This window comes from Streptomyces sp. NPDC058308 (assembly GCF_042880275.1).
GTDB lineage: Bacteria > Actinomycetota > Actinomycetes > Streptomycetales > Streptomycetaceae > Streptomyces.
Map to the genome: position 1 here is coordinate 1 of NZ_JBHVZA010000014.1, position 115,343 is coordinate 115,343.

Here is a 115,343-nt window from a genome sequence, read left to right on the forward strand (position 1 = left end):
CCTGCGCGATCTGGCACAACCGCACCATCGGCGCACCCATCACCCGCTCACTGATCGCCTACGACCACTGAGCCACATCGGAACTACTCATCTAGGGCTCTAGACCTCGCGTAGGGCTCTAGACCTCGCGCGTCGGCAGGACGGAGATCTGCGACAGGTTGACGTGCCGGGGGCGGCTGACGGCGAAGGCGATCAGTTCGGCGACGTCGGCCCCGCTGGGGATCTTCTCGATGGAGCCCACGGCTTCCTGGACGGCGGCGCTGATGGCGGGGTCGTCGATGTGGTCGCGCAGTTCGGTGTCCACGGTGCCCGGCTCGATGGTGGTCACCCGTACGTCACCGGGGGCGAGTTGGGCGCGCAGGTTGCGGGAGAGGTGACTGAGGGCGGCCTTGCTCGCGGCGTAGCCGCCGAAGCCGGGCAGGACGGTCTGCGCGGCCGCGGACGAGACGGTGACCAGGTCCGCGTGGCCCCGGTCGGCCGCCGCGGCGAGCAGGTCCGGCACGAAGGCCTCCACGACGGCCCAGGCACCGGTGACGTTCACCTCGATCATGCGCCGCCAGTTGGTACCGGCGGCCCGGCCGAGGAGGTCGGGCAGGGCGAGGCCCGCGTTGTTGACGACGAGGTCGACATGGCCGAAGCGTTCCCGGACGCGGGTGGCGGCGTCCGCGACCGAGGCGGGCTCGGTCACATCCGCCGGGACGGCGAGCGCGGTGCCGCCGGCCGCCTCGATGCGCGCCACGTGCTCGGCCAGGCGGTCACCGCGCCGGGCCAGCAGGGCGACTTGGGCTCCTTGCGCGGCCAGCAGGTCCGCGGTGGCCGCGCCGATGCCGCTGGAGGCTCCGGTCACGACCGCCACCCTGCCGGTAAGGGGCCGGGCGGACGAGGTGGTCTGCGACGCCGTCGTGGTCGCGGTCGCGGTCGTCATGGTGGTCATGGTGTTCTCCGGGTGCGTGTATGCGTGTGTGCGTGCATGCGTGTGCATGCGTGTGCATGCGTGTGCATGCGTGTGCATGCGTTTGCGTGTGCGTGCGGTGCCGGTTGTTGGTGGTCTCGACTCTGCTCGGAGCGCGCACGCCTGCCCAGGGCTCTGTTCGACCCTGGGTCCGGCAGAACCAGGCTTGGGGGCTTGGCCGACACTTGAGTCATGGACTTCCGCACCGAACTCGCCACGTTCCTCCGGTCCCGGCGCGCCCGCCTGCGCCCGGAGGACGTCGGCGTACGTCCGTTCAGCGGGCGGCGGCGCGTGCCCGGTCTGCGCCGGGAAGAGCTGGCGGAGCTGGCGGGAGTCAGCGTCGACTACTACGTACGGCTGGAGCAGGGCCGGTCCCAGAACGTCTCCGACAGCGTCCTCGACGCGGTCGCCGGGGTGTTGCGGCTCGACGCCGCCGAGCGCGCGCACCTGGGCCACCTGACGCGTGCCCTGGGCGGTTCGCCCGCCCAGGATCCGGCCCCGCAGACGGTCCGCGCGGGCATCCAGGTGCTGCTGGGGGCGCTCGACGAGGTGCCCGCCTACGTCCTCGGCCGGCGCCTCGACATCCTGGCCTCCAACCGCCTGGCCCATGTACTGTTCGGCGACTTCGACGCCCTGCCCGCCGAGCGGCGCAACGTGGCCTGGCTCCACTTCCTCGACCCGGGCGCCCGAGAGCGGTACCCGGACTGGGAGCAGACGGCCCGCGACACCGTGGCCGCGCTGCGCATGGACCTGGGCCGCTATCCCTGCGACGACCGGCTGTGCGGCCTCCTGGGTGAACTCTCCGTCCGCAGCGCCGACTTCAGCCGCCTGTGGGCCGAACACCACGTACGGGAGAACTCCCACGGCATCCAGCGGATACGCCACCCCGCGACCGGCGAGCTGCCCCTGCTCCGCGAGACACTCCGCCTGCCCGACGAGCCGGACCAGGCCCTGGTCACGTACGTGGCGGAGCCGGGGTCGCGGGCTCAGGCGGCGCTCGGCGCACTCGCAGGCCGCTCCCTGGTCGGCGGCGGGCCAGGTGGGCACGGGCCGCGGTCGCGGGACTGACGACAGCCCCCTTTTCGATGACACACAGTTCACGGGGCTGACGCTCCGTCTCTGCATCACTTCGTGACCCAATCTCCCCCAGGATGTGACCTATCTCCTGAGGGAGAGGCATACGACCAGCTCAAAGCCCATCCGGGGGTAAACCTCGGGCCCAAAGACCTGTCCAATTCGTGACGTAATGCACTGACAGGTGGATCGTGCAGGCTTCAAGCTGATGTAGGAAGTCGGGGGTCGACTTGAAACCGGGAGTACGTCAGTGAGCGCCTTGCCTCTTGCCCTGCTGCTCTCCACGGCCGCTGCCACGGCCGTGGGTGCCGCTGCCCTGCACGCGGTGCACGGTCTGCGGAAGCAGCTCGCCGAGATCACAGCCCTGCACGCCGAGCTGGCCGAAAGCCGCGCCACGGGCGGCCCGCACCCCTTGGTGCCGGGCGCCCGCACCTCGGTCGACACCGACGAGATACGCGCGGCCGTGACCGAGGCCCTCGCCGAGGAGCGCGAGCGCGAGCTCGCCGAGGCGCGCGCCTTCTGGGCCGCCCAGGAGGCCCGTGAGGGCGCCGACGGGCCGACGCTGCTCAGCGGCCTCTCCGGCCTGCCCGACGGCATCGCCGACGAACTGTTCCTGCCGCGCCAGGCCGATTTCGCGGGCCTGGAGTCGGACAGCCTCGAACCGGTCACCGAGCCCTTCGCCGACCCGGGGGGCACCGAGGAATTCGCCGGGGACTCCCCGGAGCTGGCCGCCGCCCGCCGCCGTCACCCCTCGCACCCGGACTTCGTTCCGGTGCAGACGCCGACGCCCGAGGAGCACGGCGACCACGAGCGCACGGTCGCGCGCCTCGAGGAGCTTGCCGACGCCCGCACCGCCCTCGCCGACGTCCGCCCGGGCCCCCTCGGCACCCTGGACGTCTACGTCTTCGCGGACGGTACGACGCTGTGCATGACCCCCGGCCACCGAGAGACCGCGGAGCTCCTGGCGACGGCCCTGAGCGAGGGCCGGACCCCGGTCCTGCTCGGCGGCTCCGGCATCTCGGGCGCGTACGCCCTGACCTTCGAGTGCGGCACCGAGAACATCTACATTCTGGCCGACCGGGTCATCGCCTCGGTCTGAGAGCCTGTCTGACGGCCGCGGACAGCGGGGCCGGTGTCACAGCAGCGGGGCCGGTGTCACACCCCGGCCCGCTTCTGCGCCTGCGCCACCAGCTCCAGCGCCCGCGTCAGTTCCTGGGGATCCGTCAGTACGAGGGCGAGATCGCGCCCCGCGACGGTGATCTGGTCGGCCGCGGCGAACATGCCCGCGTCCGGCATCTCCCGCGGCTCCGCTTCCGGCTCCTCGATGCGCTGCGCGTACAGCGCCAACTCCCTGGCCAGAGCGAGCGCTTCGGTCGCCGCTCCGCGCTGCAGGCGGCTCTGCGGCGCGGCCCGCAGGCGGTCGGCGAAATGGTCCACTGCGGCCGTCAAAGGCGTCGTATCGAGCACCCCGCGACCTTATGCGCCTTCCCGGGACTGTTGCCAACGCCCCGGCGCTCAGGCACGGTGTCGTGAAGGACGGAACACATCGCGACGCGTCCGGAGGCGCCGATGTCCCAAGTCTTCTCCGAGGAGACCCACCGCAATCTGCTCGCCCGAATCCCCCAATGCACCGGTCGTGAAGTGTCCGACTGGCTCCGCGCCGTGGACGACGGCCCCTCTCTCTTCCGCTTCGAGGAGAAGGTGAGCTGGCTCCGCACCGAACATAACCTCGCATACGGCCACGCGAAAGCGATCATCCACGAGTACGACCTCAGGCGGGCCGCCCGCAAACTCCTCTGACCCGTTCCCTCGCACACCCGCTCCCTGGCACGGCGAAGGGCCCGCGGACCGTTTCCGGTCCGCGGGCCCTTCGGTCGTTCAGGGAGTGCCTCGATCAGTCTCAGTCGTTGCCCGAGAAGATCGCGATCAGGCGCAGGAACTCCATGTAGATCCAGACGAGGGTCATCGTCAGACCGAACGCGGCGAGCCAGGCCTCTTCCTTCGGCGCGCCGTACGCGATGCCGTCCTCGACCTGTTTGAAGTCCAGGGCCAGGAAGCAGGCGCCGAGCAGGATGCCGACGATGCCGAAGACGATGCCGAGGCCGCCGCTGCGGAAGCCGAGACCGTCACCGCCGCCGAAGACCATGAACAGCAGGTTCACGGCGGTCAGCAGCAGGAAGCCCATCGCGGCGGCCATCACGAAGCCGTAGAAGCGCCGGTTGACGCGGATCCAGCCCGCCTTGTACGCCACGAGGACGCCGATGAAGACGGCCATCGTGCCGAGCACGGCCTGCATGGCCGCGCCGCTCGCGATGCGGTTGTCGACGACGCTGGAGACGACGCCGAGGAAGACGCCCTCCAGGGCGGCATACGTCAGGATCAGCGCGGGCGAGGCCTTGCGCTTGAAGGCCTGGACGAGGCCGAGCACCATCGCGATGAGACCGGCGCCGATCGCGATGCCGTACGACTTGCCGATGTTGGCGTCGTCCACCGGCAGCAGCGCCCAGGCGATCGCGGCCGTGACCACGAGCGTGCCGAGCGTGGTCGCCGTGCGCATGACGACGTCGTCCATCGTCATGCGGCCGGACGTGGTCACGGGCGCCTGGGGCGCTCCGTACTGCGCGTCCTGCTGGGCGTACGGATTGGTGGCGTAGGGGTTGCCCGCGGGGGCCTGCTGGCCTCCGGCGTACGGGTTGCCCTGCACGTACGGGTTGCCCTGGTGGGTCTGGGTCGCGGCTGCGGGTCCCCCGGCCTGCGGCTGCGCGCCGAAGCCGGCGTAGCCGTTGTCGCGGCTGAACCCCCGTCGCGAGAAGACCGGGTTACTGCTCCTCATTTCACTCCTCCATGGCCACCGGGTGTGGCTTTGCTCCAAGAGTAATGCGTAGGCAAAAGGATGAGCCTAGTGCTTGGGGAGGATCTTTCCCTCACTCTGACCGAGAACGCGTGGGACGGCCCGCACTGTTCCCGGATCGGAACCCTTCCCCCGCACGAGTGGCACCAGCGAGACGGCGACGGCGCCGAGCACCGCGGCCACCGCGAAGGTGGTGAAGCCGAGCGAGGCGTCGCCGCCCGCGACCACCGCCCCGCCGAGCCACGGCCCGACGACCGCCCCGGTGCGCCCGACGCCGGTGACCCAGCCGAGCCCCGTGGCGCGCTGCGCGGGCGGATAGACCTGGGCAGTGGCCGCGTAGACCATGACCTGCGCGGAGAAGAGCCAGATGCCGGTGAAGAAGACGACGGCGTACGCGACGCCGAGGGGCAGCTGGGCCCTGAGCAGGAAGGCGCCGCACGCGGTCAGCAGGAACCAGACAGCGGAGACCCTGACCGCGCCGAAGCGGTCCGCGGTGCGCCCGGCGGCCAGCATGCCGACGATGCCGCCCGCGTTGATCACCATGAGGAAGGTGACGGAGGAGGAGAGCGAGTAGCCGGAGGCCCGCATGAGCTCGGGGAGCCAGGTGGAGACGCCGTAGACGAGGAGCAGCCCGGCGAAGGAGGCGAGCCACAGGAGCGGGGTCGCCAGGCGCCGCCCCGGGGCGAAGAGCGCGGCGACGGCGGCGAAGCGGCCCCTCGCCCCGGCCTCGGGGGCCTCGGCGGGCGTCGGGGCCGGCAGCAGGTAGCGGGCGGCGACCGCATCGGCCTCCCGGGCGCGCCCCTTGGCGAGCAGCACGCCCGGCGACTCGGGCAGCCACTTCCACACCAGCGGCACGGCGACCGCCGCGGGGAGCACGCCGGTCCAGAAGACGAGGCGCCAGCCGTGGCCGGGGCCGAGCGCGAGGCCGAGGCCCGTCGCCACCATGCCGCCCGCGTGGTACGAGGTCATCATGAGGCCGGTGGCGAGCGCGGCCCGGCGCGGCGGCGCGAACTCGGCGACGATCGCGAGCCCGATCGGCATGAGCCCGCCGAGCCCGAGCCCGGAGACGAACCGCCCCGCGCCGAAGAAGGCGGCCCCCGGCGCGAGCGCGCAGAGCGCGGAGCCCACCGAGAAGAGGACGACGCTGCCGGTCACCATCGGCCTGCGTCCGGCCCAGTCGGTGAGGGTGCCGCAGCCGAGGGCGCCGACGAGCATGCCGAAGGTGGTCCACGAGCCGATGGTGCCCGCGGTGGACGGGGTGAAGCCCAGGTCGGGGTCGTCGACGAGGTGCGGAAGGACGGCGCCGTAGAGATTGACGTCCATCCCGTCGAAGAAGACGACGAGCCAGCACAGGGCGATGACGGGGGCGACGGATCGGAAGGTGCGCTCGGGGGAAGGGGGCGGAGGGGTTGAAGGGGTCGGAGGGGTCACGGGTTCTTCCTTCTGGCCGGTCCTGCCGGTCCTGCCGGTCCTCGGTGGTCCTGCCGGTCCTCAGTGGTCCTGCCGGTCCTCGGTGGTCGGGCCCTCGACAGTCGGGTCCTCAGGGGTCCAGGGGGAATCCGGTGTAGCCCTCCGCGAGGTCGGCCTCGGCGGCACGTGCGGTGGTGATCCGGTCGAGCCGGGCCAGCTGGACGCGGTCCTCGAAGGGCGTGGCGTCGGGCGCGCGGTGGAGCAGGGCCGTCATCTCGTACGAGAAGCGCTCGGCCTGCCAGACGCGGCGCAGGCAGGTCTCGGAGTACGCGTCGAGGCGGCTCGGGTCGCCCTTCTCGCGGTACCGGATCAGCGCGCGGGCGAAGGTGACGACGTCGCCGACCGCGAGGTTGAGGCCCTTGGCGCCGGTCGGCGGGACGATGTGCGCCGCGTCCCCGGCGAGGAAGAGGCGGCCGTGCCGCATGGGCTCGTGGACGTAGCCGCGCATGGGCGTGACGGACTTGGCGAGGACGGGTCCGCGCCGCAGCGCCCACGCCGAGTCGTCGGTCTCCAGGCGGCGGTCGAGCTCGGCCCAGATCCGTTCGTCGGCCCAGTCCTGTGCCGCCGTGCCGTCGGGGACCTGGAGGTACGCGCGCGTGACGGTCGGCGACCGCATGGAGAGGAGGGCGAAGCCCCGGTCGTGGCGGGCGTAGACCAGCTCGTCGTGGGAGGGCGGGACGTCGGCGAGGATGCCGAGCCAGCCGAAGGGGTACGTGCGCTCGAACGTCCGGGAGAGCCCCTCCGGTATGGCCTTGCGGGCGACCCCCCAGAAGCCGTCGCAGCCCACTACGTAGTCGCACGCCAGGCTCTCCTCGCGCCCCTCGCGCCCCTCGCGCCCCTCGTGCCGGAAGCGGACGACCGGGTTGTCGGTCTCCGCGCCCGTCACCTCCAGCGCCTCCGCTCCGAAGAGCAGCGGGCCGCCCTCGGCGAGCTGGAGGGCGATGAGGTCCTTGCAGACCTCGGTCTGCGCGTAGACCATGACGGATCTGCCGCCCGTCAGCGCGGGGAAGTCGACGCGGTGCCTGCGGCGGTCGAAGCGCAGCTCGATGCCGTCGTGCGGGAGCCCCTCGCGGTCCATGCGGGCCCCCGCCCCGGCCTCGCGCAGCACGTCGACGGTGCCCTGTTCCAGGATTCCGGCGCGCTGGCGCTGTTCCACGTACGCGCGGTCGCGGCTCTCCAGGACGACGGAGCCGATGCCCGCGTTGTGCAGCAGGCGGGCGAGGAGCAGCCCGGCCGGCCCGGCTCCGATGATCCCGACGGTGGTGCGCATCGATCGCCCTCTCGGTCGGCTCGGCGTCTTGTCCGCCCTGTTCGCCTTGCGGCTTGTTCGCCTGGCAGCTTGTCCGGTTGGGAACTTGTTCGCCTGGTGAACTTTTGTTCATAATGTGCTGACGGGAGTCTCTGGGCGCGGCCGCGCGCTGTCAACGGTCGTGCGGCACCCGATTTCGCGGACCCGCCCCCGGCCCGGACACGAGGAGCGGCGCCATGCCCGAAGAGTCGGTACGCCCCCTGGAGCGCGGTCTCGCCGTCCTGCGCGCACTCACGGTGACGGACGGGGCCCGCGCGAGCGACCTCGTCCGCGCCACGGGCCTGGCCCGCTCCACGGTCGACCGGGTCGTGGCGACCCTGGACCACCTCGGCTACGTCCGCGTGCGCGGCCAGGAACTGCGCCTCGCCCCCCGCCTCATGGAGCTCGGCAACGCCTACCTCGCGGCCAGCGGCCTGACCGGCGAGGTGGCTGCGCGCACCGCGCGGCTCGCGGACGAGCTCGACGAGTCGGTCTCCCTCGCCGTGCCCGACGGCGACGGGGTGCGCTTCGTGACGCAGGCCGCGCGGCGCCGCGCGATGTCGGTCGTCTTCCGCATCGGCGACCTGCTGCCGCCCGAACGGTGCGCGCCCGGCGCGCTGTTCGCGGACGCGTGGGACGAGGAGCGGTGGGGAGCGTGGCGGGCCCGCGTCGCCGCGGGGACCACGGCGGACGCCTTCCCCGCCCTGCCGCCGGGCCCCGCGCCGGCGGACCTGCCGGACCTCGCGTCCCGCGTGGCCCGCTCCCGGGAGACGGGCTGGGCCCTGGACGACCAGCTGATCGAGCCGGGCCTGATCGCGGTGGCGGTCCCGGTACGCGACGGCGCGGGCCGCATCCGGTACGCGCTTTCGGTGGTCAGCCACACCAGCAGACACACGGCGACCGGCCTCGCCGAGGCGATGCTGCCGCGACTGCGCGCGGAGGCGGAACACCTGGCGTCCCTGGGGGCCGCACGTGCGGTGCCCGCCCAGGCGGAGGCGTCGGCTTCACCTGGGCCGTCGGCCTCATCCGGGGCGTCGGCTGCACCCAGGGTGTCGGCTTCACCCAGGGCGTCGGCTTCACCCAGGCCGTCGGCGCCGCCGGACGCGCCCGACCCCCTCGCCACCAGGGCCGACCTCGCCGCCAAGGCCGACCTCGGCGCCGGATTCCTGCAGTCGCTGGCCCGCGGCCTCACCGTGCTGCGCGCCCTCGGCGAGGCCCGCGGCGACGGTCTGCCGCTCACCGCGCTCGCCACGGCCACCGGGCTGCCGAGGGCCACCGCCCGGCGCTGCCTGCGCACCCTGGAGCTCGCCGGGTACGCGGCCCACGACGGCCGTCTGTACCGCCCGCTCCCCCGCATCCTGGAGCTGGGCCACGCCGCCCTGTCCCGGCTCACCTTCGCCGAACTGGCCGAGCCGCACCTGCGCGACCTGACGGACCGGGTGCACCAGTCGGCGTCGGTGACGGTCCTGGACGGCACGGACATCCTGTACGTCGCGCGGGCGGCGACGGTGCGCGTCATGAGCGTGCACATCACGGTCGGCACCCGCTTCCCCGCGTACGCCACCGCCATGGGACGGGTCCTGCTCGCCGGGCTCCCGGACGCGGAGCGCGCCCGCCGCCTGCGGGCCGCGCCACCGCGCGCCCTCACCCCGCACACCGTGACGGACCCCGGCGAGCTCGCCCGGCTCGTCGACCGGGTCGCCGCCGACGGCCACGCCGTCGCCGACCAGGAGCTGGAGGAGGGCCTGCGCTCGGTCGCCGTGCCGGTCAGGGACGCGCGGGGCAGGGTCGTCGCGGCGCTGAACGTGGCGCGGCACGCCGGTTCGGGCCCGGCGTCCGCGACCCGCGACGCCCTGCTCCCCGTACTGCGCGAGACCGCGGCGGCGATCGAGACCGATCTGCACACCGCGGCCCGCTTCAACAGGGATGTGGAGAACACGATCTGATGAGACATCAGCAATCGGAGGAGGCGGCCCTGGGCCGTCGCGCAACGCCCGCACGAGCCGCACGCGAGGGCGGCGGAGTGCAGCGGAAGTGCCCGGAGCCGGACTTGAACCGGCACGCCCCCGAGGGGCAGCGAGGTTTAAGCTCGCCGTGTCTGCATTCCACCATCCGGGCAGGCCATGGGCTCCGCGTCGAGGCTTCGACCCTATCGGGAGGCATCCCCCGAACAGCGGAGAGAGAGCCCGATGTTGTCTTATTTTATTGACGTCTGAGGGTGCATCAGTCCTCGGCTCACTCCATCGGCACATGCCGGAGGCCTTTCCCCGGTCTCGGCCGGTCTCGTGGGCCTCTGCACGGAATGACGGAATTTAGCCTCCCTGACGGCCCCGTCCCCCCTTTCTCCCCCTTTCCGCATCAGGGATACGTGTCATCCCCAGGTATGACAGGGCGGCCTCAAGTCCGACTGGAGAGGGCCCCCGGAACCGGATCAGGGGGTGACTCCAGGGCGCTGATCGGCCAGGACGATGGAGTACGTCCCCACACGCCGTCCCGACAGGAGCTCGTCCCGTGACCACCACCCCCTTCGCCACCCGCGCCACCGCCGTGGCGGCGCGCGCCACGGAACTCTCCAAGGTGTACGGACAGGGCGAGACCCAGGTGGTCGCCCTGGACCGCGTCTCCGTCGACTTCGGGCAGGGCGAGTTCACCGCGATCATGGGCCCCTCGGGCTCCGGCAAGTCGACCCTGATGCACTGCGTCGCGGGCCTGGACAGCTTCAGCTCCGGCTCCGTGCGCATCGGCGAGACCGAGCTGTCCACGCTCAAGGACAAGCAGCTCACCAAGCTCCGCCGGGACAAGATCGGCTTCATCTTCCAGGCGTTCAACCTGCTGCCGACCCTGACCGCCCTGGAGAACATCACGCTGCCGATGGACATCGCGGGCCGCAAGCCGAACCGGGAGTGGCTGGAGCAGGTCATCGAGATGGTCGGCCTCTCCGGGCGCCTCAAGCACCGCCCCACCGAGCTCTCCGGCGGCCAGCAGCAGCGCGTCGCCGTGGCCCGCGCGCTCGCCTCCCAGCCGGAGATCATCTTCGGCGACGAGCCGACCGGAAACCTCGACTCGCGCTCGGGCGCCGAGGTCCTCGGCTTCCTGCGCAACTCGGTGCGCGACCTGGGGCAGACCGTCGTGATGGTCACCCACGACCCGGTGGCCGCGTCGTACGCGGACCGCGTGATCTTCCTCGCGGACGGGCGGGTCGTCGACGAGATGCACCGGCCCACGGCGGACGGGGTGCTCGACCGGATGAAGCACTTCGACGCGAAGGGCCGGACCAGCTAGTTCGTGGCTCGGCCTCGGGCGGTACCCCACCGCCGTCGAGGCCGGGCATTCGTCGGGACTGCGGGCCGTTCGTGGCTGGTCGCGCAGTTCCCCGCGCCCCTAGGCGGCGCCTCCCCGAGCCCCCGCGTCCTTCGCGCCCCTCCCCTCACCAGGACTTGACTCCCATGTTCCGTACCGCCCTGCGCAACGTGCTCGCGCACAAGGCCAGGCTGTTGATGACCGTGCTCGCCGTCATGCTCGGCGTCGCCTTCGTCTCCGGCACCCTCGTCTTCACCGACACCTTCGGCAACGCCTACAAGAACAAGTCGGCGAAGAGCTTCGACCACGTCTCCGTGGCCATCCAGTCCGACGGCAGCTCATCCGACGACTCATCCGACGGCGGCGAGCAGCGCTCCAAGCTCACCGACGCCCTCCTGAAGAAGACCCGGGACCTGCCCGGCGCGGACTCCGCCATCGGGTCCGTCAGCGGCTTCACCGCGCTCGCCGACAAGGACGGCAAGCTGGTCGGCGGCCAGTGGGGCACCACCGGCACCAACTACTACCCGGGCAAGGGCGGCAAGGACCCGCGCTACGACTTCACCGCGGGCACCGCCCCGAAGTCCCGCGGCGACATCGCCCTGGACAGCAGGACCGCCGGGCGCACCGGCTACAAGGTGGGCGACACCGTCCGCTACTCCACCGACGGTCCGGTGCGGACCGCCAAGGTCAGCGGCGTCTTCGACACCGACGACGGCAGCGTGGTCGCGGGCGGCAGCCTGGTGGTCTTCGACAACAGGACCGCGCTCAAGGAGCTCAACAAGAGCGGCTACGACGAGATCGACGTCAAGGCGGCCCCCGGCACGTCCGAGGCGGCCCTGAAGAGCTCGGTCGGGAAGCTCCTGCCGAAGGACGCCTCACTGATGACGGGCGGCGAGCTCAAGGCCGAGCAGGACGACATGATCGAGCGCGGGACCAGCTCGATGAGCCAGGTCCTGCTGATCTTCGCCGGCATCGCGCTCTTCGTCGGCATCTTCATCATCGCCAACACCTTCACCATGCTGGTCGCCCAGCGCACCAAGGAACTCGCCCTCATGCGGGCCGTCGGCGCCTCGCGCCGCCAGGTGACGCGCTCCGTGCTCATCGAGGCGTTCCTCGTGGGCCTGGTCGCCGCCGTCGCGGGCTTCGCGCTCGGCATCGGCGTGGCCGTGGGCCTGCAGGCCCTGATGAACTCCGGCGGCGCCTCGCTGCCCGACGGACCCCTCGTCATCGGCCCGACGACCGTGCTCGCCGCGCTCCTGATCGGTGTGGTCGTCACCATGCTGGCCGCCTGGCTGCCGGGCCGCCGCGCCGCCCGGATCCCGCCGGTCGCCGCCATGAACAGCGTCCACGCGACGCCGACGACGCGCGGCCTGATCGTCCGCAACACCATCGGTTCGATCGTCGTCGCCCTCGGCGCGCTGCTGCTCTTCAACGACGACAACTACGTGATGGCGGGGGGCGCGGCGGTCATCCTCGTCGGCGTCATCGTCCTCACGCCGCTGCTGTCCCGCCCGTTCATCGCCGCGTCGGCGCCGCTCCTGAAGACGTTCGGCGTCACCGGCAAGCTGTCCCGCCTCAACTCGGTCCGCAACCCGCGCCGCACCGCCTCCACCGCCTCCGCCCTGATGATCGGCCTCACCCTCATCACGGCGATGACGGTCGTCGCGATGTCCATGGGCAGCGCCATCGACAAGATGGCGGCCGGTTACCTGAAGGCCGACTACAGCGTCTCGATGGCGAACTTCGAGTCGCTGACCCCCGAGGTCCGCGGGAAGCTGGACAAGCTCCCCGAGGTCGAGGCGACCACCCCGCTGCGCACCGCGGACGGCGAGGTCGACGGCAGCTGGTCCACCGTCTCCGGCGTCGACCCGAAGACCTTCGGCAAGCTGGTCGGTCCGGACTTCACCAGCGGCTCGGTGGACGGCCTCGCGGCCGGCGGCGCGCTCATCGACGAGGACACCGCCAAGGACAAGGGCCTGAAGGCGGGCGACACCTTCCCGCTGAAGTTCGACGCCGACCACAAGACGGTCAAGCTGAAGGTCGCCGGGGTCTACGAGGGCAACGAGATGCTCAGCGGCGTCGTCGCGCCCACCTCCGTGGTCGACCCGCACCTCGACAAGGTCGTCGACAAGCAGGTGCTGGTGAAGATGAAGGACGGCACCTCCGACAAGGCCGAGAACGCCATCATCGACGCCCTGGGCGACAACCCCGCCATCACCGTCCAGGACAAGGCCGCGATCAGCAACCAGGTCGCGGGCGGCATCAACATGATTCTCAACATGCTGTACGGGCTCCTGGGGATGGCCATCCTGATCGCGGTGCTCGGTGTCATCAACACCCTGGCCATGTCGGTCTTCGAGCGGAAGCACGAGATCGGCATGTTGCGGGCCATCGGCCTCGACCGCGCGAAGGTCAAGCAGATGGTGCGCCTCGAAGCGGTCATCATCTCGCTGTTCGGCGCGGTGCTCGGCATCGGTCTCGGGATCTTCATGGCCTGGGCGATCGGCAGCAGCATCACCGACGCGATGGCGACGTACACCATGGAGATCCCGTTCGGCCGCATCGCGATCTTCCTGGGGATCGCGGCCCTGGTCGGCGTCCTCGCGGCGATGTGGCCGGCCCGCAGCGCGGCGCGGCTGAATCCGCTGCTGGCCATCAAGAGCGAGTAGCGCTCCCGCTAGGGGGGACGTTCTTGGGCCCTGGACGAGGAAACTCGTCCAGGGCCCTTCGGGTGTCCGGCGCATCGCCGCTTCGCGGCTCGTCCTCAAACGCCGGACGGGCTGGATCCACTCGCCGGACGGGCTGAAACCGCGCGCCGGACCGGCTGGAACCACTCGCCGGGCGGGCTGGAACCGCGCGCCGGACCTGCTGGTTGCTATCGCCAGGATCTGGCGCGCAGCGGCATCTCCGAAGCTCCCGCCTCCGGGGTCTTCACCGCCAGGACCTGGTTCACGCCGATGCGGTTGCGTTCGAAGGCCAGGGCGGAGGCGGCCATGTAGAGGCGCCAGATGCGGGCCCGGCCCGGTGAGGTGAGGCGCTGGCCCTCGGCCCAGTGCGCCTCCAGGTTCGCGACCCAGCGGCGCAGCGTGAGGGCGTAGTGCTCGCGGATGGCCTCCAGGTCGCGGACCTCGAAACCGGCCCGCTCCAGGAGCGCGACCGTGCTGCCCACGGGCGCCAGCTCCCCGTCGGGGAAGACGTACGCGTCGATGAACTCGTCCACGCTGTACGCGGACTCGTCGGCCTGCGGGCGCCGCGCGATCTGGTGGTTGAGCAGCCGTCCGCCGGGGCGCAGGAGGGCGTACAGGTCGTGCGCGTACTCCAGGTAGCGCTCGGCGCCGACGTGTTCGGCCATGCCGATGGAGCTGATGGCGTCGTAGGGCCCGTCGCGTACGTCGCGGTAGTCCTGGACGCGGATCTCGATGCGGTCCGTCAGCCCCTCCTCGGCGATCCGCTTCCTGGCGTAGGTGGCCTGTTCCTGCGAGAGGGTGACGCCCACGACGCTCACGCCGTGCTCGCGGGCCGCGTGGATCGCCATGGAGCCCCAGCCGCAGCCGACGTCGAGCAGGCGCATGCCGGGCTTCAGGCCGAGCTTGCGCGAGACGATGTCGAGCTTGTCGCGCTGGGCGTCCTCCAGGGTGGAGTCGGGCGACTCCCAGTACGCGCACGAGTAGACCATCGAGGGGCCGAGGACCAGCTCGTAGAAGTCGTTGCCGACGTCGTAGTGGTGGCTGATGGCCTGCCGGTCGCTGCCCTTGGTGTGGCGGTGGAGCCGGCCGTGTCTGCGCATCTCCTCGGGCGGCGGGGAGGGCGGCAGGAAGGGCGCCGAGAGGGCGAGCAGCGAGCGGGCGGCGGCGCGGACCTTCGGGTCGCGCAGGGCTTCCCGCAGTCCCCCGGCGTCCTCGTCGCGCTCCCAGATGTACTCCGCGAGCCGGTCGAGGACCTCGTACAGATCGCCGTCGACGTCCAGGTCCCCGGCCACCCAGGCGCGGGCGAGGCCGAGCTCGCCGGGCTTCCACAGGAGATGGCGCAGGGCTCGGCGGTTGCGCACGACGACGACGGGGGCGCCCGGCGGGCCCGCCTCCGACCGGTCCCAGGCGCGGATGCGCACGGGGAGCGGGGCTCCGATGAGCTGCTCGGCGAGATTCTTCAGCCGCAGTGCGGCGTCGTGCATGACGCACCTCCGAATGGGCCTCCCCCGCCCGGGGAATCGGGGCTCGGGGAGGCGGGTCCCGGGACGGTCCAACACCACGTAAACACCAGAGCCCCCCAGGCGCAGTCCCGTTGCGGCGTCACGGAAAGGCAAAATAGATGCCCATCACACCTACTTGCTCACGGGGTGCCGAAGAAGCCCTGTCTGCGGGTGCGCCGAAGGGGGCCTGTCTCCGGGTACGCCGAAGGGGGCCGCCCGCACCACGGATGGCGGGCGGCCCCCTTCGGGGTGGATCAGCGACGCGAGGTCAGGAGGCCTTCGCCCGCTCCTCGGTCTTCACCGCGGGAGCCGGCTCGGCCGCGGCCGCGGGCTTCGGGGCGGGCTTGGCCGCCTCGTAGAACTCCTCGCGCGGCGTCTCCATGGCGCCGAGCGAGACGACCTCGCGCTTGAGGAACATGCCCAGCGTCCAGTCCGCGAAGACGCGGATCTTGCGGTTGAACGTCGGCATCGCCATGCCGTGGTACGCGCGGTGCATGTACCAGGCGAGACGGCCCTTGAGCTTGATCTTCATCTTGCCCATGACGATCATCGCGACGCCCTTGTGCAGGCCGAGACCGGCGACCGCACCCTTGTTGGCGTGGCTGTACTCCTTCTGCGGGAAGCCCCGCATGCCGGAGATCACGTTGTCGCCGAGGACCTTCGCCTGACGCAGCGCGTGCTGGGCGTTCGGCGGGCACCAGGCGTTCTCGTTGCCGGCCTTGCGGCCGACCACGTCCGGCACCTGGGCGTTGTCGCCCGCGGCCCAGATGTAGTCCGTGCCCTGCACCTGGAGCGTCGTCTGGGTGTCCACGTGGCCGCGCGGGCCGAGCGGCAGACCGAAGCGGGACAGCGCCGGGTTCGGCTTGACGCCCGCGGTCCACACGATGGTGTTGGAGTCGACCTCCAGGCCGTTGTTCAGGACCACGTGACCGTCCACGCAGGAGTCCATGCCGGTCTTGAGGTAGACCTCGACACCGCGGCCTTCCAGGTGCTCCTTGCCGTACTGGCCGAGCTTCGGGCCGACCTCGGGAAGGATCTTGTCCGCGACGTCGACGAGCACGAAGCGCATGTCCTCGCGCTTGACGTTGCTGTAGTACTTGGCCGCGTCGCGGGCCATGTCCTCGACCTCGCCGATGGTCTCCGCACCCGCGAAGCCACCGCCGACGAAGACGAAGGTCAACGCCTTGCGGCGGACCTCCTCGTCCGTCGTGGAGTCAGCCTTGTCGAGCTGCTCGAGGACGTGGTTGCGCAGGCCGATGGCCTCCTCGATGCCCTTCATGCCGATGCCCTGCTCGGCGAGGCCGGGGATCGGGAAGGTGCGGGAGACCGCGCCCATCGCGATGACGAGGTAGTCGAAGGGCAGCTCGTAGGCCTCGCCGACGAGCGGCGCGACCGTGGCCACCTTGCGGTCCTGGTCGATGGTGGTGACCCGGCCGGTGAGGACCTCGGCCCTCGGCAGTACGCGTCGCAGCGGTACGACGACGTGCCGAGGCGAGATGCTGCCTGCGGCGGCTTCGGGGAGGAAGGGCTGGTAGGTCATGTACGAACGGGGGTCGACGACCGTGACGGTCGCCTCTCCGAAGCGCATCTTCTTGAGAATGCGCCGAGCTGCGTACAGGCCTACGTACCCACCGCCTACTACGAGGATCCTGGGACGCTCCGTGGTGCTCATGCCATCGAGTATCCACCCGCCGGACGGGGGTCGCTCGTGCGCCCCTTCACAAGCATACGGAGGCCCTCTGCTACACTTCGCCGCCCACGTGACGGAGGTCATGGCGCCGCAGGGGAACCACGGTGCCACACGAGTCGTTGTTCACCCCTTGTGAGCTGCGCTCCGAGGCCTCGTACGGAGTGGACCACTGGAGCGCGAAGCGCTTCGTCCGCGCCCGCGCACCGCTCCGATCCCACGCTGCACGCCCGGCGCGAACCCCGTTCGGAGGCCAGGGACCCCCTCACCTCGCCCATCAGGGCCGTTTTCCTTGTGAAGAACTTCACGAAGTTTCCCGACGCGCTGTCGCCGCAGAGCCCTTCGACCCCCCTGGCGACCGCTCAGACGGTACAGGACGCGCTCAGGCGTACCCCTCCCGGACCCGCTCCCCGACCTGCTCCCCGACCCGTGCGGGCCGTCCCCCGTTCGGCCCAGCCCTCCGCGCAGCCGCCCGGCGCCGCGCGGAGAGTGGGGGCAAGCCCACGAGGGAGGTTTCCCATGCGGAAAGAAGACCTGTACGCCCTGGATCTGACCCGGGCGAAGTGGCACAAGAGCAGCTACAGCGGGCCCGACGGCAACTGCGTCGAGGTGGCCGTGCTTCCGCACGGCGCCGTGGCCCTGCGCGACTCGCGCAACCCCGGCCGGGGGGACCTTCGCTTCACCCGGGACGAGTGGTCCGCCTTCCGGGACGGCACACGGGACGGCGAGTTCGGCTGACCGGCACGGTTGAACGGCACGGCTGACCGGCGACGGCTGACCGGCGAGCACCGCCCCGCCCCCGGCCTCAGGAGAGGTCGGGGGCGGCCTGTGCCTGGTCCTCGATCTCCTGCGCCACCTTGTACGCGATGCCGTCGAGGATGTCGTGCTCCGAGACGACGACCTCGCGGGCACCCACCCTGTCCATGATCGCGAGCAGCACCAGGGCGCCGGACGCGATGACGTCGACGCGGCCCGCGTGCATCACCGGGATCGCGGCGCGCTCGTCGTGCGTGGCGTGGGTCAGCCGCTCCACGATGGCGCTGACCTGCTCGTACGGGATCCGGGAGTGGTGGATCGCCCGCCAGTCGTACGTGTCGAGGCCCAGCGCGATCGCGGCGACGGTGGTCACCGAGCCCGCCAGGCCCACGAGCGTGCGGGCCTCCTTGAGGGGGACCGTCCGCTCGGCGAGGTCGAGCGCCGCCTCGATGTCGGCGCGGATCGCGTCGAGCTGCGCCGACTCCGGCGGGTCGGTGACGGCCCCGTCGCGGACGAGATGGCGTTCGGTCATGCGGACGCAGCCGACGTCGACCGAGCGGGCCGCCTGCACCTGGTCGGTGCCGACCACGAACTCGGTGGAGCCGCCGCCGATGTCCACGACCAGGTAGGGCGTGGCGAGGTCGTCCCGCCCTGTCAGCTCCTTGGTCGCGCCGGTGAAGGAGAACTCCGCCTCCTGGTCACCGCTGATGACCTCCGGTTCGACGCCGAGGATGTCCAGGACGCCGCTGACGAACTCGTCGCGGTTCTCCGCGTCGCGGGACGCGGAGGTGGCGACGAAGCGGACGCGCTCGGCGCCGTGCTCCTTGATGACGGCGGCGTACTCACGGCACGCCGCGAAGGTGCGCTCAAGCGCGTCGGGGGCGAGGCGGCCCGTCCGGTCGACGCCCTGGCCGAGCCGGACGATCGTCATCCGGCGGTCCAGGTCGACCAGTTCGCCGGTGACGGGGTCGGCGTCCGCGACGAGCAGGCGGATCGAGTTGGTGCCGCAGTCGATGGCGGCGACGCGGGTCACTCGGTCTCCTCGGTGGCGCACGGCGTGACGCAGGGACCCTTGGCCCACCACTCCGGAAGCATCGCGATGGCCTCGTCGCCCAGCGGGTTCACGCCGGGTCCCGCGGCCAGCGAGTGGCCGACCAGGACGTGCAGGCACTTCACGCGGTCCGGCATGCCGCCCGCGCTCGGGAAGCCATCGAGGACCTCGATGGCGTCGCGGCGGGCGATGTAGTCCTCGTGCGCCGCGCGGTAGGCGGCGGCCAGTTCGGGGTCCGTCCGCAGCCGCTCCGACATCTCCTTCATCACGCCGTTGGCTTCCAGCGTGCCGATCGCGGACGCGGCCCGCGGGCACGTCAGGTAGTACGTCGTCGGGAACGGCGTGCCGTCCGGGAGGCGCGGCGCCGTCTCGACGACGTCCGGCTGTCCGCAGGGGCAGCGGTGCGCGATGGCCCGCAGGCCGCGCGGCGGGCGGCCGAGCTGCTGCTTGAAGGCCTCGACGTCGGCGTCGGTCGGCTCGGTGCGCGGGGTGGTCGGCGGAGGCGTGTGCATGCCTGTCTTTCCATGTCCGTGGGTCAGTCGTCGGGGCGGTCGGCCTTGTCGACGCCGTCCCAGACGTTCGAGTACCAGGGGCGCGAGGCCGCCCCCCGGTCCGTGCGCCGGCTCTTGGCCGCCGCGGGGTCGATCACCGTGAATCCGGTCTCGCCCGGCATCACGTAGTGCAGGCGGTCCCGGATGCGCTGCTCCGCGTACGCGTCGTCCTGCCAACGGGCCTTCTCGTCGCGCAGCTTCTCGACGTCCGCCTGGTGCTCGGCCTGCTGCCGGCGCAGGTCGTCGATCTCGGCGCGCTGGGAGACGTACTGCCGCATCGGGTACGCGAGCGCGACGACCAACGAGCAGAGCACGAGCGCGAGAAGAGCGGCGCGGCCGGTCAGCCGGGAGCGCCGGGCCTGGCGCTTGGTCTGGGAGCGGTAGACGCGCTCGGCGGTCTGCTCGCCGAGCAGCCGCAGGCGGGTCGCGGTGGAGAACCGGTCCTTGGTCCCGGCCTTGGCCATGGTTCCGCCTCCCCAGCGCAGCGCCTGCACGTACGTACGTCCCCGCACACGGTACGGGACCGGGTGCGGGGACGTAGGTAACCACGTGGCGGCGAGAGCTACTGGGCAGTGCTCCGGCCGCTGCGCCGGTTCTGCTACTCCGCGGAGCGGAAGCGCGGGAACGCGCTGCGGCCGGCGTAGACCGCGGCGTCGTCGAGGATCTCCTCGATGCGAAGCAGCTGGTTGTACTTGGCGACGCGCTCGGAGCGGGCCGGGGCGCCGGTCTTGATCTGGCCGCAGTTGGTGGCGACGGCCAGGTCGGCGATGGTGACGTCCTCGGTCTCGCCGGAGCGGTGCGACATCATGCACTTGAAGCCGCTGCGCTGGGCCATCTCGACGGCGTCCAGGGTCTCGGTCAGCGAACCGATCTGGTTGACCTTGACGAGCAGGGCGTTGGCCGAGTTCTCCTCGATGCCGCGGGCCAGGCGCTCGGGGTTGGTGACGAACAGGTCGTCGCCGACGAGCTGCACCTTGTCGCCGAGCTTCTCGGTGATGGTGTTCCAGCCGGCCCAGTCGTCCTCGAACAGCGGGTCCTCGATGGAGACCAGCGGGTACGAGGCGACGAGCTCCGCGTAGTACTCGGTCATCTCGGCGGCCGAGCGGGACTTGCCCTCGAACTCGTAGGAGCCGTCCTTGTAGAACTCGGACGCGGCGACGTCGAGGGCGAGCGCGACCTGCTCACCGGGGACGTAACCGGCCTGCTTGATGGCCTCCAGGATGAGGTCGAGCGCGGCCCGGTTGGAGTCCAGGTTCGGGGCGAAGCCGCCCTCGTCGCCGAGGCCGGTGGAGAGGCCCTTCTCCTTCAGCACCTTCTTGAGGGTGTGGTAGACCTCGGTGCCCCAGCGCAGGGCCTCGGAGAAGGACTCCGCGCCGATCGGGGCGATCATGAATTCCTGGATGTCGACGTTCGAGTCGGCGTGCGACCCGCCGTTCAGGATGTTCATCATCGGGACGGGCAGCAGGTGCGCGTTCGGGCCGCCGAGGTAGCGGAACAGCGGCAGGTCGCTGGCCTCGGAGGCGGCGTGCGCGACGGCGAGCGAGACGCCGAGGATGGCGTTGGCGCCGAGCGAGCCCTTGTTGTCGGTGGCGTCCAGGTCGAACATGGCCTGGTCGATCAGGCGCTGCTCGGTGGCGTCGTAGCCGACGAGCTCCGGGCCGATCTGCTCGATGACGGCGAGGACGGCCTTCTCGACACCCTTGCCCTGGTAACGGTTGGGGTCACCGTCACGGAGTTCGATGGCCTCGAAGGCACCGGTGGAGGCACCGGACGGAACGGCGGCACGACCGGTGCTGCCGTCGTCGAGGCCGACCTCGACCTCGACCGTGGGGTTGCCTCGGGAGTCCAGGATTTCCCGGGCTACGACGACGTCGATGGACGGCACGAGCATCTCCTTCTGGGAGTGTGACGCGAATACGCGAGGGAACAGACCGTTTCGGCCCTGCGTCTCCTGAGCCTAACCGGCTCCGGGGCTTCAGCCAGCCGACCGCCCGTCCCGTGGGACGGAGAAGCGGCCAAATCCCCCGGAAACAGGACGATGGGCCGCGTTTCTACTCGCTCGTAGCGAACAAGCCGGGCGGCCGGGCAGGCCAGGACCGCGGCATTCCGGCGGCGGACACGGGGGCGGACATGGCCCCGCCCCGGTGCGTACGGGGGATACGCGCACCGGGGCGGGGAGCCCGTGGGGACGGGGGCGGCCGTGCGTCCGCCGAGGCACGGCCGGGTGGAGCCGGGGCTTTAGCTGAGGTGCAGCTGCTGGCCCGGGTAGATCATGTCGGCGTTGTCGATGATGTCGCCGTTGAGCTTGTAGACCTTGTGCCAGCCGCCCTTGACGTGCTTCGCCTCGGCGATCTTGGACAGGGTGTCGCCCGTCTTGACCTTGTACTCGCCGTCGCCCTTCTTGACCGTCTTGCCGGTCGGGGTCTCGACGGTCTTCTTGCTCTCGGTCTGCGGCGCGGGCTGCGGCTTCGGAGCGGCCTGCTGCTGCTTCGGAGCGGCCTGCGGCTGCGTCTGCTGCGGCTTGGACTCCTGCTGCTGCGGGGCCTGCTGCGGGGCCTGCTGCTGCGAGCCGCCGCCGCTGTGGTTCGAGGCGCCCGAGAGGCCGACGCCACAGCTCGGCCAGGCACCCTTGCCCTGACCCGCGAGGACCTTCTCGCCGATCTCGATCTGCTGGGCCTTGGACGCCTTGTCGGCGGAGGGCGCGTACTTCGTGCCGCCGTACGCGGCCCAGGTGGACGGCGAGAACTGCAGACCGCCCTGGTAGCCGTTGCCGGTGTTGATCGACCAGTTGCCGCCCGCCTCGCACTGGGCGACGGCGTCCCACTCCTGGTCGGTGGCGGCGGAGGCCGAACCGGCGGCCATCAGCGGGGCGGCGACCGCGACACCGGTGACGCCGGCGAGCGTGGCGACCCGGGTGGCCTTGGACGGACGACGGTGCTTGCCCTTGCTGGAAAACAGCATGAGTGATCCCCTCACCGACGCCTGCGAGGTGAGCTGTCGGGTTCGGGCCGATGTGGTTGCCCGGCCGCGCTCCTCAGAGCGCGGCTTCACCCCTAGCCGTTCCCGTCCGTCTCGCGGCGCACAGCCTTCTCGCTGTGCGTCCCCTCAACGGACGGACCCGGCACAAACCTTGGGTCCCCCGCTCCTGCCTACGGCGCTCGAAGCGACGACTGTTCCCGTCCGGCCGTTGGCAGGATTCGGCGTACCGACCGGCGGGGCCCACCAGTGGCGAGCGGTGACGACGGTAATCACGTCTTCCACACAATTTCAAAGACGATCAGGGCTTCTGAGACTCATGTCTCACTCGCGCCAAAGCGGACATACGGCGTGAAGGCCCCGCCCGACTCTTCGTCAACTACCGTTACTTTTCGCCCAGATCGAGGCTCTGACCGGGGAGGATGAGGTCCGGGTCGTCGCCGACGGTCTTCTTGTTCTCGGTGTAGAGCTCGTGCCAGCCGCCCTCGACGTCGAGGTCGTCCGCGATGACCGAGAGACTGTCCCCGGAGCGCACCGTGTACGTCCCGTCGGCGACCGCGCCGGTGCGCTCCTCGCCGCGCGAGGCGTGCCGTCCGGGACGCCCTCCCGCACTCTCGTCCTCGTCCGCGCGGTCGCCTCGGTGGCGCCCCGCGGAGGAGCCCGATCCCTCGGAGGGTGCGGTCGCGTCCTCGGCGTCGGGCGAAGTGCCGTCCTTCTCCCCGGACTTGCCGGAGCCGGACGCGCCGTCGGCGTCACCCGCCCCGCCCTTGTGACCCTTGTCGCCCTTTTCACCCGACTCGTCGTGATTCTTGTCTCGCGCGTCGCCCGGGTCGCCGGAGGGCTTCTCCGGGTCCGCGGACGGGTCGTCGGAGGGATCGGCGGACGGATCGGCCGAGTTGGACGGGTCGGCGGACGGCTCGCCCTTCTCCGCGCCCTTGGAGTCGCCGGAGTCATCGGCGCTGCCGGAGTCCTTGGAGCCCTTGGAGTCCTTGGAGCCCTCGGGTTCGTCGTCGCCGGTCGAGCCCGACGGGTCGGACGGGGCGGACGGGTCGGACGGCTCCCCGGTGACGGGCGCGCCCGGGTCCACGTCGGCCGCGGCGCCGCCGTCGGTGAGCCCGGCGATCGGCGCGCAGCTCGGCCAGGCGGCGGTGCCCCGGTCGCCGAGGACCTTCTCGGCGACGGAGATCTGCTGGGACTTGGAGGCCTGGTCGGCGCTGGGCGCGTAGTCGAGGCCGCCGTGGCTCTCCCAGGTGTCCTGGGAGAGCTGGAGCCCTCCGTAATAACCGTTGCCGGGGTTCGCGCTCCACGCGCCGCCGCTCTCGCACTGGGCGAGCTTGTCCCACGTGTCGGTGGAGGCGGCGCTCGCGCTGGTGGCGGCGAGCAGTGGGATGGCGATGGCTGATCCGGTGACGCCTGCCGCGACGATGAGAGCCGGGGCCTGGCGGGGGCGTCGGTGACGACCTTGACCGGAGAGCATGCGGTTGCCTTTCAGGAGACTGCAGCGACGGCTGGGGCGCCCGGGGGCGCCCAAGTCGTCGTGAACGTAGCCGCAGTCGAACGCTTGTCACAAGTCGATGCAGCGGAGATCACGTGAACATCACAGTCGTGACGGCCCGTCAGCCCCCGGCCGGTGGCTGTGCGTTTGTGAACTTCACCGGCAGCGTCCGCAGTCCCCGCATGATCAGCCCGCCACGCCACCGCAAATCGGCCGGATCCGACGCGAGTTCCAGGTCGGGGAGGCGTCTGAGCAGCGTCGAGAGGGCGGTCTGCCCCTCCAGCCGGGCGAGCGGAGCACCGAGGCAGTAGTGGATTCCGTGCCCGTATCCGAGGTGCTGGTTGTCGCGGCGGGAAAGGTCCAGGGTGTCGGGCCGGTCGAAGCGGGCCGGATCGCGGTCGGCGGCGGCGAGCACGACGAGGACGGGGTCGCCCGCGGCGATGTCCTGCCCGCCGACGCGGACCGCCTCCGTCGCGAACCGCCAGGTGGCGAGCTCGACGGGCCCGTCGAAGCGCAGGAGTTCCTCGACGCCGGTCGCCAGGAGCCCGGTGTCGCCATCGGCCAGCGCCCGCTGCAGCCGCTCGCGCTGTTCGGGGTGGGTGAGCAGCGCGTACAGGCCGTTGCCGATGAGATTGACGGTGGTCTCGAAGCCTGCGAAGAGCAGGATGAAGGCCATGGCCGCCGCCTCGTTCTCGGTGAGGTGCTCGCCGTGGTCGGAGGCCTTGATGAGCCCGGAGATGAGGTCCTCGCCCGGGTCGAGGCGCTTCCTGTGGATGAGCTCGGCGAGATAGCCGCGCATCTTCTTCACCGACCGGGCCACACCGCCCCTGGGCCCGCCCCCGTGGCGGATCATCATGCCCGCCCAGTCCCGGAAGTCGTCCTGGTCCTCGCGGGGGACGCCGAGCAGGTCGCAGATGGCGTAGATGGGGAGGGGGAAGGCGAACTCGTGGATGAGGTCGGCCTCGCCCTCCGCCACGCCGTGCTTGTCGAGAAGCGCGTCGATGAGGGAGTCCGTCAGCTCCTGCACGCGCGGCGCGAATTCGGCCACCCGGCGCGGCGTGAACGCCTTCGCGACGAGCCGGCGCAGGCGGGTGTGGTCCGGCGGGTCGATGTTGAGCAGATGCGTCATCAGCTCGGCCTTGCGCTCGCCGGGGATGCCGGTCTTGCCCTTGGCGTGGGCGGGCTCGTCGTGGTGGGCCGGGTTCTTGCTGAGCCGCTGGTCCGCGAGGGCCTGCCGCGCGTCCGCGTACCGGGTGACGAGCCAGGCCTCCACGCCGCTGGGCAGCGTGGTGCGGTGCACCGGGGAGTTCTCGCGCAGCCAGGCGTACGCCGGGTAGGGGTCGGTGGCGAACTCCCAGGTGAAGAGTTCGGGCTGCGGGGGCGGGGGCGTCCCGGGGGCGGGCGTGGCTCCTGCGGACGTGGTTCCTGCGGGGCAGGGCGTGGGCGGCTGGTCGTGCATGCGGTCGACGGTATCCCCAGGGTGGGCGCCGCACGGACCTAGCCGGGGTCCATGCCGGCGTCCGGGCCGGCGTCCCGGATCGGGTCCTGTCCGGGTTCCTTGCCGGTCGGGCGGAGCAGGCCCCCCAGCCGCCGGGTGGCCGAGGCGTCGCCGTCGGCCGCGGCGATGCGGAAGTAGTGGACGGCGAGGTGCTGGTGGACCTGGCCGAGCAGGGCGGCCGCCCCGGCCTCGCCCGCGTCGGCGGCGGCCGTCAGGTGAGGGACCGCTTCCGGGTACGCGACGCGGGTGGCGAGGAGGTGGCCGAGGCGGCCGGCGGCGCGGGTGTTCCCGCGGGCCGCGGCCTCGCGGAACCAGTGCTCGGCGGTCTCCGTCTCCCCCTCGTCCTGGGCCAGCAGGCCGAGCCACGTCATGACGTGGGCGTCCCCGCCCTCGGCGCGGGGCGTCAGGGCCGCGCGGAAGGCGGCCACCAGGCCCTCCAGCTCGGCCGGGTCGTGCGGCTCCAGCTCCTCGTACGCGCGGGTCCACACGCGGTCCGGCACCGCCGGGTCCGAGCGGGCCGCGTCCGCGACCAGCGAGCCGTACGCCCGCCAGGTGCCGGGCCACTCCCCCGGTACGAGCAGGCCGGTCACGCCGTGCCGGGGCGCGGTGGCCCAGGCGAGCGCCTCCTCGAAGGGTTCCCCGGCCGTGTCGGCCGCCACCGGCTCGTACTCCTGCCTGATCTGCCTCAGCAGCTTGGGTGTGACGCCCCGGGTGAGCCCGCACCGCGCGAGGTCGATCGCGGCGCGCACCAGGAGGTGTCCGAGCAGCCGCCCGCCCGCGCGCCGCGCCCTGCGCCACTCCTCCCACAGGTCGGGGCCGAGTGCGAGGAACTCCGTGATGCCCAGGTCCCCGCGCCACCGGACGGCGTCCGTGAAGCGCGGGTCGTCGACCGTCGCGAGCCGCGCCAGCTCCGCCTCGCTCCACTCGGCGGCGACCTCGACCGTCTGCGCGACGCTCAGCACGCGGGCGCCCGGATGCTGTCCGAAGCGATGTCTGTCGTACGCCTCGTCCCGCATCGTCGCCAGGACCAGGACACGGTCGTGGGTGAGCTGGGCGAGCACACCGGGGGTGCCGGGCTCCGCGAGGTGGCCGTCGAGGTCGTCGAGCCACACGATGTGGGTGCCCGTGGCGTCGCGGCCCCGGAGCTGGTCGGGCAGGTCGCGCAGGTCCGTTCCGCCGCCCGCGACGAAGACCCGGGAGTCCTCCGGCACGCTCGCCCGCAGGGCCGCCCACGCCGTGGAGGTCTTTCCGGACAGGGGCGCGCCCGTGACGATGACGAGGCCGCCGTGGTGCGCGGCCTGCCGCAGGAGGACGGACAGCTCCGCGTCGCAGTCCCTCGCGACGTAGGGAGGCAGGGCCTTCACCCAGGTGAAGCGGCGGGTGGGGCGCACGCCGAGGCCCAGGCGGCGCAGCTGGTCGACGCGGGGCCAGCTGTCGGCGGGGGCGGTGTGCGGGGGTGCGGGCGGGGGTGCGGGCGGGGCTGGCGGGGTGGTGACGGTGAGGGACTGGATGGAATTGGCCTGTACGACGGCGCTCTGCGCGCCGCCGGTGACGGAGTTCCGCGCGGCGGGTTCGGCCGGTGCGTCGGAGTCCTCCGTGCTCGTGGCCCGGGTGTACCAGGCGGGGGGCGCGTAGTCGATCTCGAAGTGCCCGGTGGCGTCGGCCGTGCCGGGCTCGGCGCCGGCCGCCGGGGGCAGGGCACGGCCGGAGTCGAGGTCCAGGGAGGCCATGACGAGCCGCAGGCGGCCCTCCCGCACCCGCCCGCCGGTCCTCAGGCAATGGTGCACGACCCCGGCCCAGGCCGCCCGCAATCGTTCCGGGTCCACGGTCTGCCTCGTCGCGCGCATCCTGTCGACGTCGAGGTCGGTGTCGGCCCCCACGACACGCGAGTGCCGGAAGAACATCACGAACGCGTCCCGGGCCGTCCGCCAGCGGTCCTCGTCCCCCTGCATCGCCGCCACGAGGACGTCGGCCGCCTCGGCGGCCAGTACCTCCAACTCCGCTGCCACACAAGCCCCCACGCCCTCGTACCGCCTGAGGAGGCAACCGTACTAAGCGCCCGCCCCCTCCGCCGCCCGCACCGCGTCCCGGTAGGCGCGTGCGGCAGCGCGGAGGGCGGCCTCCGGGTCGACGCCCTCGGACTCGGCCCGCAGGGCCAGGTCGAGCAGCTCGTATCCGACGCCGTCCCCGGTGGGCACGTCGACCTCAAGTCCCGCCGTGCGTACGCGCGATGCCAGCTTCGCGGCCAGGGCCAGGCCGGGCTGGCCGAGCGGGATGCCCTCGGTGACCGAGGTCCGCCGCTTCTCCTGCGCCTTCGTGCGCAGCCAGTGCGCCTTGACGTCCTCCGGGGTCCGCGCCGTGTCGTCGCCGAAGACGTGCGGGTGGCGGTGGATGAGCTTCTCGACGATGCCGCCCGCGACGTCGTCGACGGAGAAGGGCTCGTCGTCCTCCCCGGGGCCGCCCTCCTCGGCGATCCGCGCGTGGAAGACGACCTGGAGCAGGACGTCACCGAGCTCCTCGCGCAGCTCCGTCCGGTCACCCTCCTCGATCGCCTCCACCAGTTCGTACGCTTCCTCGATGGCGTACTTCGCCAGGCCCTTGTGCGTCTGCTGCGAGGACCACGGGCACTCGGCGCGGATCCGGTCCATCACCTGGACGACGTCGAGCAGGCGGGCGCCGGGCAGGTCGTACGAGGCGGGCAGGAGCTCCAGGTCCGGCATGGCGACGCGGCCCGATCCCGCGAGCCGGGCCAGGCCGTCGGTGAGGGCGCGGTCGCCCTCGGCGGTGGCGACGACGAGGACCGTGCGGCCGCCCGCGCAGGCGTCCACCAGCTCCTGGGCGGTGGGCGCCGCCTGCCGCACGCGCACGCCCGCCTCGCGCAGGTACGGCAGCTGGGGGTGGTCCGCGTCGGCGCACAGCACCTCGTCGGCCCCGTGCAGCGCCTGCCAGGCGGGCCAGGACAGCAGGCCGGGTGCGACGCGGTGGCTGGTGGTCAGCAGGATGACGCGGCCGACGGGCGCGTCGGGGGCGTCGGGGGCGTCGGCCGGGGGCGTGGTCTCGGTCTCGTTCACCTGTCGAACGTAACCCAGGCCGCCGACAGCACCCCGGCCCCTTCCGCTGTACGCCGTACGCCCTCGCGTCCGCTAGGCCCTGTCGTCAAACTCGCGTCGTTCGCCCGAAGGGCGGCCTCGCGGCGTCTGGTGCGTGCGATCGCAAGGCGGAGGGTCATCCCGGTACTGGGCGTACCGGGATGAGCCCGACAACGCGGCGAGCGTGCGTGCCAGACGCCGCGAGGCAGACGCGAGTTTGACGACAGGGCCTAGGCGCGCTGCTCCTGCGCGGCCCCGGCGTCGGTGACCTCGCGCAGCCACGGCGTCTTGGTGTCCGTGCGCTTGTTCTTCTCGACGTCCCAGGTGCCGTAGCGCGGGTTCAGGTCGATGTCGAGCTTCTTCGAGGCGCCGGAGAGGGCCTTCCAGAAGACCGCCTGGCCCTGCGGGGAGTTCATGTCCGCGCCCAACTCGCGGGCGAGCTTCTGCGCCTCGATCTCCGTGCGCAGGCTGTCGTCGAGGCGGTCGGGGGCGACGCTGTACTGCTGCAGCCAGCCCTGCTCCAGGGCCTTGCGGCCACCGGCCTGCTGTTCGAGGCCGGTCCGCATCGTCTGGATGTCGCGGCGCGTGACGCTCACCCCGGCGTCGGTGGCCGCGCGGTGCAGGACCTTGTCCAGGACCATCGTGTGCAGTGTGCTGCGGGTGAGGCCGCCGGACTTGGCGATGGCCTGCGAGTACTGCGCGTCGTCGGGGACGGCGGCACGCTGCGCCTCGCGCACCTCGTTCACCCGGCCCTCCAGCTGCGCGACCGTGATGCGGTCGCCGCCGACGACGGCCGCGGCGCCTGGGTGCGCCTTGCTGCCGCAGGCGGTCAGCAGAGGGACCGCGGCGATCGCGGCCGAGGAGAGGATGAGCGCTGTGCGACGACGACGGCGGTGCAAGTGAGCCTCCCGGTGGAGATTGTGCGGTGGAGCACAAAGTCTTGCGGTGATCGATGTTAGGCAGTGGCTGCCTTCTCGGCCAGCCATTCGACACCTATTCGACCAACGATTTCCCGGGAGTTGAGGCACCCATCAGGTTGGGGCACCCATCAGGTTGGGGCGCTCCTCACACCGTGTGCCGCACCCATACGTTCGGCTCGACGTACACGCCGTAGCCGCGCGCCGGTTCGCAGTGGACCGGCACCAGCGCGCCCGGCACCTCGACCGGGCCCTCCTCGTCGAACGGCAGTCCGGTCCACTCGCGCCACTGCGCGACCGAGCCGGACACCGTCATGGAGGCGTGCGCGACCTTCTCGACGACGCCGCCCGCCCGTACGTGCACCCGCAGCCACGGGTCGTGCGGGAGGCCGTCCTCGCGGGTGCGGTACGCGTACTCGTCGATGGACGCGGCCGGTTCGAGGTGCTTGGCGTTGGGGCGTACGGGCGCGACGACCTCGGTGAAGCCGCGGGCGCGCGCGTTGTCCCGCATGGCCGCGAGCATCCGGCCGGAGAGGCCCGTTCCCCGAGCCGACTTGTCGACGGTTATCTCGATGGCGCTGACCGTGTCCGTCTCCTTGCCGTGCCGCAGGTCGGAGTAGGCCCACAGAAGGACCTGGTCCCAGCCGCCGTCGGGCAGGGCGCCGTCCTCGCGGTCGCGCAGCGCGAACGGCACGCTGAACGCGCGGGCCACGACCTTGCCGTCAGCCTCCTCGTCGGTGGCGACCAGGACGTACTCGGGGAGTTCCGCGACGATCCGGCCCATCAGCGACCAGCCGACCGGGTCGTGGCGGATGAACTCCGGCCAGTCCTCTGCGAGGTGCCAGAGCGGGGTGGTGAGCTCGGGGCGCTCCGCGAGGGTGGTGATCTTCAGGGTCATGTGCCGCACGGTACGCGTCCCGCGGGGGTGGCGGTGTTTATTTTTCTGCTGCGCCGATGGGGCTGGGTGCGCAGTTCCCCGCGCCCCTTGGGAAGGCCGCCTTCGGGGCCCCGCGGTGCGTCGTTCTCTGCGGCGCCGATGGGGCTGGGTGCGCAGTTCCCCGCGCCCCTTGGAAAGGCCCCCTTCGGGGCCCCGCGGTGCGTCGTTCTCTGCTGCGCCGATGGGGCTGGGTGCGCAGTTCCCCGCGCCCCTTGGAAAGGCCCCCTTCGGGGCCCCGCGGTGCGTCGTTCTCTGCGGCGCCGATGGGGCTGGGTGCGCAGTTCCCCGCGCCCCTTGGGAAGGGCGCCTTCGGGGGCCCGCCGTGCGTCGTTCTCTGCTGCGCCGATGGGGCTGGGTGCGCAGTTCCCCGCGCCCCTGGGAGGGGCCTTCGGGCCTCCCCCCGGGTGTTGAGTCAGCGGGCGTGGAAGCGGGGTGGGGCCTGGGTCGGGGCCGGGCCTGACGGGAGGTCCTCGTCAGGGCAAGTGGCCAGGACCTTTCTCATCGCGTCGCGTTCCGCGCCCGTCACCCATACCCCGTACTTCTTCTTCACCGCGACCTGGCCTGCCACGTACGCGCAGCGGTACGCCTTGTTCGGCGGGAGCCAGGTCGCCGTGTCGCCGTCGCTCTTGCCGCGGTTGGTGCCCGCGTCGACCGCCAGGAGGTTGAGCGGGTCGTTGGCGAAGGCGATGCGCTTGCCCGGCTCCCAGCGGAAGGCGCCCTTCTGCCAGGCGTCCGAGAGGGCCACGAGGTGGTCGATGTCGACCTGGCTGCTGCCGCGCCGGAACGTCACGTCCTTGCCGGTGTACGGGTCGGGCGCGAGCCTCCCGGACGCCACCCGGCACTCGCCGCCCGTGTACCGGACGTCCGTCAGGTCGCGCTTGAGGATGTCGTCCCGGGTCGGGCAGCGATTGGAGTCGGTGTCGGCCCAGGGGGTGCCGAACCTGCCGCGGTCGTAACCGGTCTTCGGAGCGCGGCCCTTGACGGTGAGCGTGTCGACGGCGGCCAGCGCGGAGCCCGCGCCCGCCGCGGGCCCGCCCGCGCCCTCCTTGCCCGCCGGGTCGTCGGAGCCGAGCTCGCAGCCGGTGAGCAGCGCGGGGGCGGCGACCAGGGCGAGCAGGGCGGAAACGGTACGCCGGTTCACCGGACGACCAGCGTGTCGCCGAGGACGACGGGCGCGGGCGCCACCATGTCCGTGTGGAGCCCGATGCACATGCCGCGGGCGGCGGTGAGGGTCTTGAGGACCCGGTTGTCGGTGGGCAGGCCGGGCTGGGCCTGGGTGACCATGACACAGCGCTTGACGCGCTTGAGGCCGCGCAGCCGCAGAGCACCCTCCTGCCGCCCGCCGCCGATGACGATCTCCCTGCCCACCCAGTCCTCCTCGATCCATGGCTCGTCGGTCTCCACGACGATGTTCTTGCGCAGCCGCCGTACGTCGACGGGGTCCGCGTCGCCGAGCAGGTCGCCGAGCGCGCGGAGCGAGGCGGTGCCGATGAGGGAGACGGCGGAGACGTCCTTGTGGCTCGTCCCGCCCTCCCTGACCAGTTCGACGCCCTCGCCGAAGCGCTCGGGCAGCCGCGGGTCGCCGGGCCGCAGCGTGGCGCCGTCCGGCGCGGTGACGACGGGCAGCCCGTCCGCGTCGTACGTGGCGTAGTGCTCCAGGAGCCCGGGGACGCGGCGGAAACGGACGTGGTTCTTGCCGCTGCCCAGCTTGCCGTCGGGGTGACGCAGGGCCCACTCCCGGTCTCCGACGGCGCCGCGCGGACCGAAGACGAGCCGCTCGTGCTCCTCGCCCAGCATCGACTTCACCGGAAACCGGTGCAGACCCACGACCTTGAGCGACACGGCGCTCTCCCCTCCCCTGGGCGGACTCTCGCGGCCCACGGTAGCGGCCCGCCTCCCGCGCCTCCGCGACGCGTTCCCTTACCTCCGCGGTAATCGACCCGCCCGCCACCCCCGGGCAGGATCGCTCACATCAGCCGCATGAACCCGCTCCGGACCTAGGAGAACCCCATGACCACCGACACCGCCGCACGGACCCGCGCCGTGGTGGAAGAGTTCCTCGCCGCCCGGCTGGCCGGGGACACCCGCCGGATGGTGGAGATCTTCGCCGACGACGTCGACTGGCTGCTCGCCGAGAACCCCGCCGTGCCGTGGATCCGCCCCCGCTCCACCGGCGCCGAATGCGCCGCCCAGTCCGCGGAGCTGGCGGAGCACACGGTCGCCGAGGACGCCCGCGCCAGTGTGGACGCCTTCCTGGTCGACGGCGCAGACGCCGTCCTGACGGGGCACCTCTCGGGCCGGGTGCGCGCCACCGGCAAGACCTTCGACGGCCCCTTCGCGCTGCGCCTCACCGTCGAGAACGGCCGGATCACCCGGCACCACCTCTACGAGAACAGCCTGTCGATAGCGGCGGCCTGCACCCCCACGGCCGGCACCCCCACGGCCTGATCCGGCCTGATCGATCCGGCCTGGTCCGAACGAAAGACCTACGACCCCAGGATCGACGTGAGGAACTCCCCGACCCAGCCCAGCAGTTCGCGCCCGACCAGCGGCTTTCCGCCGACCTTCGCGGTCTTCGGGCGCGGTACGAGGACCTGGTGCGCGGCCGCCTTGATGACCGTTCCCGGGTAGAGCCGCTTCAGCCTGAGCTCCTGCGACTCGCGCAGGTCCACCGGTGCGAAGCGGATGTTGTTGCCCTGCAGGACGATCTCGCCGACCTCGCAGGCGCGGGCGAGCATCCGCAGGCCCGCGACCAGGAGGAGGTTCTCGACCGGCTCGGGCAGCTTGCCGTAGCGGTCGGTGAGTTCCTCGCGGACGGCCTTGATGTCCTCCTCCGTGGTGGCGGAGGCGATGGCGCGGTAGGCCTGCAGGCGCAGGCGCTCGCCGGGCGCGTAGTCGTGCGGGACATGGGCGTCGACCGGGAGCTCGATCTTGACCTCCAGCGGCGGCTCCTCCTCCACCCCGCCCTCCAGGGACGCGCGGTAGTCGGCCACCGCCTCGCCGACCATGCGGACGTAGAGGTCGAAGCCGACGCCCGCGATGTGCCCGGACTGTTCGCCGCCGAGGAGGTTTCCGGCACCGCGGATCTCCAGGTCCTTCATCGCCACGTACATGCCCGCGCCCATCTCCGTGTGCTGGGCGATGGTGGCGAGGCGCTCGTGGGCCGTCTCCGTGAGGGGCTTCTCCGGGGGGTAGAGGAAGTACGCGTAGCCGCGGTCGCGGCCACGCCCGACGCGGCCGCGCAGCTGGTGGAGCTGGGAGAGGCCGAAGTTGTCGCCGCGCTCCACGATCAGGGTGTTGGCGTTGGAGATGTCGATGCCGGACTCGACGATCGTCGTGGAGACGAGCACGTCGAACTTCTTCTCCCAGAAGTCCACCACGACCTGTTCCAGGGCCTGTTCGGACATCTGGCCGTGGGCGGTGGCGATGCGGGCCTCGGGGACGATGTCGCGGAGCCTGGCCGCCGCGCGGTCGATGGACTCCACCCGGTTGTGGATGTAGAAGACCTGGCCCTCGCGCAGGAGTTCGCGGCGGACGGCCGCGCCGATCTGCTTCTCCTCGTACGGGCCGACGAAGGTGAGGACCGGGTGGCGCTCCTCGGGCGGGGTGGTGATCGTCGACATCTCGCGGATGCCGGTGACCGCCATTTCGAGCGTACGGGGGATGGGGGTGGCCGACATCGTCAGGACGTCGACGTTGGCGCGGAGCTTCTTCAGCTGCTCCTTGTGCTCGACGCCGAAGCGCTGCTCCTCGTCGACGATGACCAGGCCCAGGTCCTTGAACCTGGTCTCGGAGGAGAAGAGGCGGTGCGTGCCGATGACGATGTCCACGGATCCCTCGCGCAGGCCCTCCAGGGTCGCCTTCGACTCGGTCTCCGTCTGGAAGCGGCTGAGCGCCCGCACGCTGACCGGAAACTGCGAGTACCGCTCGGAGAACGTGCCGAAGTGCTGCTGCACCAGCAGCGTCGTGGGGACGAGGACCGCGACCTGCTTGCCGTCCTGCACCGCCTTGAACGCCGCGCGGACCGCGATCTCCGTCTTGCCGTAACCGACGTCACCGCAGACCAGGCGGTCCATCGGGACCGTCTTCTCCATGTCCTCCTTGACCTCGGCGATCGTGGTGAGCTGATCGGGCGTCTCCACGTACGGGAAGGCGTCCTCCAGCTCGCGCTGCCAGGGCGTGTCGGGGCCGAAGGCGTGGCCGGGGGCCGCCATGCGGGCCGAGTACAGCTTGATGAGGTCGGCGGCGATCTCCTTGACCGCCTTCTTCGCCCGCGCCTTCGTCTTCGTCCAGTCCGCGCCGCCCAGGCGGTGCAGGGTGGGGGCCTCGCCGCCCACGTACTTGGTGATCTGCTCCAGCTGGTCGGTGGGGATGTACAGCCGGTCGCCGGGCTGGCCGCGCTTGGCGGGGGCGTACTCCACGACGAGGTACTCGCGGGTGGCGCCCTGGACGGTGCGCTGCACCATCTCGATGTAGCGGCCGACGCCGTGCTGCTCGTGGACGATGTAGTCGCCGGCCTCCAGGGTCAGCGGGTCGATCGTCTTGCGGCGGCGGGCCGGCATGCGCTGGCCGTCCTTGCCCGCCGCCTTCTGCCCCGACAGGTCGGTCTCGGTGAGCACGGCGAGCTTCAGCGCCGGGTCGATGAAGCCGTAGTCGATCGAGCCGCAGGAGACGTGCACGACGGAGGGCGTCAGCTCGCCGAGGTCGCCGTCCAGACGGGCCGCGATGCCCTCGCCGCCGAGGACCTCCACGGTGCGGGCGGCGGGGCCGTGGCCCTCGGTGACGTAGACGGTGCGCCAGCCGTCGGCGAGCCAGCCCTTGGTGTCGGCGAGGGCCTTCGCGGTGTCGCCGCGGTACGTCTCCGGGGCGTGCATGCCGAGCTTGAGGGTGTGGTCGTCCCCCGGCGCGTCAGCGTCATGTGTCAGGGCCTCGTCGGCGGCGAAGGGGCTGACCGACCACCACATCATGCCGAGGTCGCGCGCGTGGTCCCGGACGTCCGCGATGCCCCACAGCGAGGCCGCGTCCACGTCGATCGGGGCCTCCCCGCCGCCCGCCGTCGCCGCCCAGCTGGCCTGCAGGAACTCCTGCGAGGTCGCCACCAGGTCGGCCGCGCGCGTGCGCACCCGCTCCGGGTCGCAGACCACCGCCATGGAGCCCTCCGGCATGACGTCGAGCAGCAGCTCCATGTCGTCCACAAGGACCGGGGCGAGGGACTCCATGCCCTCGACCGCGATGCCCTCGGCGATCTTCCCGAGCAGCTCGCCGAGCTCCGGGTGGAGCTCGGCGAGGGCCGCGGCCTTCTCGCGCACGTCGTCGGTGAGCAGCAGCTCACGGCAGGGCGGCGCCCACAGGCCGTGCTCGGCGACTTCCAGGGAGCGCTGGTCGGCGACCTTGAAGTACCGGATCTCCTCGACGTCGTCGCCCCAGAACTCCACGCGCAGCGGGTGTTCCTCGGTGGGCGGGAAGACGTCGAGGATGCCGCCCCGTACGGCGAACTCGCCGCGCTTCTCGACCAGCTCGACCCGGGCGTACGCCGCTGCCGCGAGCGCCTCGACGATCTCGTTCAGGTCGGTGGTCTGCCCGCTGCGCAGCGCCACGGGCTCCAGCTCGCCCAACCCCTTGACCTGCGGCTGCAGCACCGAGCGGACCGGCGCGACGATCACCGACACCGGGCCGGTCTCCGGGTCGTCCGTACGGGGGTGGGCCAGGCGGCGCAGCACCGCGAGGCGGCGGCCGACCGTGTCGGAGCGGGGCGAGAGCCGCTCGTGCGGGAGCGTCTCCCACGAGGGGTACTCCGCGATGCCGTCCGGCGGCAGGATGGTGCGCAGCGCGGCGGCCAGGTCCTCCGCCTCCCGGCCGGTGGCCGTCACGGCGAGGACGGTGCGGCCGGACTCGCGGGCCAGCGCCGCCACGGCGAAGGGCCGGGCCGCGGGCGGGCCGACCAGGTCGACGTGCATACGGTGACCGTCGGTCGCGGCCTTGGCCGCTTCGGCGAGTGCCGAGTCCTTGACGACAGCGTCGAGCAGACCGTGCAGGCTCATTGAAGGCTTTCCGTCCAGATAACCGGAGTGGGTGGGGCAACCAACCGGAAGCGGGTGGGGCAACGCGAACCGCCCGGCACGTCACACGGGCCGGGGGTCTCCAGCGTACGACTCCGGGCTGATCCGCGCGGCCCGGCCGGGCGCCGGGTCGCGGTCCGGACTTGAGCGCGACGCCGGGTCCGGGCGAGCGGCGGCGCCGGGTGGCCGCTCCCGACCGTGGCGTACGCCACATCGCAGCCCCCGGCGAACCGGCCGTCCCCCTCGCCATAGATCCTCGTAGATACCCGTAGATCCTCGTAGAGGCCCATAGATCCCTTGTAGCTGTTCGGAGATCCTCGTAGAGGCCAGTAGATCCTCGTAGCTGTCCGGAGATACCCGCCGCCCCGTCCGCTCTCCCACCAGAAAGCCACCCCATGCCAGGAGCCAAGACCGACGCCACCGCACCGGAGCGTGCCGACGAGCTCATACCGGCGCGGGACCGGGCGGCGGACGGCGCGCCCGCTCCCGCGCCCGACCCGCGCGCCGGGGCCCGGACCACCCTCTGGGACCGCGCGCCCCTCCTCCTCGCGGCCGCGCTGGCCGTCGCCTACGCCGTGGTGTCCATCTGCCGCTACCGGCGCCTGGAGAGCCGCTCCTGGGACCTCGGGATCTTCGAGCAGGCCGTGCGCGCGTACGCCCACCTCCAGGCTCCGGTCGCCGATCTCAAGGGGCCGGGGGCAAACATCCTCGGCGACCACTTCAGCCCCGTCACCGCCCTCCTCGCGCCCTTCTACCGGGTCTTCCCCTCGCCGTTCACGCTGCTCGTCGCGCAGGCGCTGCTCGTCGCCGTCTCCGTCGTGCCCGTCACGCGCGCCGCGACCCGGCTCCTGGGGCGGACGTCGGGGTTCGCCGTCGGGGTCGCGTACGGGCTGTCGTGGGGGATCCAGCGCGCCGTCGACTTCGACTTCCACGAGATCTGCTTCGCCCTGCCGCTGATCGCCTTCTCCCTGGAGGCGCTGCTCGGCCGGCGCTGGCGGGCCGCCCTCCTCTGGGCGCTGCCCCTCGTCCTCGTCAAGGAGGACCTGGGGCTGACCCTCGCGGCCATCGCCGTGGTCGTGGCGATCCGGTGCCGCCGCACCGACCCGAAGGCCATGCCCTACGCCCTCGGCGTCGCCGCCTTCGGCGCGGTCGCCACCCTGGTCACCCTCACCCTCGTCATCCCCGCCTTCAACTCCGTCGGCGGGTACGACTACTGGGACAAGGTCGGGGACGCGGGCGGCGCCGCCGGAGTGTTCGACGGCTCAGGGACCAAACTGCGCACGCTGCTCTGGCTGCTCCTGCCCACCACCGGGCTGCTCGCCCTGCGCTCGCCGCTGCTCCTGATCGCGCTCCCCACCCTCGGCTGGCGCTTCGTCTCCGCCGACGACCACTACTGGGGCACGGACTGGCACTACAGCGCCGTCCTGATGCCGGTCATCCTGCTCGCCCTGGCCGATGCCGCCGCCTCCGCGCGCCGCAGCGGCAGGCCGTGGCTGCGCCGGTACGCGGAGCGGCTCCCGGCCTTCGCCGCCGTCGCCGCGCTCGCCCTCACCACCTCGCTGCCGCTCGCGGGCCTCACGGAGTCGGCGACGTACGAGAAGAGCAAGCAGGTCACCGCCGTGGAGCGGATGCTCGACCGCGTCCCGGCCGGCGCCACGGTGGAGGCGAACATCGGGCCCATCAGCAGGCTGACCTCCCGGGCCCGGGTCTTCTGGACGGGCGCGGCCCGCCCGGTCGTCCCCGCCTACGTCGCCCTCGACGTCCGGGACGGCTGGACGAAGGACCCGGTCGGGTACGCGAACAAGCTGCACCCCGGCGCCCGTTACGTCCTGGAGGACACCGCCTACGGTTACGTGCTGCTGCGCAGGGACTGACGGCACGGGGCCCGGACAGCGATGGGCCCCGGCAGGCGCGGTGTGCGCCTGCCGGGGCCGTTTCCCCCGCACCCCCGTGGCGGTGGCTATTCGGTGGCGATGGCGTTGAGGACGTTCATCCGGCCGGCCCGGAAGGCCGGGACCAGCGCCGCGAACAGGCCCACGAACGCCGACCCGACGAAGACCGCGATGATCGTCGGCCACGGGATCTCCAGGACCTTCAGGCCCTCCAGGGCGAGGAGCTTCTGCGCGGTCGCTCCCCAGCCCATTCCGAGGCCCAGACCGAGCAGCGCGCCGAAGAGGGCGATGACCACCGACTCCATGCGGATCATGCGGCGCAGCTGGCGGCGCGAGAGGCCGATGGCCCGCATCAGGCCGATCTCCCGGGTGCGCTCCACCACCGAGAGGGCCAGGGTGTTCACCACTCCGAGGACCGCGACGATGATGGCGAGGGCGAGCAGGCCGTAGACCATGTTCAGGAGCTGTCCGACCTGGTCCTTCAGCGTCTGCTTGAAGTCGGTCTGGTCCATCACCTTGTACTGCGGGTACTTCTCCAGGGAGTGCTTCAGGGACGCGTACGCGGCGTCCTCCTGGCCCTTGGCGGCCGTCGCGAACATCATGTCGTTCTGCGGGAGCCGGTCCGCGGAGACGTACTTCTGCAGGGTCGTGATGTTCAGGTACATCGCGCCCTTGTCGAGGGAGGTGTCGTCGGAGGTGATGGCCGCGAGCTTCAGCTCGGCCGTCCTGCCGTGGTCGAAGGCGACCTTCAGCTCGTCGCCGACCTTCAGGCCGTGCTTCTTCGCGAACTCGTCGCCGACCGACATGGCGTTCTTCCCGTACGCGGCGGACAGTTCGCCGGAGACCGTCTCGCGGCGCAGGTCCGTGGCGTACGTCGGGTCGGCGGCGCTCAGACCGACGCCGTCCACCTTCTTGCCCGCGGGTGTGGTCAGGTCCGCGTCGATCTGCTTCAGGCGGGTGATGTGGCCGATGTGCTCGGCGCGCTCCAGCGACTTCTCGGCCTTGGCGGTGAAGGAGATGCCGGGCTGGGTCGGCTGGACGATGAAGTCCGCGCCGACGGACTTGTCGAGCTCGTCGGTGGCCGAGGCGACCATCGAGGAGCCGACGACGGAGAGGCAGGCGACCAGCGCGAGGCCGATCATCAGGGCCGCCCCTGTGGCGCCGGTGCGGCGCGGGTTGCGCAGCGCGTTGCGCTCGGCCATCCGGCCGACCGGGCCGAACGCCCGCAGCAGCACCGCGCTGATGACGCGGACCACACCGGAGGCGAGGACCGGGCCGACGACGACGAAGCCGATGAGGGTGAGGACAACGCCGCCGCCGAGGAGGAGCGAGCCCTGCGACGCCTTGTCGGCCTGCGACGCGGCGTAGAGGGCGGCGCCGCCCGCGCCGGTGAGGACCAGCCCGAGGACGGCCCGCAGCGCGCTCGCCCGGCCGTCGGCCGGGGTGCCCGCGTCGCGCAGTGCGGCCATCGGCGAGACCTTGCCGGCCCGTCGTGCGGGAAGGTAGGCGGCGAGGACGGTGACGACGATGCCGAGGACCATGCCGACCACGGGGGTCGTCCAGCTGACGGTGAGGTCGCCGGTGGAGAGCTCCATGCCGACGCCGGCCATCAGCTTCATCAGGCCGACGGCGAGACCGATGCCCGCGCCGACGCCGAGGACCGAGCCGAACACGCCGAGCAGCAGCGCCTCGACGAGCACGGAGCGGTTGACCTGCTTGCGGCTGGAGCCGATGGCGCGCATCAGACCGATCTCGCGGGTGCGCTGGGCGACCAGCATCGAGAAGGTGTTGATGATGAGGAAGATGCCGACGAGGAAGGCGATCCCGGCGAAGCCGAGCATCGCGTACTTCATGATGTCGAGGAAGCTGCCGACGGACTCGCGGTTGTCGTCCGCGGCCTCCTTCTGCGTCTTGACGTCGTACGCGCCCTTGCCCAGGGCCGCCGTGACGTCGGCCTTCAGCCGGGTGTCGCTGACGCCCTCGGCCGCGGTGAGGTTGACGTGCGTGAACCGTCCCGTGGTGCCCAGGAGTTCGCGCTGCGAGGTCGCGGTGTCGAAGTAGAAGATCGCGGCGCCGGGGTTGGTCACCTTGAAGGTGGCGATGCCGGAGATCCTCGCGGTGTGGTCGCCGCTGGCGGCGATGGTGCGGAGCTCGTCACCGATCTTCAGGTGGTGCTTGTCCGCGGTGTCGGCGTCGACCATCACGTCGGTGGGCCCGCGCGGGGCGTGGCCCGAGGTGATGTCCATCGAACGCAGGTCGTTGTGCGTCCAGTTGCCTGCGATCGTCGGGCCGCCGCTGGTGGGGCCCATGTTCTTGTTCTTCGCGTTGACGACGGTGACGCTCTGGCTGCTGACGGCGCCCTCGGCCGCCTTGACACCCTTGGCCTTCTTCGCCTGCTCCACGACGGAGGCGGGCAGCGACTCGGGCCTGCCGCTGCGCGGCGTGTCGCCCGCGTCCCCGGCGGACTTGGGGGCGAGCGTCACATCGGCGGAGGTGGCCGCGAAGAGCTTGTCGAAGGTGGTGCTCACGGTGTCGGAGAAGACGAGCGTGCCGCAGACGAACGCCACCGACAGGACGACGGCCACCGCGGAGAGCGCCATGCGGCCCTTGTGCGCGAAGAAGTTGCGCATCGAGGTCTTGAGGACGGTCATGATGTACGGCCCCGGGCGTCGAAGGACTTCATGCGGTCCAGGACCTGGTCGGCGGTCGGGTGGTGCATCTCGTCGACGATCCGGCCGTCGGCGAGGTACAGGACGCGGTCCGCGTACGAGGCGGCGACCGGGTCGTGCGTGACCATCACGATGGTCTGGCCGAGCTCGGTCACCGAGCGGCGCAGGAAGCCCAACACCTCTGCCCCGGCACGGGAGTCGAGGTTTCCGGTCGGCTCGTCGCCGAAGATGATCTCGGGCCGTGAGGCGAGCGCGCGGGCCACGGCGACGCGCTGCTGCTGGCCGCCGGAGAGCTCGGTCGGGCGGTGCTTGAGGCGCCCTGCCAGGCCCACGGTCTCCACGACCTGGTCGAGCCAGACGCGGTCGGGCTTGCGGCCCGCTATGTCCATCGGGAGCGTGATGTTCTCGATGGCGTTCAGGGTCGGGAGCAGGTTGAACGCCTGGAAGATGAAGCCGATGCGGTCCCGGCGCAGCTTCGTGAGCTTCTTGTCCTTGAGGCCGGTGATCTCGGTCTCGTCGAGGAAGATCTGCCCGCTGCTGACGGTGTCGAGGCCCGCGAGGCAGTGCATCAGCGTGGACTTGCCGGAGCCGGAGGGCCCCATGATCGCGGTGAACTGGCCGCGGGCGATGTCCACGTCGACGTCGTCGAGCGCGACGACGCGGGTCTCCCCCGAGCCGTACGCCTTCACGACCTGGCGCGCCCGCGCCACCACGGCCGTGCGCCCTCCAGTGCCCCCGTGCCTGGGTGTTGTCACAGCCGTTGTCACGGTAAATCTCCTATGTCGGTCATCCGGCGAGCCGAGTCGGTACACGGCGCGCTCTCGCGCTTCAGTCTGGTGCGAGGACAGGCCCCGGCGCGCTGGTGCTCAGCGCAGTCTTGTGCGGGGGAAAACCCCACCCTCGCCGGTGTGGTTCTCCGTTCCGGCGGGGCGGGTTGTCCGAGCCGGCCCCCGTGCCCGGCTCGTAAAGCAAATCTAAGGAACGTCCCGGCCCGCCTCATCCTCCGGCGGGACGAACGCTCCCCAGTCCGTTGTACGGAGGTTCCCCTAGGGGATCTCCACCCGCCGGTGGAGCCCGGCTCAGGGTTGTCTCCACCCGGCCGTCCACCCTGCCCCCGGGCTCCCCCGGATGAGAAGGTGACCCGCAGCAACCAGTTGCAGGGGGAAGGGAGTTCTGTGGGCACCCAGGACGCGATACGCGGCAGGGGCGCGGTCGTCGCCGCGCTCATGCTCGCCATGGCGCTGGCCGCCGTCGACTCCACCATCGTGTCGACCGCGGTCCCGCAGATCGTGGGCGCGCTCGGCGGCTTCTCGATCTTCTCCTGGCTCTTCTCCGGCTACCTCCTCGCGGCCACCGTCACCCTGCCCGTCTACGGCAAGCTCTCCGACACCTACGGCCGCAAGCCCGTCCTCATCGCGGGCTGCGTCCTGTTCCTGCTCGGCTCCACGCTCTGCGCCCTCGCCTGGAACATGGAGTCGCTCATCGCCTTCCGCGTCGTGCAGGGGCTCGGCGGCGGCGCCGTCCAGGGCACCGTGCAGACGCTCGCCGCCGACCTGTACCCCCTCAAGGAACGCCCGAAGATCCAGGCCAAGTTGTCGACGGTGTGGGCCACGTCGTCCGTCGCGGGCCCCGCGCTCGGCGGTCTCATCGCCTCGTACGCGGACTGGCGCTGGATCTTCCTGATCAATCTGCCCATAGGGGCGGTGGCACTCTGGCTCATCGTGCGCCACCTGCACGAACCCGCACGGGAGACCGCCCCGCGCGGCCCGGTCGACTGGCCGGGCGCGCTCACCGTCTTCGCCTGCGGCGGCACGCTCCTGACCGCCCTCGTCCAGGGCGGCGTCGCCTGGGACTGGCTGTCGGCGCCCTCCCTCGGCCTGTTCGCCGCCGGGCTCGCGCTGATCGCCCTCGTGGTCCTCGTCGAACGCCGGGCCGCCGAACCGATCATCCCCGGCTGGGTCTGGCGCAGGCCCACCATCGCCGCGGTCAACCTCGCCCTCGGCGCGCTCGGACTGCTGATGGTCGCGCCCACGGTCTTCCTGCCCACGTACGCCCAGTCCGTCCTCGGACTCGCCCCGGTGGCCGCCGGGTTCGTGCTCTCCGTGATGACGCTGAGCTGGCCGGTGTCGGCGGCGCTCAGCCAGCACGTGTACCGAAGGATCGGCTTCCGCAACACCGCCGTCACCGGCATCTCCGCCGCCGCGCTCCTCCTCTTCGCCTTCCCGCTGCTGCCCTACCCCGGCGCGGCCTGGCAGCCCGCCCTGCTCATGCTGCTGCTCGGCGCGGCCCTCGGCCTCTTCCAGCTGCCGCTGATCGTCGGCGTCCAGTCCACCGTCGGCTGGGCCGAGCGCGGCACGGCCACCGCCTCCGTCCTGTTCTGCCGGCAGATCGGCCAGACGCTGGGCGCCGCCCTGTTCGGCGCGGTGGCCAACGGCGTGCTGAGCGCGCGGCTCGCCGGGTCCGGCTCCCTCGACTCGGTGGCGCGCGTCCTGGAGGACCCGGGCGCCGTGGCCGACCCGGAGCGGCTGCGGCGGGCGGTGGACTCGGCGGTCGACTCCGTGTACGTGGGGGCGGGGTGTGCCGCGCTGGTGGCTCTGGGTGTCCTGCTCCTGCTGGCGCCGCGGCGCTTCCCGGTGCTCACGGAGACACAACTCGCGTCCCAGCAGGGCGAGTTGTCACCCACGCAGCCGTCCGACTGAGCGGTCTGCCGGAAACTCCACACCCCGGCGGTACTTGCGAGTCCGGCGGGAGCCGCGCGCCGGGGGAAGTAAGGATTTGTTGATTGAAAGTCAGGCATTCCAGGATGTCGCGTATGTCGCGGTGTTACCGTACTTGTCGGTAACTCTGACGGGTACTCGTCAGAAATGACTCGGGGGTCACATCGTCATGGGCGTCGTGCCCCCATGACCAAGGAACACATGCACCACAGAACCACCACCCGGCTCGTCACGACCGCGGCCGCCCTGTCCCTCTCGTTCACCTCGGCCGTCGCGGCGGGCGCCCCGGCGGCCGCCGCCGAGAAGAAGCCGCCGAGCCTCCTGGAGATCGCCGAGCGGGTCTCGCACTACGCGCACTGCGACGACCTCGGCCTCCTCGAGAAGGCCTCCTGCCTGCGGGAGTTCAGCCGCAAGGCCCTGATCGCCGGCGCGGGCACCGTCCTGTTCCTCTACGGGACGCAGTCGGTGATGAGGGACCACGGCGCCCGCTTCAAGACGCTCGACACGGAGCTGGAGGCGCTGGGGAAGCTGAAGCTCGCCGAGCTCAAGGACCCCTCGTCGACCAACGACCCGAAGGAACAGGAGAAGATCCTGACCCAGGCGGTCAAGACCGCCAAGGCCGCGAAGCCGCACCTGATCAAGCTCGCCTCGAACGTCGCCGAGGCCGACAGGATGATGGGCACGACGAGCGACTCGCTCTACGCCCTCAGCATCCTCACCGTCGTCGTCGGCGACTACGGCTTCCCGCCGTCGCGGGACGTCGAGCCCGTCAAGGACACCACCGACTGGGGCAAGGAGCTCAAGGAGCTCAACGCGGCGTTCGACCAGATGAACAAGGGCTTCGCCCAGATGGACCGCGGCCTCAAGACGATGAACGAGGGCGTCGACGAGGTCAACAAGGGCCTGGCCAAGGCCAACAAGGGAATCTCCAAGGCCAACAAGGGCATGAAGGAGATGAACGACGGCATCGCCCAGGCCAACCGGGGCATGAAGACCGCCAACAAGAACGTCCCCGGCATCAAGAAGGGCGCCCAGCGGCTCAGCGAACTCCCCGACCTCGACTTCGACTTCTCCCACGTCGGCGACTCCTGGGGGTCGGGCTCCTCCGGCCTCGACGAGGCCACCCAGCAGCGCCGGATGTCCCTCTTCCTCGACCTGCTGCCGGGCATCGGCGACGGCAAGGGCATCGTGGAGGCCCTGACCGGCAAGGACCTGGCCACCGGCGAGCAGCTCAGCGGGGCGGAACGGGCGGCCGGCTCCCTCGCCGTCCTGCGCTGGCTCAAGGTCGGCGCCAAGGTCGGCGCGAAGGCCCTGACCGCCGACGACGTCCGCAAGGCCCGCAAGGGCGGGACGACCGCCGCCACCTGCGCGAGCAACAGCTTCCTGCCCGGCACGCCGGTGCTCATGGCCGACGGTTCCGCCGTCCCCATCGAGCGGGTGCACGAGGGCGACCAGGTCCTGGCCACCGACCCGGGCACCGGCACGACCCAGGGCCAGCCCGTCACGGACCTCATCGTCGGCGACGGCGAGAAGAACCTCGTCAAGGTCGGCGTGGACGTCGACGGCGACAGCGGGGACCGCACCGCCTCCCTCACCGCGACCGACCTGCACCCGTTCTGGACCGGCGACGAGCAGTGGACCAACGCGGCCGACCTGACGCCCGGGACGACGCTGCGGACCGACTCGGGCGCACCCGCCCGGGTCGACTCGGTCACCTCGTGGACCGCCCCGGCCCAGGAGGTCCACAACCTCACCGTGGCCGGCGCGCACACGTACTACGTGCTGGCGGGCGACACCCCCGTCCTGGTGCACAACGCGTCCCCGTGCAAGCTCATCACGTCGGCCATCGGCAAGGACGCCCAGCTGTCGAAGGCCGCGCAGCAGGCGGGCAAGAACCAGGCCGTCCAGCGCGACCTCGACGGCCTCTTCGAGCAGCTGTCCCGTGGAAACATGAACCCGGGACTCGGCAGCAAGGCGCTGGCGGGCACCGACATCACGTACGCCCGCGGCCGCAACGGCGGACGCCTCTTCTTCCGGAACGTGGACGGCGGCATCGAGATCGTCGGCAAGTCCGACAAGGGCAACGAGCCCAAGGTGATCGCGAGGCTGAAGCAGCTCTATGGAAAGTGATCAGCTCTGTGGAAAGTGACCAGCTCTTGGAAAGTGACCTCTACCACGTCGTCACGGACGACCGGTTCACCGCCCTGTTCATGCTGGGAGCGGACGACCGCGCCGAGGACGTCGAGAACGCCGACGCCGAACTCCGGCTGCCCGACGGCACGAGGTGGAGCGCCACCTTCATGACGCTCCGCGAGATCGCCGCCGTCATGGACCGCTGGAAGCGGACGGGCGAATGCGCGGGCGGCGCCTTCTTCCAGTGCGCGGACCTCGTCGTCGTCCCCACCGGAGGGGTCGACGCGATGACGACGGCCTTGCGCGCCCTCCTCGACGAGGGCGGCCCGGAAGGAGTCCTGCCCGAACTGCCCGCGCTGGACTGACCCGGCCGGGGCGCCGGCGGCGGAGCACTGGAGCTCTAGGGAGCCTCCTCCGCCGGCGCCCGGCCCGTCAGCGTGGCGAGGCTGCTGCGTACGTGGTCCATGTGCGCCCGCATCTCGTCCCACTGCTCGCCGTGCTCACGCAGCACCCGCTCCGTCTCGCGCGCCACCCGCTCCTCGCGCACACCGGCCTCCGCGACCAGCTCCGCGCCCCGCGCCTGAGCGTCCTCCTGCTGGTGCCGCGCGAACTCCTCCGCCTCGGCGAAGGTCCGCTCGGCCTCGGAGAGCCGGGCCTCGGCGGCGGCCACCCGCTCCGCGTAGCGCGCGTCCGACTCCGCCTCGCGCTCGGCCGCCTCCCGCTCGGCGGCCTCCCACCGCTCGCCCTGTTCCTTCTCCTGGCCGGCGAGCATCTCCTCGCACCGCTGCCGCATCTCGCGCAGCGCGGCCAGCGCCTCGCCGCGCCACGCCTTGACGTCGCGCCGCGCGGAGACCCGCGCCTCGTCGGCCGTCGCCCGGTCCGCGAGGAGACGCTGCCGCGCCCGCTCCTCCGCCTCCGCTCCGACCTCGTCGGCGTAGGCACGCGCGGCCTCCCGCGCCTCCCGCACCCCGGCCTCGGTCTCCTCCGTCAGCCGCTGCACGTCCGCCCGGGCGGCCTCGCGCACGGCCGTGGCCTCGGCCTCGGCGAGCCCCAGGATCTGCCGGGCCCGCTCGCTGAGCGTCTCGTACGTCTGGGGGGCGAGCCGCGCCACCACGTCCCGCAGCCGCTCGGCCTCCGCCTCCATGTCCTTGGCCAGGACGGTGAGCCGGGCGGCACGCTCCCACGCCCCGTCCCGCTCCTCGGACAGACCGGCGGCGTACGCCTCGACCTGTGCGGGACGGTAGCCGCGCCCCCGCACGGTGAAGAAGCCGTGCGGCGACGGCGCTGCACCGCTGCTGCTCATCCTTGGATCCCCTCTCCGACGTACCACGCGCGTACTGCACGATTGGCGCACATCTTGATGGATCAAGCGGAAGCGCTCATAACGCGACACTCCGCCCACTCCACCCGCTCAAGGATGCGTCAATTGGCGGCGGAAGTCGGAATCGGGGCGACATTCGTCCGGTCCCACGCCCCGTATGGGCCAGCGCGAAGGAGGCGCCCGACCCGTATCCCCGGGCCGGGCGCCTCGTTCCACACCTACGGTCGCGGACTACAGAAGCCCGTCCCACATCTGCTCCAGGAGCACCGACCACCAGCTCTCCGGCGACGCGAGAGCCGCCGGGTCGAGTGCGGCCAGCTGGTTCTGGAAGTCCACTGTCCAGCGGCCCGCCTGCTCCTGGTTGAGCCCGAAGCGCAGCCGCCACATCCGGCCGAGCAGCGCCATGCAGCGCGCGAACTCCGGCAGCCCCGTGTTCACGAACTGCGGCGGCACGGGCGCACCGCCCGGACCCGCCTCCACCGGCACGGCCACGATGTTCGCCGTGCCGTACTGGACACAGAGCGCCCGGCCGAAGTCGCTGCCCATCACCAGGTACGAGCCCGCGTCGGAGGCCGGCTGCACGCCCCGCTCCTGCGCCAGCTCCGCCAGCGTCGGCACCGGACGCCCCGGCTGGGCCTGCGCCCAGAAGAACGGCCCGAAATCGACGGGCAGCCCCGCCACCACGAGGGTGTGCGCCACGATGTCCGGCACGCCCTGCCGCGACACCGCCCGCTGATCGAACCGGAAGATGCCGGGACCGAAGGCGGCGGCCAGCTCCTGCGCGATGCCCTCCGGGGGGATCGGCGGGGCGGGCGGCATCTGCTGCAGCGGGGCGCGCACCGGCGCGGGCCGGGCGGGGCCGTCCGCGACCTGGTGCAACTCCCCCTGGTGCGCGAGGAGTTGCTGCATGCCCTGCTGGCGCGACGCGTGGTCCCTGCCGTACGGGGCGATCGACGTGATCCGCGCCTGCGGCCAGGTCTCGCGGATCATGCGGGCGCAGTACGCGCCCGGCAGCTCGCAGGACTCCAGCTCCGTGTGGAGTTCGAGCACCTGCTGCGGCGGCACGTTCATGCCGCGCAGCTCGTGCAGGATCTGCCACTCCGGGTGCGGGGTGCCGGGCGCCGAGCGGCGGATGAGCTGCTGCTCGGAGCCGTCGGCCGCGCGGAAGCGCAGCACGGCCTGGTAACCGGGGCCGACGGTGGGCTGACCGGTCGGCTGCTGCGGATAGCCGTACGGCTGACCGCCGGGCATGGCGGGGCCGCCGGGCATGACGGGCGTGCCGGGTCCGCCGGGCATGGCGGGGCCGACGGGGCCGGGCTGTCCCGGCGCGGGCGGCGGCGGCATCCCGGGCGCGCCGGGACCACCGACCGCCGGTCCGGCCAGCATCGTCGCGGCGTGGTGGACGCCGCCGCCGGGGGGCGGCGGGGTGCCGGGCGGGCCGGGAGGCTGCGGGGCTCCCGGGGCACCGGGCGGGCCGGGAGGCTGGGGCGCGGCGGGCGCACCCGGCGGCTTCGGACCACCGGCGCCACCCAGACTCGGATCGGCCAGCATCGTCGCCGCGTGGTGCACCCCACCCGGAGGCGTACCGGGCGCACCCGGAGCGCCGGGCGGGCCGGGCGGCTGCGGAGCACCCGCTCCAGGCGCACCGGGCGGACCGGGAGGACCGGGAGGACCGGGAGGCTGCGGCGCGGCGGGCGCACCCGGCGGCTTCGGACCACCGGCGCCACCCAGACTCGGATCGGCCAGCATCGTCGCGGCATGGTGCACCCCACCCGGAGGCGTACCGGGCGCCGCGGGCGGCTGCGGTGCCGCGGGCGGCTGGGGTCCGGCAGGCGGCTGGGGTCCGGCAGGCGGCTGAGGTCCGTCCGGGCCGAGCGAGGAGACGAGCTGCGTCGGAACGTAGCCACCGGCAGGGGTGCCGGGCGCACCGGGCCCGGATGGCGGCGGCGTCGCACCGGCGGGAGCGCCGGGCGGACCGGGCGGACCGGGCGGCGCAGGCGTACCGGCACCGCTGCCGCGGGGCCCGTGGGGCGGGCCGTCCGCCTTGCTGGTGGCGGCGTCCGCGATGTCCCCGGCTCCGGGGGCGGCCGCCGCGGGAGCCTGCGGGTATCCGGACGCGTCGGCGGACGCGGCGGGCGGCGGAGGCGTCGGCGAACCCGCGGGCGCGTTCGGCGGCGGACCGGAGGGTGCCGCGGGAGCCGCGGGCGCGCCCGGCGCCGGGGTGTCGAGGGCCGGGGCGACGGTCGTCCGCGGCAACTGGCTGCCCCCGTGCATCAGCGCCGTCTTGGCCTCCGGCGCGGCACCCGGCGGGGTGTCCTCGTCGTCCAGACCGGTCAGCGGCGGCGCGAAGACCGTGGCGGGCAGCGGCACCGAATGGTCGTCGCCCGCGTCGGCGTTGGTGTCCGTACCGGCCCACGGAGTCGCCCCGGCGGGCTCGCCCGGCGAGACCTCGGGCAGGCTGTCCGCGCCGTCGGACGCGTCGTCGGACGTGTCGTCGGCCATGTCGTCGTCGGCGGAGGCAGCCGCGGGCCACGGCGTACCGCCACCCGGAGCGACAGGCGCCGCGGGAGCCTCGGGCGTTACGGGCGTCTCGGCGACCGGAGAACCGGACGAGGCACCTGACGAGGCACCTGCCGAGGCATCCGACGGAGCACCGGACGACGAAGCCGCCCCCTCAGCGCGCCGGTCGGGGATCCCCAGCTTGTCCGCCGCTTCCTGGAGCCACTCCGGAGGAGTCAGCAGGAACGACGTCTGGTTCAGGTCGACCCGCTCCGGGGGCACCGCAGGCGTGTCGTGCGGCGCCGCGTCCGGGAGGCCGTACTCCTCCTCGTACCGGCGGATCACCTCACCCACGGGCAGCCCCGGCCAGAGCGTGGCCTCACCGCTGTCCCGCGCGATGACCAGCCGCTGCGCGCCGCCGTCGGAGACCGGACCGTTCTCCCGGTCCTCGGCCCAGGCCACGAAGCCCAGGTCGAACTCCCGGACCCGCACCTCACGGTGCTGATAGCCCGGCACGTCGCCGTTGACCCACTCCTCGGCGCGGTCCTGCGCCTGCGCGAACGTCACCATCGTTACGTCACTCCCCACCCGAGGACACGGGGACGGCCTGCGCGAAGCCGCCGTCCACCATCAGGTTCGCCACGGTCTCCAGCTCCGGCGGATTGCCCGCGAGCCGGGACAGGAACGCGTCGAAGTCGTCACCGCACGGCAGCAGCAGCCGCCGCACGCGCTCGGCCGGCGGCCACGCGTCCTGGTCACGCACGTCGTCGTACGCGCAGAACCACACCGAACCGACCCGGTCACCCTTGACCTTCACGGCGAGCAGACCGCCCTGGACGAAACCGACGCCCAGGTAGTCCTTGGTGAGGTGGTCGCGCAGACACTTGTTGACGTACACCAGGTCGTTGACCGCGGCCTCGTCCCGCACCGTGAAGAACGGCTGGTCCACGAGGAGCCCCAACTCGGCGTCCAGCGCGGCACCGACCGGCGCGCAGCCGCCCGCGGCCTTCAGGAACGAACGGTAGGCACCCGGCAGGCGGTATCCCAGGTCCTCCTCCACGCCCTGCACCTGCTGCTCCGTCACCGCGACCGCCGCCTTCGGCAGCCCGAAGTGCGCGGGCCGCGTCTCCTGCAACGGGCGCGTGCCCCGCTTGTCCTGGTCCACCGGCGTCGTCGCGATCCCGCCGTGGTGGCGCAGCAACGCCTTCACCTCGACAGGCACCAGCTCAAGACGGCGGCTGCCGCGCACGTGGTGCCACGTCCAGCCGTGCGGGGTCGCCACCGCGGGAATCGTGTCCCATAGGTCGTGACCCGCCGCCGCGAGCACCGCGTTCGCCGACACGTAGTCCGTCAGGCGCAGTTCGTCGACGCCGAAACCCTCCGGCGGCTCGGCGATCTCGGCGGCGGCGCGCGCGTAGGCGGAGAAGTCCGGATAGCCGTGCTCGTCCACCCGCACCCCTCTGGGATGGCGCGCGGCCCGGACCGGGTCCGGGAAGTGCACGACCTGCCCCGCGTAAGCCGCGTTCGGCGGCGCGGACTGCTGCCCCAGCCGACCTGTCGTCATGGCGGTTGCCCCCTGCGGCACTGTGGAAGGTTCTGATTCTTTCGTGTGAACCGAGCCGCGGAACCGGCCCACGCATGTACGTCCGGTTCCACATCTCGTTCTGCGATGCCGACACAGCCTATGCGCAAGGACGACACCGGTCACCGGGCCTCCGGTTCCATGACCACCAGCCACCGGACGGTCACCGTGCGGCGAAACCCGGCGGAAAGCCAGGCGTGTCGCGGTGCCCCAGCTTCCGCACCACCCGCCCCATTTGGCAGGCTGTCCCCGCGACGCGGGGGCGTGGCACACGCGGTGACGGCCGCGAGCAGGGGGAGGGAAGAGCGCAATGCAGACGGCACAGAGCGGCATGCCCGGCCACACGCTGCCCACGACGGCGGCCACGGGCAACGACGGCACCACCCGGCCACCCGGCCACGGCCCGGCCACGATCCCGACAGCAGGGGACCCGCGCGCGAGCGCCAGAGACCCGCGCGCGGGCGACCCACGCGTCGGCTGGAGCGCCACCGCCGCCCACGCGCCCATCCTCCGCCAGCGCCGCGACGGCATCCTGCCGACCGTCGCCGCGGCCCTCTCCGTACGCGGCCAGACCACGCTCACCTGCACCGCGGGACGCGGCGAGGAACCCCCCGCGCTCCACCCGCTCGTCCAGGACTTCCTCGACGCCCTCACCAGCGGCCAGCGCGAACGCTTCACCGGACGCTGCGCCGAGGCCATCCTCATCTCCCGCCACCTCACGGCGGCCGACAGAGGCCGCTCCAAGCGCGCCGCCCGCAAACCCATGACCAACGGCGAGGCCCGCAAGGCCCTCAAACACGCCAAACTCACCACCCGCCGCATCCGCGAGGACGGCGACCCCCTGCACGGCGGCTTCGCCCAGCCCTGCCGGTCCTGTACCGCCCTCACGGCCCACTTCGGCGTACGGATCGTCGACCCCACGGCCACCGAAGCCTGACCGTCGCCCGGACACCCGCCGGACCGGCGCCCCACCGTCCGTCCGACCGCCCCCACGACCGCCCGAACGACCGAACGAGGGCCACCCGTTGATGCACCCCGAACACCCCGCCCCCACCGCCGCACCGGCCACCGGCGGCAGCACCCGCTTCCCCGTCCCCGTCGACGCCGCCCTGCGCGCCGCCGGCTGGCGCCCCGGCCACTGGGACATAAAGCAGGCAGAGATCTGGGCCGACGCCCTGCGCCGCCACACCTCCCCCGCCGGACACCGGCACACCGTCTTCCCGGCGGCGGTCGAGGCCTGGGCCGAGTTCGGCGGCCTGCACATCACCCCGCAGGGCCCCGGCCGCCAGATAGCGCCCGCCACGGTGCACCTCGACCCCATGTACGGCCTGCACCTCGCCCGCACCCTCGGCGACCTGGGCCGCGCCCTCGGCACCGAGGTCTGCCCCATCGGCGAGGAACCCGACAACCAGGCGCTCCTGGCCATCGACACCGAGGGCCGCGTCTACAGCCTCGACCACAGCGGCGACTGGTTCCTCGGCGCCCACATCGACCAGGCCCTCGCCACCCTCGTCACGGGCGCCCAGCCCACCCGCCTCTCGGCGAGCACCGGAACCTAGAGCCCGGCTACCCGCTACCCCAGCGCGACAGCCGCCGCCGGAAGCACCGCCGACACCCGGAAACCCCCGCCATCCGTCGGCCCCGACACGAACACCCCGCCCAGGCCCGTGACCCGCTCCTTCATCCCCACCAGGCCGTTGCCGCCGCTGGGCAGCCGCGCGTCCTGCGCATCACTACCCGCTTCCGGCGGCGGCTCGTTCTCCACCTGCATGGCGATCTCCGCCCCGCGATACGCGAGGCGCACATACGTCTTCGCGCCCGCCGCATGCTTGTGCACGTTCGTCAGCGCCTCCTGCACCACCCGGTAGGCGGTCTGCTCCACCTCCGCGGAACAGTCCCGCGGCTCCCCCTGCACCGACAGGTCCACCGCCATGCCCGCCGCACGGGACTGCCCCACCAACTCGTCCAGCTCCGCCAGACACGGCCCGTCCTCGTCCACCATGCGCGACGCCGCCGCGGCCGCCGCGAACCCCACCGCGGCCAGCGGCAACGGTTCGGCGGGCCGCTCCTTCTTCGCCCCGTCGCCCGCCCGCAGCACCCCGAGCATCTCCCGCAGCTCCGTCAGCGCCTGCCGGCCCATGTCCCCCACCAGCGCGGCGTTCCTGACCGCCTTCTCCGGGTCCTTCCGCGCCACCGCCTGCAGCGCCGCCGCGTGCACCACCATCAGGCTCACCCGGTGCGCCACCACGTCGTGCATCTCGCGGGCGATCCGCGTGCGCTCCTCGTTCCGCGCCCACTCCGCCCGCTCCTCGGCACGCTCGGCAAGCAGCTGAAGCTCCCGCTCCAGACTGTCCGCACGCTCCCGCATCCCCTCCACGAGGCGGCGCCGCGCCCCCACGTACAACCCGAGGAGCACGGGGGGCGCGGTCACGCCGATCGCGGCGGTGACCGCGAAGAACGGGATGAACTCGCTGCCGATCGTCGGGCTGCCCTCCGCCATGTCCTGGTTGGCCCGCACCATCACGACGATCAGCGTGCCCGCCATCGACATCCCGGCAAGCGCCCCGGTGATGCGGCGCGGCAGCTCGGAGGCGGCCAGGGTGTAGAGGCCCACGACCGTGAGCAGCACGCCCATCTGCGCGGGCGTGATCGCGATCGATATCAGTACGACGGCGACGGGCCAGCGCCGCCGGATCAGCAGTGCGGCGCCCGCGAGCACGCCGAAGCCGATGCCCACCGGCGCGGGCAGCCCGGAGTCGCGCGCGAAGGACACGCCCTCCGCCCCGCACTCCGCCGCGGACAGCGCGGCGAGCCCCACATCCAGCGCGGCGCCGCGCCACCGCTCCCACCACCACGGCCCGGTCATGGCCGTGGTGCGGTCGTCCCCCGTCGTGGTCATGTCTTCCAGCGTACGGGCGTTCCGCCCCGGTTTTCCGGTGAGTTTCCGGCTCGGTGATCCAGCACACGCCCTGTTCGACCGGAAGCGAAACCTGCCGGTATCCCTCGAACTGTTGAACCGTTCCTGCTTTCGCGCCGGACGTCCGCATTCCGGACGAGGGTCGCCCCATGACGGAGATCACGCCCGCGAGGGGCACACCGAAGAGCAAGTACGAGGACTTCGAGGGACTGCGGGAGAGGGCGGTCGCGTTGCGGCGGGAGGGGCTGAGTCTGCGGCGGATCGCCGATGAACTCGGCGTGCACAGCAAAGAGGTCCTGAGCCGCCTGGTCCAGGGGGAGCCACCCGCCGAATGGACCCGGCGCCCCCGGGCCAAGGACGGCCTGCGAGACCAGGCTCGCGCGCTGCGCCGCCAGGGCCGGACGTACAACGAGATCCAGGCCGAACTGGGCTGCTCGAAGAGCTCCGTCTCCCTATGGGTGCGCGACCTGCCGTCGCCCGCACCGCGCTGCACCCCGGAAGAACAGCAGGCACGCATGAACGCCGGCCTCGCCCGGCTGCGAGCCGCCCAGGACGCCGAACGCCAGACGGTCAAGCGTTCGGCGGCCGCCGCGGTCGGCAAGCTCTCCGACCGCGAGCTGTTCCTGGTGGGAGTGGGTCTCTACTGGTCCGAAGGCACCAAGGACAAGCCCTACCGCCGCACCGAGGTGCTTCAGTTCATCAACAGCGACCCGACCATGATCCGGCTCTACCTGCGCTGGCTGGCGCTGCTCGGGGTCGGTGCCGATCGACTGACCTTCCGCGTCAGCATCCATGAATCGGCGGACGTGCAAGCCGCGGAGCGCCACTGGGCCGAGGTGCGGGTGTCGACGTGTCCGCCTTCAACAAGCCGACCCTGAAGAGACACAACCCCCGCACCACGCGCAAGAACACGGCGGACGCGTACCACGGGTGCCTGGTGATCTATGTGAAGCAAAGTGCCGATCTCTACCGTCGCGTCGAAGGCGCTTGGTACGGCATAGTGTTGGGTGCCGATTCGGCGACCTGACCAAATGTCCGGTTTAGCCGATTCATTCCCCCGTGGTGTAATTGGCAGCACTGTGGCTTTTGGTGCCATCTGTCCGGGTTCGAGTCCTGGCGGGGGAGCCAGCCGTTCCGGGTCCTGACCTACAAGGTCGGGACCCGCCCTCATTTCTCCCCTTCTACGCCCCGGTATCCTGCGGATGTCCACCCCACCAGGCACCCCAAGCCATCCGAAGCCGAAGGGCACCCCCGTGAGCGCAACCCTTCCCCGAGCAGTCGGCTCCGCTCCCGCAGGGGAGACCCCACTGGCAGCCGTCGTCGTCCTCGCAGCGGGTGAGGGCACCCGTATGAAGTCGGACCTTCCCAAGGTCCTGCACGAGATCTGTGGCCGCTCCCTCATCGGGCACGTGCTCCACGCCGCCTCCGCGCTCTCGCCCGAGCAGCTCGTGACCGTCGTCGGTTTCCAGAGCGAGCAGGTGCGCGAACACCTCGCGGCCGTCGCCCCGCAGGTCCGCACCGCCTACCAGGCCGAGCAGAACGGCACGGGGCACGCCGTGCGCATCGGCCTGGAGGAGCTCGGCGGTTCGGTCGACGGCACGGTGGTCGTCGTCTGCGGCGACACCCCGCTGCTGACCGGCGCGACGCTCGAACAGCTCGCGGCGGTGCACGAGGGCGACGGGAACGCCGTGACCGTGCTGACCGCCGAGGTGCCGGACGCGACCGGCTACGGCCGCATCGTGCGCGACGGCGCGAACGGCTCCGTCACGGCGATCGTCGAGCACAAGGACGCCACCGAGTCGCAGCGCGCGATCCGCGAGATCAACTCGGGGGTCTTCGCCTTCGACGGCCGTCTCCTCGCGGAGGCCCTCGGCAAGGTGCGTACGGACAACAGCCAGGGCGAGGAGTACCTCACGGACGTCCTGGGGATCCTGCGCGAGGCCGGGCACCGCGTCGGTGCCGCCGTCGCCGGGGACCACCAGGAGATCGCGGGCATCAACAACCGCGTCCAACTGGCCGAGGCCCGCCGCACGTTGAACGACCGGCTGCTTACGGAGGCGATGCTCGCGGGCGTCACCGTCGTGGACCCGGCCTCGACGTGGATCGACGCGACCGTCACGTTCGAGCGGGACGCGACCGTCCAGCCGGGCACGCAGCTGCAGGGCGCCACGCACGTGGCCAAGGGCGCCGAGGTCGGTCCCAACACCCGCCTGAAGGACACCAGGGTGGGCGCCGGGGCCAGGGTCGACAACACCGTCGCCGACAGCGCGGAGATCGGGGAGCGGGCGGTCGTCGGCCCGTACACGTATCTGCGGCCGGGCACCCGGCTCGGGGTGAAGTCCAAGGCGGGCGCGTACGTGGAGATGAAGAACGCGACGGTCGGCGAGGGCTCGAAGGTCCCGCACCTGTCGTACGTGGGCGACGCGACGATCGGCGACCACTCCAACATCGGTGCCGCGAGCGTCTTCGTGAACTACGACGGCGAGGCGAAGCACCACACCACGGTGGGGTCCCACTGCCGCACGGGTTCGGACAACATGTTTGTGGCTCCTGTCACGGTCGGGGACGGCGCGTACACCGCCGCCGGGTCCGTGATCACGAAGGATGTGCCGGCCGGTTCACTGGCCGTCGCGCGGGGCCAGCAGCGGAATATCGAGGGCTGGGTGGCCCGAAAGCGTCCGGGGAGCGCGGCCGCGAAGGCGGCGGAGGCGGCGTCCCGGGAGCCGGGCGGCGAAAGCTGACCGGAAACAGGTGCGTCTGACACGGCGTACCGTGATAGTGCACATTCGGCCGACTCGACGCACCGGGACGCGTGAGTACGGCAGCGGGAAGAACTCTCTGAGGAGACAGTGCTGTGACCGGGATCAAGACGACCGGCGAGAAGAAGTTGATGCTCTTCTCCGGCCGCGCCCACCCCGAGTTGGCCGAGGAGGTCGCACACAAGCTGGGTGTCGGCATCGTGCCGACGAAGGCCTTCGATTTCGCCAACGGTGAGATCTACGTCCGCTACCAGGAGTCGGCGCGCGGCGCCGACTGCTTCCTGATCCAGAGCCACACCGCTCCGATCAACAAGTGGATCATGGAGCAGCTCATCATGATCGACGCGCTGAAGCGCGCGTCGGCCCGCTCCATCACCGTCATCGTGCCGTTCTACGGTTACGCGCGGCAGGACAAGAAGCACCGCGGACGTGAACCGATCTCGGCGCGTCTGATCGCGGACCTGATGGCGACCGCGGGTGCCGACCGCATCCTCACGGTCGACCTGCACACCGACCAGATCCAGGGCTTCTTCGACGGCCCCGTCGACCATCTCTTCGCGCTGCCGATCCTCGCGGACTACGTGGGCGCGAAGGTCGACCGTTCGAAGCTGACCGTCGTGTCGCCGGACGCCGGCCGCGTCCGCGTCGCCGACCGCTGGTGCGACCGCCTCGGCGCCCCGCTGGCGATCGTCCACAAGCGCCGCGACAAGGACGTCGCCAACCAGGTCACCGTGCACGAGGTGGTCGGTGAGGTGAAGGGCCGCGTCTGCGTCCTGGTCGACGACATGATCGACACGGGTGGCACGATCTGCGCCGCCGCCGACGCGCTGTTCGCGCACGGCGCGGAGGACGTCATCGTGACGGCCACGCACGGTGTGCTTTCGGGTCCCGCCGCGGACCGCCTGAAGAACTCGAAGGTCAGCGAGTTCGTCTTCACGGACACGCTGCCGACGCCGGGTGAGCTGGAGCTCGACAAGATCACGGTGCTCTCGATCGCGCCGACGATCGCGAACGCCGTGCGCGAGGTCTTCGAGGACGGTTCGGTGACGAGCCTCTTCGAGGAGCAGTGACCGGACGCTCGATCTGAAGATCGATTTCTGGGGCGGCCTCCCCGCCGGGTAGACTCACGGAGTTGCTCGGCGAGGGAGGCCGCACTTTTTCTGTGCGGCGGTCCGTTATCGACGCGCTCTTCGTAGCAGGCCAGTCGTATGGCCGGGTAACCCCATCCGACACCTGTTGTACGAGGAGTGCACATGCCTGAGGTCAAGCTTTCCGCCGAGACCCGCACCGAGTTCGGCAAGGGCGCCGCCCGCCGTCTGCGCCGCGAGGACAAGGTCCCCGGCGTTCTCTACGGCCACGGTGCCGAGCCGGTCCACCTGTCGCTCCCGGGCCACGACCTGCTCCTGGCGCTGCGTACGCCGAACGTCCTGATCTCCCTGGACGTCGACGGCAAGACCCAGCTGGCCATCCCGAAGGCCGTTCAGCGTGACGTCCTCCGCATCGGCATCCTGAAGCACGTCGACCTGCTCCTCGTCCGCAGCGGCGAGAAGGTCACGGTCGAGATCCCGGTCCACACCGAGGGCGAGCTGGCGCCGGGCAGCAACCTGCTCGAGCACGTCCTGAGCACCCTGCCGGTCGAGGCCGAGGCCACGCACATCCCGAGCGAGGTCACCGTCTCCATCGCGGGCCTGGAGGCCGGCGCGTCCATCCTCGCGAAGGACATCCCGCTGCCCGCCGGCTCCACGCTGGCCATCGACGAGGACGCCGTCGTCCTGCAGGTCCTGGCCGCGCAGGCCGAGGAGGCCCCGGCCGAGGGTGCCGCCGACGACGCGGCCGCCGAGGCCTGAGCCTCGCCGACCACACGCGTACCGCGACAGCCGTCGCTCCCTGAGGGGGGCGGCGGCTGCCGCGTGCGCACCGGACATGGGCGTATGAAGGAGACATGCACGTGACGACGGACGCCAGCGCTCCCTGGCTGATCGCGGGCCTCGGCAATCCGGGCCCCGACTACGCCATGAACCGGCACAACGTGGGGTTCATGGTGGCCGATTTGCTCGCGCACCGCATGGGCGGCAAGTTCAAGCGGGCCGGGAAGGCTCAGGCGCAGGTGGTCGAGGGCCGGATCGGTGCCCCGGGTCCGGCGAGCCGTCGGGTGATCCTCGTGAAGCCGATGTCGTACATGAATGTCTCCGGCGGCCCGGTGACGGCGCTCCGCGATTTCTACAAGGTGCCGACCGAGCACATCGTCGCGGTCCACGACGAGCTGGACATCGACTACGGCGCGCTGCGCCTGAAGCTGGGCGGCGGCGACAACGGCCACAACGGTCTGAAGTCGATGACGAAGGCGATGGGCGCCGACTACCACCGGGTGCGGTTCGGCATCGGTCGCCCGCCGGGCCGGATGCAGGTGGCGGACTTCGTCCTGAAGGATTTCTCCGCCACGGAACGCAAGGAGCTCGACTACTTCGTGGACCGGGCGGCCGACGCGGTCGAGTCCCTGGTCACGGAGGGCCTTGAGCGGGCACAGAGCACGTACAACTCCTGAGGGGCGCGCAAGCGCCGCCTCAGGGGCGCGGGGAACTGCGCGACCAGCCACGACGGACCCGCAGCCGACATACGACAGACAGGGCCCCGCACCGCCGAAGCGATGCGGGGCCCTGTCACGTGGGCCGGGGGCGTCAGCCCGTGTTGCGAAGCCCCGCGGCCACCCCGTTGACGGTGAGCAGCAGCGCCCTCCCGAGCAACGGGTCCGGCTCCTCGCCCGCCGCCGCGGCATCCCGCTGCCGCTTCAGGAGCGCGACCTGAAGGTAGGAGATCGGGTCCAGGTAGGCGTCGCGGATCGCGAAGGTCTGCTGCAGCGCCGGGTGAGAGCCGAGGAGTTCGTCCCCACCCGTGATCCGCAGGACCTCACGCACCGTCAGCTCGTGCTCTTCCTCGATCGTGGTGAAGACGTGCTTGAGCTCGTCCGGCACGAGGGTGTCCACATAGTGTCGGGCGATTCGCAGGTCCGTCTTCGCGAGCGTCATCTCGACGTTGGAGATGAAGTTGCGGAAGAAGTGCCAGTGCTCGTGCATCTCGTCGAGGACGGTGTCCAGGCCCGCCTCGCGCAGGGCCTTGAGGCCCGAGCCGACGCCGAACCAGCCGGGCACGATCTGCCGCGACTGGGTCCAGCCGAAGACCCACGGGATGGCGCGCAGGCCGTCGAGCGAGACGCCCGAGCCGGGGCGGCGCGAGGGGCGCGAGCCCAGGTGGAGCTCGGCGAGCTGGTCCACCGGCGTCGACGCGAGGAAGTACGAGGGCAGGTGCGGGTCCTCGACGAGCTTGCGGTAGGCGGTGTGGGCCGCGTCGCTCACCACGTCCATGGCGGCGTCCCAGCGGGCGAGGGCCTCGTCGGACTGGCGGGGAGCCGTGTGCAGGGCGGAGGCCTGCAGCGTGGCGGCGACCGTCAGCTCCAGGTTCTCCCTGGCCAGTGACGGCACGAGGTACTTGTCGGAGATGACCTCGCCCTGCTCGGTCACCTTGATCTCGCCCTCCAGGGTGCCCCAGGGCTGGGCGAGGATCGCGTCGTGGGAGGGGCCGCCGCCGCGGCCGACGGTGCCGCCGCGGCCGTGGAAGAGGCGCAGGCGCACGCCATAGCGGTGGGCGACGTCGCGGAGCCTGCGCTGGGCGCGGTGGATCTCCCACTGCGAGGTGGTGATGCCGCCGAACTTGGAGGAGTCCGAGTAGCCGAGCATGACTTCCTGGACGTCGCCCCGGAGTGCCACGAGCCTGCGGTACGAGGGGTCGGCGAGCATCTCGTCGAGGATGACGTCGGCGGCGCGCAGCTCGTCGGTGGTCTCCAGGAGCGGCACGATGCCGATCTTGGCCCATCCGGCGTGCAGGTCGATGAGGCCCGCCTCGCGCGCCAGCACGGCCGCCGCGAACACGTCGTCGGCGCCCCGGCACATCGAGATGATGTACGACTCGATGACCTCGGGTCCGAAGACTTCGAGGGCTTTCTTGACGGTGAGGAAGACGCCGAGGGTCTTCTCGCCCGCGGCGTCCACGGGCGCCGGGGACGGGCCGAGCGGGCGGCGCGACCGCAGCTCCTTGGCGAGGAGCTTCTGGCGGTATTCGCGGGGCATGTCCGCGTACCGCCAGGACTCCTCGCCGAGGCGGTCGAAGAGCTGGCCGAGCGCGTGGTGGTGGGCGTCGGCGTGTTCGCGTACGTCCATGGTGGCCAGCTGGAGGCCGAAGGCGGCGAGGGTGCGGATGGTGCGGTTCATCCGGCCGTCGGCGAAGAGGGCGCCCTTGTGCTCGCGCAGCGAGGTCTGGATGAGCGTGAGGTCGTGCAGGAGCTCGGTGGTGCCGAGGTAGTCGCGGCCCTCCTCGTGCGGGGTGCCCTTGGCCAGGCGCTGCTTGGTGTTCTCCAGCTTCTGCCGGATGCAGGTGGCCTTGAGGCGGTAGGGCTCCTCGGCGTTGAGGCGCTTGTAGCGGGGGCTGATCTCGGGCAGCCGCTCCAGGTCGCACTGGAGGGAGGCGCGCAGTTCCTCGGTGGCTCCGGTGTAGCGGATGGAGTTGGAGAGGAAGCCGCGCAGCTCGTCGATCATGTCGACGGCGTCGTTGATGCCGTGCTCGTGCTGGAGGATGAGGACGTCCCAGGTGACCTGCGGGGTCACGTTGGGGTTGCCGTCGCGGTCGCCGCCGATCCAGGTGCCGAAGCTGAGGGGGCGGGTGCCTTCGGGCAGCTCGACGCCGACGCGTTCCAGTTCGGCGGTGAGGTCTTCCAGGACGTCCCCGACGGCGCCGGCGTGCAGCTCGTCGAGGTAGTAGATGGCGTTGCGGGCCTCGTCGGCGGGCTCGGGGCGCACCACGCGGAGCTCGTCGGTCTGCCAGACGAGGTCGATGTTCTCGGCCAGTCGGGTGTCGTGGCGGCGCCGGTCGGACTCGATGACCGGGGTCTCCAGGAGCTCGGCGATGCGGCGGAGCTTGTTGAGCACGGAGCGGCGGGCGGCCTCGGTGGGGTGCGCGGTGAAGACGGGGCGCACGTTGAGGTGCTGCACGGTCTGGCGCAGGTGCTCGGGGTCGGCGTCCTTGAGGCGGTCCGCGGTGCGGGAGAGCAGTCCGCCCTCGGCCGCGCGCCGGGCGCGCAGCTCGCGGCCGCGGTGGACCTGCTCGGTGACGTTCGCCAGATGGAAGTACGTGGAGAAGGCGCGGACCAGCTTGGCCGCGGTCTCCAGTTCCGTGCCGCCGAGGAGCTTGGCGGCGGCCTCGCCGTCCTCGCGCGTCAGACTGCGGACCTTTTCGACCAGTTCGAGGAGTTCGGGCCCCTCCTGGCGTACGAGGGTCTCGCCGAGCAGGTCGCCCAGGCGGCGGATGTCGGCGCGCAGCTCGGTGCTGGCGTTGCTGTTGGCCTGCTGGCCCTGGTCGTCGGCACTGCTCACAGGTGCGGCTCCTTGCAGTGTTGAAGCGCTTCAAGACTGGGAGGGGTCCCCGGTGGGGATATGGGTACCCGGGGGAGATACAGAGCGGACCGCGCTGTCCGACCGATCCCCAGGATAGGTGTCACTCCGGGCCCGGACCTCGCGGCCTCTTGCCGCGGAGCTCCGCACTGCCATACTTACGTCGCCGTAGGTTACGGAACCGTAGGAAACGCGGCCTGGCAGCCGCTGCGGGAACCGTGCCCGTGCACTGATCCCACCTCAGCCCTCGACCCCACAGTGGACGTGCCCATGACGACAAGCTCCGATGCGTACTCCGACACCGATGTGATCGAAAACGCTTCGCGGACGACCGGTGCCCCCGGCGCCCCGCTGCCCCCCGCGACACTGGGCGGCGAGCAGAAGCGCTCACTCGAACAGCTCACCCTGCTCCTCTTCATCGTCGTTCCCTTCATCGCCGTGCTGGGGGCCGTGCCGCTGGCCTGGGGGTGGGGGGTGAGCTGGTTGGATCTCGGCCTGCTCGTCTTCATGTACTTCCTGGGCTGCCACGGCATCACCATCGGCTTCCACCGCTACTTCACGCACGGTTCCTTCAAGGCGAAGCGGCCGCTGCGGATCGCGCTCGCGGTGGCGGGGTCGATGGCGGTGGAGGGCCCGCTGGTCCGCTGGGTGGCCGACCACCGCAAGCACCACAAGTTCTCCGACGCGGAGGGCGACCCGCACTCCCCCTGGCGGTTCGGCGAGACGGTCCCGGCGCTGATGAAGGGCCTGTGGTGGGCGCACATCGGCTGGATGTTCGACGAGGAGCGGACGTCGCAGGAGAAGTACGCCCCTGATCTGCTCAGGGACCCGGCGATCCGGCGGATCTCCCGGCAGTTCCTGTTCTGGACGATCGTGTCGCTGGGTGTCCCGCCGCTGGTGGGCGGCCTTGTGACGATGTCGTGGTGGGGCGCGTTCACGGCCTTCTTCTGGGGTTCGCTGGTCCGCGTCGCGCTGCTGCACCACGTCACGTGGTCGATCAACTCGATCTGTCACGCGGTGGGCAAGCGTCCCTTCAAGTCCCGTGACCGCTCGGGCAACGTGTGGTGGCTCGCGGTGCTGTCCTGCGGCGAGTCCTGGCACAACCTGCACCACGCCGACCCGACGTCGGCGCGGCACGGCGTGATGAAGGGCCAGATCGACTCCTCCGCGCGGATCATCCGCTGGTGCGAGCAGCTGGGCTGGGCGTCCGACGTGCGGTGGCCCTCGCAGTCGCGCATCGACGCGCGCCGCAGGTCCGGGGGTGCGGCCGATGCCCGCCGCGAGGCACACGCGTCAGACGCGGCATGATTGACGACGTGGCGACCGACTCCAGCAATCCCAGCCCCTCCAGCAAAGAGAAGCAGCCCCGGCGGGCCCGGCGGACCCGTATGACGGGCGCCGAGCGCCGGGAACAGCTGCTGGACATCGGCCGCACGCTCTTCGCCGCCAAGGGCTTCGAGGGCACGTCGGTGGAGGAGATCGCGGCGAAGGCCGGGGTCTCCAAGCCGGTCGTGTACGAGCACTTCGGCGGCAAGGAGGGCCTGTACGCGGTGGTCGTGGACCGCGAGATGCGGGCGCTGCTCGACATGGTGACGGGGGCACTGACGGCGGGCCACCCGCGCGAGCTCCTCGAACAGGCGGCCTTCGCCCTCCTCGACTACATCGACACGTACACGGACGGCTTCCGCATCCTGGTCCGCGATTCGCCGGTGGCGCAGTCCACCGGCACCTTCGCGTCCCTGATCTCCGACATCGCGACGCAGGTCGAGGACATCCTGGGCCAGGAGTTCAAGGGCCGCGGCTTCGACCAGAAGCTGGCGCCGCTGTACGCGCAGGCGCTGGTCGGCATGGTCGCGCTGACGGGCCAGTGGTGGCTGGACGTCCGCAAACCGAAGAAGGCGGAGGTGGCCGCCCATCTGGTCAACCTGGCCTGGCACGGCCTGGACGGCCTGGAGCCGAAGCCGCGCCTGATAGGCCACCGCAAGAGCTGACCTTCGCCTCACGCCTTGCGGGCCACCGCGAACACCCGCCGGAACGGGAAGACCGTGCCGTGGGGCGTGGACGGGTAGGCCTCGCGCAGGAGGGTCCGGTACTCGGCCAGGAACGACTCCGTCGCCGCCGGGTCGTCCGCCAGGGCCGTCAGGACCGGGCGCAGGCCCGTGCCCTTCACCCAGTCGAGGACCGGGTCGTCGCCGGGCAGGAGGTGCTGGTAGGTCGTCTCCCAGGCGTCGACCTCGCAGTCGAGATCCGCGAGCCGCTCCAGGTACTCCCCCGGCGTGAGGACCGCGTCCGCGTGGCGCAGGGCCTCGCCGAGGCGGTCGCGCCAGCGGGGTGAGGCGGCGAGTTCCCGCATCAGCACGTGGCTGGGGGCGTCGAAGTTGCCGGGCACCTGGAAGGCGAAGGTGCCGCCGGGCACCAGGGCGTCGGTCCAGGCGGGGAAGGAACCGGGGTGGCCGGGGACCCACTGGAGGGTCGCGTTGGAGAGGATCAGGTCGTACGTGGCCCGGGCCGGGGTCCACCGCGTGGCGTCGGCGGGGGCGAAGTCGAGGCGGCCGCCGCCGGCCGTGGGGCCCGCCAGGCGCTCCGCCCTGGCGAGCATCTCCGGGGAGTTGTCGAAGCCGGTGATGTGTGCGGTGGGCCAGCGCTCGGCGAGGAGCCGGGTGACGTTGCCCGGGCCGCAGCCGAGGTCGGCGATGCGGGGCGGGCGGCCGGTGGCAGGGAGTGCGGGCACCCGGGCGAGCAGGTCGACGAAGGGGCGCGAGCGGTGGTCCGCGTGGCGGAGGTACTGGTGGGGGTCCCAGGTGGCGGCTGCTGCGGGCATGGAGGGCCTCCTCGAAGACGACGCGGGGAACGACTCCCTTAGCCATCTTCACCACCAAGTATCTCGATGTCAAGAGACTTCATGTCGACAGACCCCCTACACTGATCGTCATGGAGGACGAGGTCGATCGGCTGGTCGCAGCGTGGCGCCGGGAGCGCCCTGACCTCGACGTGGAACCACTCGAGGTGCTCAGCCGCGTGAGCAGGCTCGCGCGGCACCTGGACCGCGCCCGCAGACTCGCCTTCTCCGAGCACAACCTGGAGCCCTGGGAGTTCGACGTCCTGACGTCGCTGCGGCGCGCGGGCGCGCCCTACCAGCTCTCGCCCGGCCAGCTCCTGACCCAGACGCTCGTCACGTCCGGCACGATGACGAACCGCATCGACCGCCTGGCGAAGAAGGGGCTCGTCGAGCGCCTGCCCGACCCGAGCGACCGGCGCGGCGTCCTCGTCCGCCTCACCGCCGAGGGACAGGACCGCGCGGACCAGGCCCTCGCCGGGCTGCTCGAACAGGAGCGGGCCATCCTCGCGGAGCTCTCCCGCGCCCAGCGAGGCGAACTGGCCGCGCTGCTACGCCAGTTGACCGCCCCGTTCGACAACATCCCCGGCTAGGTCGGCCGGGCCGACGCCCGCGCGCCGGGCCAGCGCCACCGCGGCGAGCGTGGAGTGCACGCCCAGCTTCCCCAGCACGTTCTGCATGTGGGTGCGCACCGTGTGCGGGGAGAGGAAGAGCCGCTCGGCGACGGCCTTGCGGCCCAGGCCCGCGACCATGCAGCGCAGCACCTCGCGCTCGCGCGGGGTCAGCGACTCCACCAGGCGCTCGGACTCGGTGCGGTGCTTGCGGGCGGCGGTCAGCTCGCGCAGCACGCCGGTGAGCAGGGCGGGCGGCAGGTGCGTCTCGTCGCGCAGGACGCCCCGTATGACCGTGAGCAGCCGGGACAGCGAGCAGTCCTTGGCGACCCAGCCCGAGGCACCCGCCTGCAGGGCGAGCGCCGCACGGCGCGGGTCGTCCTTCTCGGCCAGCACCACGGTGCGCACGGCGGGCTGGCCCGAACGGACGCCCGCCACCAGGGAGATGCCGTCGACGAGCCCGTCGGCGTTGTTCTCCTGGACGGGTACGGCCGGACGGAAGCCCTGCAGGGCGCTCGCGGTGCCGCCGAGGTCGGCGTCGACGAGCAGCACGTCGTACCTGCGCCCTTCGGTGACCGCCCGTTCCAGACAGCGCAGCGCGGCGGGACCGCTGCCCGCCGCGGACACGTCGACGTCGGGTTCGGCCGCGAGTGCGGCGGCCAGCGACTCGGCGAAGATGCGGTGGTCGTCGACGACCAGGACTCGAATGCGAACCACAGAAACCCCCTCCCCCACGCTCCTGCCAAGGAGCAGGGGATACCCCTTCATCGGAGAACGGTTGGTGCGGGTACGGCGCCCGGGGCGGGAGACAACGCGGCCGCACGGCCGCCGCCGTGCTGTGAGCGCCACCCCCACGCCGGGCGCCGTACCCGACTGTCTCGCCCCCTGATCAGTACCGGCCCCCACCGGCACTGCCCTTCAGAGTAGGGCCGGACGGCGGGAGCGGAAGGTGATTTGCAGAACTGATTGGCCAGCGCGTTTATGGTGAGCCGTATGTTTCGTATGGAGACGGGAGTCGACAAGGAGCGGCTCGCTCTGCTTCATTCGCGGCTGAGCGAGACGAACACGGCGGCATCACCGGAGCTCCGCGCCCTGCGCGGCACCCGCGAGGACCAGGAAGTGCCGCTGGCCCTGTGGGCGTTGGACGAGGCGGGCGGCCTCGCGGCGGGCCTCGCCGCGTACACCTGGGCCCGCTGGCTGCACGTCGACCACCTCTGGGTCGACGGCCGCCACCGCGGCGCGGGCCTCGGCTCCCGGCTGCTGGCCGAAGCGGAACGCGTGGCCCGCGAGGACCGCGGCTGCCTCAGCTCCCGCGTGGAGACCTGGGACTTCCAGGCCCCGGGTTTCTACCGCAATCAGGGGTACGAGCTGGTGAGCGTGATCCCCGACTACCCCGAGGGCGTCAAGGAGTTCACGCTCACCAAGCGGCTGGGCTGAGAACCCGTCTGCCGAGCGGGGTTCACGCCTCCCTGCGCGCCCCCGCCGACGCCACCGCAGGGAACACCCGGGGCGCCGTGCGGCCCGCCGCGTCGAAGGCGTCGAGGACCGACTTCGTCACCGTGTCCGCGTCCGCCGCCTCGGCCAGGACGAGCGCAGAGCCGCCGAAGCCGCCGCCGGTCATCCGCGCGCCGAGGGCGCCCGCCGCGTTCGCCGAGGTCACCACCAGGTCCAGCTCGGGGCAGGAGATGCGCAGGTCGTCGCGGAGCGAGGCGTGGCCCTCGGTGAGGACCGGGCCGATCCCGCGGACGTCACCGGCGGCCAGCAGGCCGATGACGCGCTCGACGCGGCGGTTGTCCGACACGATGTGCCGTACGTAGCGACGGATCCTGTCGTCCGGCAGCTTCGCCAGAGCGGCGGGGAGCCCCTCGTACGCCACGTCCCGCAGGTGGGAGACGCCCAGGATGCGCGCGCCCTCCTCGCATCCTGCCCGCCGCTCCGCGTACGCGCCGTCCCCCAGCTCGTGCTTGACCCGGGTGTCGACGACGAGCAGTCGCAGGCCGTGCGCGGCGAGGTCGAAGGGGATCTGACGTATCGCCAGGTCACGGCAGTCCAGGTGCAGGGCGTGGCCGTCCGTGGCGCACGCGGAGGCCATCTGGTCCATCACGCCGCACGGGACGCCGACGAAGTCGTTCTCGGCGCGCTGGGCGAGGACCGCCAACTCGGGCCGGGTGAGGCCGAGTTGGTACAGGTCGTTCAGGGCGAGTGCCGTGACGACCTCCAGGGCGGCGGACGAGGACAGGCCCGCGCCGGTCGGCACGGTCGAGGCGAGGTGGATGTCGGCGCCGCCGGAGACCGCGTGGCCCGCGTCCCGCAGCGCCCACACCACACCCGCCGGGTAGGCGGCCCAGCCGCCCTGTCCGTACTTCGACAGGGGCGCCAGATCGTCGACGCGCAGTTCGGCGAGGGGGGCGTCGATGTCCGCGGAGTGGAGCCGCAGGGTGCCGTCGGTGCGGCGCGCCACCGCCGCCACCGCGGTGTGCGGCAGCGCGAGCGGCAGCACGAAGCCCTCGTTGAAGTCCGTGTACTCGCCGATGAGGTTGACCCGGCCCGGGGCCGACCAGACCCCCTCCGCCGCGTACCCGTACAGCTCGGCGAACTTCCCTGCTACGTCCATCAGTTACCCCTTGATTACGGTCAGAGCCTGTCTTTGAACCCCCGTCGTCCGCGCGAAGCGCGGGCGCAGCGGCGTTCGGTGCGTGCGATCGGTGTGCGGAGCCCCAGGTCATGTGGCGGAGCCACCTGTCCTGGGGCTCCGTGCGCCGAGCGTGCGTGCCGAGCGTCGGGGCGCAGGCGGGGGTTCAAAGACAGGCTCTCAGCGCCGGGCGAACGCCCAGGCGTCGGCGACGATGTCCGCGAGGTCCGCGCGGGACGGCTGCCAGCCGAGCTTCTCGCGCGCGGTGGCGGCGGAGGCGACGAGGACCGCCGGGTCGCCGCCGCGGCGCGGGGCCGTGACCTCGGGGATCGGGTGGCCGGTGACCTTGCGGACGGTCTCGATGACCTCGCGTACGGAGAAGCCGTTGCCGTTGCCGAGGTTGCAGATGAGGTGCTCGCCGGGGGTGGCGGCCTCGACGGCGAGGAGGTGGGCCTCGGCGAGGTCGGCGACGTGGATGTAGTCGCGGACGCAGGTGCCGTCCGGGGTCGGGTAGTCGTCGCCGAAGACGCTGATCGCCTCGCGCCTGCCCTGGGCGACCTGGAGGACGAGCGGGATGAGGTGCGACTCGGGGTCGTGGCGCTCGCCGCAGTCGCCGTACGCGCCCGCGACGTTGAAGTAGCGCAGCGAGACGGCGGCCAGGCCGTGCGCGGCGGCCTCTCCGGTGATCATGTGGTCGACGGCGAGCTTGGAGGCGCCGTAGGGGGAGGTGGGGGCGGTGGGGTCGGTCTCCGTGATGGGGGTGTTCACGGGCTCGCCGTACGTCGCGGCGGTGGAGGAGAAGACCAGCCTGCGCACGTCGGCGTCGCGCATCGCGGCGAGCAGCGCCATGGTGCCGCCGACGTTGTTGTCCCAGTACTTCTCGGGCTTCACGACGGACTCGCCGACCTGCGAGAAGGCGGCGAAGTGGAGCACGGCGTCGTAGGAGGAGTCCAGCCACTTGGCGGCATCGCGGATGTCGCCCTCGATGAACGAGGCGCCCGCGGGGACGCCTTCGCGAAAGCCCGTCGAGAGGTTGTCGAGGACGGTCACCTCGTGCCCGGCCTCGATCAGATGCTGGGCCACCACACTTCCGACGTAGCCCGCACCACCGGTGACCAGGTACTTACCGCTCATGAACTCGCTACCTCTCGCAGTCGCTGGGCCGCGGCTTCCGGCGGCACGTCGTTGATGAACACACTCATGCCGGATTCGGAACCCGCGAGGAACTTCAGCTTGCCCGAAGTGCGGCGGATCGTGAAAAGTTCGAGGTGGAGGGCGAAGTCGTCCCGGTTGATCCCGTCGTGTCCCTCCAGCGTCCCGAACGGCGCCTGGTGCCAGGCGGCGATGTAGGGGGTGGAGGTCTCCCCCTCGCCGAAGATCCGGTCGAAGCGCCGCAGGAGTTCCAGATAGATCCGCGGGAACTCCGTGCGCGCCGCCTCGTCGAGCGCGAGCAGGTCGGGCACCCGGCGCCTGGGGTAGAGGTGCACTTCGTAGGGCCAGTGCGCGGCGTAGGGCACGAAGGCCACCCAGTGCTCGCCCGCCAGGACGACCCGCTCGCCCGCGCTCTCCTCGGCGACGAGGTCGTCGAAGAGGTTGCGGCCGCCCGTCGTCTCCTTGAACGCGGCGAGCGAGCGGAGCATCAGGTCCGTGCGCGGGGTGACGAAGGGGTACGCGTAGATCTGCCCGTGCGGGTGGCCGAGGGTCACGCCGATCTCGGCGCCGCGGTTCTCGAAGCAGAACACCTGCTCCACCGAGTCCAGCTGGGAGAGCTCGGCGGTGCGGTCGGTCCAGGCCTCCAGGACGAGCCCGGCCTGCTCGGGCGTGAGGTCCGCGAAGGACGCGTCGTGGTCGGAGGTGAAGCAGACGACCTCGCAGCGGCCCGCGTCGCCCGCGAGCGAGGGGAAGCGGTTCTCGAAGACCACGACGTCGTACGAGGAGTCGGGGATCTCGCTGCGCCTGCCCTCGGCGGAGGGGCAGAGCGGGCACTCGTCGGCCGGCGGGTGGTAGGTGCGGCCCTGGCGGTGCGAGGCGATGGCGACGGAGTCGCCCAGGAGGCGGTCCCGTCGGATCTGCGACGTGGTCGAGACGGGCCCGAGCGGGCGCCGGTCGACGGCGTCGCGCACGGCGTCGTCGCGCTCGTCGTAGTAGATGAGCTCACGACCGTCGGCGAGACGGGTCGAGGTCTTCTTCACGTCCGGGGCTCCTCACCACCCATCCAACAGAACCGAACATAACAAACCACAAGCCAACAGCTCCGTCAATGCCCGCACGCCTCGCCGGAGCCCCTGGGGCCGACGGTCGCCTCGATCACAATCAAACAAAGAACACCAACAGAACTGTTCAGTTATTGAAGCAAGGGGCGTAGGTTCCGGTCTGATCCGTTCGCGCAACGAAGCGAGTTCACATGCAGTCCCCGACACAAACCCTGGCCGAGGGGCTTCGGCTGCCCACCAACGGCCTCGACTACGCGATCCTGGCGATCTACTTCGCCGTGGTCCTCGGCATCGGCTTCGCCGCCCGGCGCTCCGTGAAGACCAGCCTCGACTTCTTCCTGTCGGGCCGCTCCCTGCCCGCCTGGGTCACCGGTCTCGCCTTCGTCGCCGCGAACCTGGGCGCCACCGAGATCCTCGGCATGGCGGCCACCGGCGCGCAGTACGGCGTCGCGGTCGTCCACTGGTACTGGATCGGCGCCATCCCTGCCATGGTCTTCCTGGGCCTGGTCATGATGCCCTTCTACTACCGCAGCAAGGTCCGTTCCGTCCCCGAGTTCCTGCTCCAGCGCTTCGACAGGTCGGCGCACCTGCTCAGCTCGGCGCTCTTCGCGTTCGCGGCGATCCTCATCGCGGGCGTGAACCTCTACGCCCTCTCGATCGTCGTCGAGGCGCTGCTCGGCTGGCCGCAGTGGGTGGCGATCGTCGTCGCGGGCCTGTTCGTGCTCGCGTACATCACCATCGGCGGTCTCTCCTCGGCGATCTACAACGAGGTCCTGCAGTTCTTCGTGATCCTCGCCGCGCTGATACCCATCTGCGTCATCGGCCTGAAGAAGGTCGGCGGCTGGGACGGCCTGTCCGGCTCGATCGAGAAGCAGCACGGCGACAACTTCATGACCGCCTGGGGCGGTACGGGCATCGGTGACGCCAACCCGCTCGGCGCCAACTGGCTGACGATCATCCTCGGCCTGGGCTTCGTGCTCTCCTTCGGCTACTGGACGACGAACTTCGCCGAGGTGCAGCGCGCGCTCTCCGCGAAGAACCTGAGCGCCGCCCAGCGCACTCCGCTGATCGCCGCCTTCCCGAAGATCTTCATCGTCTTCGCGGTGATGATCCCGGGCCTGGTCGCCGCCGTCCTCGTCCCCAAGATCGGCACGGCGGGTTCGGATCTCACGTACAACGACGCGATTCCCTATCTGATGCAGGAGTTGCTGCCCAACGGCGTCCTCGGCATCGCGGTCACCGGCCTGCTCGCCGCGTTCATGGCGGGCATGGCGGCGAACGTCTCCTCCTTCAACACCGTGTTCACGTACGACATCTGGGCGAAGTACGTGAAGAGGGGCCAGGAGGACGGCTACTACCTGAAGTTCGGCCGGCTCATCACCGCCCTCGGTGTGCTCGCCTCGATCGGCACGGCCTTCATCGCCTCGTCGTTCTCGAACATCATGAGCTACCTGCAGACGCTCTTCTCGTTCTTCAACGTCCCGATGTTCGTCGTCTTCATCATCGGCATGTTCTGGAAGCGGGCCTCGATGAAGTCCGGTGTCTGGGGACTGCTCGCGGGCACCACGGCCGCGATGGTCAACTACTTCTGGATCTACAAGCAGGGCATCATCGGCATCCCGTCCGACCAGGGCGCCAACTTCGTCTCGGCGATGGTCGGTTTCGCCGCCGGAGCCGTCGTGATGGTCGCCGTCTCCCTGTTCACCGCGCCCAAGCCGGAGGCGGAGCTGGCCGGTCTGGTCTACGGGACGGTCTCGCCGGACGGGGAGGGCGACGGTGTCGAGGCGGGTGACGACGCCTGGTACCGCAAGCCGGCGCTGCTCGGCTGGGGCGCCGTCGTCCTCGCCGCGGCCTGCTACGTCCCGTACTCGTTCTAGCCCCGATCGGAGGACCGAAGACCATGTCCGACCTGCGCAAGGAAGTCTCCGACCTGGAGGCCAAGTCCGCCACCGCGGCCCGCCTCTTCGACATCAGGCGGATCATCGGCGGCCTGTTCGTCGTCTACGGGATCATCGTGACGATCGCCGGGATCACCGCGTCCGACGCCGACCTGAAGAAGGCCGAGGACATCAACATCAACCTGTGGACGGGGCTCGCGATGCTCGCTCTCGGGCTCTTCTTCCTGGTGTGGCTGTGGCTGCGCCCGATGGTGGCGCCCGCCGAGGGGCCGCCGGAGGACGAGTAGCCCCTCGTCCGCCCCGTGCGAAGGGGCCCGGGTCACCGCGGTGGCTCGGGCCCCTTCGCCGTCTGCGCGCCGTCGGGGCCGTCGCCGTTGTTCTCGTAGAGCGACGTGGGGCGCTCGGCGCGCTCCAGGAGACCCGTGCGCGCGGCGAGCGCGGCGGCCTCCAGGCGCGAGCCGACGCCCAGCTTCATCAGGACCCGCTGCACATGCGTACGCGCGGTGCTGGGAGCTATCCCCATGCCGGCGGCGATCAGCCGGGTGTCCTCGCCGTCCGCGACCCGCACCAGGACCTCGACCTCGCGGGGCGTCAGCATCTGCAGGAGGCGCTGCCCCTCGTCGTCGGGCTGCGCGGCCGGGTTGAGCAGCTCGCTGAAGGCACCCTGCAGCAGCTGCGGCGAGACGGCCGCCTCTCCCGCGCGCGCCTTCATGATGGCGCGCTCCACTCCCTCGATGCGCTCGTCGTGGCGTACGTAACCGGAGGCGCCGGAGGCGAAGGCCGCGGCGATCCCGCGCGGGCTCGGCACCGGACCGAGCACCACCACCGCCACCTGCGGCCGGTCCCGCTTGATCTTCACGACCGGGTCGAACATGCCCGGTTCGGCGGGCGTCGCCGTGCCCAGGAGGCAGACCTCCGGGGCCCTGCTGATGACCAGTTCCGCCGCTCCCGCGGCGGGCGCGGCGGCGGCGAGCACCCGGTGCCCGCGCAGCTTCAGTGCCGAGGCGAGGGCCTCGGCGAGCAGTCGATGATCGTCGACCACCATGAGCCGCACACCCATAGCAACCCCCCAATTCCCCGACTGATCCCCAGATCCACCGGTCGCCCTGCTCTCCCGCTCCCCGTGGACCGCGGGCCCCCCGGCCCACCATCCCCCGGAAGCTACACGCTTGTTCGACGTTACGCGCCCCCTACCGGCCAGAAGCGGCCCGGAATGCCTAAATCCGTGCCGTTGGGGGGCGTTGGGAAGTGCTGGGTGGTCCGCGCCGGGGGGGGGCCGCCCCGGGTGGGGGGTGGGGGGCGGCCGCCGCCGTGCGTGAATCGGTGATGTCCCGCGCTTCCCGGCTACTTCGCGATGAAGCCGAGCGCCACGTACTCCTTCTCGTCCTTCGAGTAGGGCCTGCTCAGGAGCTTCTTGCCGAGGAAGAGGTGCCCGTCCCCGTAGAGGAGTTCGTTGGACTTCGGGACCAGGCCGCTGATCGCCCCGGTGACCGACTCGGTGCCCGGGGTCTCCAGGAGCTTGGTCTCCTTCATCGTCTTGCCGTCGAGCGAGACGATCTGGGCACCCTGCTTGTAGCTGTGCGCCTTGTACGCGATGACGTTGCCGCCGTCCATGCGGACCGGGAAGATCTCGCCGTCGTCGCCCGCGATCGCGCGGTCGCTGGTCGGCTTGCCGGTGGCCAGCGAGAAGGAGACGATCTCGTTGGTCCGGCTGTAGCTCTCGCCGCTGCCGTCGTGCTGCTTCGTCGGGACGTACAGCCGGTCGTTGCCGACGGTGATCGCCGTGCAGTTGTGGACCATGTTGACGCCGCAGTCGTGCTCGTACTTCCCGTCCTCCAGCGAGATCTTCGCGCGCAGCTTGCCGTTGCTGCCGAGCGAGAAGACGTCGGTGGCGCCGGAGGCGGTGATCTCGGTGGTGTCCTGGCCGAAGACGACCGGATTCGTCGAGATGATCTTGGCGTTGTCGACGCCGGGGGCGATCGGGTACGTCCACTTCTCGTCGCCGGTCTTCGGGTCGAGGAGCTGGACCTTCAGCGTCTGGTCACCGTACGTACCGCACTTGCGGACCGCGACCAGCTGGTCGCCGCCCGCGTAGCCGACGTCCTCGCACTTGCCGACCTTCGGCTTCCACAGCTGGTTGCCCTTGACGTCCCAGGCGGCGCCGCCGCTGGAGGTGCCCGCACCGGCGGCGATCGTGGTGCCGGAGATGGTGACTTCCTTGAACGTCGCCTTCACGCCGTTGGTGTCGACGCTCTTGGTCCAGAGCTTGTCACCGGACTTGAGGTCGACCGCGGAGACGTTGGAGCACTGCTCGTAGTCGCCCTTCTTGTTCCGCTTGGCCTCTTCGGTGACGACCGCGACGATGCCGTCGTCGGTGACCTCGGGCGACATCGCGCAGGCCATGCCGGAGAGCGGGACGGTCCACTTCTTCTTGCCGGTGTCCGGGTCGTAGCCGTTCAGCTCGTTGACGCCGGACTTGGCGTAGACGTCATCGGTCAGGACCGAGCCCGTGGCGTTCCAGATCTGGTCCTTGGGGATCTCCGGCTGGGGCAGCTGCATGAGGACCTTGGCGGAGGGGTCGGCCGGGACCTTCTCCTTGGCCTTGCCCTGGCCGGGCAGGCTGTCGCCGCCCTTGCCCTCGCCGCCCTTGCCGCCCTTGCCCTTCTCGCCGGAGCTCTGCGCGGTGTTCTTGGGGTCGTCGTTCTTCGTCGAGGCGTAGAAGACACCGCCGCCGACGATCAGCGCGATCGCCACGACCGCCGCGCCGATGATCATCATCTGGCTGCTGATCTTCTTGCCGCCGCCGGAGCCGCCGGGACCGCTCCCGGGCTGCGGCTGCATCGGCATGGTGGGGGGCTGCTGGTACCCCTGCTGGTACTGCTGCTGGTAGCCCTGCTGGTACTGCGGCGGGGCGGGCTGCGCGGGCTGGGTCGGGTACCCGTAGCCCTGGGGTACCTGCGGGGCCGGGGGCGTCTGGGGGTAGCCGTAGTTCGGCTGGCCCGCCGGGGGCGCCGGAGGGGCCGGCGGAGCCGCGGGCGGCGGCGTCTGCGGGGGCGGCGGGGTCTGCGGGGCCGGGGTCTGCGGGTAGCCGTACGAGGGGTCGGGGGCCTTGCCGAAGCCTCCGGGCGGAGGGTCCTGCGGGGCGCCGAAGCCGCCCTGCGGGGGCTGGTTCGGGGGCTGGTTCGGTGGCTGGGGCGGCTGGGTCATGACGTCGTTATTCCTTGGGGACGAGAGCGGTCGAGACGGGGGGCGGGGCGGCGCGGCACGTCACTTGCCGTAGGCGAGCATGAGCTTCGACTGGCCGGAACTGTTCAGGATGTGCGTGGCGGAGACATAGAAGCGCCCGTCCACGTAGTCGACGTCCCTCGGCAGGAAGCCGTCCTCGATCTTCGACATGCCCTTCGGGTGCCGCAGAAGGGTCTTGGGCTTGTGCGAGCCGGACGTGGCGATGGAGACGACGCGGCCGCCGGAGTCGTAGGACGGGGTGACGTACGCGATCAGCTCGCCGTTCTCGACCTTCATCGGCAGCATCGTTTCGTCCGTCGGCGACTTGGTGCGCCAGGCCTCCTTGCCGGTGGCCAGGCTCGTCGCGACGATCTCGTTCGCGCCGCCCTTCTCGTCGGTCGGCAGGTAGAGGTAGTTGTCGTCGACCGTGGCGCCCAGGCAGCTGCCCAGCGACCGACTGACGAACGAACTGTCGCACTCCGGCGCGAAGTTGTCGTCGGAGATCACCTCGGAGCGCGTCCTGTCGCTGTTCTCCTTCAGGACCGTGATGTTCCACTTCTTCTTGTCCTCATTGCTGAGGTACACGACCGTGGGACTCACGGAGTAGACCGCGTCGATGCGCCAGCCCTTGGGGAACTTCTTGGTCCACAGGGCGCGGCCGGTCCTCGGGTCGAGCTGCTGCAGCTCTTCGTGCTCGGTGGGCGTGCGCGCCCCGCAGGACAGGGCCATGATGAGCTGCTTGCCGCCGGCGAAGCCGCTGGGGAAGCAGGTGCCCTCTTCCTTCTTGTCCGCGACGTAGAGCTTCTTGCCGTCGCTCATCCGCAGCGCCGTGCCGGACTGGTCGCGGCCGACCATCAGCACGTCACCGACGAGGACCAGTTCGCTGCGCATCGCGAAGTCGAAGAGGCCCTCCTTCTTGACCGGCTTGCCCCAGCCCTTGTCGCCCGTCTTGAGGTCGACGACCTGGAGCTGGTTGCAGTCGGCGCCGCTCTTCGCGCTCTCCATGTAGGCCACGACGATCTTGCCGTCGTCGGTGGCCTCCCGGGTCGCGGAGCAGATCTTCTGCGGGAACGTGATGGCGTTCCACGCGATCTTGCCGGTCTTCACGTTGTACGCGAGGAGCTGCTTGTACGCGGCCTTGACCACGATGTCGCCGTCGACCCACATGCCGGGGGCGTCGCCGCCGGAACCGGGGACCTTCGGCGCCTCCTTGTACCAGAGGACCTTCGCCTCGCCCGCCTGGCGGCCCGCGTTGAGGTCTTCCTTGCCCTCGTGGCCGTCGCCGCTGCCGTTGCCCGGGTTGACCGGGGCGGACGCGGAGGCCTTGGGGTCCTGCTTCTCCTTCGCCCCGGACTTCTTGTCGTCGTCGCCACCGCCGACGACGGCCCAGGTGACACCGCCCGCGACGAGCAGCGCGGCCACGGCCGCGGCGACGATCACCACGAGCTTGTTGCGCTTGTTCCCGCCGCCGGGCGCGCCCGGTCCCGCGGGGAACTGCGGCTGCGTCGGCGGCTGCTGGTACCCGTACTGCGGCTGCGTCCCGTAAGGGCCCGCCTGACCGGGCTGGGTGGGCTGCCCGTAGGGGCCCGGCTGCTGGGGCTGCTGGGGCTGCTGTCCGTAGGGTCCCTGCTGGGCGGGCTGTCCGTACGGACCCGGCTGCCCGTAGGGGCCGGCCTGGGCCGGGTAGCCGTAACCGGGCTGGGCCTGCGGCGGCTGACCCGGTGGCTGCGGTGGCTGGTTCGGTGGCTGTGGCGCTCCGCCCTGCCGTGGATCCTGCGGAGCTCCGAAGCCGCCGGGCGGCGGCTGGTTGGGCGGCTGACTCATCAGCGCTTCCCCCTTCACTGACTTTCGGCACGCCAAATGGTGCTGAGGCCAGCCTTTCTATCACCCTGACGCCCTACCACACGGGTCCGGCCCTGTCGCTGTCCCCAAGGGCAGACATAGCCGTAATCCGGCCGTTATGCGTCCTGCACGGGAGCTCTACGCATCCTCCGCGAGCTCCAGCCAGCGCATCTCCAACTCCTCGCGCTCGCCGATCAGTTCACGGAGCTCGGCGTCCAGTTTGGCCACCTTCCCGAAGTCCGTGGCGTTATCGGCGATTTGGGCGTGGAGCTTGGTCTCCCGCTCGGAGACCTTGTCCAGTTGCCGCTCGACCTTCTGGAGCTCCTTCTTGGCGGCCCGGCTGTCCTTGGCCGACCCCCCGGCGGCCGGCGCGGCCACCGCACCGGCACCCTGCCCGGACGTGCTCGCGGCCGGGGTCGCGGCGGTGCCGCTCTCCTCCATCCGCCGCCTGCGCTCCAGGTACTCGTCGATGCCGCGCGGCAGCATCCGCATGGTGGCGTCGCCGAGCAGCGCGAACACCTTGTCCGTCGTCCGCTCGACGAAGAACCGGTCGTGGGAGATCACCACCATGGAGCCGGGCCAGCCGTCAAGCACGTCCTCCAGCTGGGTCAGCGTCTCGATATCGAGGTCGTTGGTGGGCTCGTCGAGGAAGAGGACGTTGGGCTCGTCCATCAGCAGCCGCAGCAGCTGCAGCCTGCGCCGCTCACCACCGGAGAGATCGCCGACCGGCGTCCACTGCTTCTCCTTGTTGAACCCGAACGTCTCGCAGAGCTGGCCCGCGGTCATCTCCCGGCCCTTGCCCAGGTCGACCCGCTCGCGCACCTGCTGCACGGCCTCCAGGACCCGCAGCGTCGGCTTCAGTTCGGCGACCTCCTGCGAGAGGTAGGCCAGCTTGACCGTCCGGCCGACGACGACCTTGCCCGCCGCGGGCTGCACCTCGCCCTGGCTGCGCGCGGCATCGGCCATGGCGCGCAGGAGCGAGGTCTTGCCCGCGCCGTTCACCCCGACCAGACCGATGCGGTCGCCGGGGCCGAGGTGCCAGGTCAGGTGCTTCAGGAGCAGCTTGGGCCCGGCCTGTACGGACACGTCCTCCAGGTCGAACACCGTCTTGCCGAGCCGCGTCGTGGCGAACTTCATCAGCTCGCTGGTGTCGCGCGGCGGCGGCACGTCCGCGATCAGCTCGTTGGCGGCCTCGATGCGGAACTTCGGCTTGCTGGTGCGGGCCGGGGCGCCGCGCCGCAGCCAGGCGAGCTCCTTGCGCATCAGGTTCTTGCGCTTGGTCTCCTCGGTGGCCGCGATGCGCTCGCGTTCGGCGCGGGCGAAGACGTAGTCGGAGTAGCCGCCCTCGTACTCGAAGACCGAGCCGCTCTGGACGTCCCACATGCGCGTGCACACCTGGTCAAGGAACCACCGGTCGTGCGTCACGCAGACGAGCGCCGAGCGCCGGGCGCGCAGGTGCCCGGCGAGCCAGGCGATGCCCTCGACGTCGAGGTGGTTGGTCGGCTCGTCGAGCACGATCAGGTCGGGCTCGCCGATGAGGAGCTTCGCGAGCGCGATACGGCGCCGCTCGCCGCCGGAGAGCGGGCCGATGACGGTGTCGAGGCCCTGCGGGAAGCCGGGCATGTCCAGGCCGCCGAACAGCCCGGTCAGCACGTCACGGATCTTGGCGTTGCCCGCCCACTCGTGGTCGGCGAGGTCACCGATGACCTCGTGCCGGACGGTCGCCGCCGGATCGAGCGAGTCGTGCTGGGTGAGCACGCCGAGCTGCAGCCCGCCGTTGTGCGTGACCCGCCCGGTGTCGGCCTCCTCCAGCTTGGCGAGCATCCGGATGAGGGTGGTCTTGCCGTCGCCGTTGCGCCCCACGACGCCGATCCGGTCCCCCTCGGACACGCCGAGCGAGACGCCGTCGAGCAGGGCACGGGTGCCGTACACCTTGCTGACTGCCTCGACATTGACCAGGTTGACGGCCATTAACGCTCCAGGGAAGGGGATCGATCGATCTCCCAGCCTAGTCGCCCGCGCGGGCGGCCCCTCGGCCGCTCCGGGCGTAGCCGGTCACTCACGCTCCGTTTCGTGCGCGAGGGCCCGGATGTCTAGGGCCCCAGGGGCCTAGAGCACCGTGGCGCCCGCGGCGGGCGACTGCGCCACCCGGGCCGTGCGGCAGGTGCCGGAGGCCGTCAGGGCCTCGGCGATCCGCCGCGCCGCACCGGCGTCCCCCGCGAGGAACGCCGTGGTCGGCCCCGAGCCGGAGACCAGCGCGGCGAGCGCGCCGGCCGCGGTGCCGGTCGCGAGGGTGTCGCGCAGCGAGGGGAAGAGCGAGAGGGCCGCGGGCTGCAGGTCGTTGGCGACGGTGGCGGCGAGGGCCTCGGCGTCGCCGTCGCGCAGGGCGGCGAGCAGCGCAGGGGACGCCGCGGGGGCGGGCGCGACGGGGGTCAGCCGGTCGAACTCGCGGTAGACGGCGGGCGTGGAGAGCCCGCCGTCGGCGACGGCGAACACCCAGTGGAAGGTACCCCCGACGTCGAGGAGCTCCAGCTTCTCGCCCCGTCCGGTCCCGAGCGCGGCGCCGCCCACCAGGCTGAACGGCACGTCACTGCCCAACTCGGCGCAGATGTCGAGCAGTTCGCCCTGCGAGGCGCCGGTTTTCCACAGCGCGTCGCACGCCACGAGCGCGCCCGCGCCGTCCGCGCTGCCACCGGCCATGCCGCCCGCGACGGGGATGTCCTTGGCGATGTGGATGTGCACGTCGGGCGCGATCCCGTACCGCGCGCCGAGCAGCTCGACGGCCCGCGCGGCCAGGTTCGTGCGGTCCAGGGGGACCTGGTCGGAGCCGGGCCCCTCGCAGGTCACCCGCAGTTCGTCGGCGGCCGTGACGGTGACCTCGTCGTAGAGGCCGACGGCGAGGAAGACGTTGGCGAGGTCGTGGAAGCCGTCGGCCCGCGCGGCGCCCACCGCCAGTTGCACGTTGACCTTCGCGGGGACCCGCACGCTCACGCTCACGCCCCCGCCTCCTTGTGCTCGGCGATCCGCGCGAACTCCTCCACGGTCAGCGCCTCGCCGCGCGCCTGCGGCGAGACCCCGGCGGCGACGAGCGCGGCCTCCGCGGCGGCGGCGGATCCCGCCCACCCGGACAGGGCGGCCCGCAGCGTCTTCCTGCGCTGCGCGAAGGCGGCGTCGACGACGGCGAACACCTCCCGCTTGGAAGCGCTGGTCCTGACCGGCTCGGCCCGCCGCACCAGGGACACGAGCCCCGAGTCGACGTTCGGGGCGGGCCAGAAGACGTTGCGCCCGATGGAGCCCGCGCGCTTCACCTCGGCGTACCAGTTGGCCTTCACCGACGGCACTCCGTAGACCCGCGACCCCGGCCCGGCGGCGAGCCGGTCGGCGACCTCGGCCTGCACCATCACGAGCGTGCGCTCGATGGTCGGGAAGGTGTCGAGCATGTGCAGCAGGACGGGCACGGCCACGTTGTACGGGAGGTTCGCGACCAGCGCGGTCGGCGCGGGGCCCGGCAGCTCGCTCACGAGCATGGCGTCGCTGTGCACGAGCCCGAAGGAACCGGCCTTCTGCGGGAGGCGGGCCGCCACCGTCGCGGGCAGCGCCCCGGCGAGCGCGTCGTCGATCTCGACGGCGGTGACGTGCGCCGCGGTCTCCAGGAGGGCCAGGGTCAGGGACCCGAGCCCCGGTCCGACCTCGACGACCACGTCGTCCGGGCGGACCTCCGCGGTGCGGACGATGCGCCGCACTGTGTTGGCGTCGATGACGAAGTTCTGGCCGCGCTGCTTGGTCGGGCGTACGCCGAGGGCAGCCGCCAGTTCGCGGATTTCGGCGGGGCCGAGGAGGGCGCCGTGCTCTGTGCTCACGGCACCAGGTTACGGGCCCCGCGGTTAGAGCCGTCGTCCGCAGTGCGGCCAGGGGCTGGCGCCCCGCTGCACGTACAGCTTCTTCGCGCGGAACGTCTGCTCCGACGCCGACGCGTCCTGCGGCCGTCCCGAGCCGCCCAGCGCCTGCCACGTCCGCGTGTCGAACTGGTACAGCCCGCCGTACGTACCGGACGGGTCGACCGCGCCGGGCCGGCCGCCCGACTCACAGTGGGCGAGCGACCCCCAGTCGAGCTGGTCCGCCCCGGCCACCGACGACGGCATCTGCTTCGTGCCGACCTTCACGATCCGCTTCTGCGGCTCGCGCACCACCTCGGTCCGCACCCGGCGCGGCTTCTGCTTCACGCCGTTGACGCTCCGCACGGTGTACGTGACGCGTCGGACGCCCGCCCGCCCCGCCTGCGCCACGACCTCCGTGCCCCGGAAGAGCGAGGGGTCCTCCTTCTTCTCCACCTCGAAGGGGATCGGTTCCTCCTGGACCTCCTTGGTCCCGGTGATCCGCATGACGGTGACGGTCTGCCCGTCGCGCGGAAAGCTCTCGGGCGCGACCGACGTGGTGTCCTGACCGCGCAGCCGCACCCCGGACTCGGCGACGGCCTCGCCCACGGTCGCCGCGTTCGTCCGGATGGTCCGCTCCCGCCCGTCCGCCATGATCGTGACGGTGCGCTCCGTGAGGACGTCGAGCGCGAGCCCGTCCCGGTCGATGCGCCGGCTGCGCGAGGCCGACAGGGACGCCCCCTCCGCCCGCACCCCGAGCTGGCGCAGCGCCCCGTCGACGGTGCGCGCCGTGGTCCACACCTTGCGGCGCTCCCCGTCGAGGGTGAGGTGGACGGGCCTGCCGTAGCGGACGGCGATCTCGTCGCCGCTGGCGAGAGTGGTGCCGGGCCCGGGCGCGACGATGTCGTGCGCGCCGACGTCGACGCCCTCGTCGGCGAGGAGTTCGCCGACGTCGTCCGCGAAGGTGTGCAGGGTGCGCGGCCTGCCGTCGACGATGAGCTCGACGGCCTTGTCGTTGGCGACGAACGCGGACGTGCCGCCCGCGAGGAACGCGACGACGAGGGCCTGCGGCACGAGCCGCCGCATCGCGTCGGGGCGCTCGGGCCCGCCGGAGACGCGACCGGCCCCACGGCCGGTGCTCCTGCGGCGCGCGGCCCGCCCCCCGCCGTCGGAGGTCTGCTGCCGCGGCAGCCGCCCCTCCTCGGGGGCGGGGGCGGGGGCGGCGGGAATGGCGTCGAGGAGGGTGACGTCGCACTCCCCCTCGTCGTACGGGGCCCCGTCGTACCGGGCCCCCTCGTACCGGGCCCCGTACGGCGCGTCGTAGGGCGAGCCGTAGGGCGCCTCGCTCCACGCCTCGTACGACGGCTCGTACTGCTGCGACGGCTGTGGCGGTTGTGGTTCGTAACGCGGTTCGTACGTCTCGTACGGCGAATTGCTCACGACGACGCTCCAGAGGTCCGTACCGGGCGGACAGAACCTAGCGGAGCTCCCGTCACTCTCCAAAGCAGCACGACTACGCTGTGTCGCTGCGTTGACCCGAGCCTGTCCCCCGCGGGGGCGCGCGTCGTTATCGGTCAGTAAGCAAAGGCGCGCGCCGTGTTCGCGGAGACAGCCGTGGCCATGGCGTCCTCGTCGATACCGCGGATTTCGGCCATCGCGCGCAGCGTGACCGGAATGAGATACGGGGCGTTAGGCCGTCCGCGGTACGGGGCGGGCGTGAGGAACGGCGCGTCCGTCTCGACGAGCACCAGCTCAAGGGGGGCGACGGCCAGCGCGTCGCGCAGATCCTGCGCGTTCTTGAACGTCACGTTGCCCGCGAAGGACATGAAGTAGCCGCGCTCGGCGCAGATTTCGGCCATCGCGGCGTCGCCGGAGTAGCAGTGGAAGACGGTGCGCTCGGGGGCGCCCTCTTCCTTCAGGACGCGCAGCACATCGGCGTGGGCCTCGCGATCGTGGATGACGAGGGCCTTGCCGTGCCGCTTGGCGATCTCGATGTGGGCGCGGAAGGACCGCTCCTGCGCGGCCATGCCCTCGGGCCCGGTGCGGAAGTAGTCGAGGCCGGTCTCGCCGACGCCGCGCACGTGCGCCAGCGCGGCGAGCCGGTCGATCTCGGTGAGCGCCTCGTCGAGGGCGGTGTCGCCGCCCGGTGCGCGCGCGCCCTGCCGGGACCAGCCGTCGGGATCGCCGTGCACGATGCGGGGCGCCTCGTTGGGATGGAGGGCGACGGCGGCGTGCACGCCGTCGTGGGCCGCGGCGGTCTCGGCCGCCCACCGGGACCCGCGTACGTCGCACCCCACCTGCACCACCGTCGTGACGCCCACGGCGGCGGCCTTGGCGAGGCCCTCCTCCACCGTGCCCGACTGCATGTCGAGGTGGGTGTGGGAATCGGCGACCGGCACCCGCAGCGGTTCGGGCGGGGGCGGCGGGACGTCGGCGTTCTTCGAAGGCATGCCCCGATCCTACGAAGGCGTGTCCTGATCCCACGAAGGGTCCCGCGCGAGCGCCGCCCCGGCCGGAACGCTCCGGCTCAGTGCCCCTTGCGGTGCTGGAAGGGGTGCAGCAGGTCGGACAGGTGCCAGTGGTGGTCGCTCGCGCGCCCGGCGACCGTGGCACCCCCGGCGGCGATGACGTCGGGGTCGGCGTCGGCCGGGAGCGGGTCCACCGGGCCCGCGGGCTTGCCCACCCGGGTGCCCTCGTGCTGTCGCCGCATCATGTCGAGCACCGAGGACACCTGTCCCGCCCGCATGATCCGCACGACGTGGCCACCGCAGTTCACACACGTGGGCCGGGTCAGCGGCGACGGCACCCGGGCGCCGTCCGCCAGATACATCACGAACTCATGACCCGTGGCGTCCACGTGGTGTTCTATCTCGTAGGACTGCTCCCAGCCGTGCCCGCACCGCATACAGGCGAAGGCGTACGACTCGTGAACGACGTTTGCCGCCGTGGTGGGGTGGCCGGTGTCTGCGATCTCACTCATGCCAGCTGCTCCTCTTGCCCGAGGGACAAGCACTGCCGGAGTCCCGGGAAAACCCGGGACCGGAAGCGTGGGGACGGGTGCGTCCCTTCAACCAGTGGACGCCTTTCCCGGAGCAAGCGCATCAGACCTGTCGAGCATTGGAGCCGTTTTGGCCTTTCCATAGGAAAGAGGCCTGGTGCGCGGCCCGCGCTTTGCCATTCACGATAGTCCTTTGCCTCCCGATGGGCTGCCCCGATCCGCATTCTTTGCCGCCACGACGGCATCGAAGACGTCACGCTTGGGAACGCCCGCGTCGGCGGCGACCGCGGCGATGGCCTCCTTGCGCCGCTCGCCCGCCTCCTCGCGGACCCGCACCCGGCGCACCAGCTCGTCGGGGCCGAGTTCACCGGCGCTCTTCTCGGGGGCGCCCTCGACGACGACGGTGATCTCCCCGCGGACGCCGTCGGCCGCCCATTCGGCGAGCTCCTTCAGCGAACCGCGCTTGACCTGCTCGTACGTCTTGGTCAGCTCGCGGCAGACCGCGGCCCTGCGCTCCTGGCCGAACGCCTCGGCCATCGCGGCGAGCGTGTCGTCGATGCGGTGCGGGGCCTCGAAGTAGACGAGGGTGCGGCGGTCCTCCGCGACCTCCTTCAGGCGCGAGAGGCGCTCGCCCGCCTTGCGCGGCAGGAAGCCCTCGAAGCAGAAGCGGTCCACCGGCAGGCCGGAGAGCGCGAGCGCGGTGAGCACGGCGGAGGGCCCCGGCACGGCCGTCACCCGCACGTCCCGCTCCACGGCGGCTGCGACCAGGCGGTAGCCGGGGTCGGAGACGGACGGCATCCCGGCGTCCGTCACGAGCAGCACCCGCGCGCCGCCCACCAGCGCCTCGACCAGCTCGGGCGTGCGCGCGGTCTCGTTGCCCTCGAAGTAGGAGACGACCCGCCCGCCCACCTGGACGCCGAGCGCCTGGGTGAGCCTGCGCAGGCGCCGCGTGTCCTCGGCGGCGACGACGTCGGCCGACGCCAGCTCGGCGGCGAGCCGCGGCGGCGCGTCGGCGACATCGCCGATGGGCGTGCCTGCCAACACAAGGGTTCCGGGGGAATTTGCGCTTCCTGTCACTGTTCCATCCTCGCAGGGCCCGCGGACGGGACTCGCACAGTCTGGTTCCCTACGATGGCGCGGTGACCAGTACCGCGTCTTCCCCGGACACCCGCGAGGGCCAGAGCGCCGAGGAGCAGCAGCCCTCGTGGCAGCGGCGGCTGCGCCGATTCGGCCATGTGGAGCGGCCCGGAGAGGACGTCGGGGCGCGCATGGTTCCCGCGTACGCGGAGCCGAGCCCCCGCCTGTGGATGGCGCTCGGCCTGTCGAAGCCCTTCGCGGAGCGCGTGGTGCGCTGGTCCGGCTGGGCGGGCCCGCTGCTGATCACGCTCGTCGCCGGAATCACCCGCTTTCTGAACCTCGGCAATCCCAAGGCCGTGATATTCGACGAGACGTATTACGCGAAGGACGCCTGGGCGCTCATCCACCGCGGCTTCGAGGTCAACTGGCCGGACAAGGTCAACGACGACGTCCTGCGGCAGGGCGGCGGCATCGCGATCCCGCACGACGCGGCGTACGTGGTGCACCCGCCGGTCGGCAAGTACGTGATCGGCGCCGGCGAGTGGCTGTTCGGCTTCGACCCGTTCGGCTGGCGGTTCATGACGGCGGTGCTCGGCACCCTGTCGGTGCTGATGCTGTGCCGGATCGGGCGGCGGCTGTTCCGCTCGACGTTCCTGGGGTGCCTGGCGGGCGCGCTGCTCGCGGTGGACGGCCTGCACTTCGTGATGAGCCGCACGGCGCTGCTCGACCAGGTCCTGATGTTCTTCGTCCTGGCCGCCTTCGGGTGCTTCCTGATCGACCGGGACAGGGCGCGGGCGCGGCTTCTGGCGGCACTGCCCACCGACGAGGACGGCAGGGTGCGGCCCGACCTGCGGGTCGCGGAGACGGCGCGGCTGGGGTGGCGGCCGTGGCGGTGGGCGGCCGGGCTCTGCCTCGGCCTCGCCTTCGGCACCAAGTGGAACGGCCTGTACGTGATGGTCTTCCTCTGCCTGATGACGGTCTTGTGGGACGTGGGGGCGCGCCGGGTGGCCGGGGCGGTGCGGCCCTACCGCGCGGTCCTCAAGCGGGACGTGCTGCCGGCGTTCGTCTCGACGGTGCCGGTGGCGCTCGCCACGTACGTCGTGTCCTGGCTCGGCTGGATCCTCTCTCCGGCGGACGGCTCCGGCGGCTACTACCGCAACTGGGCGGCGACGAGCGGCAAGGGCGGCGACTGGACCTGGCTGCCGGACTGGGTGCGCAGCCTGTGGCACTACGAGCACGCGGTGTACGAGTTCCACGTGGGCCTGTCCTCGCCGCACACCTACCAGTCGAACCCGTGGAGCTGGATCGTCGACGGCCGGCCCGTCTCGTACTTCTACGAGTCGCCGCTGCCCGGCAAGGACGGCTGCCCCGCGGACACCACCGACAAGTGCGCCCGCGAGGTCCTCGCCCTCGGCACCCCGGTGCTGTGGTGGGTGGCGGCCCTCGCGCTGCTCTACGTCCTGTGGCGGTGGGCGTTCCGGCGCGACTGGCGGGCGGGCGCGATCCTCTGCGGTGTCGTGGCGGGCTATCTGCCCTGGTTCTTCTACCAGGAGCGGACGATCTTCTACTTCTACGCGGTCGTGTTCGTGCCGTTCCTCTGTCTCGCGGTGGCCATGCTGATCGGCGCGCTGCTCGGGCCGCCGGGTTCGAGCGAACGGCGGCGCATGGCGGGCGCCGCGGGATCGGGCGTTCTCGTCCTTCTGATCCTCTGGAATTTCATCTATTTCTGGCCCATTTACACCGGCACCGCGATTCCCATCGATTCCTGGCGGTCACGCATGTGGCTGGATACATGGGTGTAACGCACACCATGGACACCGTCGGATAACGACGGCCCCTTTCCTCACCCCCGCCCCCTTAGGGTTCAGGGCGAACGACCCTCCCGGATATGCCCGGGAGGGCTCCTGGGGAGGGGAGCGCTTGATGCGCAGCGGAGCAAAGGTCGCTCTGGTCGGCGGGGTCTTCGCCGTGCTGGTGGGGGGCGCGGGGTACGGCGCGTACAACGTGGTGAACGGCGTGAGCGGGGGCAACCGTTCGCCGGGCCCCGGCGGCGGCGTGGTGAAGACCGGCCCGCTCGCGAGCGGCGAGGTGCGGGACGCCGCACGGGAGTTCCTCGCCGCGTGGGCCTCCGGCGACACCGATTCAGCGGCCTCGTACACGAACGACCGCGAGGAGGCGGTGATCGCGCTGACCGGTTACCGCGAGGACGCCCACCTCACCGGGGTGAAGCTCACCCCGAAGCGGGCGTCCGGCACCCGGGTGCCGTTCTCGGTCTCGGCGAAGGTGTCGTACAAGGGGAAGAGCAAGCCCTTCCGCTACGACTCCCAGCTCACCGTCGTCCGCGGCGAGACCACCGGCCGCCCGCTCGTCGACTGGCGGGCCGCGGTCCTCCACCCCTCCCTGGAGGAGGGGGACACCCTCGTGACCGGTGAGGCCGAGGCGCCGCCCATCCAGGCGGTCGACCGGGCGGGCACCGTCCTGCGCGCGAAGGACTACCCCTCGCTGGGGCCCGTCCTGGAGCAGCTGCGCACCAAGTACGGCGAGAGCGCGGGCGGCGAGCCGGGCGTGGAGCTGTACGTCCAGCACGAGGACGAGGACGCGGGAACCCGCACGCTGGTCACCCTCGCGAAGGGCAGGCCCGGCAAGCTGCGCACCACGCTCAGCGCGGGCGTGCAGAAGGCGGCGGAGCAGGCGGTCCTGCGCAACGCCGAGTCCTCGGTGGTGGCGCTGAAGCCGAGCACCGGCGAGGTCCTCGCCGTCGCCAACCACCGCAAGGACGGGTTCAACGCGGCGTTCTCCGGCCGGGTGGCCCCCGGTTCGACGATGAAGATCCTCACGTCGGCGATGCTCATCGACAAGGGGGTCGCCAAGGCGAGCGGCGCCGCGCCCTGCCCGGCCTCCGCGACCTGGCAGAGCCAGACCTTCCACAACCTGAAGGGCATGACGCCGAACGAGTCCGCGACGTTCTCGGAGGACTTCGCGCGCTCCTGCAACACCGCGTTCGTGAAGCTCATCGACGAGGACGGCATCACGGACTCCTCGCTCACCGAGGCGGCGCAGAACGACTTCGGGCTGGGCGGCGACAACTGGAAGGTCGGCATCCCCTCCTTCGACGGCTCCGTGCCCGCGTCCGCGGGCCCGAACCGGGCGGCGAACGCCATCGGCCAGGGCGAGGTCCAGCTGAACCCCCTCAACATGGCCTCGGTGACGGCGACGGCGATGACGGGCTCCTTCCGGCAGCCGGTGATCGTGCCGCGGTCCCTGGACGACCGCGATCTGGCCACCGCGCGGGGCCTGCGCTCCGCCACCGTCCAGCAGCTGCGGCAGATGATGAACCGCACCGCGGTCAGCGGCACCGGGGCGCGCGCCATGGCGGGCCTGGGCAGCGACGTCGGCGCGAAGACCGGCTCGGCGGAGGTCGACGGCCAGGAGAAGTCGGACAGCTGGTTCACCGGCTACCGGGGCGATGTCGCGGCGGCCGCGATGTCGCAGCAGGGCGGGCACGGCGGCGACGCGGCGGGCCCGATCGTGGCGGCGGTGCTGGGGGCAGGGTAGGGGGTCGGCCGGTGCGTTGCCCGGGCGGGCGGCGAAATTGGTCGAGGGCTTCTCCGTACGCCTCTAAGGTGGCCTTCCGGTGAGGAGCCGGGGGTTCCGGGGAACTGCGGAGGGTTTGTGGGCAAGCGAAGGCGCGCCGCCGAGCGCAAGAGCGTCGGTGTCAGAAGCATGAAGGTCCACCCGGGCGTGCTCGGCGGGGCCGCGGCCGTGGTCGTGTGCGGGGTGGGGGCCGCCGCGTTCGCCTTGTCCGGAGGCTCCGGTTCCGACGGGGACGGCTCGACCGTCGACGAGAAGCAGGTGGCCACCGGCCCGCCGACGCCGGCCGAAGTCCGCACCACCGCACGGGCGTTCCTCGCCGCGTGGGCGCAGGGCGACGTGGCGCGGGCGGCCGCGCTCACGGACGACCGCGCGGCGGCGGACAAGGCCCTGACGTCCTACCGCAAGGACGGCCACCTCACGAAGACCCGCCTGACGCCCGGCAAGCGGTCGGGCGCCGACGTGCCGTTCAAGGCGGCGGCCACGGTCTCGTACGAGGGAAAGACCAAGCCCCTTTCGTACGCCTCCGAGCTCACCGTCGTCCGCAGGAAGAGCGACGGCAAGCCGCTGGTGGGCTGGCGCCCCTCGGTGCTGCACCCCGATCTGAAGCAGGGCGACCGGCTGGTCACCGGCGAGGCGGGCGACCCGCCGATCAAGGCGGTGGACCGGGACGGCGGCGAACTGACGCGGGACAAGTACCCCTCGCTCGGCACGGTCCTCGACGGGCTGCGCGAGAAGTACGGCAAGAAGGCGGGCGGCACGGCGGGCATCGAGCTGCGCGTGGTGCGGGCGGGGTCCGACGAGGCGAAGAAGGACGCGTCGGGGTCGGACCGGGCGAAGAAGGACGACGCCGACGCGGTGCCCGACAAGACGCTCCTGACGCTCGCCCCCGGCACGCCGGGGACGCTGAAGACGACGTTCAGCGGTTCGCTGCAGTCGGCCGCCGAGAAGGCGACCGCCAAGCGGAAGCGGGCCTCCGTCGTCGTGGTCAAGCCCAGCACCGGCGAGATCCTCGCGGCCGCCAACTCCACTCCCGGCGGCTTCAACACGGCCTTCCAGGGCTCCATCGCGCCCGGCTCCACGATGAAGGTCATCAGCTCCTCGCTGCTCCTGGAGAAGAAGCTCGCGGGCGTGGACAAGAAGCACCCGTGCCCCAAGTACGCGACGTACGGCGGCTGGAAGTTCCAGAACGACGACAAGTTCGAGATCAAGAACGGCACGTTCCGGGCGAGCTTCGCCCGCTCCTGCAACACGGCCTTCATCAGCCAGGCCAAGAAGCTCCAGGACGACTCCCTGACCAAGCAGGCGCAGGAGGTCTTCGGGCTCGGCCGCGACGACTGGTCGATCGGCGTGCCCACCTTCGACGGGGCGGTCCCGGTGCAGAGCGACGCCCAGATGGCGGCCTCGCTCATCGGGCAGGGCGCGGTGCGGATGAACCCCCTGAACATGGCGTCGGTGGCGGCGACGGTGAAGTCGGGCAGGTTCAAGCAGCCCTACCTCGTCTCGCCCGGCCTCGACGACCGCAAGCTGGCGACCGCGTCCCGCACGATGTCGGGCTCGACGGCGGCGGCGCTGCGGGAACTCATGCACTACACGGCGGTCGCCGGAACGGCGGTCGAGCCGATGTCGGGCCTCGGCTCCGACATGGGCGCGAAGACCGGCTCGGCGGAGGTCGACGGCCAGAAGAAGCCCAACGGCTGGTTCACCGCGTACCGGGGCGATCTGGCCTCGGCGGCGGTCGTCCAGGAGGGCGGGCACGGCGGTGACTCGGCGGGTCCTGTGGTGCGGGCGATGCTGCTGGCCGGGGGCTGATCCCGCGGCACGGTACGGGTGGTCCGCGCCGCCTGTCCACGCCTCCTGTCCGCTCTGCGGATACGTGGTCGCGTGCCCCGTACATGGACCGCTAGCGTGCCGGGCATGAGCGCTACCTCACCCGTACCGTCCGACGCACACCCCCGTTTCGCCGAGGCCCTGCTGGAACTGGGTCTCGGCGATCTGCTTCCCCGGGTCCGCCGCTTTCCCGACCACACCCGCACCGCGCAGGAGGCCGCCGCGGCCGTCGGCTGCGAGCTCAGCGAGATCTGCAAGTCCCTGATCTTCGCGGCGGACGGGCTTCCCGTGCTGGTCCTGATGGACGGCGCGTCCCGGGTGGACCTGGACCTCGTACGCCAGGCGCTCGGCGCGGAGAAGGTCACCCGCGCCAGGGCGGACGTCGTCCGGGAAGCCACCGGCTACGCGATCGGCGGCGTACCACCCTTCGGCCACGCCACCCGCACCCGCGTCCTCGCCGACCGCTCCCTCCTCCGCCACGACGTGGTGTGGGCCGCGGCCGGCACGCCCTACGCGGTCTTCCCGATCGCCCCCGAGACCCTGATCGCGCACGCGGGCGGCACCCTGGTGGACGTGCGCGAGAGCTCCGCGTGACCCCGCTGGTCGCGGCGGCCGTCCTGCTCGCCGCCGTCACGCACGCGAGCTGGAACGCGATCGCCCACCACATCACGGACAAGCTGGTCGGCTTCACCCTGATATCCGGCGGCGGCACGCTGATCGGCCTGCTCCTCGCCCTCTTCGTGCCCCTCCCCGCCCCCGCCGCATGGCCCTGCCTCCTGCTCTCCGCGGCCCTCCACGTCGGCTACTACGCCCTGCTCATGCGGTCGTTCAAGCTCGGCGACTTCGGCCAGGCGTACCCCATCGCGCGCGGCACCGCGCCACTGGTCGTCACCGTCCTCGCGGCGGTCTTCGCGGGCGAGATCCCCGACGCCTGGCAGGCGGCGGGCGTCGCCGTCTCCTGCGCGGGCCTGACCTGGCTCGCCCTCTGGGGCATCCGGGGCTCGGGCCGCCGCCCCGACTGGGCGGCGATCGGCGCGGCCCTCGCGACGGGCGTCTCCATCGCGGCGTACACGGTGGTGGACGGCCTGGGCGTCCGCGCCGCCGGCTCCTCGATGTCCTACACCGCCTGGCTGATGACCCTGGAAGGCATCGCGGTCCCGCTGTACGCGGCGTACCGCTGGCGCGGCGAACTGCTCCCCCGCCTGCGCCCGTTCGCAGCGGTGGGCCTGCTCGGCGCGGCCCTCTCGGTCGCCGCGTACGGCCTGGTCCTGTGGGCCCAGACGAAGGCGGACCTGGCCCCGGTCTCCGCGCTCCGCGAATCCTCGATCATCGTCGGGGCGGCCATCGGCGCACTCTTCTTCAAGGAACGCTTCGGGGCGCCCCGGTTGCTGGCGGCGGGGCTGATGGTGGCGGGGATCGGGTTGATGCTCCATGCGGGGTAGCCCTCCCGGGCGGGGGAACTGAGGGGGGCGGCACACTCCGGCGGCCGCCCCCTCCCCCTGCCCAGTCTCCGCTCACGTTTACGCTCCCGGCCCCGGTGCCGACACCTCCGCCCACACCGCCTTCCCGGGCCCGCTCCGCAGCAGGACCGGCCGATCCCTGGGCCCAAGGGCTATGCCGCTTCGCGCAGCGCCCGGACCAGCGCCTGTGCCCGCGGGTCCGCCGTCACGCCCTTGTTCATGCCGTTCGTGACATAGCCGAACGCCAGGCCCGACTCCGGGTCCGCGAAGCCGAGGGCGCCGCCGCGGCCGGGGTGGCCGAAGGAGGTGGGGGACAGGAGGGGTGAGGCGGCGCCGTGCAGCATGTAGCCGAGGCCGAAGCGGGTGCTGACGACCAGGACGCGGTCGGGGCCCGCGGACGCCTCGGTCCGGGCGAGCGCGACCGTCTCGGGGGTGAACAGGCGCCGCCCGCCGGGCACTTCGCCGATCAGCGCCGCGTAGAAGCGCGCGAGCCCGTCCGCCGTGGCCACGGCATTGGACGCGGGCAGCGCCGCCGCCCGGTACGCGGCGTCGTTCTCGTCCGGCGGGGGATCGATCGCGCCGAACGCGCGACGGGTCAGCGAGGCGGGGTCCTCGTACGCCTCGGACACGTTCCGCTTGGGGCGGACCCGTAGGCCACCCGGCGCCGTGGGCGGGTTGATCCGGCCCAGTCGGCCGACCCGCGCCGCCTCCGCTTGTGGCAGTCCGACCCAGAGGTCGAGGCCGAGCGGGCGGGCGATCTCGGCCGCGATCCACTCCCCCACGGGCCGCCCCGTCACGCGCCGCACCAGCTCGCCGGTGAGCCAGCTGTACGTCTGCGCGTGGTAGCCGTGGTCCTCGCCCGGCTCCCAGGCCGGGGCCTGCGCCGCCACGACGGCCGCGGCGAGGTCCGGGTCGAGCGCCTCGGCGGGCGTCAGCGGGCGGTCCAGGGCGGGGACGCCCGCGCGGTGCGCGAGGACGTGCCGGACCAGGACCCGTTCCTTGCCGCGCGCCTTGAACTCCGGCCAGTAGTCGCCGACCGGCGCGTCCAGTTCCAGCATCCCGCGCTGGTGCAGCAGGAGCAGCGCGGCCGCCGCCACGCCCTTGGTCGCCGAGCGGACGATCTGCGCGGTGGCGGGTTCCCAGGGCGCGTCACCCGCGCCGAGGTCCCCGTCGACGTCCTTCGTACCGCCCCACAGGTTCACGACCTGCTGCCCGTCGCGGTACACGGTCACCGCCGCGCCCCGCTCCCCGCGCTCGCCGAAGTTGCGTACGAAGGCGTCCCGGACCGGCTCGAACCCGGCCGCCACCGTGCCGTGCACCCCGCCGTCCCGCACCTCACCCATGACATCGTTCATGACAAGGTCAACGGCCATTACCGGCCGTCGATTCCCTAGCTTCCCGCCCTTACCGTCTTCGGATCGAAGCCGAAGGGCAGTTCCAGGCGGTGCGCGCTCATCAGGCCCTCGTCGGAGAGCAGCTCGCCCGTCGGGCCGTCCGCCGCGATGACGCCCTCGCTGAGGATCAGCGCACGGGGGCAGAGCTCCATGGCGTACGGCAGGTCGTGCGTGACCATCAGGACCGTCACGTCCAGGGACCGCAGGATGTCGGCCAGCTCGCGCCGCGAGGCCGGGTCGAGGTTCGAGGACGGCTCGTCCAGGACCAGGATCTCCGGCTCCATCGCCAGCACCGTCGCGACCGCCACCCTGCGCCGCTGCCCGAAGGAGAGGTGGTGCGGCGGCCGGTCCGCGAACTCCGCCATGCCGACCAGGGAGAGGGCCTTCTGTACGCGCGCCTCGAGCTCCGGCCCGCGCATCCCGGCCGCCGCGGGGCCGAACGCCACGTCCTCGCGCACCGTCGGCATGAACAGCTGGTCGTCCGGATCCTGGAAGACGATGCCGACCCGGCGCCTGATCTCCGCCATGTGCCGCTTGCCGACGGGCAGCCCGGCCACGGTGACCGTGCCCGCGCCGCCGGTCAGGATGCCGTTCAGGTGCAGTACGAGGGTCGTCTTGCCCGCGCCGTTCGGCCCGAGCAGGGCGACGCGCTCGCCGCGCCCGACGGTGAGGTCGACGCCGAAGAGCGCCTGGTGCCCGTCGGGGTAGGCGAAGGCCAGTCCGGCCACTTCCAGAGAGGGCGCGGCGGGGGGTGCAGAGGTCACAGGGTCCATCCCAACAGGCATACGACGAGTGCGGTCAGCGGCAGGGCCAGCGCGTACGTCCACTGCGCCCGGGAGGCCTCCACCTCGTCGATGACCGGCATCGACCCGGCGTAACCGCGGCTGACCATGGCCAGGTGCACGCGCTCGCCCCTCTCGTACGAGCGGATGAAGAGCGCGCCCGCGGACTTGGCGAGGACGCCCCACTGCCGCACGCCCCGCGCCTCGAAACCGCGCGAATCGCGGGCGATCTTCATGCGGCGCATCTCGTCCGTGATGACGTCGCCGTACCGGATCATGAACGAGGCGATCTGGACCAGGAGCGGGGGCAGCTTCAGCCGCTGCAGTCCGAGGAGCAGGGCGCGCAGCTCGGTCGTGGCGGCGAGCAGTACGGAGGCGGCGACGCCCAGCGTGCCCTTGGCCAGGACGTTCCAGGCGCCCCAGAGGCCGTTGACGCTGAGGGACAGGCCGAGGACGTCGACGCGCTCGCCCTGGGCGACGAAGGGCATCAGCACGGCGAACGCCACGAACGGGATCTCGATCAGCAGCCGCTTCAGCAGGAACCCGGCCGGGATGCGGGCGGCGTACGCGACGACGCCGAGCAGCACCGCGTAGAGACCGAAGGCCCACATCGCCTCGCGCGGGGTGGAGACCACGACGATCACGAAGCAGAAGACGGCCGCGAGCTTGGTGTGCGGGGGCAGCGCGTGCACCGGCGAGCCGCCCCGGCGGTAGAGCCGGTGGGCGTGGCCCGCGCCCATGTCAGGCCCTCTCGGACGCGCGGGCCCCGGACGCGTCGGAGGCCTCGGACGCGTCGGGGGCATCGGGCGCGTCCAGGGTCTCGGGCACGGCGGTCGCCGAAGCGTCACCCGTACGGCGCCTGCGCAGCGCCCAGAACACCGCCGACCCGGCCACGACCGTGACGCCCACGCCGATCACCCCGGCGAGCCCCCCGGAGATACGGGCGTCGGTGACGTCCTTCACCCCGTAGTCGGCCAGCGGCGAGTCCGCGGCGGCGTGGTCCTCGGCCTTCTCGTCGATGCCCTTGTCGTGGGCGACCTTCTCCAGGCCGTCGGGGTCGGCCGAGGCGTAGAAGCTGACGAAGCCCGCGAGGACGAGGGAGGTGACGATGCCCGCGATCCACACCTTGCGGGTGGACCGGGCCGCGACCGGCACCGGCTCGGCGGCGGGCGCGTCCACCAGTTCCCCGCCGACGCGCAGCTTCAGCGGCCGGGTCAGGCCGCGGGCCCCGTACACCAGGTCCGGCCGTACGGCGATGACGGCGCCGACCGTGAGCGCGGTGATCGCGGCCTCGCCGATGCCGATGAGGACGTGTACGCCGACCATGGCGGTGGCGACCTTGCCGATGGAGACGTCGGTCGTACCGCCGATGGCGTAGATGAGGGTGAAGGCGACCGCGGCGGCGGGCACGGAGAGCAGTGCCGCGGTGAAGGAGGCGACCGTCACGGAGCGGCGGCCGCGGGGCAGCACCTTCACCAGGCCGCGGAAGACGGCGTAGGCGACGACGGTGGTGACGATCGCCATGTCGGAGATGTTCACGCCGAGCGCGGTGAGGCCGCCGTCCGCGAAGAGCACGCCCTGCATGAGCAGCACGACGGAGACGCAGAGCACCCCGGTGAAGGGGCCGACGAGGATCGCGGCGAGCGCGCCGCCGAGCAGATGTCCGCTGGTCCCGGCCGCGACGGGGAAGTTCAGCATCTGGACGGCGAAGATGAAGGCCGCGACCAGACCGGCGAGCGGCGCGGTCCGCTCGTCCAGCTCCCGCCGCGCGCCCTTGAGGCTGACGGCCACGGCGCCGGCCGCGGCGACCCCCGCGGCAGCGGACACCGGGACATTGATGAACCCGTCGGGGACATGCATGAGCTCGCTCCTGGGCAGGGGCCCTGGACAGGGCAGATCGCTCGTGACGCTCGTGAACCGTTCAATGATAGGGCCTTGTTGCAAACGGTTTGCAAGAGCGCTGCGGTCCCGAATCGGCTACGCCTACTCGCAACCCACTCGCAGCGGATAGCCGGACATATGGGACATTGGTGAAGAAAGGCCCGACGAAGTGCCCGGTGGGAAGAGGAGTTCGGTGATGTCCGCAGTCGAGCAGTACGCACGCGCCCACCTCGTCACGGACTCCTCCGAGGGCCACCGCGCCGTCCCCGTCATGCTCCACTACGACGCGGAGGCCGACCCGCACGCGGTGCGGATCGGCCTCCCCGGCTCCCCCCACCGGGTTCTCGCCCGGCAGCTCCTGGAGCAGGGCCTGCGGGCCCCGGTCACCTCCGGCGACGTCCAGGTCTGGCCGTGCGGCCGGGTCCAGACCGTCCTGGAGTTCCACGACAGGGACGGGGTGACGGTCGTCCAGTTCGACGCGTCGGCGCTGATCCGCTTCCTGCGCCGCACCTACGCGGCCGCCACCCCGGTCACCCATTAGGGCCTGTGTCATATCCCCGGCCGGGCGACCGGGGATATGACACAGGCTCTTAGGTCCAGGACGTCCCGGGCGGCGGGCCTCAGACCCGCGCCGGCTCCCGGCCCGCGTCCGCGGACCCGGCGCCCTTCTCCGCCTCCGTGCGCAGCCCCTCGCCCTCGACGTCCACGTTCGGCAGCGCGCGGTCCAGCCACTTCGGCAGCCACCACGCCTTCTTGCCGAGCAGCGCCAGAACCGCGGGCACCAGCGCCATGCGGACCACGAACGCGTCGAAGAAGACGGCGATCGCGAGGCCGAAGCCGATCATCTTCACCATCTGCTCGGACGAGCCGATGAAGCCGGCAAACACCGCGATCATGATGACCGCCGCCGCCGAGACGACCCGGGCCCCGTGCCGGAAGCCGGTCACGATCGCCTGGCCGGGCCGCTCCCCGTGGACGTACGCCTCCCGCATCCGGGTCACGAGGAAGACCTCGTAGTCCATCGCGAGGCCGAAGACGACGCCCACCATGAAGATCGGCATCATCGACATGATCGGGCCGGTCTGCTCGACGCCGAAGAGCGAGCCGAGCCAGCCCCACTGGAAGACCGCGACGACCGCGCCGAGGGCCGCGAGGACCGAGAGCAGGAAGCCGAGGGCCGCCTTGAGCGGGACCAGGACCGAGCGGAAGACGATGATCAGGAGCAGGAAGGCGAGGCCCACGACCAGTGCCAGGTAGGGCAGCAGGGCGTCGTTGAGCTTCTGCGAGACGTCGATGTTCATGGCCGTGGTGCCGGTGACCATGATGTCGGCGCCGGTGCCGGACTTGATCTGCGCGCCGGTGTCGCGGATCGAGTGGACCAGGTCCTCGGTCTCGATGCCGCTGGGCTTGGAGGACGGGACGACGCTGATGATCGCGGTGTCCTTGTCCTTGTTGAGCATCGGCGGGGCGACGGTCAGGACGTCGTCGAGCTTGGAGATCGTCTTGGTGATCTCACCGGCCGCGGCCTTCGGGTCGTCGGCGCCCTCCAGGTCGCCGACGACCATCAGCGGACCGTTGAAGCCGGGGCCGAAGCCGTCGGAAACCAGGTCGTACGCCTTGCGCTGGGTCGTGGACGTCGGCTGCGCGCCGTCGTCCGGCAGACCGAGCTCCAGCTGCGAGACCGGCAGGGCCGCGGCGCCGAGGCCCACGATGCCGACGAGCAGCACGGCGACCGGGCGGCGGACCACGAAGCGGGCCCAGCGGGTGCCCATGTTCTGCTTCGGCTCGCCGCCGTTCCCCGCGGCGGTCTTCCCCGCGGCGTTCTTCTCCGAGGCGGCCTTCTCCGCGGCGGCCTTCTTCTTGCCGCCGCCGAACAGCCTGCTCTTCTCGCCCATCGGCATGACCCGCCTGCCCGCGTACCCGAGCAGCGCCGGGATGAGCGTGAGGGCGATGAGGACGGCGATGACGACCGTGCCGGCCGCGGCGAAGCCCATCTTGGTGAGCATCGGGATGTTGACCACGGCGAGGCCGACCAGGGCGATCACCACGGTGAGTCCGGCGAAGACGACCGCCGAGCCCGCGGTGCCGACGGCGCGGCCCGCCGCCTCCTCGCGGTCGCGGCCGTCGGCGAGTTCGCCGCGGTAGCGCGAGACGATGAAGAGCGCGTAGTCGATGCCGACCGCGAGGCCGATCATCATGGCGAGCGTCGAGGTGGTGGTGCCGAGGTCAAGGGCGTTGGCGAGCGCGGTGATCGACGAGACGCCGATGCCGACCCCGATCAGCGCGGTGAGCAGCGGCAGACCGGCCGCGATCAGCGAGCCGAACGTGATGATGAGGACGACCGCGGCGATCGCGATGCCGATGACCTCGGTGGCCCCGGTCTCGGGCATGGCCTGCAGCGCGTCGCCGCCGACCTCGACCGTGAGCCCGGACTCGCGCGCCTTGTCGGTGGTCTTCTCCAGCGCGTCGCGGTCGTCGTCGGTCAGCTCCATCGAGGTGACCTTGTACGAGACGGAGGCGTACGCCGTGGAGCCGTCCTTGCTGACGGTCTTGGCCTTGAAGGGGCTGTCCGCGCGGGCCACCTGGTCCGAGCCGGACCTCAGGGCGGCGACGGTCTTGTCGATCTCGGCCTTGTTGGCCTTGTCGGTGACCTTCTCGCCGTCCGGCGCCTTGAAGACGACGCGGGCGCTCGCCCCGTCCGCGCTGGCCTCGGGGGCCCGCTTCTCCAGGAGGTCGAAGGCCTTCTGGGCCTCCGTGCCGGGTATGGAGAAGCTGCTGGAGGCGGCGGTGGGCGCGGACGCGGCGCCGACCCCGGCGAGCGTCAGGAGCGCCACCCAGATGAGGGCGACGAAGTGGCGTCGCCTGAAGGCGAGTTTGCCGAGTTTGTAGAGGAAAGTGGCCACGAGGGCGTACTCCCGGTCAGGTCGTGGTGTCCGGATTGGGCAGGGGAGGTCAGCCCGACGACGTGAGCGGTGCGCGTCAGGGAGAGAGGGTCGGTCGGGTCAGACGCCGAGTGCGGGGAGGATCACGGCATCGATGTACGAGGCGAGGAACTCGCGGTCGACCGGGCGGTCCTCGATGAGGTCCCGGGCCGCGAAACCGCCCACCATCATGTGGACGACGAACTCAAGGGCCGGATTGTCCGGGGCGACTTCGCCGCGCTCCACCGCCCTGCGCAACAGGTCGTTCAGGCCGGTGAGCTCCGGCTCGATGAGCAGGTTCCGCAGCGCCTGGTGGAGTTCGGGGTTGTCATGGACGGCATGGAACAGGCCCCGCATCAGCGCGGCGTCCTTCTCCATCTGGCAGTCGTCCGAGCGGGCCACCATCTCGTACAGGTCGCCGCGCAGCGACCCGGTGTCGATGTCCGCGAGGGACGCCGGCTTGTTGTGCCGCAGCGCCTTGGCGATCAGCTCCGGCTTGCTCCCCCACTGGCGGTAGAGGGTGGCCTTGCTGGACCGGGTACGGGCCGCGACGGCGTCCATGGTGAGGGCGTCGTAGCCGACCTCGCGCAGCAGGTCGAGCACGGCCGCGTACAGCTCGGCCTCGCGCTCGGGCGTGATCCGGCTGCGTCGGACGGTCACCGACTCAGTCATGATCTTCACCTCCTGCGGTAAGGAACGGAACGGAACGGTTTCGTACACCGAGACTGTACGTCGCCATCTAACGAAACGAAACCGTTTCGTACGTGTGCTGCGTCACCTTCTCTCCCGCCGTGTCCCCCCTCGCTCCGGATTCACCCCCGGCACGAGTTGCCGCCGCCTGCGGGGCGGAAAAGCATGGTGAGGTGACCGACGCGCGCGAAGATGCCCAGGCCGACCGCTCCTACCTGCGATTCCCGCACCTCAGCGGCGACCGCCTCTGTTTCGCCGCCGAGGACGACCTGTGGGTGGCCCCCCTCACCCCGGAGAGCTCCCCGGCCGGCCGGGCCTGGCGGCTCACCGTCGACCGGACCAAGGTGAGCCACCCCCGCTTCTCGCCGGACGGCCGCCACATCGCGTACACGACCTGGCGCAGCCTCGACCCGGAGATCCACCTCGCCCCGGTGGCCGGCGGCCCCTCGCGCCGCCTGACCTACTGGGGCAGCACCGACACCCGGGTCTGCGGCTGGTCCCCCGACGGCGACATCCTCGCCGTGTCCTCGCACGGCCAGCCCTTCTCGTACTTCTGCTGGGCCTACAGCGTGCCCGTCGACGGCTCCCCCGGCGGCAAGCTGCCCTGGGGCCCGGTCTGGGACATCGCGATCACCGACTCCCTCGCCGACGGCGAGTGCGACCGCAAGACGCTGCTCCTGACGGGCAAGCCGCCGCACGAGCCCGCCGCCTGGAAGCGGTACCGGGGCGGCGCGACGGGCCGCCTGTGGGTGCACGGCAAGCAGATCCTCGCCGACCTCGACGGGCATCTGGACTCCCCGATGTTCGTGTCCGGGCGCATCGCCTTCCTCTCCGACCACGAGGGCATCGGCAACCTCTACTCCTGCCTGCCCGACGGCACCGACCTGCGGCGCCACACCGACCACGACACCTTCTACGCCCGGCACGCGGCCGCCGACGGCACCCGCGTCGTCTACCAGTGCGCGGGCGAGATCTGGCTGGTCGACGACCTCTCGGCGGGCTCCGTGCCGCGCCGGCTCGACGTGCGGCTCGGCGGGCCGCGGGCCGGGCGGCGGGTCTACCAGGTGCCGGCCGCGCAGCACCTCGACGCGCTCTGTGTGGACACGACGGGCCGCGCCAGCGCCGTCGTCGTACGCGGCTCCCTCTACTGGCTCACCCACCGGGACGGCCCGGCCCGCACCATCACCGACACCCCGGGCGTACGGGTCCGCCTCCCCGAGATGCTCGGCACCAGCGGACAGGTCGCCTACGTCACCGACGCCGAGGGCGAGGACGCCGTCGAGATCGCCTCGCTGCCGCGGGCCAGCGGCGACCGCGCGCCGCGCAGACTCGCGAGCGGGCGGCTCGGCCGTGTCCAGGAGCTGGTGGCCGACCCCGACGGCAAACGCCTCGCCGTCGCCTCGAACGACGGCCGGCTGCTCCTGATCACGGTGTCCGACGGGGCGGCCGACGACACGGGGACGGACGGGGCAGGGAGTCCGGAGGGATCCGCGGGCCCGGACAACCCCGACAGCCTCACCGAGCCCGAGAGCTCCGACGGCGACGTCACCGAACTCATCCGCTCCGTCAACGGACCCGTCCGCGACCTCGCCTTCTCCCCCGACGGCACGTGGCTCACCTGGTCGCACCCGGGCGTCGGCCGCTCCCTGCGCCAGATCAAGCTGGCACGCATCGAGGGTCCCTTCGCGCGCACGGTCGTCGACGTCACCAACGGCCGCTTCGAGGACGAGAACCCCGTCTTCACCCGCGACGGCCGCTACCTCGCCTTCCTCTCCTGGCGCGGCTTCGACCCCGTCTACGACGTGCACACCGGCGACCTGTCCTTCCCGCTGGGCTGCCGCCCCTACCTCGTACCGCTGTCGTCGGCGACGCCGTCCCCCTTCGCGCTGCTGCCCGACGGGCGCCCGGCGGCGGGCGGCCTCGACCCGGCCGACGGCGGCGGGGGCTACGGCACCACGACGGTGGAGGTCGAGGGCCTGGAGGCGCGGGTCACGCCGTTCCCGGTCGCCGCCTCGAAGTACTCGGCGCTGCAGCCCGTCAGCGGCGGCGGCCTGGTCTGGCTGCGCTGGCCGATCTCGGGCGCGCTCGGCGAGACCTTCGCCAACCCGGCCGACACCTCGGGCCGTCCCACCCTCGAACACTTCAGCATCACCAAGACGAAGAAGTCCCAACTCGTCGACCACCTCGACTGGTTCGCGCTGAGCGGCGACGGCACCCGGCTCGTGGTCGTCGACGAGGGCGACCTGAGCGCCGTGCCCTCCACGGAGGTGGGCGACGGCGACACGACCGTCTGGATCGACCTGCGCCGCATCCTGCACGAGGTCGACCCGGCCGCCGAGTGGCGCCAGTCGTACGACGAGGCGGGCCGGATCATCCGCGCCTACTTCTGGGACCCGGGGATGTGCGGCATCGACTGGGACGCGGTGCTCGCCCAGTACCGGCCGCTTGTCGAACGCGTCGCGTCCCCCGACGAGTTCGCGGACCTGCTGCGCGAGGTACTCGGCGAGCTGGGCACCTCCCACGCGTACGTCTCCGCGGCCCGCCGCAACGAGGGCCCGCCGCACTACCAGCGCGCCATGGGCCTGCTCGGCGCCAACCTCGTGCACCGGGACGAGGGCTGGATGGTCAAACGGATCCTGCCCGGCGACTCCTCCGACTCCAAGGCCCGCTCACCGCTGGCCGGAGCGGGCATCCGGGAGGGCGCGATCCTCACGCACATCGACGGCCGCCCGGTCGACCCGGTCACCGGCCCCTACCCCCTCCTCTCGGCGGCGGGCGGCACGACGGTCGAGCTCACCTTCCGCGCCGCGGAGCGCGACGGCCGCCCCCGCCGGGTCGCGATCGTCCCCCTCATCAACGAACGCCCCCTGCGCTATCAGGACTGGGTGGCCAAACGCCGTGAGGTCGTACGGCAGTTGAGCGGCGGCAAGTGCGGCTATCTGCACATCCCCGACATGGGCGGTTCGGGCTGGGCCCAGTTCAACCGGGACCTGCGCCTTGAGGTGGACCGGCCCGCCCTGATCGTGGACGTGCGCGGCAACGCGGGCGGCCATATCAGCGAACTCGTCATCGAGAAGCTGACACGCAAGATCATCGGCTGGGACCTGACGCGCAACGCCGAGCCCGTCTCGTACGCGTCGAACGCGCCCCGCGGCCCGGTGGTGGCCCTCGCGGACGAGGCGACGTCCTCGGACGGCGACATGATCACGGCCGCCTTCAAGCTGCTCGGGCTCGGTCCCGTCATCGGCCAGCGCACCTGGGGCGGCGTGGTCGGCATGACCGGGCGGCACCGGCTCGGCGACGGCACGGTGATCACGGTGCCGATGAACGCGGGCTGGTTCGACGCGTACGGCTGGAGCGTGGAGAACCACGGCGTCGCCCCGGACCTGGACATCCTGCGGACGCCGCTGGACTGGGCGGAGGGGCGGCACGCCCAGCTCGACGACGCGGTGCAGCTGGCGCTCGACCTCCTGGAGCAGAATCCGGCGGCCTCGGCCCCGGGCCACTCGGACGTCCCGGACCGCCGCCGTCCACCGCTCCCGCCGCGCTCCTGAAACCCTCCCCATGATCGAAATGCACAGAATGTCCGCCCGTGTAAATCTGGTCGAGGCCCCATCCCCCCACCCACTACGGGAGTGAAACGCATGGGCATCAAGGACCAGTTCCAGGACAAGGCCAACGACCTCGCCGGCAAGGCCAAGAGCGCCGTGGGCGACAAGGGCGACGAGGCACGTGACCGCGCCTCGCAGGCTCCCGACGAGGCGCAGGACGCCGCTCAGGAGCAGCAGGACAAGTTCGACCAGGACTACGACGCCTGACGCCGCGCGGAGCGTGAACACCAAGAGGCCCCCCGGGACGCCGGGCGGGCCTCTTGCCGTGCTGCGCGTCCGGTGGCGTCGGACCCGTGCTGCGCGTCCGGTGGCGTCAGGCGCCGGACCGCGCCCGTTCGTCCGCGGAACCGCCCGCGCCGACCAGACCCGTCGAGACGGTGCCGAGCCGCGGCTCGAAGCGCCGCATCTCCCGCTGGCCCACCGCGCCGATGACGCCCGGGAGATAGCCGCGGATGCCCTGCATGCCCCGCAGCCACCACTGCGCGTACACATGGCTGGAGCGCCGCTCGATGCCCGCGACGATCCGGTCGACCGCCGGACCCAGCGGATACGTCTTGTTGGACGGCCACGGCAGCCTGGAGCGCAGCTCCCGCATCACGTCGTCCTGGTCCGCGCCCCGCACCATGTCCGTGTCGGTCCAGGACAGATAGCCGACGCCGACCTTGACGCCCTTGTAGCCGACCTCGGCCCGCAGCGCGTGCGCGTACGCCTCGACGCCCGACTTCGACGCGCAGTACGCCGTCATCATCGGCGCCGGGGTGATCGCGGCGAGCGAGGCGATCTGCAGCAGATAGCCGCGGCTCTCCATCAGGACGGGCAGGAAGGCCCGGCCCGTCACCGCGCTGCCGATGAGGTTGACCTCGATGACGCGGCGCCAGGCGTCCGGGTCGGACTCCAGGAAGGGCCCGCCGCTGGCCACACCCGCGTTGGCGACGACGATGTCGACCTTGCCGAAGTGCTCCTTGACCTCCTGGGCGACCCGCGCCATCGCCACGTGGTCGGTGACGTCCGCGTGCCAGTGCGCGGACTCGGTGTGCAGCCGCTCCGACACCAGCTTCAGCTCGTCCGGCTCCAGGCCGACGAGGGCGACCTTCGCGCCGCGCGCCGACAGCTTGCGGGCGAGCAGCTCACCGACTCCGCGCGCCGCGCCGGTGACGACCGCGACCTGCCCTTCCAGGCTGACCCTGTTCATGCGCCCTCCTTGACCTGTACGTACGTTGCGACGAGTTCGTTGATCCGGGCGGTGACGGCCTCCGGCGCCTCGATGGGCGTCATGTGCCCGACGCCGGCCAGTTCGGTGAGGCCCACGCCGTTCGGCAGCGCGGCCGCGATCCGCCGCGCGTGCACGACGGGGGTCAGCCGGTCGGCCGTCCCGGCGATGACGGCGGTGGGCGCCCGCAACGCGCCCACCTCGACGTCCAGTTGGAGCGATTCGAGGACATGCGACCAGCCGTGGCGCACGATCCTCGGGCAGGCGTGCACGATCCGGGCGCACGCGTCGACCCGCTCGGGCGCGGCGCCGGGGCCCATCGTCGCGTACTTGAGGATGCGTCTGGCCAGCGGCGTCACGGGCCCGAGCGGCGCGCGCGAGCCGAGCACCGAGCGGGTGATCCGGGTCCGCACCCGCCCTGCCCGCAGCAGCGGCACCACCGTCGACTCGGCGACCAGCGCCGAACTCCCCGTACTGCAGAGCAGGACCGCGGCGGTGTGCTCGCGCACCCGGTCCCGGCCGCCCGCGGCCATGATCGTCATGCCGCCCATGGAGTGCCCCACGAGCACGGCCTGCTCGCCCGGCGCGAGCGTCGCCGCGAGGACCGCCTCGAGATCGTCGGCGAGCGCCTGCGTGCTGTAGCCCTCGGCTCCCGACGGTGCCGCGCTGCGCCCGTGCCCACGCTGGTCGTACGCGATGACCCGGCGGTCGACGGCGAGCGCCCGTATCTGCGCGGCCCAGAAGGCGGGCGAGCAGGTCCAGCCGTGGGTGAGCACGACGGCGGGCGCGCCCTCGGGGCCGTGCACCTCGACGTGGACGCGGGCACCGTCGGCGGAGACCGCGGTGAGTTCCCGGCTGGCGACGGGCGGCGCGTAGGGCCCGCTGGTCACATGGGTCGGTCGGCTCATGCCCCGGCCTCGACCTTCTTGGTCCCGGGCTTCTTCTTCGCACCGGAGCCGGACACGGCCTCCAGCGGCTTCGGAGGCCGCAGCACCTCGTACTCGGAGAGGTCGACCCGGCGGGTCGCCGCCCGGAACTCGGTGGTCGTGCCGGGCCACACGGTGGTGTTGACGCCGTTCTTGTCGAGGTACCAGCTGTTGCAGCCGCCGGTGTTCCACACCGTGCGCTTCATCCGCTCCTGCACCCGGTCGTTCCAGACGCGTACGGCGTCCGGCCTGGCCGCGAGCGCGGCGCTGCCGCCGAGCACGTTCAACTGCCGCAGGTAGTCCGCCATGTAGTTCAGCTGGGACTCGATCATGAGGATCATGGAGGAGTTGCCGAGCCCGGTGTTCGGGCCGATGATCGTCATCCAGTTGGGGAACCCGGCGGCGGTCGCGCCGCGCAGCGCGTTCATGCCGTCCTTCCAGGTCTCCATGAGCGTGAGCCCCTCCTCACCGACGACCCGGTCGGCGATCGGCATGTCCGTCACGTGGAACCCGGTGCCGAAGATGATCGCGTCGACCTCGGTCTCCGTGCCGTCGGCGGCGACGACGGTGTTGCCCCGCACCTCGGCCAGACCGCTCGCGACGACGTCCACATTGGGCTTGGCCAGCGCCGGGTAGTAGGAGTTGGAGAGCAGGATGCGCTTGCAGCCGATGCGGTACGTGGGCGTCAGCTTGGCCCGCAGCACCGGGTCCTTGATCGCCCGGTACATGTTCCGCTTGGCGATCTGCTCGACCATGCCGAGCTCGTTGGGCCGCTTGGTGAACGCCTGGACCTGCAACTCCCGGATGCCCCACAGGAGTCCGCGCCTGGCCTGCGTGGTGAACGGCAGCTGCTTGTGCAGCCAGCGCTCCACGCCGGTGATGGCCCGGTCCGCGCGCGGCATCACCCAGGGGGGCGTGCGCTGGAAGAGGGTGAGCCTGCCGACCTTCTTCTGTATCTCGGGGACGATCTGGATGGCCGAGGCGCCGGTGCCGATCATCGCGACGCGCTTGCCGCTCAGGTCGTAGTCGTGGTCCCAGCGGGCGGAGTGGAAGACCTTGCCGGGGAAGGTGTCGATGCCGGGGATGTCCGGGGTCTTGGGGTCGGAGAGCGGCCCGGTGGCGGAGACGACGACGTCGGCGGTGAGGGTGCCCTTGCTGGTCTCGATCTCCCAGCGCAGCTGCCCGGCGTCCCAGCGCATCAGCTTCACCTCGGTGTCGAGGCGGATGTGCGGGCGCAGCCGAAAGGTGTCGGCCACGTGCTCCAGGTACTCGCGGATGCGCTCCTGGCCCGAGAAGGTGCGCGGCCAGTCCGGGTTGGGCGCGAAGGAGAAGGAGTACAGGTGCGAGGGCACGTCGCAGGCGCAGCCCGGATAGCTGTTGTCCCGCCAGGTGCCGCCCACCGCGCCGGCCCGTTCCAGGACGACGAAGTCGGTGATGCCCTCGCGGCGCAGCCGCACGGCGGCCCCGAGACCACCGAACCCGGATCCGATCACCGCCACCCGTACGTGCTCGTGCTCGCGCCCCTGCTCAGGGCTCCGCTCGCGCTCGGCCATGCCGCCGCCTCCCGAAGTACACGACTCTGCCAGTAACCACTGGCGCAATTCGGAGAGTAGAACACCCGCGTACTGATGGGTAGGGGTGGGAGCCAGGAAAGTTACCGGCGGTACAACATAGGCTTCTGGCGTGGCAGACCAAGCAGAGCGACCCGCGGACGACGACGGCGGTGGTGGCGTCGGTAGCGGTGGTGGCGTCGGTACGGGTGGTGGCGTCAGGGAGTACCGCATGGCGGAGCTGGCGCAGGAGGCCGGCATCACCGTGCGCACCGTGCGCTTCTACCGCGAGCGCGGCCTGATCCCGCCGCCGCGCCGCGAGGGCCGCATCGCCTGGTACGACGAGCACCACCTGGCCAGACTGCGCACCATCGCCGCCCTCCTGGAACGCGGCCACACCCTGAACGGCATCGCCGAGCTCGCCGACGCCTTCGAGAAGGGCCGCGACGTCGGCGAACTCCTCGGCCTCGGCGAGCCGACCGAGGAGCAGCCGGTCCGCCTCACCCCCGAGGAACTCGCCGACCACTTCGCGGGCGAGGTCACCCCCGAGAACCTCGTCGCCGCCCTCGACCTCGGCTATCTCGGCACCGACGGCGACGAGCTGGTCCACATCAGCCGCCGCCTCCTGGAGGCCTCATCCACCCTGGTGCGCAAGGGAGTTCCGCTGGCCGCGGTCCTCGAAGCGGGCCAGCGCGTGCGCGAACACGCCGACTCACTGGCGGAGCTGTTCATCACGGTCATGCGCGCCCACGTCCCCGACACCGCGGAGGTGGACATCGACCAGCTGCGCCCGCTCGCCAAGAGCGTGGTGGAGGCGGAACTCTCGATGGCCCTGGACCGCCGCCTCAAGCAGAGCTGAAACCACAGGAGTTCAGCGAGGGAGCCACCAACGCGCCTTGTAGATGCCGCCGTTGACGTACTTGTAGGAACTCTCCGGCCGGTGCACGCTCACCGTCGTGGTCCACCAGGTCTCGCCGAGCCCGCTCTCCGGCACGGTGGTCACGACCTGCCCGGTGCGCGGGTCGTCCCCGACGGCCTTCACCGACTTCCGCGAGATCGTCTCGTACCCGGCGAAGTCCCGCACGAACTCCCCGCTCCGCGTCTCGTACTGGAACACCGCCGCACCCGTCGTCACCCACAGCCTTCCCGGCCGCCCGGCGACCGGGAACAAGTCGTGCCCGCCCGGCGTCCTCCCCGGCGCGCCGACCGGAAGCCCCACCGCGGACAGCCGCGTCAGCGTGGGCCGCGCGGCCTTGCCGCCCACCGCGTACGTCACCAACTCGTCGTCGCCGAGGGCCCACAGCACCTCGCGCGCGGCGTCCCAGTGCAGCGCGTGCGCGCCCTTGAGCTCCGCCTCCGTGTACCGCGCGGACCGCGGCCCCCGCGACGCGGCGTACAGCCGCACCCGCGCGCCGGTGCTGCACGCGACGGCCACATTGCCGTCGGGCAGCAGCTCCGCGCTGTGCGGATTGAACAGATCGTCGCCGGGCCCGATGGCCGTGCCCCAGTACCGCCGGCCCGTCGGGTGCTCGACGACGGCCACGAAGCCGAACGACGCCGTGGTCAGGACGTACGTGCGCCGCCGGTGCAGCCGCACCTTCGCCTCGCACGGGTACACCCAGCTCATGTCCGGGTCCAGGTCCCTGTAGCGCGGGTCGCCGAGCGGCGAGAACTCCCAGCACACGGCGGACGGGTCGACAGCCGGGTCCCAGACCCGGCGCCGCGGGTCGAGCACGAGGATCCGCCTGCTCGCCTGCTCGGTCAGCAGAACGGGCGGTGTCCCGGCGGGAACCCCGCCACCACCGCCCGTCCCGAACGCCCGTGCGGTGGGCAGCGCCACCGCGATCCCGGCACCCGCCGCACCCAGCACGACGGCACGTCTCGATGGCACGGCAGCCATGAAATCCCCCCGGAACCTGGGCAGTTGGTCAGGTGCGCGACCGCAATCTGCCATGCCGTCCGGTCCCGGGACAGCCCTCCGCCGGACTTTGTGTCCGTGTCCCGCCGCCGACCACCCCGTTGGGGGACGGGCGGGGACGGGCGGGGACGGGCTACAGGTCGTAGACCACCGTCACCGGCGCGTGGTCGCTCCACCGCTCGGCGTGGCTCGCGGCCCGCTCCACGTACGCCTTCACCGCGCGCCCGGCGAGCCCCTCCGTCGCCACGTGGTAGTCGATGCGCCAGCCCGTGTCGTTGTCGAAGGCGCGCCCACGGTAGGACCACCACGAGTAGGGGCCCTCGACGCCCGGGTGCTGCCGGCGCACGACGTCCTCGTACTCCTCGAAGACCTCGTCCAGCCAGGCGCGCTCCTCGGGCAGGAAGCCGGAGTTCTTCTTGTTGCCCTTCCAGTTCTTGAGGTCGGCCTCCTGGTGGGCGATGTTCCAGTCGCCGCAGACGACGACGTGCCGCCCCTCGGCGGCGGCCCGCGCCTTGAGCTCCTTGAGGTACACGAGGAACTCCCCCATGAACCGCACCTTCTCGTCCTGCCGCTCGGTGCCGACCTCGCCGGAGGGCAGATACAGGCTGGCGACGGTGACGCCCGGCAGATCGGCCTCGACGTACCGGCCACTGCCATCGAACTCCTGCGACCCGAAGCCGACCCGCACCCGGTCCGGCTCACGGCGCGTGTACAGCGAGACTCCCGCGCGGCCCTTCGCGGCGGCGGGCGCGTGCACGACGTGCCAGCCCTCGGGAGCCCGCACCTCGTCCGGCAGCTGCTTCTCCTCGGCGCGCACCTCCTGCAGGCACAGCACGTCGGCCGAGGTCTCGGCGAGCCACTCCACGAAGCCCTTCTTGGCGGCGGCGCGCAGGCCGTTCACATTCACGGAAGTCACAGTGAGCATCCCGGCACGATACCGGCACACTGGACGCCAGAACTCCCACCCGTATCGCATAGAAGTACGATGGAGCGCATGGATATCCAAGCTCGCGAGGCCGCCGACCCCGCGCCCGCCCCGGCCGGTGCCGCCGCCCCCGTACCCGCTCCGGCCGGTGCCGCCGCCCCCGTCCACCTGCGCGCCGTCACCTTCGCGCACCCCGACGCGGTCCGGCTCAACGACCGCGTCCAGTTCGAATATGCGGAGCGCTACGGCGACGAGGGCGACGTCACACCCCTCGACCCCACCATGTTCGAGCCGCCTCGTGGGCTCTACCTCATCGCGTACGACGAGCACGGCACCGCCCTCGCGACGGGCGGCTGGCGCCGCATGGACGAGAACGGCGAGGGGTATCAGGACGGCGACGCCGAGCTGAAGCGGATGTACGTCACCCCCGAAGCCCGCGGTCTCGGCCTCGCCCGCCGGATACTCGCGGCGCTCGAGGCGGACGCGAAGGCGGCGGGCCGCGTCCGCATGGTCCTGGAGACCGGCACGAAGCAGCCCGAGGCGATCACGCTCTACACCTCCAGCGGCTACATACCCGCCCCGGCGAAGTTCGGCCACTACCGCTTCGACGACCTGAGCCGCTGCTACGCGAAGGCCCTGTAGCCCTCGCCGGGACCCGCCGCCCCTAGGCCCTGTCGTCAATCTCGCGTCGTTCGCCCGGAGGGCGGCCTCGCGGCGTCTGGTGCGTGCGATCGCAAGGCGGAGGGTCATCCCGGTACTGGGCGTACCGGGATGAGCCCGACAACGCGGCGAGCGTGCGTGCCAGACGCCGCGAGGCAGACGCGAGTTTGACGACAGGGCCTAGCCCCGCACAGCCGACCGCAGATCGAACTCGGCCAGCGCGCCGCCCCCCGCCGGATTGCTGAACCGCAGTCCGGCCTTCAGCGTCCGGGCCTGGCCCTGCGCGATCGTCAGTCCGAGTCCGAGCCCCACTCCCTTCTCTCCGCACCCACTCCGGAACCGCTGCGGCCCGCCGGACAGCAGGGACTCCGGAAACCCGCCCCCGGCGTCCCGCACCCGCACCACCCCGGCGTCGACCTCGACCGTCACCGGCGCCGCTCCGTGCCGCAACGCGTTGCTGACCAGGTTGGCGACCACCCGCTCCACCCGCCTGGGGTCGGTCACCACCTCCACGTCCCGCACCACGTCCACCGTCACACCGGCCGCCCCCGCGGCCCCCGCCGCGGCCGACCCGCGGACCAACTCCCCCAGCCCGCACACCTCGGCCGCGACCTGCTCGCCCGCCCCGTCGAGCCGCGCCACCTCGATGACGTCGTCGACCAGTTCCCGCAGCCGCTGCGCGGCCTCGCGCACCAGCTCGGAGGGGCGTCCCGGCGGCAGCAGTCCGGCCGCCGTGACCATGCCGGCCACCGGCGTCCGCAGCTCGTGCGCGATGTTCGCCGTCACCTCGCGCTCGGCCTGCAGCCGCGCCGCGAGCGCGTCGGCCATGGTGTTCACCGCGGCCGCGAGCCGGGTGATCTCGTCCTTGCCGCGCAGCGGGAGCCGCGCCGTCAGATCTCCCTCCGCGATGCGCTGCGCCGCCCCCGCCTTGGCCCGCAACCGGTGACCGAGCCGCGTGGCGACGAGCAGCCCCGCCACACAGGCCAGCGCGGTCCCGAACCCTCCGGAGATCCACAGCACCCGGTCCAGGTCACGGACGGTCTCCGTCTCCCTGTCGTAGGGCCGCTTCAGCGCGACGACCTCCCTGTCGTACTTGCTCGCCGCCCACAGCTGCGGCACCCGCCCCTTCCGGTCCAGGTAGACGCCCCACCGCCCGTTCGCCACGGCCCCGGCGAGCGGCCCCGGCAGATCGGCGGGGTCGATGAGGGTACGGTCCCCGTCGATCCCGGCCGCGTGGTCCTGCACGGCGGTCCGCAGCCGGTCGCCGATCTGGCTGCGCGCGCCTGCGTACTGCGCCTCGACGGTGCGGTGGTGCACGAGGAGCCCCATCACGACGGACACCAGCGCGGCGGTGCCCGCGATGGCGATGCCGATCTTGGTACGCAGCCCCATGCCGTTCCCCGCGCCTCAGAGATCCGGGACCGACAGGCGGATCCCCTGGAACTGCACGTTCACCGCGGCGGAGGGAAGTTCCCCCGGCGTCTTCGGCTCGACGGTGGCCCGCCGGTAGGACGCCACGTAGTCCTGCCGCTCCAGACCGCTGAGGGTCAGCGTCGCGTCGTACGGCTTCTTCGCGCAGCCGGGCTCGCACCACGCGCCGCTCAGCTTCCCGGTGGCCCGCGCGGTCGGCCCGCCCCAGTCCCGCCAGCTCAACTCCGTGAGCGTCACGGACTCGGTGAGCCCCACCGACGCCGGCTGCTGCAACGGCCGCCCGGTCACGTCGGCCAGATAGACGGGCCCGGCCACCCGGGAGGGCCGCAGCGCGGCCCCTTCCACCCGCAGCCCCTGAGGTTCGGCGCACCCGCCCACCGAGAGGGCGGCGAACGTGACGCCGCACACAGCGGCAATCCTCAAAGGGGACAACATGGATCAAATGTATCCACAGCCATGCAAAGCACACGTGGGGCGGACCACATGGGGCCCAGCACGACCCAACGCAAAGATCCCGCCCAGTTCGATGAACTGGACGGGATCTCATGTGCAGTGGACCTGTGGGGATTTGAACCCCAGACCCCCTCGATGCGAACGAGGTGCGCTACCAGACTGCGCCACAGGCCCTTGCAACGAGTGAAACTCTAGCACCCCCACCGGGGTGCTCGGAAATCCGGTCCTGGCTGGTCAGCCAGGGCGGCCTCACGACGCTTCACTCGTTGGCCGCGCGCGGCCGGCCGCCGTCCTCGTACTGGTCGAAGAGCGGCGTGCGGCCGCGCTCACGAGCCCGCCGCGCGGACGCCGCCCGTCGCTTGTCGCTGCGACCGCCATCGGCGTCGGCGCCCTCGGCCCCGTCGATGTCACCCGGCGCCTCGGCCGGCCGCTCCCGGTCGGCGACGCGCTCCGCAGCGCGCTCGGCGACGCGCTCTGCGGACGGCTCCGCCGTGCTGGAGCGCGCCGCGCTCCAGGCGTCGGGCGAGCCCAGGTCGACGCTGCCGGTGGCACGCGGGGCGACCGGCGCGGTCACGTACGTCGGCAGCGGCACCGGGACCGGGTCCCAGCTGTCGCCGCGACCGGGACCGCGCTGCCGCTCGCGCTGCTGGTCGACCCACTCGGCGTGGTCGGTCTGCTCGACGAGGGCGCGGCGGTCCGCGGCGAGCGCGGACAGGCCGGTCTCCGTCTCGACCGCGGGGCCGTCCTCCGCCGCCTCGTCGGCGAGGGGCTCCGGGCTCGCGGGCCTGCGCCGCGGCTGCCGCTCGCGCAGCCGCTGCGCCGCCATCTCGGCCCTGCGCCGGTCCATCGTGTAGGTGAAGCGGCGCCGCTCCTGGCCGCGCAGATAGACGATGTACGCGCTCAACAGCACTGCGGGCACGGTGGGCGCCCACAGGAAGGCGAGCCCGCCGACCCCGGCGACGACCGCGCCGACCGTGAAGGCGAGGAAGAGGAGCATCGTCGTACGCCGGCGCCTGGCGAGGACCTTCGTGCGCCGGGCGCGCGCGGCGGCCTCCGCCGATGCGGCGCGTGCGGCGCGCTGCGCGGGCGTCGCCCTGACCGGCGCCTTGGCCCGGGGGGCCGGGACGGATTCGCGTGCGGGTTCGGATTCGCGTTCGCGTGCGCGTTCGGGTTCGCGTGCGCGTTCGGGTTCGCGCTCGGGGCGCGCCTGCGGTCGGGCCACGGGTTCGGCCCGCTCCGCGGGAGGCTGCGCCCGCTCCTCCTGGGAGTCCGCCCGGTCCGTGCCGTGCTCTCCCGTATCGGATGGAGGCGCGGCGAAGGACCGGACGTCCACCGAGCCGGTGATGCCGTCCGCGTCGTCGCGCGACTCCCCCTCCTCGGGCGAGCGCGTTTGCAGGTCCTTGGCGTATCGGCGCTCCATGCCCGCCCGTCCGGACAGCAGCCGGATGGCGGTGCTGAAGCGTTCCGTCGGACGGGCTTCGTTCAGCTCGTCCTGCCTACGGAGCCACATCGGCACCAAGTAGGCGGCCCAGGCCCCGACGATGACTGCGTAGATGAGGCCGCTGCTGCTCACGCTCACACGGTAGAGGGGTTTCCGTGAGGCCATCTGCCAATTGAGTCGGTGTGTCGCACGATCTGGCTGATATCTCGAACTTTTTTTGCGACTGATGCGATCAACAGGCCGCCGTCAGCGTGAAATTAATGCCTGAGACAAGACTCATACCCGTCTCGGACGGTCGATCGGCGATCAATTTCGAACACACATTTCATTTATGCGGGTCAGGAACAGCTCTACGCCGTGTTCCGAGGTCGCGCCTGGTGCCAGCGGCGCAACAACCCTTCCGGTACCTCTTCGGTCGTCAGCGCGAAGACGAGATGATCGCGCCACGCACCGTCGATGTGGAGATAGCGCGGCCGAAGCCCCTCCTCGCGGAATCCGAGTTTCTCCACGACCCGACGGCTCGGCGTGTTCTCGGGGCGAATACACACCTCGATACGGTGCAGTCCGACCGAGCGGAAGCAGTGGTCGACGGCGAGCGCGACGGCGGTCGGCATGACCCCGCGGCCCGCGACGGACTCGTCGACCCAGTAGCCGACATGGCCCGAGCACATCGATCCCCAGGTGATCCCGGCGACCGTCAACTGCCCGACGAGGCGGCCCTGGTACTCGATGACGAACGGCAGCATCCGGCCCGCGCCGGCCTCCGCGCGCAGATGGCGGACCATCTGACGGTACGTGGGACGGTGCACGATCGGGCCGCTGGGAGTGGGCGGCGGGATCGTGGCCTCCCAGGGGCGCAGCCAGTCCCGGTTGCGCCGGTTGACCTCACGCCAGGCCCGCTGGTCACGCAGCTTTATCGGACGGAGGACGACGTCGCCGTCCGTCAGTTCGACGGGCCAGGAAGGGCTGTTCAGCTCGCACCCCCTGGAGGGGCGGGATGATCGCCGCCGCGCAGCTGGTCGACCGCGTGCCGCAGCAACGGCTCCAGGACGGCGAGACCGTCGCGTACACCTCCCGTGGAGCCCGGCAGGTTCACGATCAGCGTCCGGCCCGCCACCCCGGCGAGTCCGCGCGACAGGACGGCGGTGGGGACCTTGTCCCTGCCGTACGCGCGGATCGCCTCCCCGATGCCCGGCACCTCGTGGTCGATGACACGACGGGTGACGTCCGGGGTGCGGTCGGTGGGCGAGATGCCGGTGCCGCCGGTGGTGAGGATGACGTCGTAGCCGGCGTCGACGCCCGCGCGCAGGGCGGCCCCGACCGGATCGCCGTCCGGCACGACCTGCGGCCCGTCGACGGCGAAACCGAGCGCGGCCAGCCCTTCGGCGAGGA

At 71.8% G+C, this 115,343-nt stretch carries 93 protein-coding genes, 3 tRNA genes, 1 pseudogene and 1 riboswitch (1 of these 98 running past the window's edge); of the genes and pseudogenes, 36 read left to right on the top strand and 61 right to left on the bottom strand.

Annotated elements, in window-relative coordinates:
• Positions 1–118 precede the first annotated feature (118 nt).
• On the bottom strand, positions 119–925 hold the full coding sequence (locus tag ACFVYL_RS19965; RefSeq protein WP_389717757.1) for an SDR family oxidoreductase: 807 nt from the start codon (positions 923–925) through the stop codon (positions 119–121).
• A gap of 219 nt (positions 926–1,144) precedes the next feature.
• On the opposite strand from ACFVYL_RS19965, the gene ACFVYL_RS19970 reads away from it, so the two are divergent.
• Together ACFVYL_RS19970 and ACFVYL_RS19975 are read left to right on the top strand one after the other, a co-directional pair.
• Positions 1,145–2,020 (top strand): helix-turn-helix domain-containing protein, encoded by an 876-nt coding sequence (locus tag ACFVYL_RS19970; protein ID WP_389717760.1) that lies wholly within the window; start codon positions 1,145–1,147, stop codon positions 2,018–2,020.
• A gap of 256 nt (positions 2,021–2,276) precedes the next feature.
• Complete coding sequence (locus tag ACFVYL_RS19975) at positions 2,277–3,125, top strand: hypothetical protein (RefSeq protein WP_389717763.1); 849 nt, start codon at positions 2,277–2,279, stop codon at positions 3,123–3,125.
• Between the two features lie 56 nt (positions 3,126–3,181).
• On the opposite strand, the gene ACFVYL_RS19980 is transcribed toward ACFVYL_RS19975, so the two are convergent.
• Positions 3,182–3,493 (bottom strand): hypothetical protein, encoded by a 312-nt coding sequence (locus ACFVYL_RS19980; RefSeq protein WP_389717765.1) that lies wholly within the window; start codon positions 3,491–3,493, stop codon positions 3,182–3,184.
• A 102-nt stretch (positions 3,494–3,595) separates the two neighbouring features.
• On the opposite strand from ACFVYL_RS19980, the gene ACFVYL_RS19985 reads away from it, so the two are divergent.
• Positions 3,596–3,826: a DUF4287 domain-containing protein gene (locus ACFVYL_RS19985; RefSeq protein ID WP_361726387.1), complete on the top strand. Its 231-nt coding sequence runs from the start codon at positions 3,596–3,598 to the stop codon at positions 3,824–3,826.
• A 100-nt stretch (positions 3,827–3,926) separates the two neighbouring features.
• Here ACFVYL_RS19985 and ACFVYL_RS19990 read toward each other — a convergent pair whose 3' ends face one another.
• The 3 genes from ACFVYL_RS19990 to ACFVYL_RS20000 all read right to left on the bottom strand — a co-directional run bounded on the left by ACFVYL_RS19990 (position 3,927) and on the right by ACFVYL_RS20000 (position 7,617).
• Complete coding sequence (locus tag ACFVYL_RS19990) at positions 3,927–4,859, bottom strand: Bax inhibitor-1/YccA family protein (protein WP_389717768.1); 933 nt, start codon at positions 4,857–4,859, stop codon at positions 3,927–3,929.
• A gap of 66 nt (positions 4,860–4,925) precedes the next feature.
• A complete protein-coding gene (locus tag ACFVYL_RS19995; protein ID WP_389717770.1) occupies positions 4,926–6,308 on the bottom strand; it encodes an MFS transporter in 1,383 nt (460 codons plus the stop codon).
• A 109-nt stretch (positions 6,309–6,417) separates the two neighbouring features.
• Positions 6,418–7,617: a 4-hydroxybenzoate 3-monooxygenase gene (locus tag ACFVYL_RS20000; RefSeq protein WP_389717773.1), complete on the bottom strand. Its 1,200-nt coding sequence runs from the start codon at positions 7,615–7,617 to the stop codon at positions 6,418–6,420.
• Between the two features lie 215 nt (positions 7,618–7,832).
• Here ACFVYL_RS20000 and ACFVYL_RS20005 point away from each other — a divergent pair, with 215 nt between their 5' ends.
• Complete coding sequence (locus ACFVYL_RS20005) at positions 7,833–9,581, top strand: IclR family transcriptional regulator C-terminal domain-containing protein (RefSeq protein ID WP_389717776.1); 1,749 nt, start codon at positions 7,833–7,835, stop codon at positions 9,579–9,581.
• Positions 9,582–9,670: 89 nt separating this feature from the next.
• Here ACFVYL_RS20005 and ACFVYL_RS20010 read toward each other — a convergent pair.
• Positions 9,671–9,753 (bottom strand) — tRNA-Leu (locus tag ACFVYL_RS20010).
• 393 nt (positions 9,754–10,146) lie between these two features.
• Between ACFVYL_RS20010 and ACFVYL_RS20015 the strand changes: the two genes are divergently transcribed.
• Both ACFVYL_RS20015 and ACFVYL_RS20020 read left to right on the top strand, forming a co-directional pair.
• Positions 10,147–10,917: an ABC transporter ATP-binding protein gene (locus ACFVYL_RS20015; RefSeq protein WP_389717778.1), complete on the top strand. Its 771-nt coding sequence runs from the start codon at positions 10,147–10,149 to the stop codon at positions 10,915–10,917.
• Between the two features lie 164 nt (positions 10,918–11,081).
• Positions 11,082–13,604 carry an ABC transporter permease gene (locus tag ACFVYL_RS20020; RefSeq protein ID WP_389717781.1) on the top strand — a complete coding sequence of 841 codons (2,523 nt, stop codon included), beginning with the start codon at positions 11,082–11,084 and terminating at the stop codon, positions 13,602–13,604.
• Positions 13,605–13,810: 206 nt separating this feature from the next.
• Here the strand turns inward: ACFVYL_RS20020 and ACFVYL_RS20025 are convergent, their stop codons facing one another.
• Positions 13,811–15,106: a class I SAM-dependent methyltransferase gene (locus ACFVYL_RS20025; RefSeq protein WP_389717784.1), complete on the bottom strand. Its 1,296-nt coding sequence runs from the start codon at positions 15,104–15,106 to the stop codon at positions 13,811–13,813.
• A 286-nt stretch (positions 15,107–15,392) separates the two neighbouring features.
• On the bottom strand, positions 15,393–16,796 hold the full coding sequence (locus ACFVYL_RS20030) for an NAD(P)/FAD-dependent oxidoreductase (protein WP_389717787.1): 1,404 nt from the start codon (positions 16,794–16,796) through the stop codon (positions 15,393–15,395).
• A 534-nt stretch (positions 16,797–17,330) separates the two neighbouring features.
• Here ACFVYL_RS20030 and ACFVYL_RS20035 point away from each other — a divergent pair.
• Positions 17,331–17,549, top strand: a complete 219-nt coding sequence (locus tag ACFVYL_RS20035; protein ID WP_389717789.1) for a DUF397 domain-containing protein — start codon at positions 17,331–17,333, stop codon at positions 17,547–17,549.
• Between the two features lie 67 nt (positions 17,550–17,616).
• On the opposite strand, the gene ACFVYL_RS20040 is transcribed toward ACFVYL_RS20035, so the two are convergent.
• The 13 genes from ACFVYL_RS20040 to ACFVYL_RS20100 form a co-directional block, all read right to left on the bottom strand.
• On the bottom strand, positions 17,617–18,600 hold the full coding sequence (locus ACFVYL_RS20040; RefSeq protein WP_389717791.1) for an exopolyphosphatase: 984 nt from the start codon (positions 18,598–18,600) through the stop codon (positions 17,617–17,619).
• Positions 18,597–19,130: a DUF501 domain-containing protein gene (locus tag ACFVYL_RS20045; RefSeq protein WP_389717793.1), complete on the bottom strand. Its 534-nt coding sequence runs from the start codon at positions 19,128–19,130 to the stop codon at positions 18,597–18,599. Before ACFVYL_RS20045 ends, ACFVYL_RS20040 begins: the two co-directional genes overlap by 4 nt.
• Positions 19,131–19,153: 23 nt before the next feature.
• Positions 19,154–19,633, bottom strand: coding sequence for a septum formation initiator family protein (locus ACFVYL_RS20050; RefSeq protein ID WP_389717795.1), 480 nt, complete (start codon positions 19,631–19,633; stop codon positions 19,154–19,156).
• Positions 19,634–19,767: 134 nt separating this feature from the next.
• On the bottom strand, positions 19,768–21,054 hold the full coding sequence (gene eno / locus ACFVYL_RS20055; protein WP_389717798.1) for a phosphopyruvate hydratase: 1,287 nt from the start codon (positions 21,052–21,054) through the stop codon (positions 19,768–19,770).
• Between the two features lie 353 nt (positions 21,055–21,407).
• Entirely contained in the window at positions 21,408–22,130 is a 723-nt protein-coding gene (locus ACFVYL_RS20060) for a transglycosylase family protein (protein WP_389717800.1), read from the bottom strand.
• Positions 22,131–22,133: 3 nt separating this feature from the next.
• Positions 22,134–22,336, bottom strand: a riboswitch (cyclic di-AMP (ydaO/yuaA leader).
• 194 nt (positions 22,337–22,530) lie between these two features.
• Positions 22,531–23,622 carry a transglycosylase family protein gene (locus ACFVYL_RS20065; protein WP_389717803.1) on the bottom strand — a complete coding sequence of 364 codons (1,092 nt, stop codon included), beginning with the start codon at positions 23,620–23,622 and terminating at the stop codon, positions 22,531–22,533.
• 139 nt (positions 23,623–23,761) lie between these two features.
• Positions 23,762–25,099 (bottom strand): cytochrome P450, encoded by a 1,338-nt coding sequence (locus ACFVYL_RS20070; protein WP_389717806.1) that lies wholly within the window; start codon positions 25,097–25,099, stop codon positions 23,762–23,764.
• Positions 25,100–25,137: 38 nt separating this feature from the next.
• A complete protein-coding gene (locus ACFVYL_RS20075) occupies positions 25,138–27,147 on the bottom strand; it encodes a sel1 repeat family protein (protein WP_389717808.1) in 2,010 nt (669 codons plus the stop codon).
• Positions 27,148–27,189: 42 nt separating this feature from the next.
• Positions 27,190–28,209: a nucleoside triphosphate pyrophosphohydrolase gene (locus tag ACFVYL_RS20080; protein ID WP_389717810.1), complete on the bottom strand. Its 1,020-nt coding sequence runs from the start codon at positions 28,207–28,209 to the stop codon at positions 27,190–27,192.
• A gap of 248 nt (positions 28,210–28,457) precedes the next feature.
• The gene (locus ACFVYL_RS20085) at positions 28,458–29,126 is read right to left on the bottom strand and encodes a SurA N-terminal domain-containing protein (RefSeq protein WP_389717812.1); all 669 of its coding nucleotides are present in this window, start codon (positions 29,124–29,126) and stop codon (positions 28,458–28,460) included.
• A gap of 166 nt (positions 29,127–29,292) precedes the next feature.
• Positions 29,293–30,042, bottom strand: a complete 750-nt coding sequence (locus ACFVYL_RS20090; protein ID WP_389717814.1) for an N-acetyltransferase — start codon at positions 30,040–30,042, stop codon at positions 29,293–29,295.
• 451 nt (positions 30,043–30,493) lie between these two features.
• Positions 30,494–31,222: an HNH endonuclease family protein gene (locus ACFVYL_RS20095; protein WP_389717817.1), complete on the bottom strand. Its 729-nt coding sequence runs from the start codon at positions 31,220–31,222 to the stop codon at positions 30,494–30,496.
• Entirely contained in the window at positions 31,219–31,923 is a 705-nt protein-coding gene (locus ACFVYL_RS20100; protein ID WP_389717820.1) for an MOSC domain-containing protein, read from the bottom strand. Before ACFVYL_RS20100 ends, ACFVYL_RS20095 begins: the two co-directional genes overlap by 4 nt.
• 168 nt (positions 31,924–32,091) lie before the next feature.
• Between ACFVYL_RS20100 and ACFVYL_RS20105 the strand changes: the two genes are divergently transcribed.
• Positions 32,092–32,529 carry a nuclear transport factor 2 family protein gene (locus ACFVYL_RS20105; RefSeq protein WP_389717822.1) on the top strand — a complete coding sequence of 146 codons (438 nt, stop codon included), beginning with the start codon at positions 32,092–32,094 and terminating at the stop codon, positions 32,527–32,529.
• A 38-nt stretch (positions 32,530–32,567) separates the two neighbouring features.
• Here ACFVYL_RS20105 and mfd read toward each other — a convergent pair whose 3' ends face one another.
• Positions 32,568–36,122: a transcription-repair coupling factor gene (gene mfd / locus ACFVYL_RS20110; RefSeq protein WP_389717824.1), complete on the bottom strand. Its 3,555-nt coding sequence runs from the start codon at positions 36,120–36,122 to the stop codon at positions 32,568–32,570.
• A 413-nt stretch (positions 36,123–36,535) separates the two neighbouring features.
• Between mfd and ACFVYL_RS20115 the strand changes: the two genes are divergently transcribed.
• Entirely contained in the window at positions 36,536–38,014 is a 1,479-nt protein-coding gene (locus tag ACFVYL_RS20115; RefSeq protein ID WP_389717826.1) for a DUF2079 domain-containing protein, read from the top strand.
• A gap of 86 nt (positions 38,015–38,100) precedes the next feature.
• On the opposite strand, the gene ACFVYL_RS20120 is transcribed toward ACFVYL_RS20115, so the two are convergent.
• Together ACFVYL_RS20120 and ACFVYL_RS20125 are read right to left on the bottom strand one after the other, a co-directional pair.
• Positions 38,101–40,683, bottom strand: coding sequence for an ABC transporter permease (locus tag ACFVYL_RS20120; protein WP_389717828.1), 2,583 nt, complete (start codon positions 40,681–40,683; stop codon positions 38,101–38,103).
• Complete coding sequence (locus ACFVYL_RS20125) at positions 40,680–41,468, bottom strand: ABC transporter ATP-binding protein (RefSeq protein WP_389717830.1); 789 nt, start codon at positions 41,466–41,468, stop codon at positions 40,680–40,682. Before ACFVYL_RS20125 ends, ACFVYL_RS20120 begins: the two co-directional genes overlap by 4 nt.
• 459 nt (positions 41,469–41,927) lie before the next feature.
• Here ACFVYL_RS20125 and ACFVYL_RS20130 point away from each other — a divergent pair, with 459 nt between their 5' ends.
• The 3 genes from ACFVYL_RS20130 (at position 41,928) to ACFVYL_RS20140 (ending at position 45,916) form a co-directional block, all read left to right on the top strand.
• The gene (locus tag ACFVYL_RS20130; RefSeq protein ID WP_389718175.1) at positions 41,928–43,400 is read left to right on the top strand and encodes an MFS transporter; all 1,473 of its coding nucleotides are present in this window, start codon (positions 41,928–41,930) and stop codon (positions 43,398–43,400) included.
• 219 nt (positions 43,401–43,619) lie between these two features.
• Positions 43,620–45,548, top strand: a complete 1,929-nt coding sequence (locus ACFVYL_RS20135) for a polymorphic toxin-type HINT domain-containing protein (RefSeq protein ID WP_389717834.1) — start codon at positions 43,620–43,622, stop codon at positions 45,546–45,548.
• A 26-nt stretch (positions 45,549–45,574) separates the two neighbouring features.
• On the top strand, positions 45,575–45,916 hold the full coding sequence (locus ACFVYL_RS20140) for a hypothetical protein (RefSeq protein ID WP_389717837.1): 342 nt from the start codon (positions 45,575–45,577) through the stop codon (positions 45,914–45,916).
• 35 nt (positions 45,917–45,951) lie between these two features.
• On the opposite strand, the gene ACFVYL_RS20145 is transcribed toward ACFVYL_RS20140, so the two are convergent.
• From ACFVYL_RS20145 to ACFVYL_RS20155, 3 genes are all read right to left on the bottom strand, one after another.
• Positions 45,952–46,854, bottom strand: a complete 903-nt coding sequence (locus ACFVYL_RS20145; RefSeq protein ID WP_389717839.1) for a cellulose-binding protein — start codon at positions 46,852–46,854, stop codon at positions 45,952–45,954.
• A 249-nt stretch (positions 46,855–47,103) separates the two neighbouring features.
• Positions 47,104–49,941: an SUKH-4 family immunity protein gene (locus ACFVYL_RS20150; RefSeq protein WP_389717841.1), complete on the bottom strand. Its 2,838-nt coding sequence runs from the start codon at positions 49,939–49,941 to the stop codon at positions 47,104–47,106.
• Between the two features lie 7 nt (positions 49,942–49,948).
• Positions 49,949–50,935 (bottom strand): SMI1/KNR4 family protein, encoded by a 987-nt coding sequence (locus ACFVYL_RS20155; RefSeq protein ID WP_389717843.1) that lies wholly within the window; start codon positions 50,933–50,935, stop codon positions 49,949–49,951.
• Between the two features lie 328 nt (positions 50,936–51,263).
• Here ACFVYL_RS20155 and ACFVYL_RS20160 point away from each other — a divergent pair, with 328 nt between their 5' ends.
• Both ACFVYL_RS20160 and ACFVYL_RS20165 read left to right on the top strand, forming a co-directional pair.
• Entirely contained in the window at positions 51,264–51,890 is a 627-nt protein-coding gene (locus ACFVYL_RS20160) for a YwqJ-related putative deaminase (protein ID WP_389717845.1), read from the top strand.
• Positions 51,891–51,981: 91 nt separating this feature from the next.
• On the top strand, positions 51,982–52,512 hold the full coding sequence (locus ACFVYL_RS20165) for an SUKH-3 domain-containing protein (protein ID WP_389717847.1): 531 nt from the start codon (positions 51,982–51,984) through the stop codon (positions 52,510–52,512).
• 14 nt (positions 52,513–52,526) lie between these two features.
• Here ACFVYL_RS20165 and ACFVYL_RS20170 read toward each other — a convergent pair whose 3' ends face one another.
• Positions 52,527–53,852 carry a sensor histidine kinase gene (locus ACFVYL_RS20170; RefSeq protein WP_389717849.1) on the bottom strand — a complete coding sequence of 442 codons (1,326 nt, stop codon included), beginning with the start codon at positions 53,850–53,852 and terminating at the stop codon, positions 52,527–52,529.
• 167 nt (positions 53,853–54,019) lie between these two features.
• Between ACFVYL_RS20170 and ACFVYL_RS20175 the strand changes: the two are divergent.
• From ACFVYL_RS20175 to pth, 6 genes and pseudogenes are all read left to right on the top strand, one after another.
• A pseudogene (locus ACFVYL_RS20175) lies at positions 54,020–54,897 on the top strand (hypothetical protein).
• A gap of 26 nt (positions 54,898–54,923) precedes the next feature.
• A tRNA-Gln gene (locus ACFVYL_RS20180) sits at positions 54,924–54,998 on the top strand.
• Between the two features lie 179 nt (positions 54,999–55,177).
• Positions 55,178–56,611 (top strand): bifunctional UDP-N-acetylglucosamine diphosphorylase/glucosamine-1-phosphate N-acetyltransferase GlmU, encoded by a 1,434-nt coding sequence (gene glmU / locus ACFVYL_RS20185; RefSeq protein WP_389718177.1) that lies wholly within the window; start codon positions 55,178–55,180, stop codon positions 56,609–56,611.
• A 113-nt stretch (positions 56,612–56,724) separates the two neighbouring features.
• On the top strand, positions 56,725–57,699 hold the full coding sequence (locus ACFVYL_RS20190) for a ribose-phosphate diphosphokinase (protein ID WP_358776299.1): 975 nt from the start codon (positions 56,725–56,727) through the stop codon (positions 57,697–57,699).
• Positions 57,700–57,882: 183 nt separating this feature from the next.
• On the top strand, positions 57,883–58,476 hold the full coding sequence (locus ACFVYL_RS20195; RefSeq protein ID WP_389717851.1) for a 50S ribosomal protein L25/general stress protein Ctc: 594 nt from the start codon (positions 57,883–57,885) through the stop codon (positions 58,474–58,476).
• A gap of 95 nt (positions 58,477–58,571) precedes the next feature.
• The gene (gene pth / locus ACFVYL_RS20200; RefSeq protein ID WP_389717853.1) at positions 58,572–59,174 is read left to right on the top strand and encodes an aminoacyl-tRNA hydrolase; all 603 of its coding nucleotides are present in this window, start codon (positions 58,572–58,574) and stop codon (positions 59,172–59,174) included.
• A gap of 133 nt (positions 59,175–59,307) precedes the next feature.
• Here pth and ppc read toward each other — a convergent pair whose 3' ends face one another.
• Complete coding sequence (ppc, locus tag ACFVYL_RS20205; RefSeq protein ID WP_389717855.1) at positions 59,308–62,052, bottom strand: phosphoenolpyruvate carboxylase; 2,745 nt, start codon at positions 62,050–62,052, stop codon at positions 59,308–59,310.
• Positions 62,053–62,340: 288 nt separating this feature from the next.
• Between ppc and ACFVYL_RS20210 the strand changes: the two genes are divergently transcribed.
• Complete coding sequence (locus ACFVYL_RS20210) at positions 62,341–63,378, top strand: acyl-CoA desaturase (RefSeq protein ID WP_389717858.1); 1,038 nt, start codon at positions 62,341–62,343, stop codon at positions 63,376–63,378.
• Complete coding sequence (locus ACFVYL_RS20215; protein ID WP_389717861.1) at positions 63,375–64,061, top strand: TetR/AcrR family transcriptional regulator; 687 nt, start codon at positions 63,375–63,377, stop codon at positions 64,059–64,061. The genes ACFVYL_RS20210 and ACFVYL_RS20215 overlap by 4 nt, the downstream gene beginning before the upstream one ends.
• 8 nt (positions 64,062–64,069) lie before the next feature.
• On the opposite strand, the gene ACFVYL_RS20220 is transcribed toward ACFVYL_RS20215, so the two are convergent.
• Positions 64,070–64,891 carry a trans-aconitate 2-methyltransferase gene (locus ACFVYL_RS20220; RefSeq protein ID WP_389717863.1) on the bottom strand — a complete coding sequence of 274 codons (822 nt, stop codon included), beginning with the start codon at positions 64,889–64,891 and terminating at the stop codon, positions 64,070–64,072.
• A gap of 110 nt (positions 64,892–65,001) precedes the next feature.
• On the opposite strand from ACFVYL_RS20220, the gene tamR reads away from it, so the two are divergent.
• On the top strand, positions 65,002–65,499 hold the full coding sequence (tamR, locus tag ACFVYL_RS20225) for a MarR family transcriptional regulator TamR (protein ID WP_389717866.1): 498 nt from the start codon (positions 65,002–65,004) through the stop codon (positions 65,497–65,499).
• Here the strand turns inward: tamR and ACFVYL_RS20230 are convergent.
• Entirely contained in the window at positions 65,458–66,234 is a 777-nt protein-coding gene (locus ACFVYL_RS20230) for a LuxR C-terminal-related transcriptional regulator (protein ID WP_389717869.1), read from the bottom strand. The two genes, tamR and ACFVYL_RS20230, sit on opposite strands and share 42 nt — an antisense overlap.
• A 264-nt stretch (positions 66,235–66,498) precedes the next feature.
• Between ACFVYL_RS20230 and ACFVYL_RS20235 the strand changes: the two genes are divergently transcribed.
• Positions 66,499–66,954 carry a GNAT family N-acetyltransferase gene (locus ACFVYL_RS20235; protein WP_389718179.1) on the top strand — a complete coding sequence of 152 codons (456 nt, stop codon included), beginning with the start codon at positions 66,499–66,501 and terminating at the stop codon, positions 66,952–66,954.
• Between the two features lie 22 nt (positions 66,955–66,976).
• Here ACFVYL_RS20235 and galK read toward each other — a convergent pair whose 3' ends face one another.
• The 3 genes from galK to galT form a co-directional block, all read right to left on the bottom strand.
• Complete coding sequence (galK, locus tag ACFVYL_RS20240) at positions 66,977–68,131, bottom strand: galactokinase (RefSeq protein WP_389717871.1); 1,155 nt, start codon at positions 68,129–68,131, stop codon at positions 66,977–66,979.
• Positions 68,132–68,329: 198 nt separating this feature from the next.
• Positions 68,330–69,283, bottom strand: coding sequence for a UDP-glucose 4-epimerase GalE (gene galE, locus ACFVYL_RS20245; RefSeq protein ID WP_389717873.1), 954 nt, complete (start codon positions 69,281–69,283; stop codon positions 68,330–68,332).
• Positions 69,280–70,341: a galactose-1-phosphate uridylyltransferase gene (gene galT, locus ACFVYL_RS20250; protein WP_389717876.1), complete on the bottom strand. Its 1,062-nt coding sequence runs from the start codon at positions 70,339–70,341 to the stop codon at positions 69,280–69,282. Before galT ends, galE begins: the two co-directional genes overlap by 4 nt.
• 212 nt (positions 70,342–70,553) lie before the next feature.
• On the opposite strand from galT, the gene ACFVYL_RS20255 reads away from it, so the two are divergent.
• Together ACFVYL_RS20255 and ACFVYL_RS20260 are read left to right on the top strand one after the other, a co-directional pair.
• Positions 70,554–72,239, top strand: a complete 1,686-nt coding sequence (locus ACFVYL_RS20255) for a sodium:solute symporter family protein (RefSeq protein WP_389717878.1) — start codon at positions 70,554–70,556, stop codon at positions 72,237–72,239.
• Positions 72,240–72,262: 23 nt separating this feature from the next.
• On the top strand, positions 72,263–72,547 hold the full coding sequence (locus ACFVYL_RS20260) for a hypothetical protein (RefSeq protein ID WP_389717881.1): 285 nt from the start codon (positions 72,263–72,265) through the stop codon (positions 72,545–72,547).
• Between the two features lie 32 nt (positions 72,548–72,579).
• Here ACFVYL_RS20260 and ACFVYL_RS20265 read toward each other — a convergent pair whose 3' ends face one another.
• From ACFVYL_RS20265 to rsmI, 10 genes are all read right to left on the bottom strand, one after another.
• Positions 72,580–73,320 (bottom strand): LuxR C-terminal-related transcriptional regulator, encoded by a 741-nt coding sequence (locus ACFVYL_RS20265; protein ID WP_389717884.1) that lies wholly within the window; start codon positions 73,318–73,320, stop codon positions 72,580–72,582.
• 284 nt (positions 73,321–73,604) lie between these two features.
• On the bottom strand, positions 73,605–75,467 hold the full coding sequence (locus ACFVYL_RS20270; RefSeq protein ID WP_389717887.1) for a PQQ-binding-like beta-propeller repeat protein: 1,863 nt from the start codon (positions 75,465–75,467) through the stop codon (positions 73,605–73,607).
• A gap of 60 nt (positions 75,468–75,527) precedes the next feature.
• Complete coding sequence (locus tag ACFVYL_RS20275) at positions 75,528–77,309, bottom strand: PQQ-binding-like beta-propeller repeat protein (protein WP_389717889.1); 1,782 nt, start codon at positions 77,307–77,309, stop codon at positions 75,528–75,530.
• A 156-nt stretch (positions 77,310–77,465) separates the two neighbouring features.
• On the bottom strand, positions 77,466–79,298 hold the full coding sequence (locus ACFVYL_RS20280; RefSeq protein ID WP_389717891.1) for an ABC-F family ATP-binding cassette domain-containing protein: 1,833 nt from the start codon (positions 79,296–79,298) through the stop codon (positions 77,466–77,468).
• Between the two features lie 138 nt (positions 79,299–79,436).
• Positions 79,437–80,324, bottom strand: coding sequence for a 4-(cytidine 5'-diphospho)-2-C-methyl-D-erythritol kinase (locus ACFVYL_RS20285; RefSeq protein ID WP_389717894.1), 888 nt, complete (start codon positions 80,322–80,324; stop codon positions 79,437–79,439).
• Positions 80,321–81,187, bottom strand: a complete 867-nt coding sequence (gene rsmA, locus ACFVYL_RS20290; protein ID WP_389717896.1) for a 16S rRNA (adenine(1518)-N(6)/adenine(1519)-N(6))-dimethyltransferase RsmA — start codon at positions 81,185–81,187, stop codon at positions 80,321–80,323. Before rsmA ends, ACFVYL_RS20285 begins: the two co-directional genes overlap by 4 nt.
• A 24-nt stretch (positions 81,188–81,211) precedes the next feature.
• Positions 81,212–82,642 carry a ubiquitin-like domain-containing protein gene (locus tag ACFVYL_RS20295; RefSeq protein WP_389717898.1) on the bottom strand — a complete coding sequence of 477 codons (1,431 nt, stop codon included), beginning with the start codon at positions 82,640–82,642 and terminating at the stop codon, positions 81,212–81,214.
• Between the two features lie 134 nt (positions 82,643–82,776).
• Positions 82,777–83,652: a TatD family hydrolase gene (locus ACFVYL_RS20300; RefSeq protein ID WP_389717901.1), complete on the bottom strand. Its 876-nt coding sequence runs from the start codon at positions 83,650–83,652 to the stop codon at positions 82,777–82,779.
• Positions 83,653–83,729: 77 nt separating this feature from the next.
• A complete protein-coding gene (locus ACFVYL_RS20305) occupies positions 83,730–84,182 on the bottom strand; it encodes a hypothetical protein (protein ID WP_389717903.1) in 453 nt (150 codons plus the stop codon).
• 198 nt (positions 84,183–84,380) lie between these two features.
• The gene (gene rsmI / locus ACFVYL_RS20310) at positions 84,381–85,244 is read right to left on the bottom strand and encodes a 16S rRNA (cytidine(1402)-2'-O)-methyltransferase (RefSeq protein WP_389718181.1); all 864 of its coding nucleotides are present in this window, start codon (positions 85,242–85,244) and stop codon (positions 84,381–84,383) included.
• A gap of 95 nt (positions 85,245–85,339) precedes the next feature.
• Here rsmI and ACFVYL_RS20315 point away from each other — a divergent pair, with 95 nt between their 5' ends.
• The 5 genes from ACFVYL_RS20315 (at position 85,340) to ACFVYL_RS20335 (ending at position 92,140) form a co-directional block, all read left to right on the top strand.
• Positions 85,340–87,079 (top strand): dolichyl-phosphate-mannose--protein mannosyltransferase, encoded by a 1,740-nt coding sequence (locus tag ACFVYL_RS20315; RefSeq protein WP_389717906.1) that lies wholly within the window; start codon positions 85,340–85,342, stop codon positions 87,077–87,079.
• A gap of 121 nt (positions 87,080–87,200) precedes the next feature.
• Positions 87,201–88,832 (top strand): penicillin-binding transpeptidase domain-containing protein, encoded by a 1,632-nt coding sequence (locus ACFVYL_RS20320; RefSeq protein ID WP_389717908.1) that lies wholly within the window; start codon positions 87,201–87,203, stop codon positions 88,830–88,832.
• A 117-nt stretch (positions 88,833–88,949) separates the two neighbouring features.
• On the top strand, positions 88,950–90,680 hold the full coding sequence (locus tag ACFVYL_RS20325; RefSeq protein WP_389717910.1) for a penicillin-binding transpeptidase domain-containing protein: 1,731 nt from the start codon (positions 88,950–88,952) through the stop codon (positions 90,678–90,680).
• 105 nt (positions 90,681–90,785) lie between these two features.
• On the top strand, positions 90,786–91,292 hold the full coding sequence (locus ACFVYL_RS20330; protein ID WP_389717913.1) for a YbaK/EbsC family protein: 507 nt from the start codon (positions 90,786–90,788) through the stop codon (positions 91,290–91,292).
• Complete coding sequence (locus ACFVYL_RS20335) at positions 91,289–92,140, top strand: DMT family transporter (RefSeq protein ID WP_389717915.1); 852 nt, start codon at positions 91,289–91,291, stop codon at positions 92,138–92,140. The genes ACFVYL_RS20330 and ACFVYL_RS20335 overlap by 4 nt, the downstream gene beginning before the upstream one ends.
• A gap of 170 nt (positions 92,141–92,310) precedes the next feature.
• Here the strand turns inward: ACFVYL_RS20335 and ACFVYL_RS20340 are convergent, their stop codons facing one another.
• The 4 genes from ACFVYL_RS20340 to ACFVYL_RS20355 are packed head-to-tail and all read right to left on the bottom strand — an operon-like array spanning position 92,311 to position 96,194.
• A complete protein-coding gene (locus ACFVYL_RS20340) occupies positions 92,311–93,531 on the bottom strand; it encodes a serine hydrolase domain-containing protein (RefSeq protein ID WP_389717918.1) in 1,221 nt (406 codons plus the stop codon).
• A 17-nt stretch (positions 93,532–93,548) separates the two neighbouring features.
• The gene (locus tag ACFVYL_RS20345) at positions 93,549–94,325 is read right to left on the bottom strand and encodes an energy-coupling factor ABC transporter ATP-binding protein (RefSeq protein ID WP_389717921.1); all 777 of its coding nucleotides are present in this window, start codon (positions 94,323–94,325) and stop codon (positions 93,549–93,551) included.
• Positions 94,313–95,074: a cobalt ECF transporter T component CbiQ gene (gene cbiQ / locus ACFVYL_RS20350; protein WP_389717923.1), complete on the bottom strand. Its 762-nt coding sequence runs from the start codon at positions 95,072–95,074 to the stop codon at positions 94,313–94,315. The genes ACFVYL_RS20345 and cbiQ overlap by 13 nt, the downstream gene beginning before the upstream one ends.
• A 1-nt stretch (position 95,075) precedes the next feature.
• Complete coding sequence (locus ACFVYL_RS20355) at positions 95,076–96,194, bottom strand: energy-coupling factor ABC transporter permease (protein WP_389717926.1); 1,119 nt, start codon at positions 96,192–96,194, stop codon at positions 95,076–95,078.
• Between the two features lie 217 nt (positions 96,195–96,411).
• Between ACFVYL_RS20355 and ACFVYL_RS20360 the strand changes: the two genes are divergently transcribed.
• A complete protein-coding gene (locus ACFVYL_RS20360) occupies positions 96,412–96,756 on the top strand; it encodes an SsgA family sporulation/cell division regulator (protein ID WP_389717929.1) in 345 nt (114 codons plus the stop codon).
• 79 nt (positions 96,757–96,835) lie between these two features.
• On the opposite strand, the gene ACFVYL_RS20365 is transcribed toward ACFVYL_RS20360, so the two are convergent.
• Both ACFVYL_RS20365 and ACFVYL_RS20370 read right to left on the bottom strand, forming a co-directional pair.
• Positions 96,836–99,118: an MMPL family transporter gene (locus tag ACFVYL_RS20365; RefSeq protein ID WP_389717932.1), complete on the bottom strand. Its 2,283-nt coding sequence runs from the start codon at positions 99,116–99,118 to the stop codon at positions 96,836–96,838.
• Between the two features lie 99 nt (positions 99,119–99,217).
• The gene (locus ACFVYL_RS20370; RefSeq protein WP_389717934.1) at positions 99,218–99,808 is read right to left on the bottom strand and encodes a TetR/AcrR family transcriptional regulator; all 591 of its coding nucleotides are present in this window, start codon (positions 99,806–99,808) and stop codon (positions 99,218–99,220) included.
• Positions 99,809–99,999: 191 nt separating this feature from the next.
• Between ACFVYL_RS20370 and ACFVYL_RS20375 the strand changes: the two genes are divergently transcribed.
• Both ACFVYL_RS20375 and ACFVYL_RS20380 read left to right on the top strand, forming a co-directional pair.
• Complete coding sequence (locus ACFVYL_RS20375) at positions 100,000–103,380, top strand: S41 family peptidase (RefSeq protein ID WP_389717937.1); 3,381 nt, start codon at positions 100,000–100,002, stop codon at positions 103,378–103,380.
• Between the two features lie 90 nt (positions 103,381–103,470).
• Complete coding sequence (locus tag ACFVYL_RS20380) at positions 103,471–103,644, top strand: hypothetical protein (protein WP_389717939.1); 174 nt, start codon at positions 103,471–103,473, stop codon at positions 103,642–103,644.
• 106 nt (positions 103,645–103,750) lie between these two features.
• Here ACFVYL_RS20380 and ACFVYL_RS20385 read toward each other — a convergent pair whose 3' ends face one another.
• The 3 genes from ACFVYL_RS20385 to ACFVYL_RS20395 are packed head-to-tail and all read right to left on the bottom strand — an operon-like array spanning position 103,751 to position 107,126.
• Complete coding sequence (locus tag ACFVYL_RS20385; protein WP_389717942.1) at positions 103,751–104,629, bottom strand: SDR family oxidoreductase; 879 nt, start codon at positions 104,627–104,629, stop codon at positions 103,751–103,753.
• Positions 104,626–105,555 carry an alpha/beta fold hydrolase gene (locus ACFVYL_RS20390; RefSeq protein WP_389717944.1) on the bottom strand — a complete coding sequence of 310 codons (930 nt, stop codon included), beginning with the start codon at positions 105,553–105,555 and terminating at the stop codon, positions 104,626–104,628. The genes ACFVYL_RS20385 and ACFVYL_RS20390 overlap by 4 nt, the downstream gene beginning before the upstream one ends.
• Positions 105,552–107,126, bottom strand: a complete 1,575-nt coding sequence (locus tag ACFVYL_RS20395; RefSeq protein ID WP_389717946.1) for a flavin-containing monooxygenase — start codon at positions 107,124–107,126, stop codon at positions 105,552–105,554. The genes ACFVYL_RS20390 and ACFVYL_RS20395 overlap by 4 nt, the downstream gene beginning before the upstream one ends.
• Before the next feature lie 229 nt (positions 107,127–107,355).
• Between ACFVYL_RS20395 and ACFVYL_RS20400 the strand changes: the two genes are divergently transcribed.
• A complete protein-coding gene (locus ACFVYL_RS20400) occupies positions 107,356–107,982 on the top strand; it encodes a MerR family transcriptional regulator (protein ID WP_389718183.1) in 627 nt (208 codons plus the stop codon).
• Between the two features lie 12 nt (positions 107,983–107,994).
• Here the strand turns inward: ACFVYL_RS20400 and ACFVYL_RS20405 are convergent, their stop codons facing one another.
• Complete coding sequence (locus ACFVYL_RS20405) at positions 107,995–109,023, bottom strand: DUF6528 family protein (RefSeq protein ID WP_389717948.1); 1,029 nt, start codon at positions 109,021–109,023, stop codon at positions 107,995–107,997.
• Between the two features lie 151 nt (positions 109,024–109,174).
• Positions 109,175–109,966, bottom strand: coding sequence for an exodeoxyribonuclease III (locus tag ACFVYL_RS20410; protein WP_389717950.1), 792 nt, complete (start codon positions 109,964–109,966; stop codon positions 109,175–109,177).
• A gap of 69 nt (positions 109,967–110,035) precedes the next feature.
• On the opposite strand from ACFVYL_RS20410, the gene ACFVYL_RS20415 reads away from it, so the two are divergent.
• Positions 110,036–110,608, top strand: a complete 573-nt coding sequence (locus ACFVYL_RS20415) for a GNAT family N-acetyltransferase (RefSeq protein ID WP_389717953.1) — start codon at positions 110,036–110,038, stop codon at positions 110,606–110,608.
• A 198-nt stretch (positions 110,609–110,806) separates the two neighbouring features.
• Here ACFVYL_RS20415 and ACFVYL_RS20420 read toward each other — a convergent pair whose 3' ends face one another.
• The 6 genes from ACFVYL_RS20420 to ACFVYL_RS20445 form a co-directional block, all read right to left on the bottom strand.
• Entirely contained in the window at positions 110,807–112,018 is a 1,212-nt protein-coding gene (locus ACFVYL_RS20420) for an ATP-binding protein (RefSeq protein ID WP_389717957.1), read from the bottom strand.
• A gap of 15 nt (positions 112,019–112,033) precedes the next feature.
• Positions 112,034–112,492 (bottom strand): hypothetical protein, encoded by a 459-nt coding sequence (locus ACFVYL_RS20425; RefSeq protein ID WP_389717959.1) that lies wholly within the window; start codon positions 112,490–112,492, stop codon positions 112,034–112,036.
• 118 nt (positions 112,493–112,610) lie between these two features.
• Positions 112,611–112,684: transfer RNA gene (locus ACFVYL_RS20430), tRNA-Ala, on the bottom strand.
• Positions 112,685–112,769: 85 nt separating this feature from the next.
• Positions 112,770–114,083, bottom strand: coding sequence for a gephyrin-like molybdotransferase receptor GlpR (glpR, locus tag ACFVYL_RS20435; protein WP_389717961.1), 1,314 nt, complete (start codon positions 114,081–114,083; stop codon positions 112,770–112,772).
• Positions 114,084–114,301: 218 nt separating this feature from the next.
• Complete coding sequence (locus ACFVYL_RS20440; RefSeq protein ID WP_389718186.1) at positions 114,302–114,925, bottom strand: GNAT family N-acetyltransferase; 624 nt, start codon at positions 114,923–114,925, stop codon at positions 114,302–114,304.
• Positions 114,922–115,343, bottom strand: partial view of a molybdenum cofactor biosynthesis protein B gene (locus ACFVYL_RS20445; RefSeq protein ID WP_389718188.1) — the 3' portion only. It continues 106 nt past the right edge of the window; 422 of the gene's 528 nt are visible here — the last part of the coding sequence; its start codon lies beyond the right edge, outside the window; it ends in the stop codon at positions 114,922–114,924. Before ACFVYL_RS20445 ends, ACFVYL_RS20440 begins: the two co-directional genes overlap by 4 nt.

Coding starts and splice junctions, on each gene's coding strand:
- ACFVYL_RS19965 (WP_389717757.1), bottom strand. CDS start 925: ATGACGACCGCGACCGCGACCACGACGGCGTCGCAGACCACCTCGTCC.
- ACFVYL_RS19970 (WP_389717760.1), top strand. CDS start 1,145: ATGGACTTCCGCACCGAACTCGCCACGTTCCTCCGGTCCCGGCGCGCC.
- ACFVYL_RS19985 (WP_361726387.1), top strand. CDS start 3,596: ATGTCCCAAGTCTTCTCCGAGGAGACCCACCGCAATCTGCTCGCCCGA.
- ACFVYL_RS19990 (WP_389717768.1), bottom strand. CDS start 4,859: ATGAGGAGCAGTAACCCGGTCTTCTCGCGACGGGGGTTCAGCCGCGAC.
- ACFVYL_RS20000 (WP_389717773.1), bottom strand. CDS start 7,617: ATGCGCACCACCGTCGGGATCATCGGAGCCGGGCCGGCCGGGCTGCTC.
- ACFVYL_RS20005 (WP_389717776.1), top strand. CDS start 7,833: ATGCCCGAAGAGTCGGTACGCCCCCTGGAGCGCGGTCTCGCCGTCCTG.
- ACFVYL_RS20020 (WP_389717781.1), top strand. CDS start 11,082: ATGTTCCGTACCGCCCTGCGCAACGTGCTCGCGCACAAGGCCAGGCTG.
- ACFVYL_RS20025 (WP_389717784.1), bottom strand. CDS start 15,106: ATGCACGACGCCGCACTGCGGCTGAAGAATCTCGCCGAGCAGCTCATC.
- ACFVYL_RS20030 (WP_389717787.1), bottom strand. CDS start 16,796: ATGAGCACCACGGAGCGTCCCAGGATCCTCGTAGTAGGCGGTGGGTAC.
- ACFVYL_RS20035 (WP_389717789.1), top strand. CDS start 17,331: ATGCGGAAAGAAGACCTGTACGCCCTGGATCTGACCCGGGCGAAGTGG.
- ACFVYL_RS20045 (WP_389717793.1), bottom strand. CDS start 19,130: ATGCACACGCCTCCGCCGACCACCCCGCGCACCGAGCCGACCGACGCC.
- ACFVYL_RS20050 (WP_389717795.1), bottom strand. CDS start 19,633: ATGGCCAAGGCCGGGACCAAGGACCGGTTCTCCACCGCGACCCGCCTG.
- ACFVYL_RS20060 (WP_389717800.1), bottom strand. CDS start 22,130: ATGCTGTTTTCCAGCAAGGGCAAGCACCGTCGTCCGTCCAAGGCCACC.
- ACFVYL_RS20065 (WP_389717803.1), bottom strand. CDS start 23,622: ATGCTCTCCGGTCAAGGTCGTCACCGACGCCCCCGCCAGGCCCCGGCT.
- ACFVYL_RS20070 (WP_389717806.1), bottom strand. CDS start 25,099: ATGCACGACCAGCCGCCCACGCCCTGCCCCGCAGGAACCACGTCCGCA.
- ACFVYL_RS20090 (WP_389717814.1), bottom strand. CDS start 30,042: ATGACCCTGAAGATCACCACCCTCGCGGAGCGCCCCGAGCTCACCACC.
- ACFVYL_RS20105 (WP_389717822.1), top strand. CDS start 32,092: ATGACCACCGACACCGCCGCACGGACCCGCGCCGTGGTGGAAGAGTTC.
- mfd (WP_389717824.1), bottom strand. CDS start 36,122: ATGAGCCTGCACGGTCTGCTCGACGCTGTCGTCAAGGACTCGGCACTC.
- ACFVYL_RS20115 (WP_389717826.1), top strand. CDS start 36,536: ATGCCAGGAGCCAAGACCGACGCCACCGCACCGGAGCGTGCCGACGAG.
- ACFVYL_RS20120 (WP_389717828.1), bottom strand. CDS start 40,683: ATGACCGTCCTCAAGACCTCGATGCGCAACTTCTTCGCGCACAAGGGC.
- ACFVYL_RS20130 (WP_389718175.1), top strand. CDS start 41,928: ATGCTCGCCATGGCGCTGGCCGCCGTCGACTCCACCATCGTGTCGACC.
- ACFVYL_RS20135 (WP_389717834.1), top strand. CDS start 43,620: ATGCACCACAGAACCACCACCCGGCTCGTCACGACCGCGGCCGCCCTG.
- ACFVYL_RS20145 (WP_389717839.1), bottom strand. CDS start 46,854: ATGAGCAGCAGCGGTGCAGCGCCGTCGCCGCACGGCTTCTTCACCGTG.
- ACFVYL_RS20150 (WP_389717841.1), bottom strand. CDS start 49,941: ATGGTGACGTTCGCGCAGGCGCAGGACCGCGCCGAGGAGTGGGTCAAC.
- ACFVYL_RS20155 (WP_389717843.1), bottom strand. CDS start 50,935: ATGACGACAGGTCGGCTGGGGCAGCAGTCCGCGCCGCCGAACGCGGCT.
- ACFVYL_RS20160 (WP_389717845.1), top strand. CDS start 51,264: ATGCAGACGGCACAGAGCGGCATGCCCGGCCACACGCTGCCCACGACG.
- ACFVYL_RS20165 (WP_389717847.1), top strand. CDS start 51,982: ATGCACCCCGAACACCCCGCCCCCACCGCCGCACCGGCCACCGGCGGC.
- ACFVYL_RS20170 (WP_389717849.1), bottom strand. CDS start 53,852: ATGACCACGACGGGGGACGACCGCACCACGGCCATGACCGGGCCGTGG.
- ACFVYL_RS20195 (WP_389717851.1), top strand. CDS start 57,883: ATGCCTGAGGTCAAGCTTTCCGCCGAGACCCGCACCGAGTTCGGCAAG.
- pth (WP_389717853.1), top strand. CDS start 58,572: ATGCACGTGACGACGGACGCCAGCGCTCCCTGGCTGATCGCGGGCCTC.
- ACFVYL_RS20210 (WP_389717858.1), top strand. CDS start 62,341: ATGACGACAAGCTCCGATGCGTACTCCGACACCGATGTGATCGAAAAC.
- ACFVYL_RS20215 (WP_389717861.1), top strand. CDS start 63,375: ATGATTGACGACGTGGCGACCGACTCCAGCAATCCCAGCCCCTCCAGC.
- ACFVYL_RS20220 (WP_389717863.1), bottom strand. CDS start 64,891: ATGCCCGCAGCAGCCGCCACCTGGGACCCCCACCAGTACCTCCGCCAC.
- tamR (WP_389717866.1), top strand. CDS start 65,002: ATGGAGGACGAGGTCGATCGGCTGGTCGCAGCGTGGCGCCGGGAGCGC.
- ACFVYL_RS20235 (WP_389718179.1), top strand. CDS start 66,499: ATGGTGAGCCGTATGTTTCGTATGGAGACGGGAGTCGACAAGGAGCGG.
- galK (WP_389717871.1), bottom strand. CDS start 68,131: ATGGACGTAGCAGGGAAGTTCGCCGAGCTGTACGGGTACGCGGCGGAG.
- galE (WP_389717873.1), bottom strand. CDS start 69,283: ATGAGCGGTAAGTACCTGGTCACCGGTGGTGCGGGCTACGTCGGAAGT.
- ACFVYL_RS20255 (WP_389717878.1), top strand. CDS start 70,554: ATGCAGTCCCCGACACAAACCCTGGCCGAGGGGCTTCGGCTGCCCACC.
- ACFVYL_RS20260 (WP_389717881.1), top strand. CDS start 72,263: ATGTCCGACCTGCGCAAGGAAGTCTCCGACCTGGAGGCCAAGTCCGCC.
- ACFVYL_RS20265 (WP_389717884.1), bottom strand. CDS start 73,320: ATGGGTGTGCGGCTCATGGTGGTCGACGATCATCGACTGCTCGCCGAG.
- ACFVYL_RS20270 (WP_389717887.1), bottom strand. CDS start 75,467: ATGACCCAGCCGCCCCAGCCACCGAACCAGCCCCCGAACCAGCCCCCG.
- ACFVYL_RS20275 (WP_389717889.1), bottom strand. CDS start 77,309: ATGAGTCAGCCGCCCAACCAGCCGCCGCCCGGCGGCTTCGGAGCTCCG.
- ACFVYL_RS20280 (WP_389717891.1), bottom strand. CDS start 79,298: ATGGCCGTCAACCTGGTCAATGTCGAGGCAGTCAGCAAGGTGTACGGC.
- ACFVYL_RS20300 (WP_389717901.1), bottom strand. CDS start 83,652: ATGCCTTCGAAGAACGCCGACGTCCCGCCGCCCCCGCCCGAACCGCTG.
- ACFVYL_RS20305 (WP_389717903.1), bottom strand. CDS start 84,182: ATGAGTGAGATCGCAGACACCGGCCACCCCACCACGGCGGCAAACGTC.
- ACFVYL_RS20320 (WP_389717908.1), top strand. CDS start 87,201: ATGCGCAGCGGAGCAAAGGTCGCTCTGGTCGGCGGGGTCTTCGCCGTG.
- ACFVYL_RS20330 (WP_389717913.1), top strand. CDS start 90,786: ATGAGCGCTACCTCACCCGTACCGTCCGACGCACACCCCCGTTTCGCC.
- ACFVYL_RS20340 (WP_389717918.1), bottom strand. CDS start 93,531: ATGGCCGTTGACCTTGTCATGAACGATGTCATGGGTGAGGTGCGGGAC.
- ACFVYL_RS20345 (WP_389717921.1), bottom strand. CDS start 94,325: ATGGACCCTGTGACCTCTGCACCCCCCGCCGCGCCCTCTCTGGAAGTG.
- cbiQ (WP_389717923.1), bottom strand. CDS start 95,074: ATGGGCGCGGGCCACGCCCACCGGCTCTACCGCCGGGGCGGCTCGCCG.
- ACFVYL_RS20355 (WP_389717926.1), bottom strand. CDS start 96,194: ATGCATGTCCCCGACGGGTTCATCAATGTCCCGGTGTCCGCTGCCGCG.
- ACFVYL_RS20360 (WP_389717929.1), top strand. CDS start 96,412: ATGTCCGCAGTCGAGCAGTACGCACGCGCCCACCTCGTCACGGACTCC.
- ACFVYL_RS20370 (WP_389717934.1), bottom strand. CDS start 99,808: ATGACTGAGTCGGTGACCGTCCGACGCAGCCGGATCACGCCCGAGCGC.
- ACFVYL_RS20380 (WP_389717939.1), top strand. CDS start 103,471: ATGGGCATCAAGGACCAGTTCCAGGACAAGGCCAACGACCTCGCCGGC.
- ACFVYL_RS20385 (WP_389717942.1), bottom strand. CDS start 104,629: ATGAACAGGGTCAGCCTGGAAGGGCAGGTCGCGGTCGTCACCGGCGCG.
- ACFVYL_RS20390 (WP_389717944.1), bottom strand. CDS start 105,555: ATGAGCCGACCGACCCATGTGACCAGCGGGCCCTACGCGCCGCCCGTC.
- ACFVYL_RS20395 (WP_389717946.1), bottom strand. CDS start 107,126: ATGGCCGAGCGCGAGCGGAGCCCTGAGCAGGGGCGCGAGCACGAGCAC.
- ACFVYL_RS20400 (WP_389718183.1), top strand. CDS start 107,356: ATGGCGGAGCTGGCGCAGGAGGCCGGCATCACCGTGCGCACCGTGCGC.
- ACFVYL_RS20405 (WP_389717948.1), bottom strand. CDS start 109,023: ATGGCTGCCGTGCCATCGAGACGTGCCGTCGTGCTGGGTGCGGCGGGT.
- ACFVYL_RS20410 (WP_389717950.1), bottom strand. CDS start 109,966: ATGCTCACTGTGACTTCCGTGAATGTGAACGGCCTGCGCGCCGCCGCC.
- ACFVYL_RS20415 (WP_389717953.1), top strand. CDS start 110,036: ATGGATATCCAAGCTCGCGAGGCCGCCGACCCCGCGCCCGCCCCGGCC.
- ACFVYL_RS20420 (WP_389717957.1), bottom strand. CDS start 112,018: ATGGGGCTGCGTACCAAGATCGGCATCGCCATCGCGGGCACCGCCGCG.
- ACFVYL_RS20425 (WP_389717959.1), bottom strand. CDS start 112,492: ATGTTGTCCCCTTTGAGGATTGCCGCTGTGTGCGGCGTCACGTTCGCC.